Genomic DNA, 114,915 nt, shown 5'->3' with positions numbered 1-114,915 from the left:
GATGTAGGTCGGGCCGTCGCCGACGATTTTGCGCGCCTTCTCGATGATGGCGGGAATGCCGAGGCCGGTCACCTCCTCGGCATGGACCACCGTCATGCCGGATTCGTAGGTGAACTCCCACAGATATTCAGCCGAGCCGCGAATGCCGATCTGGATCGTGCGGGTGGGATCGAGCACGCCGTCCAGCACCGCGTTGCGGAACGGTCCGCCGTGGTGGAACTTGGTCATGTCGAACAGGCCGCTGGTGTCGCAATGGGCGTCGATATGGATCATGCCGACCGGCGCCTCTTTGCCGACCGCCTTCAGGATCGGGTGGCTGATCGAGTGGTCGCCGCCGACCGAGAGCGGAATGACGCCGGCGTCGACGATCTGGTTGGTGCGGCGCTCGATGTCCTCGTGGCTGATCTCCAGCCGGTAGCGGCTCCGGAACGGCACGTCTCCGATATCGGCGACGCGAAGCTCGTGCGTCGGCGCGCATTCCAGCACATGGTTGTAGGGGCCGATGCGCTCGATCGTTCGCAATGCGCGTGGCCCGAAGCGCGCGCCGGGCCGGTTGGTGACGCCGAGGTCCATCGGCACGCCGATCATCGCCACCTGCAGGTCGCCGAAATCCGGATTGTCGGGCGCCATCTGCCGGTAGGGCGCGGCAAGGAAGGTCGGGACGCCGGCATAGGGCGCCAGCCGGGTGCCGCTCTTCGAAAAGATCTTGTCGGCGACCTTGCGGAACTTCGGATCGAACATCTCGCCGCCATGGCTCTCGCCATATTTGCGACGCAACGCTTCGAGCTTGCCGCGATCGTATCCCATGTCCGGGTTCTCCTGTCTCTTGTCCGGCGGAGTGTCCGGTAGCCCATGCGAAAAATCAATTGCGTTCGGGCCCGGCGGCTTGCCGCAGGCGGCCTCTTTTTGTCGGGCCAGCTTGCAAAGCGGGCAGCGCTTTCAAAAATAGAATGCTAAGAGGCGGTTGGCTAAGGCAATTCCAGGAAAACCGCGCGGCGGGTTTCCGTCCGGAATTGCGTGAGGACAAAAACTTGAAGCGCGGCGCCTGAAATCGTCAGGGCGCAATGCCTTTGTTGGAATGAGCAAGATATGGCACGAACCGATATAGCGCGGCGCGTCTACAACCACACCTGGAAGCTCGACCCGATCGTCCGCAGCCTGCTGGACACCGACTTCTACAAGCTTTTGATGCTGCAGATGATCTGGGGCATGTATCCCAAGGTCGATGCCACCTTCTCGCTGATCAACCGCACGACCTCGGTGCGCCTTGCCGACGAGATCGACGAAGGGGAACTGCGCGAGCAGCTCGACCATGCCCGCACCTTGCGCTTCTCCAAGAAGGAGATGATCTGGCTGGGCGGCAACACCTTCTATGGCCGCAAGCAGATCTTCGAGCCGGAATTCCTTGCTTGGCTGGAGGATTTCCGGCTGCCCGAATACGAGCTTTCCAGGCGTGACGGCCAGTTCGAACTCTCCTTCAGCGGCCCCTGGATGTATACGACGCTCTGGGAAATCCCGGCTTTAGCCATCATCAACGAATTGCGCTCCCGCGCCGCCCTGCGCTCCTTCGGCCCGTTCGCGCTCGACGTGCTCTACGCCCGCGCCAAGGCCAAGATGTGGGACAAGACCGAGCGGCTGAAGGCGTTGCCTGGCATCCGCATCTCCGATTTCGGCACGCGCCGCCGCCACTCCTTCCTGTGGCAGCGCTGGTGCGTCGAGGCGCTGAAGGAAGGCATCGGCGACGCCTTCACAGGCACCTCCAACGTGCTTTTGGCCATGGACAACGACCTCGAGGCTCTGGGCACCAACGCGCATGAATTGCCGATGGTGTTTGCGGCGCTCGCCAATTCCGAAAAGGAACTAAGAGAAGCCCCCTACAAGGTGCTGCAGGACTGGCAGCGCTACTATGGCGGCAATTTGTTGATCGTGCTGCCCGACACCTTCGGCACGGCTGCGTTCCTGCGCGACGCGCCGGACTGGATCGCCGACTGGACCGGCTTTCGCCCCGACAGCGCGCCGCCGATCGAAGGCGGCGAGAAGATCCTCTCCTGGTGGCGCGAGAAGGGCAAGGACCCGAAACAGAAGCTGCTCATCTTCTCCGACGGGCTCGAGGTCGAGACCATCGAGGAGACCTATCGTCACTTCAAGGGCAAGGTGCGCATGTCCTTCGGCTGGGGCACCAACCTCACCAACGATTTCGAAGGCTGCGCGCCGACCGAAACCAAGAGCCTCGACGCCATCTCGCTGGTCTGCAAGGTCAGCGAAGCCAATGGCCGGCCTGCGGTGAAGCTGTCGGACAACCCCGCCAAGGCGACGGGGGATGGGAAGGAGATCAAAAGGTATCTTAGGATTTTCGGCGAGAAGGATCGGGTGAGGCAGCTGGTCAAGGTGTGAGGGTCGCCACCAGTGACCTGTGTTGATCCGGCTTCGTCAATCGAGAAAGCGAGCCTGGATACGCCGAGTTCCTTCGCGCCCCCCTCTGTCCTGCCGGACATCTCCCCCTCAAGGGGGGAGATCATCTTGTCGTCTCCGCCTTCGCTAATCTCCGGCGCTGCAAGAGAGGCGCCGTCAGCCGAACTGCCAATCTCCCCCCTTGAGGGGGAGATGTCCGGCAGGACAGAGGGGGGCGCCGTAGAGCGCGAGCCCCTGTGGTTGGCTCTCGTAGCGACCCTGGTCCTTCTCCCCACCCCCGCCTTCGCCCACGCCTCCGACCGCGGCCATGTTCTCCTTCTCCCGACCGGCTACTACATTGCCGGCGGCGCGCTGGCCGTGGCCGTCAGCTTCCTCGTCCTGGCGCTACTTCCGCCTGCCGCCCTCGACAATTTCTGGCGCCGGCGCCTCCCGCTTATCGCCTTCGGGGACGGCCCGCGCACCATCGTCAGCCTGCTTTCCTTTGCCGGCTTCGCGTTGCTCATCGCCGCCGGCCTCTTCGGCAGCCGCGACCCGCTCTCCAACCCGTTGCCGCTGGCGATCTGGACGCTGCTCTGGACCGGCTTCACCCTGCTGCAGGGCGTCTTCGGCGATCTCTGGTCGTGGCTCAACCCATGGTATGGACCTTGGCGGATCGCGGTCCGTGTCCTCGGCCTTCGTGGCGACGAGAAGCGGTCACCGCGCCTCCCCAAATGGCTCGGTTTCTGGCCGGCTTTCGTGCTGTTCTTCGCCTTCGCCTGGTTCGAGCTGATCGACCCGGCGCCCGACGATCCGTCCCGCCTGGCCTATGCCGCCGGCGCCTATTGGCTGGTCGGCTTCGTCGCCATGCTCGCCTTCGGCTACAGCGACTGGAGCCGGCGCGGCGAATTCCTGACGGTATTCTTCTCCATGGTTGCCCGCTTCGCGCCGCTGCAGCGCGAAGAAGGCCATCTCAGCCTATGCTGGCCAGGCGCGAAGCTGCTCGCAGCCGAACCGTTGCCGCCAAGCGGAACGGCCTTCCTCTTGCTGGCGCTGTCGTCGGTGTCCTTCGACGGGCTGTCGAAAACCTTCTTCTGGCTGGGCCTGTTCGGCATCAACCCGCTGGAATTTCCCGGTCGCACCGTGTTGATCGGCATCGGCAGCTTCGGCCTCGTGCTGACGTTCTTTCTGCTCGCGGCCGTGTTCGCGCTTGCCGTCCTTCTCGGCCAGCGCCTTGCCGGCGATGCACAGCCGTTCGAAAAAGCCGCCGGCCTGCTGGTGTGGTCGATCGTGCCGATCGCGCTCGCCTACCACATCGCGCACTACCTCACCGCGCTGCTCGTCGACGGCCAATATGCGCTGGTCGCGCTATCCGATCCGTTCGCGCTTGGCTGGAACCTGTTCGACACCGCCGACATGGAAGTCGAGGCGGGCGTCGTCGCCGGCGCCGAGTCGGCATGGTGGCTGTGGAATTGCCAAGCCGGTGTCATCATTGCCGGCCATGTGCTGGCGGTGCTCGTCGCGCATGGCCTCGCCTGGCGGATGCATCCGAAAGTCTCTCGCGCGGCGCTCAGTCAGCTTCCGCTGACCTTCTTGATGATCGCCTACACGGTCTTCGGCCTATGGCTGCTTGCCACGCCGACCGCTGGGTGAGAGTGTCCCTGGGGAAGCTCGCTTGCCAGGTCACAGCTTTGGTGATTTAGTTTGTACACATGCAATTTTCGCATCCTCCGAGCGCGGAGGATCGAGCCGCCTTATCGCTGGTCAGAATTGAAAAAAACAGGGGAACGGACATGGCTGACAAGAACGGATTTTTCGACCTCTCCAAGACCACGCTTTCGCGCCGCACCGCGCTGAAGGGTATGGCCGCCGGCGCCGGCCTTGCGCTGGCGCCGGGCTTCGTCCGCTACAGCCAGGCGCAGAGCTCGGCCCCTATCAAGATCGGCTTCCAGTCGCACCGTACCGGCATTGGCGCAGCCTACGGCCGCTGGTACGAGAAGACGAGCGCTGCCGCCGTCAAGGCGATCAACGATGCCGGCGGCATCAGCGGCCGCAAAGTCGAGCTGGTGATCGAGGATGACGGCACCGATCCCGCCCGCGGCGCCGAGGTGGTCGGCAAGTTCGCCAAGCAGCACAAGACCGACATCGTCTTCGGCACGCTGTTCTCGCATGTCGTGATCGGCTCGGCGCCCGCCGCCGGCGAGAACAAGATCCCCTATTTCGTGGTCAGCGAAGGCCACCACGTCGCCTCCACCAAGCTCAACCGCTACGTCTTCCAGCCCGGCATCACCGACGTGAAGAGCCAGATCCAGGCGATGGCGCCGTGGATCGCGGCGAACGCCGGCAAGAAGGTGACGCAGATCTTCCCGGACTTCGCCTTCGGCTACGACCATCGCGACTACCTGCCGCCGGCGCTGAAGGCGCAAGGCGCCGACGTCATCGCCCAGATCGCCATCCCGCCGACGGAGTCGTCTTTCACCAAATACTTCCCGCAGATTCCGGCCGAGACCGAGGTGATCTACCACGTCATGGTCGGCCCGGCCGTGCTCACCTTCGTCAAGGAGCTCGGCGAGTTTTATGGCTCGCAAAGGCCGCAGCTCTTCGGCTTCATCGACTCGCTCGAAGCCGTCGACATCAACAGCCCGGGTCTGGAATTCCTCGACGGCAGCCATTTCTGGGAAGGCTCGCCGCGCTATGCGCAGCCTGACGATTCCGCGGCGCAGAAAGCCTACCGCGCTGCCGTCGGCATCGACGACAACGGCGCCGCCGTCGGTGATCCCAAGGACGTCTCCACCGCCGCCCACATGTTCGGCTGCTGGGAAACGCTCTATGTCGTCAAGAAGGCGATGGAGGATGCCGGCTACAAGGGACCGGAAGACCGCGCCAAGCTGGTCGAGGCGACCGAGGCGCTGAAGGAATTCGCCGAAGGGCCTGAGCATCCGCAGGGGCCAAAAACCTTCAACGGCAAGATCCACCAGTGTTTTGGTATCCAGAACATCTCCAAGGTCGAGGGCGGCAAACTCAAGGTCGTCCACAAGACCAAGATCGAGGACGGCCTCTACGAGCCGGAAGGGGATTACACGACGCAGGCGCTGTGAGCGCCTTACCCTCCCCCTCGTGGGGAGGGTCGGCGAATGGGCTTCGCATTCGCGAAGCCAATGAGACGGGGTGGGGGTCTTTTATGTCGATGCCTCATTCTTCTCACCCCACCCGACCGCTGGTCACCCTCCCCACAAGGGGGAGGGTCAAGGGCGCCCTGAATGCACTTCGGACCCCACCTACTCCTCGCCGCCCTCGAAGGCCTCGTCACGTCCGCCGTGCTGGCGCTGACGGCACTCGGGCTGTCACTGGTGTTCGGCGTCATGCGCATCGTCAACGTCGCGCATGGCGAGTTCTTCATGCTGGGCGCGGTGCTTGCCTGGGCGATCTCGACGGCGATTTCGGGCCATCCGGCGATCGGTTTCGCCGCGGCGCTTGTGGTCGCGCCTTTGCTGGTCGGGCTGGCCGCGTTTCTTGCTGAATGGCTAGTGCTGCGCCGGCTCAACTACAATCCCGAAAGCACCATCGTAGCCACCATCGGCATGCTCTACATCATTCAGCAGCTGGCGCTGACCTTCTACGGACCGGAGGCCCGCCCCGTCGAGCCGCCCTTCAGCTACCGCATCCTGCTGCCCTGGTTCGGCTATTCCGGCTACAAGCTCTCGGTGGTCGCCGCCTCGGCACTTCTGCTCGTGGTTACCTGGGTAGTGCTGACGCGCACCAAGATCGGCCTTGTCATGCGCGCTACCCAGTACGACCGCGAGACGGCGCAGGCCTTCGGCATTCCGGTCGAGCGCGTCTATGCCGGCGTGTTCGCCATCGGCGCCATGCTGGCGGCGATCGCCGCGGTGCTGATCGTGCCGATCAGCCAGGCGCATTACCTGATGGGGCAGGACCCGCTGTTGTTGTCCTTCATCGTCGTCATCATCGGCGGGTTGGGCTCACTGCGCGGCACCGTGATCGCCGCCATTCTGATCGGCCTCTCCGACGGCATCATCTCGATGTTCTTCTCGCCGACCTTGGCCAAGATCATCGCCACGCTGGTGGTCGCCATGGTGCTGGTGTTCCGGCCGCAAGGCCTGTTCGGGACCGCCCAGCGATGAGGGATGCTTCGCCGGCAAAGACCTACGCCCTGCATATCGGCGTCATTGCGCTTCTGTTCGTGCTGAACTTCGTCCTGCCGGACTACCATCAGGGGCTGTTCGCCCGCATCATGGCGCTGGCCGTCTTTGCCATCGGCTACAATCTGCTCTTCGGCTATGTCGGCCTGCTCAGCCTCGGCCACGCCATGTTCTTCTCCGCCGGTCTCTATGGCGCCGGGCTCACCGTCTACCATCTCGGCTGGGGTGTGCCGGAAGCCTTCGTCGCCGGGGTCGCCTGCGGCGCGCTGCTCGCCCTGGTCGTCGGCCTGCTCGCGTTGCGCACCTCGGGTGTGGCCTTCATGATCGTCACCATGATGTTCGCGCAGGTCTTTTACCTGCTGATCCTCTATTTCGCCGCCTGGACCGGCGGCGACCAGGGCCTAGTCATACAGCAGGCGGCGCGCACCTTGAATCTCGGCGGCGCCGCGCTCGACCTGACCGACCCGACCGTGCGTTACATGGCCGCGCTGGCGCTGTTCTCGGTCGCGCTGATCGTCACCCTTGCCGTCGTCCGTTCCCGCTTCGGCCGCGTGCTGGTCGCCATTCGCGAGAACGAGGAGCGCACCAAGATGCTCGGCTACGACACGGTCGCCAACAAGCTTGCCGCCGTCGTTGCCTCCGGCGCCATCTGCGCGGCCTCCGGCGCTGCCTATGCGCTGCTGTTCGGCTATATCGGATCGAGCTTCGCGTCGGTGCAGTATTCGATCCTGCCCTTGCTCTGGGTGCTGCTCGGCGGCGCCGCAACAGCGCTTGGGCCGCTCGTCGGCACGCTGTTCATGTACTATGTCACCGACATCACCAGCGGCTTCACCTCCGCCTATCTCTTGATCGTCGGCATCGCGCTCATCCTGCTGGTGCTGTTTGCCCCAAAGGGCATTCTGGGCTCCATCCGTCAACGCTGGCTTGGGTGGTTGCCGTGATGCCGCTGCTCACCACCAAGGGCCTGTCGCGCCATTTCGGCGGCCTGCGCGCCGTCGACGGCGTCGACTTCGCGCTGATGCCGGGTGAGATCCGCGCTATCATCGGCCCCAACGGCGCCGGCAAAACCACCTTCGTCAGCCTGCTCAGCGGCCGTATCCGTCCGTCTGCGGGCATGATCGTCTTTGACGGCGCCGACATCACCGGCATGCCGGCTTACCAAAGGGTTCGTCTCGGCGTTGCCTATACGTTCCAGATCACCAGCGTCTTCGCCAATCTCACCGCTTTCGACAATGTCGCGCTGCCGGTGCAGCGCACGCTGACCGACGGCCGCTCGAAGGGGCAGGTGAGAGCCGGTGTCATGGAAGCATTGGAGCGCACCGGCCTCGCCGATCGCGCCGGCACGCTGGCCGGGCAGTTGTCCTACGGCCACCAGCGCCTGCTCGAAGTCGCAATGGGTCTGGCGCTGAAGCCGCGCCTGCTTATCCTCGACGAGCCGACGCAAGGCCTGGCCGACAGCGAGATCGACAATTTCATCGCGCTGGTGCGCGAGATCGCCAAAAATGCCACCGTGCTTCTCATAGAGCACAACATGCCGGTAGTCATGCAGCTTGCCGACCGCATCACTGTCTTCAATTCGGGAAAGATCCTCGCCGAAGGCACGCCCGAGCAAATCCGCGCCAACGGCCAAGTCCAGGATGCCTATCTCGGAGCGACCCATGGCTGACCCCCTTATGGTCGATCGAGGCCTGCTCTCCATTTCCGGGCTCGACTGTTTTTATGGCGAAGTCCAGGTGCTCTATGGCCTCGACCTCGTGCTGAACAGGGGCGAGGTCCTCTGTCTATTCGGCCGTAACGGCGCCGGCAAGACGACGACACTGAAGGCGATCATGGGCCTGGTGCCTGCCGCGGCCGGTTCGATCAGGCTGGACGGCAAGGAATTGACCGGGCTCGCCGCGCATGACGTGCCGAAGGCCGGCGTCGCCTATGTGCCGCAGGGCAGGCGATTGTTCGCCGACATGACAGTGGCGGAAAACATCGAGATCGGCCTGATGGCGCGGGGCATGGGCAAGGCGACGCGCGAAAACGTCCTCGATCTTTTCCCGTTGCTGCGCGAGCGGCTGAAGCAACGCTCCGGCACGCTCTCCGGCGGCGAGCAGCAAATGCTGGCCATGGCGCGCGCGCTCTGCCTCGAGCCGCAGGTGCTTCTGCTCGACGAGCCGACCGAAGGGCTGATGCCGTCGATGATCGCCAAGATCCGCGAGACGGTGGCGAAGCTGCGTGATCTGGGCGTTTCGACCATCCTGGTCGAGCAGCGCGTCGATGCCGTGCTGTCGGTCGCCGACCGCGTCTCCTTCATCGAGAACGGCCGCAACCGCGAGACGGTCGACGTCGAGGAACTGCGCGCCGATCCGTCCGCGGTGCGCCGCTATGTCGGCGTGGGCTGAAGTGACCTCTGCAAAACCATGAACGGTTCTAAGCTCCCAACGCACCGATCGCCTTCGCGCGCACAAATGCCAGGCCGGCTACTGCGAGATCGCCAACCGCGATGCCGCGGAACGCGAAAGCTGTTCGCTCACTTGCGTTCTGACGACCTGACACGTCGCCGCTGACCAAACCTGTCAAGTCGCCCGCAACGAGCTCGGGCCTCACCATCGGCTTGCTCATCTGCGCCTCTTGCGCCAGGTCGTCTATGACGAGGCGATCGAAGGTAGCCATGGTTTCAGCCAGCCAAGGCAAAGCCAGATCGGTCATGGTCGCAAACACTCCGGCCTTCAGCCAACGCGCATCCAGAAACGGAACCGGCTCAGGCACCAAAGTGACCGTCGTCACCACAATGTCAGCCGACTCGACCGCCGCTTTGGCGGTATCGCAGGGCACTGCGGTGAGACCACGCATCTCTGCCATTCGACAAAATGCGTCGCGACTGCCTTTACCCCGACTGAAGGCCCGAATCTCTTGCAAGGGAAAAAGATCAGCCAGTGCCTCGAGGTGGCCGCGCGCCTGAACGCCGCATCCGATGAAGGCGACGCTTGTCGAGTCGGCCCGGGCCAGACGCCTTGCCGCCACGGCGCTTAGACCGGCTGTGCGCTTCTCGGTCACCCAATTGCCGTCGACCACGGCAAGAGGCAGCCCCGTCTCGGCGTCGAGAAGGGTGATCAGCGAGTTCAGGGTTGCAAGTCCCCGCTCGGGGTTGCGGGGGTTGACCACCAGCGATTTGGTCGCCAGGACACGAGGCTCGGTCGCGACACCGAGAGTAGCCATGATGTAGCGGTCGTCGCGAGGCAGCACCACCGCCTTCGGCGCACACCATACTTCGCCCCGCGTCTGACCGATGATCTGCCGCTCGATTTCGTCGACCACATCGGACGTCGAAATCGTTAGGCTGCCCAGGAATTCCGCTGACAGATAGGGCAGGCTCTCGGCTTGGATGGTCATCGTCGCCCCAAAGATTGGCTTGCTTTCGATAGGCATTCGTCGGTGTTGGTTTCCCAGCTCACCCGAAAAACAGAAATCCAGCAATCAAAAACGTCGGGATCAGCACCAGCCCGGACCAGGCCATATAGCCGAAGAAGCCGGGCATCTTGAAGCCGCGATGCCTGGCGATGGCAAAGACCATGAAGTTGGGCGCGTTGCCGATATAGGTGTTGGCGCCCATGAACACCGCGCCGGCCGAGATCGCGGCCAGCGTCGAGGCGGCCTCGGTCATCAGGTGTGTCGCGTCGCCGCCGGCGAGCTCGAAGAACACCAGATAGGTCGGCGCATTGTCGAGGAAGGACGACAATGCCCCCGTCAGCCAGAAATAGGCGAGGTCGTTCGGCTGGCCGTCGGCGGAGGTGACGAGCGACACCAGCGGCGCCAGCGCGCCGTCGAGACCAGCCCGCAGGATGGCGATGACCGGCACGATGCAGATGAAGATGCCGGCAAAGAGTTTCGCCACTTCGGCGATCGGCCCCCAGGTGAAGCCGTTCGCTTCTCTGTGGCTCTTGTACGAGACCTTTAGGGACAGGAAGGCCAGCGCCAGGATGATGGCGTCGCGCGCCAGATTCTGCAGTTCGAGGCTGACGCCGAGAACCGGGATGCTGACGCCCGGCTTCCAGCTGGCGGAAAGCAGGATCGCGCCTATGACGCCTGCAAGCAGCGGCAGGTTGGCGAGCCCGCGAATGCGCACCTTCGTGTCCGGTGTCGGGTCCTTGATCTTGGGCATGCCGGCCTCGCGGCGATGCAGGATGGTGTCGAGCGCCAGGAAGATGAGCAGGACCAGGCCGCCGACGAACAGCGCGTCGGGCAGGATGTGCACCGTCGTCCAGAAGAAGTCGACCCCGCGCAGGAAGCCAACGAACAGCGGCGGGTCGCCAAGCGGCGTCAGCGAGCCGCCGATGTTGGAGACCAGGAAGATGAAGAAGATCACCACATGGGCGTTGAACGGCCGGTTGTCGTTGGCGCGCAGCATCGGCCGGATCAGGATCATCGAGGCGCCGGTCGTGCCGATCACCGAAGCAAGGATCGCGCCGACAAGCAGCAGGCCGGCATTGACCAGAGGCGTGCCGTGGATGTTGCCGGCAAGGAGGATACCGCCGGAGATGGTATAGAGCGCGAACAACAGGATGATGAAGGACATGTATTCGGTGAGCAGTGTGTGCAGCACCGCTTCGCCCGCCGCAGGGATGCCGAAGGCGACCGCCAGGGGAACCACGACCAGCGCCGCCCAGGCGGCGGCGATCTTGCCGTAGTGATGTTCCCAGACAGGATGGAAGAGCAGCGGTCCGGTCGCGATCGACAGCAGCAAGCCGGCAAAGGGCAGTGCCCACCACAGCGACATCGCCGCGCCGGGCAACTCGTGAGCCTCGGCAGCGAAAGCCGGTTGCGCAAAGGCGACCACGGCTGCGGCAACCAGGCCCGCAACCAACTCTTTCATCGATACCAAGAAGCCCCCTCGATGCCTCACAGACGGGTCAGTCCGACAAATGGTCTTCGAGCGTCACACCGGCTTCGCGCATGAGAGCGATCATCGCGTCGAGCGAGCCGCTGAGGTCGATGCCGCGGCAGGCGTCGAGCCGGACCGTGGTCTTGAAGCCTTGCTTCACCGCATCGAGGGCCGAGAAGGCGACGCAGTAGTCGGTGGCGAGCCCGACCAGGGTCAAGGTGTCGATGCCGCGTTCCTTGAGATAGCCGGCTAGCCCGGTCGGCGTCGTATGGTCGTTTTCGAAGAAGGCCGAATAGCTGTCGATCGCCGTACGAAAACCCTTGCGGATCACCAGCTCGGCCTTGGTCCAGGCAAGCCCGGAATGGAAATCGGAACCGATGCTGCCCTGGATGCAGTGATCCGGCCAAAGCGTCTGCGGCCCGTAGGACATCTCGATCGTCTCGAAGGGCTGCGAGCCTGGATGGCTGGAAGCGAAGCTCGAATGGCCGGCGGGATGCCAGTCTTGCGTCAGCACGACATGCTCGGTGCGTCGGATCAAATCGTTGACCAGCGGCACGATCTCGTCGCCGCCGGCAACCGCCAGCGCGCCGCCGGGGCAAAAATCGTTCTGCAGGTCGATGACGATGAGCGCTTCCTCGGCCATGGGGCTTCCTTTCGTTGCGGCTCCATCAGATGCCGCTGACGCGACCGGAGGCAGAACCTTGACCAGATGACCGGTGGCGTCAACCTCCTCCAGCATAACAAAGCTGTGGCGGTGCTCGGGAAGCCTCTTCGGGAACCTCCGCTTTGACAATTGCAGCGAAGTTGATATCATTTGCATACGAATGAATTTGCCCGAGCCCGATGCCCGGCAGGTTCCCTCGGAAAGACCCCTTTCTGGGAAGGCAAAGCGTGATCCGTTACGCGAAACCCACCACGGTCGACGAGGCGCTCGCTCTGCTTGGCGAGGACCGTTGGCGCATCCTCGCCGGCGGCACGGATTTCTATCCGGCGCAGGGCGCAAAACCTTTTCGCGACAATATCCTCGACATCAACGGTCTCGCCGAACTGCGCGGCATCGCCGAGACGGGCGATCATTGGCGGATCGGCGCCCGCACCACCTGGACGGACGTCGTCCGTCACCCGCTCCCCGTGGCGTTCGACGCGCTGAAGGCGGCCGCGCGCGAAGTCGGCTCGGTCCAGATCCAGAACGTCGCTTCCGTCGCGGGTAATCTTTGCAACGCCTCGCCCGCCGCCGATGGCGTTCCGGCGCTTATGGTGCTCGATGCCGATGTCGAACTGCGGTCGGCGAAAGCCACGCGCCATCTGCCCCTCGGCGAGTTCATCCTTGGCAACCGCCGCACAGCGTTGCAGCCTGGCGAGATGGTCACTGCCATCCGTGTGCCGAAGCGTTCCGCCGTCGGCGCGTCGGCTTTCGTCAAGCTTGGCGCCCGGCGTTATCTCGTCATCTCCATCGCCATGGTGGCAGCTCGGCTCATGATCGAGGACGGGGCGGTCGCCGATGCGGCAATCGCCGTCGGTGCCTGCTCCGCCGTAGCCCGCCGTCTTGCCGGTGTCGAGGCGGTCCTTCGCGGGTGCCCGATCGACGAGGCGCTCGCCGACGCGGCCTTATCCGCGCCGATCGACGAACTGTCGCCGATCGGCGATGTGCGCGGCAGCGCCGAATACCGAGAGCACGCCGCACGCGAAATCGTTGCTCGCGCCGTGCGTGCCGCCCTCGGCCAGGATAGCGGCAAGGTGGCGGCATGAACGAAGCGCGGCCCGACATCGGCAAGGCCCGGCCGTCCACGAGCATGGCGCGAGCCGACATCGCCTTCGAGGTCAATGGCGCCGCCGTCAGCGTATCGGTGCCGCCGGTGCGGCGGCTGTCGCAGGTATTGCGCGACGAGTTGCGGCTGACCGGCACCAAGGTCGGCTGCGACGCCGGCGACTGCGGCGCCTGCACGGTGCTGGTCGACGGCGATCCGGTCTGCGCCTGTCTCGTGCCGGCGGCTTCGGTTTCCGGCGCTTCCGTCACCACGGTCGAGGGCCTCGCCAATGGCCGTCTCTCCACCCTGCAGGCTTCATTCCTCGAACATGGCGCCGCGCAGTGCGGCATCTGCACGCCGGGCCTGCTGGTGGCCGCCAGCGCGCTGCTGGAACGCAATCCCGCGCCAAGCGAGGCCGAAACGCAGGATGCGCTGGGCGGCGTGCTCTGCCGCTGCACGGGGTACAGAAAAATCGTCGCGGCGGTGATGCACGCTTCGCGCCAGATTGACGGTTTCGACAATCGCATGCCGGCCGCCGGCCGCGCCGTAGGCGCCTCGCCGATCCGCCTCGACGGCGTGCCGAAGGTCACCGGCGGCGAAAAGTTCGGCGGCGATTCGTTCCCGGCCGATGCGCTCGCCGTTCTCGTGGTTCGTTCGCCGCACTACCATGCCCGGTTCAGCTTCGGCGATCTCGAAGCCTGGGCCAGATCTCATCCGGGCATCGCCGGGGTCTTCACCGCGGCCGACATCCCAGGCCACAACTGCTTCGGCGCTATCGGGCCGTTTGCCGATCAGCCGGCTCTCGCCGAGGGCTTCGTGCGCCTGCGCGGCGAAGCGGTGGCGCTGGTGGCCGGTGAACGCGAAGCGATCCTCGATCTCGACCTGACGGATTTTCCGATTGCCTGGACGGAGCTGCCGCATGTGCTACAGCCCGGCGAGGCGAAGTCCGACGGCGCTGCGCTGATCCACAGCCACCGGCCAGCGAACCTGCTCACCTCGGGCCTGGTCGAACGGGGCGATCCTGAAGGCGCGCTGGCGGCAGCCGCTGTTACCGCGTCTGGCGCCATCGAAACCTCCTTCGTCGAGCACGCGTATATCGAGCCGGAAGCCGGCTACGCTTACATGGAAGGCGACACGCTGGTCGTCGTCGCCTGCACGCAAGCGCCCTATATGGACCGCGACGAGACGGCGAAGGTGCTGGGCCTTGCCGTCGACAAGGTGCGCATCGTGCCGACCGCCACCGGCGGCGGCTTTGGCTCCAAGCTCGATGTTTCGCTGCAGCCTCTCATCGGCCTGGTGGCGATGAAGACGGGACGGCCGGCCGCGCTTGCCTACACGCGCAATGAATCGATGATGTCGACCACCAAGCGCCATCCGGCCGAGATGAAAGCGACCATCGGCACGGATGCCGACGGCCGCGTCACCGGCATGGTCTTCACAGGCGATTTCAACACCGGCGCATACGCCAGCTGGGGGCCGACGGTCGCCAATCGCGTGCCGGTGCACGCCTCCGGCCCCTATCTGACGCCGAACTATCGGGCGGCGGGCTACGCCATCCACACCAATGGCCCGATCGCCGGCGCCTTCCGCGGTTTCGGCGTGCCGCAGGCGACGATCATGCAGGAAACGCTCTATGACGAGCTCGCCGGCAAGCTCGGCATGGACCGGCTCGATTTCCGCCTGAAGAACTGCCTTCATAACGGTTGCGAAACGGTGACGGGCCAACTCTTGGAGTCGGGCGTCGGCATCGGGGAATGTCTGGAGTCGCTTCGTCCGCACTGGGCGCGCGCGCTTGCCGAGACTGAAACATTCAACGCTACCAACACGGGGAAAAAGCGAGGCGTCGGCATCGCCTCCTGCTGGTACGGCTGCGGCAACACCTCGCTGCCCAATCCCTCGACCATCAAGGTCGGCATCTCGGTCGATGGTGACGTCGTCCTGCATCAGGGCGCGGTCGATATCGGCCAGGGCTCGAACACGGTCATCGCTCAGATCTGCGCCGACGCGCTCGGCCTGCCGCTAGAGAAATTCCGGCTGGAGAGCGCCGATACCGCCATCACGCCGGACGCCGGCAAGACATCCGCCTCGCGCCAGACTTTTGTGACCGGCAAGGCAGCCGAGAAGGCCGGCCGCGCGCTGCGCGAAAAAATCCTGCGCTTCGCCAATGTCTCCGGCCAGGCGACGATCGCGCTCGACGGCGCAGGCGTCTCCATCCGGGAGGGCGACGCGGCGCGCCGCATCGATCTCGCGACGCTGAGGGCCGATGCCGACGGTTTGGTCTTCGTGGCCGAAGAGACCTACGACCCGCCGACGCTGCCGCTCGACGCCAAAGGGCAGGGCAAGCCCTACGCCGTCTACGGCTATGGCGCGCAGATCGCCGAGCTCGAGGTCGACCTCAGGCTCGGGACCGTGAAGCTGATCAAGATCACCGCCGCGCATGATGTCGGCAAGGCGATCAATCCGGTGCTGGTCGAGGGCCAGATCGAGGGCGGCATCGCGCAGGGCATCGGCATGGCGCTGATGGAGGAGTATATCCCCGGCCGCACCGAGAACCTGCACGATTACCTCATCCCGACCATCGGCGACGTCCCGCCGATCGAACACATACTGGTCGAGGTTCCGGACCCGGAAGGACCGTTCGGCGCCAAGGGGCTGGGCGAGCATGTGCTGATCCCGACGGCGCCGGCGATCCTCAACGCCGTACGCCATGCCGCCGGCGTGCTGGTCACCAAGGTGCCGGCGACGCCCACCCGCATCCTGGCGGCGATCCGCGACAAGGAGGCGCGCCGATGAGCGAGCTTGCCGAACGTTTCGAAACCCACGATCCCGGCGAGAAGCAGGTGGCGGAAAAGATCCGCTGCGATGCCTGTCCGGTCATGTGCTACATCGCCGACGGCCGCACCGGCGCCTGCGACCGCTATGGCAATGTCGGCGGCCGCATCGTGCGCATGGACCCGCTGACCATCCTCGACCATGCGGCCGAAACCGGCGGCGCGGTCGTGCCTTTCGTTGCCGAGGGCGAAGAGTGGGGCGGCGAGCTGGTCAACACCGGGCGGCGCTTCGTCACCGCCATCGGCGCCGGCACCACCTATCCGGACTACAAGCCGGCCCCCTTCATCGTCAGCCAGGAGGTCGAGGGCGTCGATCTCGTCACCGTCGTCACCGAAGGCATCTTCTCCTACTGCGGCGTCAAGGTGAAGATCGACACCGACCGCCACATCGGCGATGAGACGGCGACCGTGCGGTCGGAAGGCGAGGCGATCGGCCATGTGACGACAGGCGAATATGGCTCGCAGATGCTGTCGCTCGGCGGTGTCCATCACCTGACCGGCGGCTCGAAGTCGGAGGGACGCGCCACCTGCGATGCGCTGCTCAATCTCTGCAACAGGAAGCCGGTCGAGCTCACCATCGATGGCGGCGCGACGGTCATCGTCGAGGCCGGCAAGGCGCCGGTCATCGACGGCAAGGTCGAGCACCGCATGCGCGTCGGCTGCGGCTCGGCCACCATCGGCATGTTCGCCACGCAATGGCGCGGCCTTGTCGACGAGGTGGTGGTGGTCGACGACCACATCACCGGTGTCGTTTCCGAGCACCAGGCCGGCAAGGTGCTGGGCTGGGAGGATACCGGTATAAAGATCATCGGCCGCCGTTCGACGCCCGGCCGCTATTTCAAGGTGTCGGAGCCCGGCCTCGGCTGGGGCGGCACCACGATCTCCGACCCGCTGTCGATCCTCGGCGACTGGAACGCCAAGAAGGGCGCGCGTCCGGGCCTGTCGCTCATGATGGTTTCGACGACCGGCGAACAGTTCGCCTATTACGAACTCGACGAGCAGCTGAAGCCGGTCGAAAAGCCGTTTCCGGAACGGCTGCAGAAATCGGTCGGCCTGATCGAGGACAATTGCGAACCGGCGCTTTGCACGGTTCTGTTCATCGGCGGCGCCGGCGGCTCGCTGCGCGCCGGCGTCACGGAAAACCCGGTCAACCTCACCCGCTCCGTGCAGGGCCTGAAGACCTATGTGACAGTGGGCGGCGCGCCGGTCTATGTGTGGCCGGGCGGCGGCATCACGCTGATGGTCGACGTCGCCCGCGTGCCGGAGGGCGCCTTCGGCTATGTGCCGACGCCGGCGCTGGTCGCGCCGATCGAATTCACCTTGCGCCGCGACGACTATGTCCGGCTGGGCGGCTATGAAAACGAGATCCGCAGCGTCGAGGATATCCTCGCCAAGGGCGGCGAATACCTAAATTCGCGCCGTGGCGCCGGCGCGCCGGCAGGCAACCCCTGGCCGCCGCTGGCGCAGTTGCGCCGTGGCCGGGCCAGCGGAGCCGAGTGATGAACGGCCCGCAGGCGCATTGGCTTGCCCACGGCAGGCGGCTTCACCTCAACCATGGGCCAATCGATCTTGTTGTCGAGGCTTTCGGCGAGCCGGATGAATGCCGCGCCGCCTATGCCCAGGCCGTTGCGCGCTTCCAGACCATCCTGACCGAGCTGGTCGAGGAGCTCCCCGAATTGCGCCGTCCCGCGTGCTCTATCCCGCGCACTTTCGTTGGTGCAACGGCGCGGCGCATGGAGACAGCTGTTGCGCCGTTGGCGGAAAAGTTCATCACGCCGATGGCCGCCGTCGCCGGTTCGGTAGCCGACGAAATGCTTGCCGCGCTGCTTAGTGGTCGCCGGCTCGATCGGGCCTATGTCAACAATGGCGGCGACAGCGCCATCCATCTCGGCAAGAGCCAGTCGATGACGCTGGCCGTCGCCGGCACCGGGCATGGCATGGCCGACCGCATCACCATACGCGCTGAAGACGGCGTGCGCGGCGTTGCCACCAGCGGCTGGCGCGGCCGGTCGTTCTCGCTGGGCATCGCGGATGCCGTCACCGTGCTGGCGCGGACCGGCGCCGAGGCCGACGCGGCAGCGACGCTGATTGCCAACGCCGTCGACCTGCCAGGCCATCCGGCGATCCATCGCGTGCCGGCGCGCGATCTGGCGCCCGACAGCGATCTCGGCGGGCGGCTGGTGACGCAAGGTGTCGGTGCGGTTGCACCCGGCGAGTTGGCCCAGGCGCTGGACAATGGCCTTGCCGTCGCCGAAGATTTTCGCCGGCGCGGCCTGATTGCCGCGTCGGCGCTGTTCCTTGCCGGTCAAACCCGCATCAGCGGCTCAGTGGCGCTCGCCGCGCCCAACAAGCATAAAGCAAAGGAAACTGCCCATGCCTGAATTTCCGATCCGCAAGATTGCAGTGCTGACGGAGGAAATCTTCCACGACGGCGGCCCGGTGCCGAAAGAGCCGCGCCTGCGCGCGGCAGCTCTCGCCGTGGTGAAGAACCCGTTCGCCGGCCGCTATGTCGAGGATTTGCAAGGCGCGATGGAAGACCTGAAGCCGCTCGGGCTGCTGCTTTCCGGCAGGCTGATCGCGGCACTCGGCGGCGACGTGAAAAAGATCGACGGTTACGGCAAGGGCGCCATCGTCGGCAGTGCCGGCGAACTGGAGCACGGCGCGCTGTGGCATGTGCCGGGCGGCTACGCCATGCGCGAGCGGTTGGGGGACGCCAAGGCGATCGTGCCGTCGGCAAAGAAGGTCGGCGCCTTCGGCGCGCGGCTCGACGTGCCGCTCGGCCACATCAACGCCGCCTATGTGCGCAGTCATTTCGACGCGATGGAGGTCGGCATCGGCGACGGGCCGCGTCCCGACGAGATCCTGTTCTGCCTCGCCATGACCTGCGGCCCGCGCGTCCACAACCGCATGGGCGGTCTGGCTGCCGAGGACATCAAGGCATGGGACGGCTTGAGATGAGCGGCGAGGACAATCTGCTGCGGCTCGTCGAAGCCGAAGAGCCGGACGAAAACAACTACCATCTGCAGGACCAGGTCGGCTTCATCCTGCGCAAGGCGCATCAGCGCCATGTCGCCATTTTCGCCGCCCACATTGCCGATCTGACGCCGCCGCAATTCGCCGCTCTGGCCAAGCTCTACGACATCGGCGAGACCTCGCAGAACCAGCTCGGCACGCTGATCGCCATGGATGCCGCCACGGTGAAAGGCGTCATCGACCGGCTGAAAGCGCGGGGGCTCGTCGAGCTCTCCAAGCACGAGGTCGACAAGCGGCGCCTGCTGGTCAATCTGACGCCGGAGGGCCGCGAGGCGATCGAGCGGCTGATCCCGCTTGCCCGCACCATCACCGAGGAGACTCTCGCGCCGCTGACGGCCAAGGAAGCCGCGACCTTCCTGCGGCTGCTGGCGAAGCTGGCGTGAGCGGGCCGGCGATCCGTCGCGCCCCTCTGGCGGCGCGGTGCGCGATGGGGGCCGCATCCAGGATGTCAGCCCGCAGGACTAGTGACGGTATGGGAGACCGGCCTGATGTGGGCGAACGTGCTGCGGCCGTTCCAGGTCGGGAAAGCTCTTGCGAGCGACAGGTCGCCGTCGAGTTGGATGCGGTCCTCGCGGGTGGCCTGAGCCCAAGTAAGCTGTCCGGCGTGCCATTTGACGAAGGCTTCGGCTTCCGCCGTGACGTAGAGGTCCTCGTCGAGGCCGGGATTCGTCTTGCAGATCTCGGTGTCTCCAAGTTCGATAAGTAGCCAATAGCGCTCACGGCGCGGGCGGCCGGTGAAGTCGAAACGGATGACGACGCGTCGATCCGGGAGCCGGTCCCGGCGTAGCGCATTGCACATCGACCACAGGGCCACAAAGGGGTCGAGATGCTGGGGGGCGATCTCGAGCCAATGCGCTCCCCATTCGCCGAGCGATTGGCAAACCGCGAAGAGGTCGTGGCCGGCGAATGTGAGCTCGTAGTGGCGCCCGCGCCCGTCGGGCTTGGGTGCCGACTCGACGACACCGACCGATTCGAGCTGCTTGAGCCGCTCCGAGAGCAGCGTACGGGAGAGTCCGGGCGCGCCCTCCAGGATCTCGCTGAAGCTTCCGCAGCCAAGATACAGGTTGCGGATGATCAGCGGTGTCCAGCGCTCGGCGAAAATCTCGGCGCCGCGGGCAATGGGGCAGTACTGGCCGTATGTCCTCATGACAGACGCCCTCACAACAGCAGTGTTGCGCATCCGCCTCCAATTGTGGAGTCCAGATTGTTGACTATACGGCAGCGGCCCGCCGTGGTCCGATGTGGCCTCTCTCGACGAGAGGAGGACAAGATGACGACAGCTATAACGACAACAAAGTACGCAGAAGCCCACCACGGGAGCATACAGCCAACCGTCGTGGAAATCGACGGGTTCCGAGGCCGGCTGATCAATGCCAGCCACGCCGACTACGATGTCGCCCGTGCAATCTGGAACGGCGCCATTGACCGGCGCCCGCATCTGATCGCCCGATGCATCGGGACCGCCGACGTGGCGACGGCCGTGCGTTTCGCTCGCGATCACGACATGGAGATCGCCGTACGAGGCGGAGGCCACGGCGTGGCGGGCACCGCCGTTTGCGACGACGGGATCGTCATCGACCTCTCGGCGATGCGGGGCGTGCGGGTCGATCTCGCCAGCCGCAGGGCGTGGGTGCAGGGTGGCGCGCTGTGGGGCGACGTCGACCGCGAGACGCAGCCCCACGGCCTCGCCACCACTGGCGGAATCGTGAGCCATACCGGAGTCGCCGGGCTCACCCTCGGTGGTGGCATCGGCTGGCTGATGCGCAAGCATGGCCTCGCGGTCGACAACCTCCTCGCCGCCGACGTCGTAACGGCCGACGGCGAGCGGCTGCAGGCGTCCGAGGACGAGCACCCCGACCTGTTCTGGGCGTTGCGTGGTGGTGGCGGCAATTTCGGCGTGGTCACCTCGTTCGAGTTCCGCCTCCATCCCGTCGGGCCCACCGTTCTGGCCGGGCCTATCCTCTGGGACGCCAGCGACGTCGGCGAGGTCCTCCGTTTCTACCGCGACTTCATCCGCACCGCGCCCGACGAGCTCGGCACGGTCGTAAAATTCTGCACCGTGCCGCCTCTATCAGTCATCCCCGAAGAACTGCACTGGCGCCAGGTGGTGATGGTGGGTATCTGCTACGCCGGGCCGACCGAGGACGGTGAGAAGGCGCTCTGCCCGCTCCGCGCATTTCGGACTCCCCTGCTGGATCTGGCCGCGCCCAAGCCGTACGTGGTATTCCAGAGCGCGCTCGACTCGACCGTCCTCCACGGGTGGAATTACTACTGGAAGGCCACCCATCTACCCGAGCTCAGCGACGACCTCATCGACGTGATTGCCGGGCAAGCGTTCTCCTGCTCGTCTCCGCGGTCGTATGTGGCAATGTTCCATCTGAAGGGGGCGGTAAGCCGAGTGGCGGAGGGCGCGACGGCGTTCGGGAACCGGCAAGCGTCGCACGCGATCATCGCCCACGCTGCGTGGCGGCCCGGAGAGGACTATGGCGATCAAGATACCGCCTGGACGAAGAGGTTCTTCGCCGCCCTCGCACACTTCCGCGAAGGCGTTTACGTCAACTTCCTCGGCGGCGACGAAGATCCGGACCGGGTCCGCGAGGCGTACGGCGACTCTGTCTACGACCGGCTGGTGGATGTGAAGACCACATACGACCCCGACAACGTCTTCCACCACAACCAGAACATCCGCCCGGTTTGAGTGACGGTGCAGGCGGTTCCGACGGCGCGGGCGATGTTAAAGCATGTCTCCCGAAAGTGGGAACCGGTTTCGGGACAAAGACATGCGTAAAATCAAAACCTAAAGCGCATGGAGCGAATCTGAAAGATCGCGACGCGCTTTAATGCGTGTGGGTGGTTGGGTGCGCCACTGCCGGAGGCGCCAGGGCGGGTGCATAATCGGGCGCCAGGGCGGCTCGTCTCGTCCGGGCTGGTGCTCGAGCAAAGCCCTGACCGCGACAACGAGCGATCTGCTCAGTTGCGCCTTCGGCAGCAGCGGGCGCGAGCCCATGAAAACCCTGACGACACGACCGGCTGGGTGAGAATGCCCCCGCCTTGATCCCGCGCATGATCCTCGTTCTGTGCAAACTCGGCCGCTTCCGCGAAGCCGTCAGCCGAAAGACCCACCGAATATCTCGCTGGCCTGCTCCGCTGTGTAGTAGCCGAGCCGGACATCCTCGGCGACCAGCTTCGGGTCGCGCTCGCGCGGATCGCCATAGCCACCGCCGCCCGGCGTGCCGACGCGCACGCGGTCACCGGCCTTGAGGGCGATATCCTGCTCCTTGGAAAGATGCGGCGGCACATGCGCCTCGCCGCCCCGGAAAACGGTCACGCTGTTCGGCGCGCCATCCTTGCCGCCGAGCGCGCCTTGCGGCCCGAAGCGGCCGTGATCCATGACGAAGGACGCGCGCGCCTCGCCGCGCAGGATCTCGACCTCATAGGCCAGCCCAAAGCCGCCGCGATGTTTTCCCGCGCCGCCCGAGCCTTCGCGCAGCGCGTAGTGACGGTAGAGCACCGGAAAGGCCTGCTCCATGATCTCGACCGGCGGGGACTTCGAAATGCCGATTGTCGAGCAGCCATTGCTCAACCCGTCATGGCCGGCATTGCCGCCATAGCCGCCGCCGGAGATCTGGTACATGACGTAGTCGCGGCCGCGTGCGGGATCGTTGCCGCCGAGCGCGAAATTGCCGCTGGAACCGGCGGGCGCCGCCGTCACCTTCTCAGGGAGCGCCTGCACCATTGCCGCGAACACCGCTTCGGCGATGCGCTGCGACACCTCCGCCGCGCAGCCCGATACGGGGCGCGGATATTTCGCATCGAGGAAAGTGCCTTCCGGCCGCATGACGTTCAGCGGCTCGAACGCGCCGGCGCTGATCGGCACTTCCGGAAAAATATGGCGCATGGCGAGATAGACCGACGACAGCGTCGTCGCCAGCACGCTGTTCATCGGTCCTGCGCAAGGTTTCGAGGAGCCGGCGAAATCGAAGGTCAGCGTGTCGCCTTTCTTCTCGACGGCGAGATTGATGGTCAGCGGCTCGTTCACCACGCCGTCGGAATCGACAAAAGCCTGCGAGCGATAGACGCCGTCGGGTATGACGGCGATCGAGGCGCGCATCTGCTCGGCGGCGCGGCTGCGCAGCTCGGCGATCGCTTCGGTGACGGTTTCGTCGCCGTAACGATCGAGGATTTCATTGAGCCTGTCCTGGCCGATCAAGAGTGCTGCCGCCTGCGCGCGGATGTCGCCGATGCGCTGGTCGGCGACACGGATGTTCGAGCAGATGATGGCGTAGATCTCCGGATCGAGCACGCCCTTCTTGAACAGTTTCACTGGCGGCAGGCGCAAGCCCTCCTGCTCGACCGCTGTGGCCGATGCCGAGAACCCGCCTGGCACCGAGCCGCCGATGTCCGGCCAATGCCCGGTGTTGGAAAGCCAGCAGAAAATCTTGCTGGCCCGATAGACCGGCATGACGAAGCGCACATCCATCAGATGCGTGCCGCCGAGATAGGGGTCGTTGACGATGTAGATGTCGCCGGGCTCCGGCGACAGGCAACGGCCGTCGGCGATCATCTCGATCACCGTCTTGGTCGAATATTGCATGACGCCGACGAACACCGGCAGACCCTGGCTGCCTTGCGCAATCAGCGAGCCGTCGACCGCCGAATAGATGCCGTCCGAGCGGTCGTTGGCCTCGGCGATGACCGGCGAGAAGGCCGCGCGGGAAAACGTCAGATCCATCTCGTCGCAGACCTGCTGCAGAGCGGCCTGCAGCACCGAAAGCGTGATCGTGTCGAGCTTTGCCCCTTCAAACGCTGGCATGTTCAGGCCTCGCCGATATCGATGATGATGTTGCCGTCGGCGTCCGAGCGGGCGCGGTCGCCGGGTTCGAGCACCGTGGTGGCGTCCATTTGCTCGAGGATCGCCGGCCCTTCGATGACGGCGTCGAGCGGCAGTTTTTCGCGAGAGTAGACCGGCGTGTCGTGCCAGCGCCCGCTGTACCAGACCGGCCGGATCTCGCGTCGCGCCTCCTCGCGTGTCGCCGCGCGTCCTGCCGGGTCGATCAGCCGCGACAGGTCGATCTGGGGCCGCACGCCGGTCACCGACGTGTTGAGGTTGACGAGGTTGGCGCGGATCTCCGGCAGCTCGACCTTGAAGCGGGCGAAATAGGCCTTTTCGAACAGAAGCTGCAGCGTTTCTCGTGAAACCGAAGACGACGGCAGAGGCACGTTGATGATGTGCGTCTGGCCTACGAACTGCATGTCGGCCGAATGGGTGACGCGGATCGCGTCCGGCTTCACCGCTTCCTTGGCAATCAGCGCCTCGCCTTCGTTTCGGTGCCGTTCCAACACCTCCTGAAGCGAAGCTTCATCGAGCCCACCTACCGGCTGGTTGATTGTGTTGACGAAGTCATGCCGCAAATCGGCGACGACGCAGCCGAGCGCGTTGGTGATGCCGGGGCGCGCCGGCACCAGCACCCTGGGCAGACCGAGCTCGCGGGCAAGCGCCGTCGCGTGCAGCGGCCCGGCGCCGCCGAAGGCGAACAGCGCGAAATCGCGTGGGTCATGGCCGCGCGAGACCGAGACCATGCGGATGGCGCCGGCCATCTTCATGTTGCCGAGCCTGAGCACCGCGCCCGCGGCTTCGACGCCGGAAAGGCCGGTGCGCTTGCCGATATTCTCCTCGAAAATGCCGGTCACGCGCTCGACGGTGACCGGATTGTCGACCGCCAGCAGCTTCTTCGGCGCCAGCCGCCCGAGCACCAGATTGGCGTCGGTGATGGTCGCCTCCGTGCCGCCGCGCCCGTAGCAGATCGGGCCGGGATTGGCGCCGGCGCTTTCCGGGCCGATCTGGATCAGCCCTGCCGCGTCGACGCGCGCGATCGAGCCGCCGCCGGCGCCGACCGTGTGCACCGCCACCATCGGCACATGGATCGGCATCGCATATTCGATCTCGATCTCGTTCGACACGGCGGGTTCGGCATTGCGGATCAATGCCACGTCGGTCGATGTGCCGCCCATGTCGTAGGTGACGAGATTGCCGAAGCCGGCGCGTTTTCCCGTATAGGCGGCGGCGATCACGCCCGACGCCGGGCCGGACATCACGGTCTTTGCCGATTCCAGCGCGACGAAGCGGGCCGAGATCATACCGCCGTTGCCGTTCATGATCAGGAAATCGCGGGCATAGCCTTTTGCGGCGAGCTCCTTGCGCAGCCGCTCGACATAGCGCTCGAGGATCGGCTGCACCGAGGCGTTGACCGCCGCCGTCACGCCGCGCTCGAACTCGCGTGCCTCTGAAAGCAGCGCATGGCCGGTGGTGATGTGGCCGTTCGGCCAGAGTTCCGCCGCGATCTCCGCCGCGCGCCGCTCATGCGCCGGGTTGGCATAGGAGTGCAGGAAATGGATGACGAGCGACTCGCAGCCGGCGGCGAGGAGCCCTTTGACCGCATCGCGCATCTCGGCCTCGTCGAGCGCCACGCGCACCGCGCCGGACGCTTCAACGCGCTCCGACACTTCGAGCCTGAGATCGCGCGGGATGACCGGCACGAAGGTGCCCGTCATGCCATAGGCCTGCGGCCGCGTTCGCCGGCCAAGCTCGATCACGTCGCGGAAGCCGCGCGTGGTGATCATGCCGGTTCGTGCCAGCCGGCGCTCCAGCACCGCGTTGGTGGTGGTCGTCGTGCCGTGCACGATGAGGTCGATGCCGTCGACCGGAAAGCCGGTGGCGCCAAGCGCGGCCACCACGCCAAAGGCCTGATTTTCCACCGTGGTCGGCGTCTTGGCAATATGCACCTTGCCGCCCGCCTTGCCGTCGATCAAGAGCAGGTCGGTGAAGGTTCCGCCGACATCGATGCCGGCAACGACGCTTCCCGTAGACGCCGAAAATTTCTCATTCATTGCCGAAACTCGAAATGCCAGGACTACGGATATGCCTCGGTTTGGAAAGGCGTTTTACGCCGCCATCTTGACCTGAAGATCATTTGTATACTAATAAATTCTCGACACAAGAGCTTACCGCTTGGCAGTGTGTTAAGGGCACGCCGGAACCTGATCGTTCGGGCGCGCAGGAGAAGGTTTGGCGCCAGCGCCTTTGAGCATGGCCCGGAAAGTTGGGTTTGATGAACACGACATCCGCGTTGAACATTGCCGGCGCCAGGCCGCTGCAGTTCCCGATCCCGGCCAATGTCTATGCCGAGACCGTGGTGTCGGTGAAGCACTATACCGACCGGCTGTTCTCGTTCCGCATCACCCGCCCGCAGTCGCTGCGTTTCCGGTCCGGCGAGTTCGTCATGATCGGCCTGCCCAATGCCGAGAAGCCGATCTTCCGCGCCTATTCCGTCGCCAGCCCGGCCTGGGACGACGAGCTCGAATTCTTCTCGATCAAGGTGCCGGACGGTCCGCTGACCTCCGAGCTGCAGAAAATCCAGGTCGGTGACACCGTCATCATGCGCCAGAAGTCGACCGGTACGCTGGTGCTCGATGCGCTGACCCCGGCAAAGCGCGTCTTCATGATCTCGACCGGCACCGGCATCGCGCCCTTCGCCAGCTTGCTGCGCGATCCCGACACCTATGAAAAATTCGATCAGGTCATCCTCACCCACACTTGCCGCGACAATGCCGAGCTCACCTACGGCCAGGAATTGGTGGCAGCACTCGAGACCGACCCGCTGATCGGCGAGCTGACCGGCGGCCGCGTCACGCTCTACAATTCGACGACGCGCGAGGAATCGGCGCTCATGGGCCGTATCACCGCGCTGATTGGCTCGGGCAAGTTTTACTCCGACCTCGGCATTGAGAAGCTCAACCCCGAGACCGACCGCATCATGATCTGCGGCTCGATGCACATGCTGAAGGACGTCAAGGAACTCGCCGAGAGCCTCGGCTTCCAGGAAGGCTCGCTCAGCCATCCGGCCACCTTCGTCGTCGAGCGCGCCTTCGTCGGCTGAGGCGCGCCGCAGCCGCCAGCTCTGTTAGAGGCGTCTGAGATTAGCGACGACATTCGAGCTTCGTCATTCTAGGGCGGAGCAAGGAGCGGAGCGACGCGCGCAGACCCTAGAATCCATTCCGCGATGCTTAGGCGTTGCAGCGGTTACAGAATTCTGCGCCGTTGCGCTCTGCGGCTGAGGTCACGGAATGGATGCTCGGGTCAAGCCCGAGTATGACGAAGGGATGGGCGCTGCGGCCAATCTCCAACGTCGGGAGCGCCCACTTAGCATGATGTTTTGACCGTACGGTCAAAAATCTGCTGCTTTCGCGGGCTTTTTTCGTTATGACCCCTCGAAGGACTCGTGAAGGACAACTTCGCGGGCTATCTTCGGCGCACGTCGCTGAATGAAAGGGCAGGAGATGAGCAGCACCATCCGCGAGGCCGGCGCAGGCGCCGGTGCGTCCAAGGTTATGCCGCTGCCGGCGCGCGCTGCCGCCAACACGCCGATGCCGCTGGAGCACGGCATAGCCCGCAACCCCGGCATGAAGCTCGATCTCGGCTTCCTGGAATCGGTGCGCAGCGTCAACCGCTCGGCGCTGGAACGCCGTGTCGCCACGCTCACCAAGCGGCGCTCGATCAAGGCCGACAACCAGGCTGCCTGGCTGCTGCGCGCCATTGCCTGCATGGACCTCACCACGCTGAACTCCAACGACACCGACGAGCGTGTGCGCCGGCTCTGCGCCAAGGCGATCAATCCGCTGCGCAAGGATATCGTCGACGGCCTCGGCATATCAGGCGAAACCATTCGCCCGGCGGCGGTCTGCGTCTATCATCCCTTCGTTGCCACGGCGGTCGAGGCAGTGCGCGGCACCGGTATCCATGTCGCCGCCGTGTCCACTGCCTTCCCGCACGGGCTTGCGCCGCTCTCGACTCGCCTGCAGGAGATCGAGGCTTCGGTGCGTGACGGCGCCGACGAGATCGACGTCGTCATCCCGCGCGGCCTGGTTTACGGCGCCAAATGGCGCGAGCTGTTCAACGAGATCGTCGCCATGCGCGCTGCCTGCGGCGATGCCCATCTCAAGGTCATTCTCGGCACCGGCGACCTCGCCACGCTGCGCAACGTGATGCTGGCCTCCATGGTGGCGATGATGGCGGGCGCGGATTTCATAAAAACCTCCACCGGCAAGGAAAGCGTCAACGCCACGCTGCCCGTCGGCCTTGCCATGGTGCGCGCCATCCGCGCCTATTTCGAGGAGACCGGCTATCTGATCGGCTTCAAGCCGGCGGGCGGCATTTCGACCGCCAAGGCTTCTCTCGACTGGCTTGTGCTGATGAAGGAGGAGCTCGGCCGGCCCTGGCTCGAGCAGGAGTTGTTCCGCTTCGGGGCGTCCAGCCTGCTCACAGACATCGAACGCCAGTTAGAGCACCACCTGACCGGCCATTATTCGGCCAACCACCGCCACGCGATGGCTTAGCACCCCACCCTCCCCCTTGTGGGGAGGGTCGCCGCAGAGCTGCGGGGTGGGGGTCGAAAGAATTAAACAGCCCGTCCAATGCACCAAACCAAAAGCCATTTACCCCCACCCCGATCGGCGTCGCCGATCGACCCTCCCCACAAGGGGGAGGGTAAAGGAGGCACCCCATGAACGTCCTCGAACGCTATCACGCCATGGATTACGGCCCGGCGCCGGAAGCCCGCAACGAGGCCGATGCCTGGTTGGCCTCGCGCGATTTCGCAAAAGCGCTGTTCATCGACGGCGCCTGGAAGACGGCGGCAAGCGGCAAAACCTTCGACACCAGCGAGCCGTCTTCCGGCAAGCTGCTCGCCAAGGTCTCGGACGCGGGCGCCGCCGACATCGACGTGGCGGTTACGGCGGCCGCCAAGGCGCTGCCGAAATGGTCGGCGACTTCGGGCTATCAACGCGCGAAAGTGCTCTATGCCATCGGCCGCGCCATGCAACGCCACCAGCGCCTGTTCGCGGTGCTGGAATCGATCGACAACGGCAAGCCGATCCGCGAGAGCCGCGATATCGACGTGCCGCTGGCCATCCGTCACTTCATCCACCATGCCGGCTGGGCGCAGACGCTGGAAAAGGATTTTCCCGATCACAAGCCGGTCGGCGTCGTCGGCCAGGTCATTCCGTGGAATTTCCCGCTGCTGATGCTGGCCTGGAAGATCGCGCCGGCGCTCGCCGCCGGCTGCACGGTGGTGCTCAAGCCTGCCGAGTTCACCCCGCTAACCGCCATCCTGTTCGCCGAGATCTGCGAGCGCGCAGGCGTGCCGAAAGGCGTCGTCAACATCGTCCAGGGCGGGCCGGAAGCGGGCGCTGCCATCGTCAATCATCCCGGCGTCCAGAAGATCGCCTTCACCGGCTCTTCGGAAGTCGGCAAGATCATCCGCAAGGCAACGGCCGGCTCGGGCAAGAAACTTTCGCTGGAGCTCGGCGGCAAGTCAGCCTTCGTCGTTTTCGAGGACGCCGATCTCGACAGCGCGGTCGAGGGACTGGTCGACGGCATCTGGTTCAACCAGGGCCAGGTCTGCTGCGCCGGCTCGCGTCTCCTTGTGCAGGAAGGCATCGCCGAGGCCTTCATCGCCAAAGTCAAGGTCAGGATGAGCCGGCTGCGCGTTGGCAGCCCGCTCGACAAGAACACCGATATCGGCCCGCTGGTTGACCGTACCCAGCTCGATCGCGTCAAAGGCCTGATCGCCGAGGGTGCCAGGCAGGGCGCGGTCTGCTGGCAGCCGGACGCCGCCCTGCCGACAACCGGCTACTATCACTTGCCGACGCTCGCGACTTCTGTTGCGCCGGCTAATATCCTGGCGCAGGAAGAGGTCTTCGGTCCGGTGCTGGCGACGATGAGCTTCCGCAACACCGAGGAGGCAATCGAGCTTGCCAACAACACGCGCTACGGTCTTGCCGCCTCCGTGTGGAGCGAGAACATCAACCTCGCTTTGCATGTCGCGCCGCAGCTGAAGGCCGGCGTTGTCTGGGTCAACGGCACCAACATGTTCGACGCCGCCTGCGGCTTTGGCGGCTATCGCGAAAGCGGCTTCGGCCGCGAAGGCGGGCGCGAGGGCGTGTTCGAATATCTCGCCGCCAAGCTGCCCGTCGGGCCGGCCATCAAACCGACGGCGGCCAGCTCCGCTCAGCCGGTTGAGCAGGCCGACGGCGCGTCCATCGACCGCACCGCAAAACTCTTCATCGGCGGCAAGCAGGTGCGGCCGGACGGCAACTATTCGCTCGCCGTCGCGACCGCCAAAGGCAAGCTTGCCGGCGAAGTCGGTCTCGGCAACCGCAAGGACATCCGCGACGCAGTTTCTGCTGCCCGAGCGTGCAAGGCCTGGCCGGACGCGACGGCCTTCAACCGCAGCCAGGTGCTCTACTATTTCGCCGAAAACCTGTCCGGCCGCGCCGACGAGTTTGCGGCGCGTCTCGTCCAGCTTACCGGAGTGACGGCAAGGGCCGCGCGGGAGGAAGTGGACCTCTCCATCGAGCGGCTGTTCCTCTATGCCGGCCTCACCGACAAGTTCGAGGGCCGCGTCCATCAGCCGCCGGCGCGCGTCGTGACACTGGCACTGCATGAGCCGGTGGGCGTCGTCGGCATCGTCGCGCCGGACAACCAGCCGCTGCTCGGCTTCACCTCGCTAATCGCGCCGGCGCTTGCCATGGGCAACACCGTGGTGGCGGTCCCGTCGGAGCGTCACCCGCTTTTAGCCACCGACCTCTACCAGGTGATCGAATATTCCGACGTCCCGGCCGGCGCCATCAACATCGTCACCGGCCGCAGCGCCGAACTCGCAGGCGTGCTGGCCAAACATGACGATGTCGACGGGCTCTGGCTGTTCGCCGTTGCCGACACCTGCACCAAGGCGGAAGCCGATTCCATCGGCAACCTCAAGCGCGTCTGGACCGGCAATGGCCGCAGTCTCGACTGGACCTCGAGCGATGCCGCCGGCGAGGCTTTCCTGCGCCGCGCCATCGAAGTCAAGAACGTCTGGGTGCCGTACGGCGACTAAGGCGCGAGTACCAAACAGGCGTCGCGCTTTGACGATGTGACCTGCTCTGGAAATCGGCGCGTTTGCCGCAGGCTTCCAAGCTTGACGCATCGTCACATGTTCTTTAACCAGAAAAAACAATTGGCCTGCGGAATAACAATAAGGCTACAGGCTTGCCTGGCACATTGCATCCTGCTCGGCCGCCGGTAAGAAAAGCTTGCGAGACCTGGAGGAAAGAATGGCGGATCTGGCAGGCAAGGTGGTCGTCGTCACCGCGGCGGCGCAGGGTATCGGGCGCGCGAGCGCGCTGGCTTTCGCCAAGGCGGGCGCCACCGTGCATGCCACCGACATCAACGACGCGGCGCTGGCCGAACTCGGCAAGATGCCCGGCATCAAAACCCGCAAGCTCGACGTGCTAAGCGATGCGGCCGTCACCTCGGCTTTCGCCGAGATCGGCCCGGTCGATGTGCTGTTCAACTGCGCCGGCTTCGTCCATTCCGGCTCGATCCTCGAAATGACCGACGCCGATCTCGATTTCGCGTTGAATCTCAATGTCCGCTCGATGATCCGCACCATCCGCGCCGTGCTGCCCGGCATGCTGGAGCGCGGCGATGGTTCGATCATCAACATGGCGTCGCTGGCAAGCTCGCAGAAAGGCGTGCCGAACCGCTTCGTCTACGGCCTGACCAAGGCGGCGGTCGTCGGCCTCACCAAGGCAGTCGCGGCCGACTATGTCGCCAAAGGCATCCGCTGCAACGCCATCTGCCCCGGCACCGTCGAGAGCCCGTCGCTGCAGGACCGCATGCATGCGCAGGGCGACTATGAGGCGGCCCGCGCGGCGTTCATCGCCCGCCAGCCCATGGGAAGGCTTGGCACGCCCGAGGAGATCGCCGATCTTGCCGTCTATCTGGCTGGCGCGACCTACACGTCGGGGCAGGCCTACAATATCGACGGCGGCTGGTCGATCTGACGTCCGTTCGGAAAGATCGCGGCAGTTCGGGAATAGATGGCGGGCGAACAGGAAGATCGGATCCGGCCTCCGCGTTTGCCGGAAGCATCGATCAGTCTGAAAAATCCTGCCTCCCGGCCGCTTGCGCGGTGTCTGTGCTTGCCGCAGGCAAGGTCGGTGGGTACGGTCCGCCCGATTTTCGCATGAGCCGTCGTCGGGGCGGAGAGTTTTGCAAAACGGCCTTTGGCCGCAAGGTGGAGAACTGAAGATGAAGTTGCTGCGCTATGGCGAGGTGGGGAGCGAACGTCCCGGCCTGCTCGATCAGGATGGCACGATCCGCGACCTTTCGGCCTATGTCGCCGACATCGCCGGCACGGCGCTGCATCCGGCCTCGCTGGACATGCTGTCGAAGCTCGATCCGAAATCGCTGCCGGCGGTTTCCGACAAGCCGCGCCTGGGCGCCTGCGTCGCCGGCACGGGGAAATTCATCTGCATCGGCCTCAACTATTCCGACCACGCCGCCGAGACCGGCGCCACCGTGCCGCCGGAGCCGATCATCTTCATGAAGGCAAGCTCGGCCATCGTCGGGCCGGACGACGACGTGCTCATCCCGCGCGGCTCGGTCAAGACCGACTGGGAGGTCGAGCTCGGCGTCGTCATCGGCAAGACGGCGAAGTATGTCAGCGAGGACGATGCGCTGGATTATGTTGCCGGCTATTGCGTCGCGCATGACGTTTCCGAGCGCGCCTTCCAGGCCGAGCGCCAGGGACAGTGGACGAAGGGCAAGTCCTGCGACACGTTCGGCCCGATCGGCCCCTGGCTGGTGACCAAGGACGAGATTGCCGACCCGCAGAACCTCAAGATGTGGCTGACCGTCAACGGCAGGACCATGCAGAACGGCTCGACCAGGACCATGGTCTACGGCGTCAAATATCTGGTCTCCTATCTCAGCCAGTTCATGTCGCTGCAGCCCGGCGACATCATCTCCACCGGCACGCCGCCCGGCGTCGGGCTGGGCATGAAGCCGCCGGTGTTCCTGAAGCCCGGCGACGTCGTCGAGCTCGGCATCGAAGGCATGGGCCAGCAGAAGCAGACGTTCAAGGCGGACGAGTAGCATTTCCCCTTCTCCCCTTGTGGGAGAAGGTGGCCGCGAAGCGGCCGGATGAGGGGTGTTGGAAGGATCTCGGCGTTGCCGAAATAAGCGCTTCAGATCCTTCGATTTTTTTTATGTCGCGCTCTGTCGCGCACCCCTCATCCGTCTCGGCGCTGCGCGCCGATCCACCTTCTCCCACAAGGGGAGAAGGGGAAGCCCGCGCTACTTCAACACCTTCCCATCCGCTCCAAACCGGTACGTCTTCGCCGGATCCGGCGTCGCGTAGAGCGTGGCGCCCGGCTCGGCATTGTAGACGCCGAAGATGCGCACGGTGAGCATCCCCGCCTTCTCGCAGTCGAGATAGAGGTTGGTGTCGGCGCCGAGATGCTCGGCATGGACCACGGCGCCCTTCCAGGCGCCGGACTTCGCATCGACGGTCAGGTGCTCCGGCCGCACGCCGACGGTCTTGGCCGTCTCGCCCAACTTGGCGCCGTCGATGAAGTTCATCTTCGGCGAGCCGATGAAGCCGGCGACGAACTCGTTGGCCGGCGAATTGTAGAGCTCCATCGGGCTGCCGATCTGCTCGATGCGGCCGGCGTTGAGCACGACGATCTTGTCGGCCAGCGTCATCGCCTCGACCTGGTCGTGGGTGACGTAGATCATCGTCGCCTTCAGTCGCCGGTGCAGCTGCGCGATCTCCAGACGGGTGTTGACGCGCAGTGCCGCATCGAGGTTCGACAGCGGCTCGTCGAAGAGAAAAAGCTTCGGCTCGCGCACCACCGCGCGGCCGATGGCGACGCGCTGGCGCTGGCCGCCCGAGAGCTCCGCCGGCCGCCGTTCGAGATAGGGCTCGAGCGACAGCATGGCGGAAGCGATCTTGATGCGACGGTCGATCTCGGCCGAAGGCGTGCCGGCCTGCTTTAGGCCGAGGCCCATATTGTTCTTCACCGTTAGGTGCGGATAGAGCGCGTAGGTCTGGAACACCATGGCGATGCCGCGTTTGGCGGGCGGCGTGACGGAGACGTCATCGCCGTCGATCAGCACGCGGCCTGAGGTCGAATCCTCCAGCCCGGCGATCACGCGCAGCAGCGTCGACTTCCCGCAGCCGGACGGTCCGACGAAGACGACGAATTCGCCGTCATTGACCTCGAGGTCGATGCCCTTCAACACCTCGACCGGCCCAAACGCCTTCTTCACATTCTCGATGTTCAGCGAGCCCACGGCTTCGTCCTTGTTCTAGAGTTTGATTGAGGCGCCGGTGCGCACGCTCTCGTCGGCCGCCAGGCAGACGGCGAGCGACTTCACCGCGTCGTCCATGTGGCGGGTGAGGTCGATGTCCTCTCGGATGGCCTTGAGCAGGAAGGCCTGTTCGAGGTCGCAGAGTTCCTGGTGCCCGGGCTCGCCTTCCATCGACAGCAGTTGGTCCTCTTTGGCGAACTTGCCGTCCGGGCCGGTCGCGGCGCTGTGCAGGCGGATGGTCGAGGTTTTGGTGTGGGTGTCGATGTCGTCGGACTTCACGCCCTCCTTCATGACGATCGACACGCAGCCGTTTGGAGACATCACGTCCTTCACGAAGAAGGCGGTTTCCGAAATCATCGGCCCCCAGCCGGCCTCGTACCAGCCGACCGAGCCGTCCTCGAACAGCACCTGCAGATGGCCGTAATTGTACATCGACGGCGCGACTTCATCGGAGAGCCGCACGCCCATGCCGCGCACCTCGATCGGCCTGGCGTCGGTGATCTGCAGCATCACGTCGAGATAATGCACGCCGCAGTCGACGATCGGCGAGGTGGTCTGCATGAGCTGCTTATGCGTCGCCCAGGTGTGGCCTGAGGATTGTTGGTTGAGGTTCATGCGGAAGACGTACGGACCGCCGAGCTTGCGCGCCTCGGCGATCAGCCGCACCCAGGACGGATGGTGGCGCAGGATATAGCCGATCACCAGTTTTTTGCCGTTGGCCTTGGCAGCGTCGACGACGCGCTGTGCATCCGCCACCGTCGTCGCCAGCGGCTTTTCGACGAAGACGTGGCAGCCGGCCTCCAACGCCCGCACGGCATAATCGGCATGGCTGTCGGAATAGGTGGCAATCGCGGCGACGTCCGGCCTCTCGTCGCGCAGCGCGTCTTCGAAGGAGCGCCTGATGCCGTAACCGGCAAGCCCACCCGGCAGCGGCACGTCGGAGCGGTTGACCAAGGCCGCGATCTCGAAGCCCGGATTGGTATGGTAGGCGAGCGCATGGCTGCGGCCCATATTGCCGAGGCCGGCGACGACGACGCGAAGAGACGGTTTATCGCTCACCTAGCCACTCCACTTTCTCTTGAGAGGGTGTCACCCCACCTGGCGCTGCGCGCCGACCTCCTCATCAAGGGGAGATAGGGCGTTGGCGTGAACATCCCCGCCGCAGAAGCTGCTCTGAACTGATAACCCAGGCGGCCGAGAATAAAGCGGCGACCTTCTACCTCCCCTCGATGGGGAGGTCGGCGCGAAGCGCCGGGTGGGGTGAAGCGCAGCCCTATCAAGAGTTGGCTGTTACGGCTCACTTCACCGCTCCGGACGTGATGCCGCGGATCAGCTGCCGCGAGAAGATGACGTAGAGGATCAGCACCGGCAGGATCGCCAGCGAGAGTGCCGCCAGGATCGCGTTCCAGTTGGTGACGAACTGGCCGAGGAAGAGCTGTGCGCCGAGCGTCACCGTCTTGGTCTCTTCCGACGGCGCCAGGATCAGCGGGAACCAGAGATCGTTCCAGATCGGGATCATGGTGAAGACGGCGACCGTCGCCATGGACGGACGCACCAGCGGCAGCACCAGCCGGAAGAAGATCGTGTATTCCGATAGCCCGTCGATGCGGCCGGCGTTCTTCAAATCGTCGGACACCTGCTTCATGAATTCCGACAGGATGAAGATGGCTAAAGGCAGGCCTTGCGCGGTGTAGACCAGGATCAGCGCCGTCAGCGTGTTGACCAGCCCCGTCGCCACCATCAGCTGCAGGATGGCGACAGTGCCGAGGCGGATCGGGATCATGATGCCGAGCGCCAGATAGAGCCCCATCAGCGTGTTGCCGCGGAAGCGGTATTCCGACAGGGCGAAGGCGGCCATCGCCCCGAACAAAAGCACGAAGAACAGCGAAGCGACGGTGACGACGAGGCTGTTCTGGAAATAGTGGAAGAAGTCGCCCTGGCCGAACACGGTGGTGTAGCCGATCAGGTCGAAGGTCTTCGGCGTCGGCGGCGTCAGCGGCGCGCCGAAGATGCCCGCGCGGGATTTGAAGGAATTCATGATCACCAGGATCACCGGGAACAGCGCGATCACCGTGTAGGTCAAAAGGACCGCGTGGGCGCCGATGGTGCGGGGGAGCGAACGGGTAGCGGTGCTCATGGCTCCCCCTCAGAACTGGTAGCGACGCAGGCGCGTCTGGACGAGGAACAGGTAGACGCAGACGCCGGCGAGGATGATCAGGAACATCATCGTGGCGATCGCCGCGCCCATGTTGGGGTCGCCGACCTGCAGCTGGAAGCCGAAGAAGGCGCGGTAGAGGAATGTGCCGAGGATGTCGGTCGAATAGTTCGGCCCGGCCAGCGCCCCCTGCGCCGTGTAGATCAGGTCGAAGGCGTTGAAATTGCCGACGAAGGTGAGGATCGAGATGATGCCGATCGAAGGCAGGATCAGCGGCAGCTTGATCTTCCAGAACTGCGCCATGCCGGTGATGCCGTCGCATTCGGCGGCCTCGATCACCTCATCGGGGATCGACAGCAGCGCCGCATAGATCAGCATCATCGGGATGCCGACGAACTGCCAGACCGAGACCAGGCTGAGCGCGGTAAGCGCATATTGCTCCTTGCCGAGCCACGGCGTGAACAGGCTCTTCAGCCCGACGAAATCGAGCAGGTGCGGCGCCACGCCCCAGATCGGCGACAGGATCAGCTTCCAGGCGAAGCCGACGATGACGAAGGACAGGATCGTCGGCACGAAGATCGCCGTGCGGTAGAAGGCGGCGAACCGCAGCCTGGGGCTGGAGAGAAGCGCAGCCAAAAGGACGCCGATGGGGTTCTGCACCAGCATGTGGATGATGAAGAACCAGACATTGTTCCTGAGCGCGTTCCAGAAATTCACCGACCAGTTGGGGTCGCCGAACAGCGTGCGGAAATTGCCCAGCCCGACGAACACCTGGGACTGCTCGATGTTGCGGAACAAGGAGAGTTGGAGGGTGCCGAACAGCGGCAGGATCATGACCGCCGTGTAGACGAGCACCGCCGGCGCCAGGAAGACGCCGATATGCCAGCGGATCGGTTTCTTGGGTCGTGTTTGTGCGGCCATGAGTTCGGTCCCCGCCGTCTCTCGGTTCCAGGTCGATGATGCTTAGCTTGTGCCTCGATGCACGGCCCGAATGTCCCATAATGCGAAGGGACAAGGCCAGCGACAGTGCGGCTTCGTCTTTCCCGCAACGCTGAGGGTAAGACCGAGAGGCGGCGCCGACAATCGCTATCTAAGAACTGTCCGAATACCGGCCGGGCAGGCGCCCGGCCGGTTCGATGGCAAAAATTACTTCGCCGGCTTGTACCAGCTGTCGAGGCCGTCCTGCAGCTTCTTGGCCGCGGCTTCCGGCGTGTCGGTGCCATTGATCACGTTGGCCGATTCGACCCAGGTCTCGTTCTCGAGGTTCGGCGTGCCGCGCGACAGGATCTGGTAGGTCGAGCGGATCGTCGACTTGCACTTGCCGCGCCACGAGACGAATTCCTGCGCCAGCGGGTCCTCCATCTTCACCGGCGTGCTGTTCAGGCTGAAGAAGCCCGGCAGCGCGTTGGCGTAGATGGTGGCGAAGTCCGGCGAAGCGACCCAGGACAGGAACTTCTTGGCCTCTTCCGGATGCTTCGACGCCGCATTCAGGCCCATGCCGATATCGGTATGGTCGGAGATGTAGCAGGTGTCGCCGGCCTTCTGCACCGGCGGCGGGAAGGCGCCCATCTTGAACTGCGCCTGCGTGTTGAACAGGCCGATCTCCCACGAGCCGGCCGGGTAGATGGCGGCGCGGCCGAGCGTGAACAGGTTCTGGCTGTCCGGGTAGGTCTGCGCCTCGAAGCCGTCGCCGAGATAGGGCTTCCACTTGGCCAGTTCCTTGTAGGGCTCGACCCAGTCGGCGTCGGTCAGCTTCTGCTCACCCTTGATCAGGGCTGCGCGGCCTTCCTCGCCCTTCCAGTAGTTCGGGCCGATGTTCTGGTAGCCCATGGTCGCGGCTTCCCAGAGGTCCTTGGTGCCCATTGCCATCGGAATGTAGGTGCCGTCCGCCTTGATCTTGTCGAGCACGGCGTAGAACTCTTCATTGGTGGTCGGCACCTTGAGGCCGAGCTTGTCGAAGGCGTCCTTGTTGTAGATGAAGCCGTGGATGACCGAAGCCATCGGCACGCAGAAGCTCGACTTGCCATCGTCGGTCTGCCAGGCGGCCTTGGCGACGGGCGAGAAGTTGTCCATGCCGGGCAGCGAGCTGAGGTCGGCGAGATTGCCCTTCTTGAACAGCTCCAGCGACTTGTCGAACGGCCGGCAGGTGATCAGGTCGCCCGCCGAGCCGGCGGTGAGCTTGGCGCCAAGTGCTGCGTCATACTCGGTCGGCGCCGACGGCGCGAACACCACCTTGATGCCGGGGTTCTTGGCCTCGAAGGCCGGGATCAGCTTGTCCTTCCAGATGGTCAGGTCGTCGCCGCGCCAGCTCTCGATGTTGAGCGTTACGTCCTCGGCCAGCGCCATCCCGGTGGTGCCGAGGATGCTCGTGCCGAGCAGAATTGCCGTCAGTAGTTTGGTCGTCATGTCCAGTCTCCCTGTTGACCTTTTTCAGGTTCGGTTCTGAGAACAGAGGCTAGTGCCCCTTGCTCCCCTCGATCGCGGAAAGCGCCGGCCTGAGCTTCTGGCCTGCTCCTTCCAGTATCTTCTCGGCCGCGTCGGCGTTGGCGGCGCCCGCGGCGAGCAGAATGGCAGTCTTGACTACACCGCCGCTCTCTTCGAGCAGGCGCGCCGCGTCGTCGCGGCCGCGCCCGGTGATGGCGGCGACCATGCGCACCGCGCGGTCGCGCAGCTTGATGTTGTCGGCGGTGAGATTGACCATGTAGCCGTCATGCACATGGCCGAGATGGATGGCCGCGAGCGTCGACAGCATGTTGAGCGCGATCTTCTGCGCGGTGCCGGCGCCCATGCGGGTCGAGCCGGCGATCAGCTCCGGCGGCGTTTCGAGCAGGATGGCGACATCGGCCTCGCCGAACAGCGGCGCATCCTTGTTGTTGGCGATTGCGATCGTCGCGGCGCCCCGCCGCCGCGCGTCGCCGATCGCCTGGACGGCATAGGGCGTCGAACCGCTGGCCGAAATGGCGATCAGGCAGTCGCCCTTGCCGATATTGGCCTTTGCGACCGCCGCCGCAGCTTCCTCGGTATCGTCTTCCGGTCCTCCGGCGAGCGTGCGGAACGCCTCGTCGCCGCCGGCGATCAGGATGGCGATGCGGTCGCGCGCGATGCCGAATGTGCCTGGAAGCTCCAGTGCATCCGCGACAGCCATCAGGCCGGAACTGCCGGCCGCCGCGTAGGCGAGCCTGCCGCCGCTCTTCAATTGTCTTGCGATGAGCTCGGCTGCCTCGGCAATTGCCGGAATGGCGCCGTGCACGGCCTTGGCGGCCTCGACCTGCGCGTTGGCGAGGAACGAAAGGATGGCATCCGGGGTCTGAACATCCAGCCCCTCGGCATTTTGATGAAGCGCTTCCGTGCGCGTCTCGGCCATCCGCTTTCCTCCAACTGGGCGAACAATACCAAAAAAATACCACTTGTCCACATCCATTAACCGATTTCGTCACATGGAATTGCCTAGCCGGTAAATTCCCACGATTTATCAATAAAATACGCCTTAATCTTTTTTGAACGGAAATTAACGCTTGGCTATTGGTATTTTATTGGTATTATCCGCGGCGAGGAGAAAATCGCGTGAAATTCGTGCTTGGCATCGATGGCGGCGGCACCAGCTGCAGGGCGGCCCTTGCGACCGCCGACGGCGCCGTCGTTGGCCGTGCCAAAAGCGGCGCGGCCAACATCCGCACCGATCTTACCGGTGCGCGCGCCAACATCGTCGAGGCGGCGAGGCAGGCATTCCTCGCCGCCGGCCATGATCCGGAGCTGATCCCGCGCACGCCGGCCATTCTGGGTCTTGCCGGTGCCAATGTCGGCACCTACAGGCAGCAGCTGGAAGCAATCCTGCCTTTCAGCAAAAGCCGCGTCGAGACTGACGCCGAGATCGCGCTCGAAGGCGCGGTCGGCTCCGGCGACGGCGCCATGGCCATTCTCGGCACCGGCACCGCCTATATGGCGCGTAAGGCGGGCAAGTCACGCGCCATCGGCGGTTGGGGCTTCCAGGTCGGCGACCAGGGCAGCGGCGCCCGCATCGGCCGCGATCTGCTCGAGCAGACGCTGCTCGCCTATGACGGCATCCGACCCGGCTCACCCTTGACGGAAGCGATGCTCGCCGTCTTCCGCAACAATCCCGAGGACGTGGTCGAATTCACCACCAATGCCAAGCCCGGCGACTTCGGCGGCTTCGCGCCAAAAGTCTTCGAGCATGCCGAAAAGGGCGACCTCGTCGCCAACTGGATCCTCGACAAGGCGGTTGCCGACGTCGAGGCCTCGCTCGGCGCGCTCGATCTTGCGGACGATGCTCCGCTCTGCCTGCTCGGCGGCCTGGCGCCGCTCTACGCGCCGCGCCTGTCGCCTCGTTATCAGGCGCTGCTGAAAGCCCCGCTTGACGATGCGCTCGGCGGCGCGGTGCAGATGGCCGTGCGCATCTTTGCCGGCAAGTCGGGGGCTGGCCGATGAGCGCCGCCGACCAGATATTCGCCATGCTGCCGGAGGCGCCGCGATGAGCGCCGCCGACCAGATCTTCGCCATGCTGCCGGAGGCGCCGCGATGAGCGCCGCCGACCAGATCTTCGCCATGCTGCCGGAGGCGCCGCGATGAGCGCCGCCGACCAGATCTTCGCCATGCTGAAAGAATCCTCGCAAAGCGGCGCGCCGCTTTACCTGCAGTTGAGGAAAAGCATCGAGGAAGCCGTCAATCGCGGCCTGATCGGTCCGGGCGATGCGCTGCCGTCCGAGCGCGATATCGCCAGCAAGGCCGACATCTCGCGCGTCACCGTGCGCAAGGCGGTGCAGGATTTGGTCAAGGGCGGCATCCTCGTCCAGCGCCATGGCTCGGGCACCTTCGTCGCCCCGCGCATGGAGCGCGTCGAGCAGTCGCTGTCGCGGCTCACTTCCTTCACCGAGGACATGGCGCGCCGCGGCATGGTCGTGCGCTCGGCCTGGCTCGACCGCGGCCTCTATGCGCCCTCGCCGGACGAGATGATGGTGCTCGGCCTGTCGTCGAACGAGCTGGTGGCGCGGGTCGCGCGCCTGCGCATCGCCAACGACACGCCGCTGGCGATCGAGCGCGCCGCGATTTCGGCGAGCGTGCTGCCCGACCCCGAGGCGATCGGCTCCTCGCTCTACGCGGCGCTGGAACTGACCGGCAACCGTCCGGTGCGGGCGGTGCAGCGCATCTCGGCCGCCAATCTCGGCGATGGCGACGCGCGCCTGCTCGAAGTGCCGCCGGGGGTTGCCGGCCTGCACATCGAACGTATTTCCTATCTGGCGAGCGGCAAGGTGATCGAGTTCACGCGCTCCATCTACAGGGGCGACGCCTATGACTTCGTCGCGGAACTCCGGCTGACCGGGCCGGGAGAGGAGATCCGGCCATGAGCGCAACCGCCACCCATATGCGGCGCGAGATCGAGGAGATCCCGCAGGCCACAGCCCGCCTGCTGGATGGCTCGGCCAAGGTGCTCGCCGAAGCCGGCCGCGGCCTTCGCGAGCGCGATCCGAATTTCGTCGTCACCGTGGCGCGCGGCTCGTCCGATCATGCCGCCACTTTCATGAAATATGCTGTCGAGCTGACGGCCGGCCTCGCCGTCGCTTCCGTTGGACCGTCGATCGCCTCCATCTACGGCGCAAAGCTGAGATTGCGCGGCTCGGCTTGCCTCGCCATCTCGCAGTCGGGCAAGAGCCCCGACATCGTCGCCATGGCCGAAACGGCACGGGCGGGCGGCGCGCTGACCGTCGCCATCACCAACACCGCCGACTCGCCGCTGGCGCGGGCTTCGGATTACGCCATCGACATCCTCGCGGGGCCGGAGCGCAGCGTCGCGGCCACCAAGACCTTCGTCAATTCCGCCGTCGCCGCCCTGGCGCTGATGGCCCACAGCACCGGCGACGAGGCGTTGCTCTCAGCGCTCGCCCGCCTGCCTGAACATTTCGAGAAGGCGATCGCCTGCGACTGGATGGCGCTGGCAGCGGCGCTCGAGACGCCGCAGTCGCTGTTCATCCTCGGTCGCGGTCCGTCCTTCGCGATCGCCAGCGAAGCGGCGCTGAAATTCAAGGAGACCTGCGCCATGCATGCCGAGGCCTACAGCGCCGCCGAAGTCATGCATGGGCCACTGGCGCTGGTCGGGCCGGGCTTCCCGGTCCTGGCGCTCGCCGCGCGCGACGCGTCGGAGCCTTCGGTGGCCGAGGCCGTCGATAGCTTGGCGGCCAAGGGCGCGGCAGCCTTCGTCACCTCCGACAAGGCAACGAGCGCCAGGCTGCTGCCGCATGTCGCGACCGGCCATCCGCTGACCGATCCGTTGCCGCTGATCGTGTCCTTCTACGGCTTCGTCGAGGCCTTCGCCCGCCATCGCGGCCTCGATCCGGATGCGCCCCGCAACCTGCGCAAGGTGACGGAAACCGTATGAGCGACCGTTTCGCCCTCACTGGCGCCCGCATTTTCGACGGTGCCGACTGGCACGAAGACGCGGCCCTCCTCGTCAAGGACGGGCTAGTCGAGGCCATCCTGCCCAATGGCGCCGTTCCGTCCGGCGTGTCCAAAGTCGAGACCGGCGGCGGCCTGCTGGTCCCCGGCTTCGTCGACATCCAGGTCAATGGCGGCGGCGGCGTCATGCTCAACGACCATCCCGATGTCGCCTCGATCGAGACCATCTGCCGCGCGCATGCGCCCTTCGGCACCACGGCGCTGCTGCCGACATTGATCACCGACACGCCGGCGATCACCGCCGCGGCGGTCGCCGCCGGCGCCGAGGCGGCGCGGAAGAACGTGCAGGGTTTCCTCGGCCTGCATCTCGAAGGGCCGCATCTGTCCATCGCGCGCAAGGGCGCGCATGATCCAGCCCTGATCCGGCCGATGACCGACGCCGACCAGGCCGCGCTGGTCGCCGCGCGCCGGAACCTGCCGGTGCTGCTCACCACGATTGCGCCGGAATCGGTCGAGCCCGGCCGCGTCACGGCGCTGGCCAAGGCCGGCATCGTCGTCAGCCTCGGCCACTCGGATACCGACTACGCCACGGCAACGGCCTTTGCCGAGGCCGGCGCCACCGTCGTCACGCATCTCTTCAACGCCATGAGCCAGATCGGCAATCGCGAGCCGGGACTGGCGGGTGCGGCCGTCGACACCGGCAATTTCTACGCCGGCATCATCGCCGACGGCATCCATGTCCATCCCGGCACGATGACGCTCGCGCTCAACGGCAAGAAAGGCCCGGGCAAGATCCTGCTGGTCACCGACGCCATGGCGACGATCGGCACCCACATGACATCCTTCACGCTCAACGGCCGCACCATCTACCGCAAGGACGGGAGTCTGAGGCTTGCCGACGGCACGCTGGCCGGCGCCGACCTCGACATGATTTCCGCGGTGCGCTTCGTCCACCGCGTGGTCGGGCTCGATCTCGACGAGGCGCTCCGCATGGCCTCGCTCTATCCCGCCGAGGCGATCGGCCAGGCGCACCGCCTCGGCCGCTTCGCCAACGGCACCGCGGCCGACATTGTTGGGCTGTCGGAGGAATTGAACGTCAAAAACGTCTGGATCGGCGGTGAGAAGGTGTTTGCGGCTTAGGCCTCTCTTTGAAACGCTGGCGGACAGCGCCCCCTCTGTCCTGCCGGACATCTCCCCACAAGGGGGGGAGATTAGACGTCACGCCGGCCTTCGCCAATCTCCAACGTTGCAGGATAAGCGGGGCGCCGAAGCTGCCAATCTCCCCCCAAGTGGGGGAGATGTCCGGCAGGACAGAGGGGGGCGCGAAGGATCACGACCGATGTCGCCTTACGCCGCCGCGTTCCTCAACGGTGTCACCGCAGGGGTGCGATCTGCGCGGACCCTGCCACTATACCGTTAGCCGGTTCTGCCCGCCGTGTAGATATCCTTATACGTCTCGCGCAAAACGTTCTTCTGCACCTTGCCCATCGTGTTGCGCGGCAATTCGTCGACGAAGATCACCTGCTTCGGATGCTTGTATTTCGCCAGTCGCCCGGCGATGGCGCCGGCAATGTCGGCGGCGCTGATCGCCGATCCCGGCCTGCGCACCACGACCGCGGTGACGCCTTCGCCGAAATCCGGATGGGCGACGCCGATCACGGCGCTTTCGCCGACGCCGGCAAGCGCGTCGATCTCGCTCTCGATTTCTTTCGGATAGACGTTGTAGCCGCCCGAAATGATCAGGTCCTTGCCGCGACCGACGATGTGGACATAGCCGTCGGCGTCAATCAGGCCGAGATCGCCGGTGACGAAGAACCCGTCGCCGCGGAACTCGGCCCTGGTCTTTTCCGGCATCCGCCAGTAGCCGGCAAAGACGTTCGGGCCCTTCACCTCGATCATGCCGATCTCGCCCTGGGCCAGCGGCTTGGCGCTTTCGGGATCGGTGATGCGCAGCGATACGCCGGGCAGGGGAAAGCCGACCGTGCCGGCGCGCCGCTCGCCGTCATAGGGGTTGGACGTGTTCATGTTGGTTTCGGTCATGCCGTAGCGCTCGAGGATGGCGTGGCCGGTGCGCACGCGCCAGGCATTGTGCGTCTCGGCAAGCAGCGGCGCCGAGCCGGAGATGAATAGCCGCATGTGGCTGGCTGCATCCCTCGTCAGGCCGTCCTGCTGCAAAAGCCGCACATAGAAGGTCGGCACGCCCATCAGCGCGGTCGCGCGGGGCAAAAGTGAAACGACACGGCCGGGGTCGAACTTCTGCTCGAACAGCATTTTGGCGCCGGCCATCAGGATGACGTTGGTGGCGACGAACAGGCCGTGCGTGTGGAAGATCGGCAGCGCGTGGATCAGCACGTCCTCGGCGCCGAAGCGCCAATGCTCCATCAGCACCCGCGCGTTGGAGGCAAGGTTCTCGTGGCTGAGCATCGCGCCCTTGGAGCGGCCGGTCGTGCCTGAGGTATAAAGGATGGCGGCAAGATCGTCCGGACCGCGCGCTACATTCGCAAAATCCGCGGGCTGCAACGCCGCGCGATCCGCAAGCGCGCCTCGCCCATCGCGGCCAAGCGTCAGCGTCGCGGCGCCGACCGATGCGGCAAGCGATTGGATATCGCCTGCCTTTTCCGGATCGCAGACGACCAGCCGCGGTTCCGCGTCGCGGAAGAAATAGTCGAGCTCCGGCAGCGTATAGGCGATGTTCAGCGGCAGGAAGACGGCGCCTGCGCGCAGACAGGCGAGATAGAGCAGCAATGCCTCCGGCGTCTTCTCTACCTGCACGGCGACGCGATCGCCGGGCTGGACGCCCGCTTCGACAAGCGCATGCGCAAATTGCCCGGACCGCGCCAGCATGTCGCCATAGGAGATCGAACGTCCGTTATCGGTCTCCATTAACGTTTGGCTAGGCGCCGGCATGCTGGCGCGGAAAGCGTCGAACAGGTGGTTGGTCATGGTCATTCCCTGGCCTCGCTGCCGATGACATTCGATGCATCGGCCTAAAGCATGTCTCCCGAAAGTGGGAACCGGTTTCGGGACAAAGACATGCGTAAAATCAAAAACTAAAGCGCAGCGAATCTGAAAGATCGCGACGCGCTTTAGCCAGAGCGAATACCAGATTTGCCGGCGATGGGCAGCTACATGGACGGCTGGTTGCGGCGGCGCGAAACCTTGCCCGAGCCGGCCTTCGGACCGTAGCCTTCGTTGAGGCGCGCCATGCACATCTCCGCCGTCAGCCGGTAGTGGCTGAGCAAGGCTTCGACCGCGCCGTCGGCATCGCCATCCAGAGTGCGCTCGGCGATCGTCCGGTGCTCGCCGAGGTCGTCCCGTTCGGAGCCCGGGCCGCGCTGCGAGATCAGCCGGTAGCGGGAGGCCTGGTCGGAAAGCTGGTCGCAAAAGCCAATCAGCCAATGCGACCGGCATGCCGAGATCAGCGCGCGGTGGAAGGCGCGGTGCAGCTTCTCCCATTCCGGATTGTTGGTTGCCGGTTCGCTTGGCTGGCGCCGCTCGGCGCGCGCCAGCCGGTGCAGGGCGAGTACCAGCTGTTCTTCCCACTCGGCCGTGCGGTGCGCTATGGATTCGCGCAACGCGCGTTCCTCCAGCCAGCAGCGCGTGCGGGTCAGCTCCTCCAGCTCGGCCGCGCTTACCGGCATCAGGAAGAAGCCGCGCTGATCATGGCGGCCGAGCAGGCCCTCGGCGGCGAGGCGGTTGAGCGCTTCGCGCACCGGCGAGGCGCCGGCGCCATAGCGGGAAACGACCCATTCGACGCGCAGCTTGCCCTCTGCCTCCAAAGCTCCACGCAGCAGGTCCTCGCGGAGCTGATGGTAGACCGAGCTGGCGAGCGTGCTCTTGGCACCCTTGCCTTCGCCCGTATCGGCATTTCCGTATGTCAATCGAACTCCCATTGCTTGCCCCTGTTTTGCCAGGACCCCCTCGGCGAAGCAATTTCCCGTACATGTATCATACAGTCGGGCATTGCCGCCTCAAAGCGGAAGATGATGATATTCGAATTTTAGACAAGGGGGCGGTCTATTATCGAGTAAAGTAAAATCCGCCTATGATTTTTATAGCCAACAAGATATATTGAATGACGGTTCAATAGCGCGATTGGAGTGTGCAACCTCCGCTAGAAGAGCTGCGTCGCATACTTTGATTGGCGGCCTTGTCGGCTGCCGAGCGGATTGCCTCTATATTTGCCCGATACGCTTCGACGGTGCCGCCTTTGAAGATGGCCGCCCCCGCCACCAGCACGTCGGCGCCGGCGGCAGTCACCAGCGGCGCTGTTTCCGGCGAGACGCCGCCGTCGATCTCGACGCGGATCGGGCGGTTGCCGATCAGCGCTTTAACGCGTTTCACCTTGTCGACGATGGCCGGGATGAACGCCTGGCCGCCGAAACCGGGGTTGACGGTCATGATCAGGATGAGGTCGAGCCGGTCGAGCACATATTCGATCGCCGTTTCCGGAGTCGCCGGGTTGAGCGAGACGCCGGCCTTCTTGCCGAGGCTCTTGATGGTTTGCAGCGAACGGTCGAGATGCGGGCCGGCCTCGGCATGCACGGTCATGCCGTCGCAGCCGGCCTCGGCGAAGGCAGCCAGATAGGGGTCGGCCGGCGCGATCATCAGATGGCAGTCGAAGAAGGTTTTTGTCCGGTTGCGGATCGCCTTGATCACCGGTGGGCCGAAAGTGATGTTGGGCACGAAATGACCGTCCATCACGTCGAGATGGATCCAGTCGGCGCCGGCGGCCGCGACCGCCTCGACCTCGTCGCCGAGCTTCGAGAAATCCGACGCCAGCACCGACGGCGCGATCAGGGTCTTCTTGCTCATGAAAGGCCTCTCCCGGCATCCACGTCGGCGCGCTGGGCCGCGCGCCTTCCATTCGCGTCTGCCTAGAGCAATTCCAGGAAAAGTGTGACACGGTTTTCCGTCCGGAATTGCGTCAAAACAAACAAATAGAGCGGTTTACCGTTTCTGTGAAACGATGAACCGCTCTAGACCATCGTCCAGCCAAGGGGAAGCATGTTTTCCGCATCGGTCGGCAGGCGCACAGGAACGCGGCTCCGACGCGGGAAAAGAACAACCCGCCGGATTGCTCCGGCGGGTTCGCGATGTGGCCATAGGCTCCGTCACTGAAGGTTGTTGGTCGCCGGGTTCCGCTGCAGCCTTGGTCGATTCCTTGGCAGCACCTGCTGCAGGATGTTCGGATTGAGCAGCAGGTCCGGATCGATCTCCAGGCCCGGCCGTCTGCGGATCGGGAAGCAATCCGGATACCGTCCGGTCGTCCCGACCGGGCAGCGCCGCTTGATGATCGGCTGGCAAATGCCGTCGATCATCTGCGAGCCCGGCGCGCATTCGGCGTCTTCGAACGTGCCGCACCTGCCTTCTATCACCTCGGTCCCGCGCGGACACACGCAGGCGCCGCGCTTGTTGAGGACCTGGCCGCGGATGGAGCATGCTTGCGGCTTCTTGACCGGCGCGCAGACCTTGCCCCTCACCTCCGTTCCCCTCGGGCAGACGCAATCGCCGTCGGCATTGCGCACCTGGCCGCGAATCCGGCACTGGCTGGGCGGCTGCTTGTCGGGCACGCAGGCCTTGGCGACGCGGTCGAGATGCGTCCCCTTCGGGCAGACGCAGCCGTTTGAAGTCGGCACGGCGCCGCGGATCGTGCATTTCGGCGGAACGACCTGGCAGACGCCGTTCACCAGCTCGCCACGCCGGCACACGCAATTGCCGTCCTGGTCGCGATATTGGCCGGGACGCAGCGTGCACTGCGGCTCCTGCGGCTGCTCGCCCCGCACGCATTTCCCGTTTTCCAGCTCCGTGCCGCGCGGACAAACGCAGCGTCCATCCTCGGTCCGGATCTGGCCTTGCAACAGGACGCAACGCTTCGGTTCCGGAAGCGGCAGCAGCTTGCCGCCGCCAGAGCACTGGCCGTTGCGGAAGCTGGTGCCCTCCGGGCAGGCGCAGCGGCCGGCCGAGTTGAGCACCATGCCGCCCGAGCATTGGGTCTTCACTTCACGCTTGATGGTGAAGGGGTGGCAGGCATAGGCCTTGCCGCGATCGCCCTGTGCGTTGGTCGGGGCGTGCGACAGCACGTCGCTGCCGCCCTGCACCGGCGTGTTCGGCGAGAGCACGCCGACGCAGTTCTGCCCGCTGACCGCGCCCTGCAGTTTGGCAAGGTCGGGAAGGATCACGCTGACATGGTGCGTGTGGCTTTCGCCGGCGCCAAGCGTCAGATTGGCGATGCAGGATGCCGGCAGCGTCGTCGGTTCCGGCGAGCAGCCGAAGGGCGGATCGATCGAGGTGATCGGAACGCCTTCCAGGCGGCCAACGCCGTCCAGACCGACCGCATCGCCGATGCGGACCGGGCCGGAGAAGGCGTTTGGCCCATCGTTCGTGATGGTGATCTCGAACGAGCAGGGCGCGCCCGGCTGGCACTCAGCATCGCCGGTCTTCTCGACACGGATGGTCGAGGCGCCGCCGCCCTTGGCGCAGACCTGGCCGATCGGATAGACGATGTCGTCGCCCGGCGCCGGCCCAAAAGAGCCGCGCGCGCAGTTCTCGAACGCGCCATTGGCGCTCACCGTCACGTCGAAGTGCCGGCTGGTTCCGGGCGTCATGACCGCGCCGGGAATCTGGCACGACAGCGTGTTGGCCGGCACCGGCCCGCAGCTCCAGTCCGCACCGTCGGGGGTCGCGGTCTGGATCGCTGCCGGCATACCGCCCGCCACCAGCGTGGCGGCATCGTTGACCCGCACCGGACCGGTGGGGGCTGCGGTGCCGGCGTTGCTGACGGTGATGCGGCAGGACACGAAAGCCGCGCCGGCCAACGATCCGTCGCACACCTTTGTGATGCGCAGGCCGGGCTGGCCGCCGTTCGGATGGCGGATGCGCTCGGACGCGCAGGCCTTGTTGTTGGCGAGGTCGACTTCGCCGGGAATGGCCTTCACCTCGGCGCAATTCTCGACCCTATCCGGCCGGTAGTTTGCCGGCATCGCCGCCTTGACGACGATCGGCGTCGAAGCGCCCGGAGGCAGCGAGATGCCGGCATTGTCGCAGCGGAACCGGCCGGGGCCGTTCGGTCCGCAGGTCCATGGCGGGCTCGGCCCGAAGGTCGAGGAGGTCGGCGCGCCGCCGGGATAGGTGTCGATCACCGTCAGCGGCCCGTTATAGGTGTCGGTGCCGTTGTTGATGATGTCGATCACGAAATAGCAGACACCCTCCGGCGTGCAGACCGGGATGCGGGCGCGCTTCTTCAGGATCAGGTCGACCTTCTTCTCGACCGGAGGCTGGCACCGCGGGTCGCGATCGCCACGACGACAGATCGGGATCGAAGCGCAGCCGCGGTCGTTCTGCTGGCTGCCGAACAGCGGCTTGCCGCTGGCCTGGTAATCATAGGCGGCGCAGTTGCGCAGCACACCGCCCTGCCAGCCGCCGGCCGGCTTGAAGCCGAGCTTGAGGTTGACGGAAGCGCCGGGGTTGAGCGTGGTCACCGGATGGGTGCAGGTCATCGGCGTTGTGCCGGGCGCGCAGACCCAGGGCGGGTTTGGTCCTGAAGTAAGCACAGAGCCGGCCGGCAACGTCACCTCGTCGAGCACGATCTTGCTGTTATAGGGCCCGTCGCCGACATTGGTGACCGTGATGGTGAAATCGCAGCCGCCGGCCATCGTGCAACGCGGCACCTCGGCCCACTTCTCGACCTTGAGGTCGGGCTGCTTTTCAGGCGGGCACCTGAGGTCGCGCGGAATGACGATGTCGATCGTCTGCGTGCAGCAAAGCCCCCAGCCTTCCTTCCGCCCGGCATAGGTGTCGATGCCGGTGACGACGAGCTGGATGGCATCGCCGGGCGAGGCGCCGATGATCTTCCAGTTCAGCACGCCGCCGCCCGCAGGCACCTGTTGCGTGTCGGGAACGATGGTGATGCCGGGCGTCGTCGTCGACACCTGCACCCACTTGCCGCCCATCTCCGGGCCGACCGGCATGTGGTAGATGAAGCCGCCGCCGCCGGGCACGCAGTCGACCGCGCCGCGCTCGGCCTTGAAGCACTCCTTGCCGGGAGGCGGAGGCGGCGGGTTGCATTTGCTCAGGTCGATCTTGATCGAAGTCTGCGCGCCGGTAAGGAAATCGCCGTCGTCGGGCTTGTCCGGATCCTGCGAGGGGATGGTGGTTGCCGGACCACCCCTGAGGGCCACTTTCATCTCGCCCTGGTTGTCGACCGTCGCCGGTGCGGGAAAGGCGGCATGGTCTATCTTGGCCGCAATCCGGAAGGTGATCACGCGTTCGTTGGCAGGACCGACGCCGTCGAGGTTGGAGGCGCTGATCCGGAAATTGGAGACGGTCGTCGTATCGTCCGGGCCGGCCGATGTGCTGATCGAAGCGGCGGGCAGCGGTCCGCCGGAAGCGCTCGTGCCGTCGCCGACGACGTCGACGCTGACGATCTGCAGGCCGTGCGGCAGCTGGTCCCTGAAGTCGAGCCTTGTCGCTTTCAGCAGGGCCGCCACGCTTGGCCGGTCGAAGTCCTGCGGGTCGCCGTGGATGCCGAAGCTCAGGACATATTCGACGGTATCGCAGCTTCTCTGGCCGCCTATCTTGGTGAAGAAGGGCACGATTCGCCCGAGTTCCGGATTGATGCCGCGCTGTTCAGGAGCGGATTCCGGATTGGCGGCCGCGGCCGGAGCCTTGTCTTGGGCGAGCGCCGGCAGCGCCGGCATCATGGCGACCGCGATACCGGCCGCCATCAGCCAGCGCGCTCCGCGCCTGGCGTATGACAGGGGTTTCATGATCGTCTCCATGACGGTTTTGCGCGAAGCGAAGCGGGAAAGGGCGAGATCATTCATCTGCCCCTCCTCGGCGCTTCGCAGCTGACGGCCGGCGTTCTGAGCGGCAGCGTCATCTTGCAGCAAGGGTAGTAGCCGCCCTTGTCCCGGTCGGACTTGCGGTAGAAGCAGAGTCCGACATTGACGGTTTCGCCCGGATTATGGCCGGTGATGTCGATCGTGTAGGGCTTGCCCGGCGCGTGCGACATCGGCGAGGTCACCCCGACGCCCGGCGTCTTGGACAGAGCCTTGATCGAATCGCCGCCGAAGCCGGCCGGGTCTTTGAGATAGAGATCGGCCTGAAGTCCGCGGGGCGTGCAGTAATAGTGAACATCCTCGACATCGATGCAGGGCGGCAGGTTGCCGGGCGGCGGGAAATCGGGCGGATAGAAGGGAGGCAGGTAGCCGCCGCCGGGGATGTCCTCATAGTAGCCGGCACGGCCTTCGCAAGGGCGCCAGACCCTGACGTCGCCGACATGGCCTTGGACTTCGGGGTCTTCGAAATAGCCGTCGAAGTCGACGAACCATGAGCCGAAGGGCGGCACGTTGGCCGGCTTGACCAGCGCGCTCGGCGTGAGCTGGACGCCATGCACGGCAAGCGGCCCGCCGGCGGCCAGCCGCTCGGCAAGCTCCGGATTGTCGCGCAGCTTGTCGCCGGTGTTGACGACCGTGTCGGTGCAAACGCTGGTGTCCAGATTGCCCTCGGCATCGTAGCGGTATTGCAGGTCGACGCCGCCGGCCGACTGCCGGTTGCCCTGCGGGAAGCCGATCGCGTATTCCTGCGGCACTTCCACCCAGACCGATTCGGTCGCCGGATCGTCCGGGTCCTCGCGCTGGTAGCGGATGACCTCGCCTTTGCCGGATGAGGCGAAGCCGCTGTAGTCGTAGCGGTTTTCCACCGGGCCGCGCTGGGCGAGATACAGGAAACCCTTATTGTCGAAGGCGATATCGGTAGCGGCATAGTCCTGGTCGGCCTTGACCGTCAGTTCCCAGCGCGGATCGCCGGCAAAGCTTCCGTCGCTCGCAATGCCGACCGACCAGATCTCAGCCTTCTCGCCGACGGAATAGTAGAGCCGGCCGCCATGATAGGAGATCGCCCAGACGCGGCGCTCGTCCTGCGTATAGCCCCAGGTCTTCGGGTCTTCGCTGTCGAAAGCGGCGGCCTGGATGTCCATCACGGCGCCGTCATCGGCGACCTGGGCAAGGCCACGCGCCGGACGTCCGGCGACGCCATGGTCGAAGCTGTCGATCAGATCGCCGTCGGGGTCCATGCGGTGGATCAGGCCGGTATCGAGATCGGAAGCGAAGAACTCTCGGTGGATGGGATCGAAGGCGAGATTGCCGATGCCGGGCCCGCTGTTGGTGTCGATGTCGGCGAATTTCGAGACTGCGCCGGTGATGCCGTCGACCTTCCAGATCGTGCCTGGACCGCCGCCGTTCTCGATGCCGAACTGGCCGTCCATGAAGGTCGCACTGGCGGTGCCGCGGCGCTGCCGCTCGGGGCGACCGTCCTCGTCGGCATCGGGCGTGACGATCTCGATGCCATGCAGCGAGGTCGCCGCCGCATAGAGGTTGGGGATGCCCGACGGCACGCCATCGCGCACGCCGTCGTCATAGGTGAGGCCGAACACCTCGCCGATCTGGCCGGCCGTCACCTCGAAGGGCGGCGGCGTGTAGACGAGCTGGCCGGAGGCCGGGCCGCCGAGACGCGAGACGTCGAAAATCCGCAACGAGGCCTGCGAGGTGTCGATGAAGGTTTCGTCGACCGGATCGACGCCGGGCGGTAGACCTTGCTCGAAATCGGGGATGACAGTGCCGGGGAAACCGGTCACAGCCATCGAGCCGGGATCGATGATCCGGGTTTCCTGGGCCTTTGCCGCGCCGCCGAGCCAAAGGCCAGCGGACAACGCCAGAGCAAGAATTCCACCGGTTGTCGTTATTGCACGCCGCAAACCGCCGGCGCGAGAAGTCACGAACGAGCCGCGGTCGCAAGACATTGAACTCCCCCCGAAGCCGTCGGAAGAACCCTCCGTGGTCACCGCGCAAATCAGGCTAAGGCGCGGCGTTCCGGCTCGTTCGTCCTTGATCGAATTGTCTATTTTCCGCTTGATGACGATACGCCGGCTGCCTGGCAGGGTCAACGGAATCAGCCGAAAGCCCAGCGCATCGACCTCGTCCCGAAGGCGGTGGTCGCGCTGAGCTCCTGCTGTTCCCGGGGACCACGGAGCCTCAAGGTTTCTGGTCATTGGGGCTTTCCCTTCCGCCCGCACTATTGCAGTGCCTGGTCGTCAGTCGCGGGCTGACGCGGAAAGGTTCAATGCGGGAGATGTTTCGGGGAGGAGCTGTCTTGGCCGCCTGGGAGGATCACCAGATCCACTCGCCCTTGCCGAGCGCGGAGACCGCCTCGACGATGCGGGTGAAGCTCGACCGCGCCCGGCCGACCGTGTGCCGGGCCCTGAGATAGCCATGCACCAGCCCGGGTTCCTCGAACCACCAGGCTCTCCCGCCGGCGGCGACGACGCGGTCGCGATAGGCCTCGCCGTCGGAGGATAGGGGATCGCATTGCGCGGTGATCAGCACTGTGGGCGGCAGGTAGGCGAAATCGGCATCGGCGAGCGGGAACAGCGTGATGTCGCCGGTCATATCCACGCCGCCGGTGCGGATATGCTTGTAGAACTCGATATCGCGCGTCGTCAGCATCGGCGCCTCGGCATGCGTCACATAGGAGCCCTTCGAACGATCGCCGAAAAGGCCCGCATAGATCAGCACTTGGCCGATCGGCTTTTTCTTGTGGCCACGCGTCGCGTGGGCAACGGCGGCGCAGAGATTGCCGCCGGCACTGTCACCGCAAAGCAGGACCGGGCAGTCGTAGGTCCTGGCGGCCCACTCGAAGGCGTCCATGACGTCATCGAAGGCGGCTGGATGCAGATGCTCCGGCGCCAGCCGGTAGTCGACCGAGGCAAAGTCATAGCCGGTGCGGGCGCAAAGCTCGGCGCAGACATCGTCATGGCTGTCCAGCCCGCCAAGGATGAAGCCGCCGCCATGGACGTAGAGCACCATGGCGGCTCCGTTTGGTTCCGTGTTGCGGTAGATGCGGATCGGGATGCTGTTGGTCGGCATGGCGATAACGGTCGTTTCCGCCGTCACGCCTTGCGGATAGCCGGCGAAGAATTCCCGGCACATCCGGTCGTAGATCGCCCGTTGCTCCGCGATCGTGTAGTCGATCGTATCCGGCGGATAATAGGAATTGGTCTTCTCGATGAAGGCCCAGGTCTCGGCGTCGATCAGGGTTTTGTAGTCGGTCATGAGAGGAGACCGAACATCGAAGCATGCGCCCAGGCACCCCCCTCTGGCCTGCCGGCCATCTCCCCCTCAAGGGGGGAGATCGGATGTCGCGAAGGCTTTCGCCAATCTTCTATGTCGCAGGAGAAGCGCCGAGCCCGAAGCTGCCAATCTCCCCCCTTGAGGGGGAGATGTCCGGCAGGACAGAGGGGGGTGGGACGCGCCATCATTTCCGACGTTATCTACCCTTCCACAACGGGTCGCGTTTCTCCGCAAACGCCCGGAACCCCTCCATATTGTCCTCCGAGCCATAGAGGATATCGACCGTCGGCAGCTGGCGGCGGGTCACCTTGTTCATCGCATCCTGGAAAGTCAGCGCCTCCGCCACGCGCGCCGTCTCCTTGATCGCGGCGAAGACCAGCGGCGGGCCGCTGGCCAAGAGCCGCGCGATCTCCCAGACGCGATCCTCGAGCTTCTCCTTGGGCAGCACCTCGTTGACCAGGCCCCAGCGGTGCGCTTCCGCCACGTCCATCCAGCGGCCAGTGAACAAGAGGTCCATGGCGACATGGTAGGGGATGCGCTTCGGCAGCTTGATCGTCGCGGCATCGGCAAGCGTGCCGGCGCGGATCTCGGGCAGCGCGAAGGAGGAATGGTCGGACGCGTAGATGAGGTCGCAAGATAGCGCCAGTTCGAAGCCGCCGCCCACCGCCATACCGTTGACGCAGGCGATCACCGGCTTGTTCAAGTCGCGCAGCTCCTGCAATCCGGCGAAACCGCCGACGCCGTAGTCGCCGTCGACCGCGTCGCCGCCGGCGGCTGCCTTCAGGTCCCAGCCGGCGCTGAAGAACTTGTCGCCAGCCGTCTTGACGATGGCGACGCGCAAGCCGGGATCGTCGCGGAACGCCTTGAAGGTCTGGCCCATCAGCCGCGACGTCTTCAAGTCGATGGCGTTGGCCTTCGGCCGGTCGAGCGTGACTTCCAGAATCGTGCCTTCGCGGCGGGTGGTGATGACATCAGCCATTCTTCTTTTCTCCAAGCACCAGCAGGGTATCGGCGATCCAAGCGCCCTTGCCGTCGGCGCAGACGATCAGCGGATTGATGTCGAGCTCCTCGATCTCGCCTTCATTCTTCTGCACGAAATCGGCAATGCCGGCGATGGCGTCGATGGCAGCCTGGACGTCGGCCTTCGGCCGGCCGCGATAGCCTTCGAGCAGTGGATAGAGCTTCAATCCACGCAATGCCGCCTCGATGTCGTCGCGCGTCGCCGGCAGCATGAGCGTCACGCTGTCACGCAGGAGCTCGACCAGCACGCCGCCGGTGCCGAGCGTCATCACCGCCCCGAACATCGGATCGCGGGTGAAGCCGACGATCAGCTCGGCGACGCCGTCGCGCACCATGCGCTCGGCATAGAGGCCGGTGCCGAGCGGCAGGAGGTCATGCGCCGCGTTGCTGACGGATTCGGCATCCTTGAGGTTCAGCCGCACCGCGCCGACTTCCGACTTGTGCGTCACACCCAGCGCCTTCAGCGCCACCGGAAAGCCGAGCGCCATGGACGAGATCACCGCCTCGACCGCGTTGGAAGCGCGCTCGCCCGTCGGCACCGGCAGGCCGGCCTTGATCAGCCTGTCCTTGGCCTCGGCCTCGTCGGGGGTGACGTGGCTGCCATCGGTCGCTCCCGCGGCCGTGGTGTCGACCGGCTGCGCCTGCGGCTCGCGCCACGCCCAGCCGATGAAGGCGGCGGCCTGCGCTGCATCCATCGCTTCCGAAATGCCGAACAGTGGCACCATGCCGCGCGCCATCAGCCCGGCCGTGTATTCTTCCGGCAGATTCTCCGGCAGCGAGGAGACGATCGCGCCTTGCGCCCTGTTGGTCTTCAGCGCCGCCTCGAAGGCGCGCAGCGTCGCCCACCAGTCGGTGTCCGAGCAGCGGTCGGGACGCGGGAAGTCGAGCACCAGCATGTTGAGGTCGAAGCCGCCCGATACCATGGCGGTGAAGGTGGCCGTCATCGCCGGCTCGTTGTTCCAGATGAAGGTATGGTAGTCGAGCGGATTGGCGACCGCGACCAGCGGCCCGAGCGTCGATTTGACATGGACGCGATGCTCGGCGCTCAGCGTCGGGAAATGCACCCAACGGCCTTCCGCGCTGTCGGCCATGACGGAGGCCTCGCCGCCCGAACAGCTCATCGACGACAGTCTGTAGCCCGGCAATGGTCCGGTGACGTGCAGCAGCTTCAGCGCTTCGATGAAGGCCGGGATGGAATCGACGCGCGCGATGCCGAGACGCTTCAGGAAGGCGCCGGAGGCGGCGTCCGAACCGGCGAGCGAAGCGGTGTGCGACACCGTCGCCTGCCTGGCCTGCTCCGAGCGGCCGACCTTCATGGCGATGATCGGCTTCTTCAGCTCGCGGGCTCGGGCGGCCAACCTCTCGAAGCCGGCTACGGAATCGAAGGCTTCGATATGCAGTCCAAGCGACGTGACGCGCTCGTCTTCGATCAGGCCGAGCGCCATTTCCGAAAGGCCGGTCTGCGCCTGGTTGCCGGCCGTCATCAGGAAGGCGATCGGCAGGCCGCGCTTCTGCATCGTCATGTTGATGGCGATGTTGGACGACTGTGTGATGATGGCGACACCCTTGCCGCCGTCGGCCAGCCTGATGCCGCCGTGTTGGTCGGGCCACAAAAGCGCGCCGTCGGCATAGTTGATCAGGCCGTAGCAGTTCGGGCCGATGATCGGCATCTCGCCGGCGGCGGCGACGAGCTCCGCCTGCAACCGCTCGCCGTCCTCGTCATAGGCCTCGGTCTCGAGGAAGCCGGCGGCAAAACAGACGGCCCCGCCGGCGCCGCGCTCAGCCAGCGCCTTTACCACTTCGATGGTGAGATGCCGGTTGACGCCGACAAAGGCGGCGTCCGGCGCCCCGGGCAGGTCGGCGACGGAGCGATAAGCCTTGCGGCCGGCGACCTCGTCCTTGGTCGGATGCACCGGCCAGATCTCGCCGGCAAAGCCCATCTTGATCGATTGCGCGACGACGGCGGCAGCCTGCGCCCCGCCGAACACGGCGATCGATTTCGGGCGCAGGAGACGTTCGAGTTTATGCATGGTCATCTTTTCGTTTGAGCACGATCTTTTCCCAAAAGCGGTCCCCGGTTTTGGGGAGATCATGCTCTAAGCCCCGAACGGACGCAGCAACGCCCGCGAAATAATATGTCGCTGAATCTCCGAAGTGCCTTCCCAGATGCGCTCGACGCGGGCGTCGCGCCAGATGCGCTCCAGCGGCAGGTCGTCCATCAGCCCCATGCCGCCATGGATCTGGATCGCCTCGTCGGCAACGAAAGCCAGCATCTCGGTGGCCTTCAGCTTGGCCATCGCCATGTCCTGGTCGGTGACGGTGCCCTGATCGTACTTCCAGCCGGCTTCGAACACCATCAGGTCGGCGGCCTTCAATTCCGTCGCCATGTCGGCGAGCTTGAACGACACGCCCTGGAACTTGCCGATCTGCTGGCCGAACTGCCGGCGCTGCGCGGCATATTCGATGGCGTGCGAAAGCGCGCGCTCGGCGCGGCCGAGGCAGGTGGCGCCGACCTGCAGGCGCGTGGCGCCAAGCCAGGAATTCGCCACCTCGAAGCCCTTGTGCACTTCGCCCAGCACCTGGCTCGCCGGCAGCCGGCAGTCGTCGAACTCGAGGATCGAGTTGGTGTAGCCGCGATGCGAGACGTTGCTATATCCGTCGCGCACCGAAAAGCCCTTGGTGCCCTTGTCGACGAAGAAGGCGGTGATCTTCTTGCGCTTGCCGCGCGGCGAATCCTCTTCGCCCGAGGCCATGAAACAAATAGCGAAATCGGCGATGTCGGCATGGCTGATGAAATGCTTGGTGCCGTTGAGCACCCAGTCCGAGCCGTCCTGCACGGCGGTCGCCTTCATGCCGCGCAGGTCGGAGCCGGCGCCGGGCTCCGTCATCGCCAGGCAGTCCCACTTCTCGCCGCGGATGCAGGGGAAGAGATATTTCTCGCGCTGCTCCGGCGTGCCGGCGAGCAGGATGTTGGAGGGCCGCGCCACGCAGGTCCAGTGCAGCGCGTAATTGGCACGGCCAAGCTCCTTCTCGTAGAGCAGCCAGCTCACCGTATCGAGGCCCGCGCCGCCGACATCGGCCGGCATGTTGGCGGCATAGAGGCCGGCCGCGATCGCCTTGGCCTTCAATTCGTCGATCAACTCGCGGCGCAGCTCGCCGGTGCGCTCCACCTCGCGCTCATGCGGATAAAGCTCGTTCTCGACGAAGGCACGCGTCGTCTCGACGATGAGCTTTTGCTCTTCCGATAAACCGAAATGCATGGCTCAGCCCTTCTTCTTGCTCTTCTTCGCCTTGTCAGTTTTGGCGGGCTTGTCAGCCTTTGCCGGCTTTGCGGCCTTCTTCGCCGGCTTGGTGGCCTTGGCCTTTCCGGGCTTGGCGGGGGTCGGCTTCTTCGCCGCCAGCTTGGCGAGCTGCCTTGTATAATCCTTGTGCAGCGCGCCGGCGCCCCAGCCCTTGCCCTTGTTCTGCTTCGACAGCGCTTCCATGATCGCGACCAGATTGTCGTCGCGGATCATCTCCAACTCGCGGATCGACAGGCCATTCGCCTGCTCGTCGGATTGCGTGGCAATCAGGTCGACCAGCTCGTCGTTGAACTCCGGCACGTCCATCAGCTTGGTCCATGGCCATTTCAGGCAGGGCCCGAACTGCGCCATGAAGTGGCGCATGCCGGCCTCACCGCCGGCAACGCGATAGACCTGGAACATGCCCATCTGCGCCCAGCGCAGGCCGAAGGAGTAACGCATGATGTCGTCGAGTTCCTCGACGGTGCAGATGCCGTCCTTGACCAGCCACAGCGCCTCGCGCCAGGCCGCTTCCAAGAGGCGGTCGCCGACGAAAGCCTCGATCTCCTTGCGCACCACCACCGGCTTCATGCCGATCGAGGCGTAGAGTTCCCTGGCGACCTCGATCGCCTCCGGAAAAGTCTGCTGGCCGCCGACGATCTCGACCAGCGGCAGCAGATAGACCGGGTTGAACGGGTGGCCGACCACCAGCCGCTCCGGATGCTTCTTCATCGCCACCTGCATGTCGGTCGGCTTGATGCCGGAGGTCGAGGAACCGACGATGGCATTGGCCGGCGCATGCAAGTCGATCTCGGCCAGCACCTTGTGCTTGAGATCGAGCCGCTCGGGCACGCTCTCCTGGATGAAGTCGGCATCGGCGACCGCCTCGGCGATCGTCTTGGCGAAGGTGAGCTTGCCTTCCCTGGGCAAGCCGCCGGGCAGCATCTGCTTATAGGCGCGCCGCGCGCCCTTCATCACTTCGCTCACCTTGCGCGACGCCTCGGGATCCGGATCGAAGATCGACACGTCGATGCCGTTCAAGAGCAGCCGCGCCACCCAGCCGGCGCCGATGACGCCGCCGCCGATGGCGGCCGCCTTGTTAATGATGCTCATGCTCAGGCTCCGGTTCTTGTCTTGGCCGTTTCGGAATTTGTGAGAGGAACCCGCTCGCCGGCGCGGATCACCGCCGGGTCGTAGGCCTTGCGCGCGAAGACTTCGAGCACGAAAGGCCGGAAGAACTCGATCGGCAGCGTCTCGTAGTCGGGATCGAAGCTCGACTGATCCCAGCGCTCACAGAACTGGTCGCAATCGTCGAAATACATATGCCCGGCGAAGCGGTCGCGGGCATGCCGGTTGCCGCCTAGATGATGCGCGTAATAGAGGCGCTGGAAGTCGCCGTGCTTTTCCACCACCCAGGTGCATTGCTCGCGCACGAAAGGCTTCAGGATCGTCGCGGCGTATTCGTCGTGGTTATAGGGCGCGTAAATGTCGCCGATGTCGTGCAGCAGCGCCGAGACGATCCAGTCGATGTCGGCGCCGTCGCGCCAGGCGCGCGTAGCCGCCTGCAGCGAATGGCCGAGCCGGGTGATCTTGTAGCCGGAAAGGCCCTCGTCGAGCTGCACGAGCGCATCGAGCAGCCGGTCGCCGGTCCTGGCGGCATAGTCGATCTCATGGGCGGTCAGGAATTCGTAGTCTTGCCTGTCGCCATCCTTCATCGCGGTGAATTTGACGGTGGTCATATCCGACTCCCCAAATCACGCTGCGACGGGGGCCCGCTTGGTGAGGTTGAGCTTCTTGCGCACTTCCTCCGGCCCGAGCACGCTCGCGCCGAGATTGGTGACAATGCTCGCGGCACGTTCGACGAGCTGCGCGTTGGTCGCCAGCACACCCTTGTCGAGCCAGAGATTGTCTTCCAGGCCGACGCGGACATTGCCGCCGGCAAGCACCGCCGCCGCCACATAGGCCATCTGGTTGCGGCCGATCGAGAAGGCCGACCAGTTCCAGGTCGACGGCACGTTGTTGACCATCGCCATGAAGGTGTTGAGGTCGTCCGGCGCGCCCCACGGCACGCCCATGCAGAGCTGCACCAGCGCGTCAGGCTTCAGCACCTGTTCCTCGACCAACTGCTTGGCGAACCACAGATGCCCGGTATCGAAGGCCTCGATCTCCGGCTTGACGCCGAGCGCCGTCATCATGCCGCCCATGGCGCGCAGCATGCCGGGCGTGTTGGTCATGACGTAATCGGCCTCGGCAAAGTTCATCGTGCCGCAATCCAGCGTGCAGATCTCCGGCAGGCACTGGCGCACATGCTCCATGCGGTTGGTGGCGCCGCCCATGTCGGTACCCCTTTCGTTGAGCGGAAGCGGCGCTTCCGGCGAGCCGAACACCATGTCGCCGCCCATGCCGGCGGTGAGGTTCAGCACCACGTCGACATTCGCCTCGCGGATGCGCTCGGTGACTTCGCGGTAGAGATGCACGTCGCGCCTGGGCTTGCCGGTTTCCGGGTCGCGCACATGGCAATGGACGATCGCGGCGCCCGCCTTGGCGGCCTCGATCGCCGAATCGGCAATCTGCTTGGGCGAGCGCGGCACATGCGGGCTGCGGTCCTGCGTGCCGCCGGAGCCGGTCACGGCACAGGTAATGAAGACCTCACGGTTCATCGCGAGCGGCATGGTCTTTCCTCCCAAATTCGATCAGCCATGCATGTCGCCCAAAAGTGGGAACCGGTTTTGGGATAACGACATGCACCGAAACTACTCCAAGAATGACTCACTTGCCGGAAACTGTTTTGCGTTTTACGAAGCTGTCATGACTAAAAGCGAAAAGCCGACCATCTTTCGGCCCGAGCGCGAGCCGCTCAAGGTGACGTTCCTGGTGTTCTCGGGCTCGTCGATCATGTGCGTGGCATCGGCGGTCGATCCGCTGCGCGCGGCGAACCGCATTTCCGGCGAGATGCTGTTCGACTTCAAGCTGGTCTCGGTCACAGGCGAAGCGCCGGTCACCACGTGCAGCCTGCCAGTGGCAGTCAGCGGCCGCTTCGATGCCGCCGAGCCGACCGACATGCTGGTCGTCGTCGCCGGCTTCGGCACGCAAAACTACGCCACGTCGGCGCTGCTTGCCGGCCTGCGCCGTGCGGCGCGCGCGGCCCGCGCATGCGGCGGTGTCGAGGCCGGCACCTGGCTGGTGGCGCGCGCCGGCCTGCTCGAAGGCCGCAGCGCCACCACCCATTGGGAAGACATGGAGGATTTCTCCGCCGCTTTTCCCGGCGTCGACGTGCGGCCGGACCGTTACGTCATCGACGGGCCGGTCTTCACCTCCGGCGGCGCGTCGCCGACCTTCGACCTGATGCTGCATCTGGTTCGAACCCGGCTCGGCATGGCCGCCGCGCTCGATGTGGCGAGCGTCTTCATCTACGACCAGGCGCGCGCCGCGACCGACGCGCAGCCGCTGGTCTCGCTCGGCCGGCTCGACGGCTATGATCCCCGGCTGGCGCAAGCGATCCGGCTGATGGAAGCGCATGTCGACGAGCCGCTGACCATCGACGCGGTCGCAAAGCGCGCCGGCGTGACGGCGCGAACGCTGGAGAGCATTTTCCGCAAGTCGATCGGCGAGACGCCCGGCGCCTATTATCTGCGGCTGCGCCTCAGCGCCGCGCGGCGCCTGGTGGTCGACACGCGCATCGCCATGGCCGACATTGCCGGGCGTACCGGCTTTTCCTCCGCAGCGGCATTCTCCAGGGCGTTTTCCAGGGCTTTCGACGAGGCGCCGGTCAGGCTGCGGCGCGGCTGATTATCCAGTCGGTCGCCGCCGCAAGATCGTCGATAACAGCCGTGGGCGCCGGATCGACGCGTGTTTCGTCATTCGGGCGGTATTTGCCGGTACGCACCAGCAGCGCCGCGCCGACCCCGGCGCTGAGCGCGCCGGCGACATCGCTCTCGGCATCGTCGCCGATCATTACCGCATCGGCCGCCGGACAGTTCAGACCGGCAAGCGCCGAGAGGAAGAAGTCCGGCGACGGCTTGCCGAGTACGACAGGGCTTCGCCCGCTGGCGAATTCGAGCGCCGCGACGAAGGCGCCGGCGTCGAGGCTGAGCAGGCCGTCGCTATCCTTGAAGGTACGGTTGACGGCAAGCGCCAGGAAATCGGCGCCGGCAACGAGTTCGCGGAAGGCGCGGTTGAGACTGGCATGATCGAAGGCCTCGCCGGCATCGCCGACGACGACAGCGCGCCCGCTGCCGCCCTTCAGTCCGGAAAACTCGACCTCCAAATCGGGATGGACCAGCAAATGCGGCCGGCGGCCATGCCTGCGCAGCCATTCGACGGCGGCGCGCGCCGGCGTCAGCAATTCTTCGTCGGCAACCTCAATGCCCATGGCGGCAAGTTGCGCGATGATTGCGCTGCGTGATGAGCGTGTCGTGTTGCTGACGAAACGGAGCAACAGGCCTGCGTTGCGCAGGCGCTCGACGGCTGCCGCAGCGCCTGCTATCGGGGTGCCGCCGTCGTAGACGACACCCAGAAGGTCGAGCAGCACCGCGCGTATCATCTGTTAAGGATGGAGAAACAGTCTCCGTTCGTCAAACCAAGGAAGAATCAGGCCTTGAAACAGGCCATGGAAGAATCAGGCGGCGTCGCGGCCTTCACGAACAATGCGCGAGCGCATGCTCTTGGCCAGCGCCGTCTCCAACCGCGCGGCGACCGCGCGATCCCATTCGTTTGTCTTGCGGCCGCCGTCTTTCGAATGCGGCAGCGCCATCAGCCGATCGATGATCGAACCAGCCTCGCCGGGCGAGAGCAGGGCGTCGATTTCGCGTTCGTGCTGCATACGTTTCGCCTCCTTCTGTCCTTCCCGCCACATGGCCACACTATACGAAGTCCGTGACGGCTGTTTGAAGGCAAGAGCGGGGCGATTGAGGGGCAGCGCGGGGCAAAACCTTGTCGTCGGTCTCAGCCCCGCGCGGAATGCAATTTCAGGCTCGGCGGCTCCACATCGGGGTGCCACAAGACGCCTCAGACATACCTGTTGACGATGTTCTCCAGCAGTTCCTGCCGGCCGGAGCGCGGCTGCGGCTCGATCTTTTTCTTCACCACGCGCTCGGCGATCTCTTCAAGCGTGCGCTTGCCCGAAAGCATTGCCTTGCCCTCGGCCGTGTTCCAGCCGGCATAGCGCTCGGCGAGCGGCCCGGACAGCGCCTTGTCCTCGATCATCTTCGCCGCCGCCTTGAGGCCCCGCGCGCACGCGTCCATGCCGCCTATATGGCCGATCAGCAGGTCTTCCGGGTCGAGCGACTGGCGCCGCAGCTTGGCGTCGAAATTGGTGCCGCCGGTCTTGAAGCCGCCGCCCTGCAGGATCTGGTAGTAGGCCAACGCCATTTCCGGCACATTGTTGGGGAACTGGTCGGTGTCCCAGCCGGACTGGTAATCGTTGCGATTCATGTCGATCGAGCCGAAGATACCGAGCGCATTGGCCAAGGCCAGTTCGTGCTCGAAGGAATGGCCGGCGAGAATCGCGTGGCCCTGCTCGATGTTGAGCTTGACCTCCTTCTCCAGCCCGAAACGCTTGAGGAAGCCGTAGACGGTCGCGACATCGTAATCATACTGGTGTTTTGTCGGCTCCTGCGGCTTCGGCTCGATCAGGATCGTGCCCTTGAAGCCTATTTTGTGCTTGTAGTCGACGACGAGGTTGAGGAAGCGGCCGGCCTGCTCCTGCTCGCGCGCAAGATCGGTGTTGAGCAACGTCTCATAGCCTTCGCGCCCGCCCCACAGCACGTAGTTCTCGCCCTTCAGCCGCTTGGTGACGTCGATGCAACTCTTCACCGTCGCCGCCGCATAGGCGAATACGTCCGGATCGGGATTGGTGGCAGCGCCCGCCATGAAGCGGCGGTTCGAGAACAGGTTCGCCGTGCCCCACAGCAGCTTGACGCCGGTCTGCTTCATCTTGGCCGAAAAATAGTCGGCGATCTCGTCGAGGCGCGCGGCGCTCTCCGAAAAGTCCTTGCCCTCAGGGCGGACATCGGCGTCGTGGAAGCAGAAATAGGACGCGCCGAGCAGCGAGAACATCTCGAAGGCGACATCGGCCTTGAGCTTCGCCAACTCCATCGTGTCGACGCCGCCGGCCTTGGCGAACCACGGGCGGTCGAAGGTCTGGCCGCCGAACGGATCGCCGCCCTGCCAGGCAAAGGAATGCCAGTAGGCGACGGCGAAGCGCAGATGGTCTTCCAGCCGCTTGCCGGCCACCACTTCGTCCGGGTTGTAGAACCGGTAGGCGAGCGGATTGGTCGAATCCGGCCCCTCATACTTGATCTTCTTGATGTCGCCGAAAAAGCCGCTGCTCATGGTTTCCTTCCTCTCCAAGTGCTTCCGCCCGATTACCTCAGGCGTAATTGGTTTCGCTCTTTCCTTGGGCGAAAAACGTCATGTCGAAACAATCCAACGAAGGATGAAGACAATGACCGACCTCAACACGATCGCCCGCAACTACATCACCGCCTGGAACGAGAGCGATGCGGCGCGCCGCAAGGCCTTGCTCGAGGCAGCCTTCACCAGCGACGTCAGCTATCGCGACCCGGTCATGCAGGGCGATGGCCATGCGGGCATCGCCGCGCTGATCGACGGCGTCCAGCAGCGCTTCGCCGGCTTCCGCTTCTCGCTGAAGGGTGAGCCGGACGGGTTCGCCGACCGCATCCGCTTCTCGTGGAATCTGGGACCCGAAGGCACAGAATCCGTCATCGAGGGCACCGACATCGGCGTCATCGAGAACGGCCGCCTGAAGAGCGTCACCGGCTTCCTCGACAAGGTGCCGGCGCAGTGAGGCTTGGCGGTTAAGGTAGGCGCGAGGCACCCCCCTCTGGCCTGCCGGCCATCTCTCCCTCAAGGGGGGAGATTGACTGTCACGCGGACCTTCGCCAATCGCCAGCACTGAAAAAAGCGCAACGGCGCCGAAGCTGCCAATCTCCCCCCTTGAGGGGGAGATGCCCGGCAGGGCAGAGGGGAGTGCCTCGCGCCCACTCATGTGACTACAGGGTGCCTCGCGCCCGCTCACGCGGTCACGCTCCGGATCGCCGGATAGAGCGCTCTGTACCGCTGATAGGCGTCGGCGAAGGCGCCGCCGAGGCCGGCGTCCGGATCGATCGTGACGTCGGTCGCCGGCGCGGTGCAGACGGCAAGCGGATCGGCACCTGTCGCGGCGATCAGGCCGAGCCGAGCCGCGCCGAAGGCGGCACCGAAATCGCCGTCGGCGGGAAGGTCGACCGGCACCTGCAGCGCGGTGGCGATCGCCTTCAGCCAGTAGCGCGAGCGTGAGCCGCCACCGATCGCTGTCACTCGGGTCAGCGTCGTGCCGGCCGTCTTCAGCGCTTCCAGGCTGTCGCGGAAGGCAAACGCCACGCCTTCGAGCACGGCCTGCGTCAGCGCGGCCCGGCTCGATTGATGGGCGAGGCCGGTGAACGAGCCGCGGATGGCGGAATCATTGTGCGGCGTGCGCTCGCCGGAGAGATAGGGCAGGAAGGTAACGCCTGTCGGCGCCTCGAGCGTGTCGCCGAGCTCGCCGGTCAGGTCGCCGGCGCTTCTTCCGGTGATTTCCGACAGCCAGTTGAGCGAATCGGTGGCCGACAGGATGACGCCCATCTGGTGCCAGGTGGCGGGCAGCGCATGGCAGAAGGTGTGCACCGCGCTTTCCGGATTGGGCAGGTAGGAAGCGTTTGCGGCAAACAGCACGCCCGACGTGCCGAGCGAGACGAAAGCGTGGCCGGCGCGAACCGTGCCCATGCCGCAGGCCGATGCCGCGTTGTCGCCGGCGCCGCCGGCAACCGGGATGCCGGCCGCAATGCCCCATTTCGAGGCGAGCTCGCCGCGCAGGGCGCCGGCCTTCGCCGTGCCTTCGGTGAGCGACGGCATCTGTCTTTCGTCGAGCGATGTTGCAGCGAGCAGTTCGGAGGACCAGCGCCGCTTGCCGACGTCGAGCCAGGACGTGCCGGCCGAATCCGACATTTCCGAAATGTGCTCGCCGGTCAGCCAGAGCCGCAAGAAATCCTTGGGCAGAAGCACCCTGGCCACCTTGGCGAAGATTGCCGGTTCGTTGTTCTTCACCCATGCAAGCTTCGGCGCCGTGAAGCCCGGGAACACGATGTTGCCGGTGAGCTTGCGGAAGCGCGGGTCGGCGTCGAGCGCTGCAGCCTCGACATGGCTGCGCGTGTCGTTCCACAGGATGCAGGGGCGCAGCACCTTGTCCGAGGCGTCGAGCAAGGTCGCGCCATGCATCTGGCCGGAAAGGCCGATGCCCTTGACGGCCGCGAGTTCCCTCGGATGGGAAGCTTGGAGCTCGGCAATCGCCGTCTCGCAGCACTCGATCCAATGCGCGGGGTCCTGTTCGGACCAGCCGGGATGCGGGCGCGAGACGTCGAGCGAGCCATGGCCGGAGCCGATCACCTTCTGCCCGGCATCGATCAGCAGCGCCTTGACGCCCGAGGTGCCCAGGTCGAGGCCGAGATACATGATTTCCTCCCACTGCCATTAATTTTTTCGGATCTCGAAAAAATCTGGCTTGGCCAGTTCTTATGACAAGATCCGCCTCGGGTCAATTCTCCGACAAATCGGCCGCGCTTCGCGAGAACAGCGCCGACAGCGGGCTCTCGGGCCGCGCCAGCTGGCGCTCGGCGGCCAACGCCCGGGCCAGTGCGCCATCACCGGCGCGAAGCGCGGCCTCGATTAGCGTCAGGTCGATCACGTCGCGCTGCGCGTGGCTGCCGCCGAAGCGATGGGCAATCGAGCGGATCGGCCGGATCAGGCGCGCCGCTTCGTCATAGTTGCCCGCGCCGAATGCCTTGACGGCAAGCGTCAGCGGGTGGCCGACGTCGCGGGTAAAGGCGGCATTGTCATCGCTGTCATCCATCGCTTCGCGTTGCGCTTCGAGCAAGGTCCGCGCCGGCGCCTCCAGCCCCGCGCCGACAAAGGCCATCATCGCATGCGCGTCGTTGAAGGCGTAATTGCCGGCGGCGGCCTTCGGCATCCAGTTCGCGGCAAGTGCTGCCCAGCGGTCGCCGACATCGACGTGGCCGAGATGCAGGCGCCACAGGATCGCCGAGGCATCGACCATGTTGAGCGCCAATGTCGAGCGGTCGCCGTAGATCGGCCCGTCATAGAGCTTGAGCACCTCGTCAGTCTCGCCGAGGTCGTAGTGGAACAGCGCCAGATGCCACCAATTGTGGATCTTGAGGAAGCTGTCCTTCGTCCACGCCTGCGGGTTGGCGCGCATCCAGGCGATGCCGTCTCTTTGCCGGCTTTGCATCTCCATGACATGTGCGACCGCGTGCTGCGCCCAGCCGTCGCGCGGCTCGATCGCGATCGCCTGCCGGCCGAAGGATTCTGCGCGGGCATAGTCGCCCATCTCCTCCAGCCCGAAGGCCTGCATGCCGAGAACGGCATGGTAGCCCGGCATCCCCCTTTTCCAGGCCGGCAGCGCCCGGCCGATGCGGTCGCGCAGCATGCGGGCATTGCCGGTGAAGAAGTCGATCTGGTGTCCGACCTGCAGTGCAAGCCCGTCGAGCGGATTGTCGATCGCGATATCCTCGAGGATGCGGGCGGCCTCATGCCAACGGCCCTCGGCGAGATGGCCGAGGGCGGACACATGCGCCTGTTCGCGCGTTGTGCCGGCCAGCGGCAGCGCTGCTTGGTGGCAGGATCGGGCAACCGCCGTTGCCTCCCGCTCGGTGGCGAGACCGAACAGATAGCCCTTGAACACATGCGCCATGACGAAGCCTGGATCGTCGGCGATGGCGCTGTCGACGGAAGCGACCGGGTCGCCGATGAAGCACTGCAGTTCGTGCACGGCCCGGCCGTAGGACGAAAAACCGGTGTCGGTCGCGCCTGAATAGGTCAGACCGAATGCGTCCTTCACCGCCATGCCGCGTCCTTCGATGCTACCGTCCTAGTCGAACTGAAGCGATCCTAGAACATCGCACGACGGCCCGCCAACCAGTAAGGACTGGGCTTCGACAATGTTGAGCCGGGCTTGGCCTCAGTTGCTGGAGCGCATCGCCACCGTGGCGATGCCGGCGCCGACCAGCAGTGCCCCGCCGCTGCGGTTGAAGATGCGGACCGCCTTCGGGTTGCGCACGATCGCGCGGGCCCTGGATGCCACCAGCGCATAGCCGAAGGCGTTGCTGAAGGCGAGCGCCAGGAAGGTCGTCTCGAAGATAAGCATCTGCGTCCAGAAATCGGCGTGCCGGTCGAGGAACTGCGGCAGGAAGGCGACGAAGAAGGTGATGCTCTTGGGGTTGAGCGCGGTGACCAGCCAGGCATGCGCCATCATCCTTGCCGCCGACACCGCGTCGGTGCGGGATTCCGCCTTCAGCGCGCCGCCGGCGCGGAAGAGTTTTATGCCGAGATAGATAAGATAGCCGGCGCCGATCACCTTAAGGATGGTGAACACGGTGGCCGAAGCCGCGAGCAGCGCGCCGATGCCGAGCATCGACAGCGTCATGGCGGTGAAGTCGCCGAGCGCGACGCCGACCGCCATGGGCAGCGCAGTGCGCCAGCCCTGGCCCAGCGCATAGGAGACGACCAGGAGGATCGTCGGACCCGGGATGACGAGAAGAATGGTGGAGGCGGCGGCAAAGGCAGCCCAGTTTTCGAAGGACATTTCCTACTCCTTGAGCGCAAAGAACAGGATAAATCCTGGGGTCGTCGCGATTGTAAAGAGGGCAATCGGGAAATCTTCGGCGCCGGCCTGGCGCCTTCTTTCGGCGAAGTAACGGGCTGTTAGGGTTAAGCCCGACCTTCGGCCTTTCACGCTTTTTCAACCATGAATGCTGAAAATGCCCGCCATTCGGCCGGACCGTGCTTCCCGCCGACAGCGTAGGGTCTGGTGCATGCGCGAGTTGCCGCAAAGTCTGACGCCGCCTTCGAACGGCGACACAATCGAAACCGAAATTCCGCTTTCCCGCCGCGCCATGCTTTCCGGCATGGGCGCCATGGCGCTGCTCGGCATCGCCGGCTGCAGCACCACCGAGACGCTCGATCTGCCGCAATTGCAGCTCGACGATACGGTGACAGGTTCCGTCCACCCGATGCGCCCGGCGATCAGCGTCGACAAGAACATCACCGGCCCGGACGTGATGTATGCTTCCCTCACCGATGGTGGCTTCCAGGTGCCTGTGGTGCCATGGCAGAAGGTCAAGCCGGAGTTCCGCCGCCAGATCGTGGTCGACAAGACCGGCGAGGCGCCCGGCACCATCGTCGTCCATCTCAAGGAACGCATGCTCTATCTGGTCCAGCCGGGCGGCGATGCCATCCGCTATGGCGTCGGCATCGGTAAGGACGGTTTCCGCTGGTCGGGTCGCGCCAACATCCAGTATGGCCGCGAATGGCCGGTCTGGACGCCGCCGCCGGAAATGATCCAGCGCAAGCCGGAACTGGTGAAATGGCAGGGCGGCCAGCCCGGCGGCCTTACCAATCCGCTCGGCGCCCGCGCGCTCTACATCTACCAGGACGGCAAGGACACCGGTTACCGCATCCACGGCTCGCCGGAATGGTGGAGCATCGGGCAGGCGATGTCGTCGGGCTGCGTGCGCCTGATCAACCAGGATATCATCGACCTCTATAACCGCGTCTCGAAGAAGAACCCGGTCGTCGTCGTCTGATTCGCGCCGACCTTCTTCTGATGCGTGCCGTTATCCCAAAACCGCTCCACACTTTTGGGCGGCACGCGTGAGTTTCTTCCGTTGCGCGATGCCGCAAGACAGGCGAAGGTGCCGTGAAAACCCTCGCCCGGGAGAAGAAGATCATGGCCGGAACTTTCGTCATCGCGCAGGGCGGCGGCCCGACCGCCGTCATCAACCAGACGGTCGTCGGCGCCACGCTGGAGATCCGCAAGCGCCACCCCGGCGCCAAGGTGCTGGGCTCGATCCATGGCGTGCGCGGCATCCGCGACGGCAACTATGTCGATCTCTCCGCCATCCCTGAGGACCAGCTGCGGCTGATCGCCGGCACGCCGAGCGCCGCCCTCGGTTCGACCCGCGACAAGCCTGACGCCGCCTATTGCGAGGTCATCCTCAACGGACTGAAGAAGGCCGGCGCCGATGCCTTCATCTATATCGGCGGCAACGACACCTCAGGCACCCAGCAAATCCTGACCGATGCCGCAGGCGGCACGATGGCTTTCGTGCATGCGCCGAAGACCATCGACAACGACCTCGAGGAGAACGACCACACGCCGGGCTTCATTTCGGCCGCCGAATTCGTCGCCGGTGCCTTCCTCTCCGTCGATCTCGATTTCCGCGCGCTGCCCGGCATCTATGTCGGCATCGTCATGGGCCGGCATGCCGGCTTCCTGACCGCCGCCGCGGCCGCCTGGCAGCTCGATCCCGACAGCGGCCCGCATCTCGTCTATGTGCCGGAGCGGCCCTTTTCCGCCGAACGCTTCATCGACGATGTCCGCAAGACGCTCGACCGCCACAAGCGCTGCATCGTCGCCGTCTCGGAAGGCGTCAGCACCGCCGACGGCAAGGCGCTGGTCGAAAGCCTGGTGCCGCCCGAAAAGCTCGAGCGCGACCAGCACGGCAACGTCAAATTGTCGGGCAGCGACCTGCCGGCGGCGCTCGAGCGCGCGCTGGCCGAAGGCCTGCCGGGCAAGCGGGCGCGTGTCGATGCGTTGGGTTACATGCCGCGCGGCTATGTCGGCGCCATCAGCGCCGTCGACGCCGAGGAAGCCTTCGATGCCGGCGCCTTCGCAGTTGCCGTCGCCGAGGAAGGCGGCGGCTCGGTGGCGCTGCAATTCGATGGAACGAAGACCGTACTGAAGAAGGTGCCGCTCAAGGCGGTCGCCGGCAAGACGCGTCACATGCCGGACGATTTCATGAAGCCCGACGTCAATCAGCTGTCAGAGGCCGGCATGGCCTATCTGAAGCGGCTGGTGCCGGAAAAGTACAAGGTCGGAAAGCCCTTCGTCTGATGGGCGAGCTTGCGGTGGGCGACTGGTTCGGCAAGGCCATTGTCGATACCAGGACGACGATGCTGACCGAGCCGTTCGTGCATGATTTCGTGCGCGCCAACATTTGGCATTTGAAGGGCCGGGACGCCGACCTGCTGGTCGACACCGGCATGGGCATCTGCCCGCTGGCGCCTGAGATCGACATGCCGGCGGGGAAGCCGCTGATTGTCGTCGCCACCCATATCCATCTCGACCATGTCGGGTCGCTGCATGAGTTCCCGTTGCGCATGGGGCCTGGGATCAGCGCGGCGCAGTTTGACAGCATGGATGATGCCGTCACCTACGCCTACATGTTCCACAATCTCGACGGTGCGGTGTCCAAATTGCCGGCGTCCGACTGGAAGGCGAGTGACTACCGGATTCCGTCGGCGCCGCTGACCCGCGCGCTCGACGAGGGCGATGTGGTCGATCTCGGCGACCGAAAATTTCGCGTCCTGCATCTGCCGGGACATTCGCCGGATTCGATCGCGCTTTTCGACGAGGCCGACGGCCTGTTCTTCGCCGGCGACGCCATCTATGACGGCATGCTGATCGACGATCTGCCGGATTCGGACCGTGCTGCCTATTGCCGCACCATGCAGCGGCTGCTCGACCTGCCGATACGCATCGGCCATGGCGGCCATGGCCCGAGTTTCAACGGCCAGCGCATGCGTGAGATCGCCTCCGCCTATCTGCGCCGGAGAGAGCGCTTCGTGAGCGCTCTCTGAATTAAATCTTCGTAAGGTCGCCTCAAAACCCTAATTCGGGCCATTCCGCACCCTAGATGCATGGCTGTCGATCCGGCCGGCTGTTCTGCGTGGCGAGACAGGCAATCCCGGTCGTCGACACGCCGACGGGTGCGTCCCTGGAAAAACCCGCGGCGCCAGATCAACTCTCGCCCGGACAGAACGACCATGTCACCTATCAGCATTCTTCGCAGACATCGCGTCGCGGCCCTGCTGGGCGCTGCGCTGATCATCTCTCCCGTTGTGGTCTCCTTTGCGCAAAACACCGGCAATGCCGGCCTGAGCAACGTGGTCGCCACGACACAGACGCCGGTCGCCGGCATCACCGCCCCGAACGGCTCGTTCGCGCCGGTTGTCGCCACCGCCAAGCCGGCCGTCGTCACGGTAACCACCGTGATGAAGGCGCAGGCCGGCCCAACGGGCGACGGCTCGCCCTTCGACGGCAATTCGCCCTTCGACCAGTATTTCCAGCAGTTCTTCGGCGACCAGGGCATGCCGATGCCGAAGACGCCACCGCAGCAGCAATCGCCGCGGCAGGAGGCTTTGGGCTCCGGCTTTATCGTCGGCGCGGACGGCACCATCGTTACCAACAACCACGTCGTCGACGGCGCGACCTCGATCAAGGTGACGCTGGACGACGGCACCGAGCTTCCCGCCAAGCTCGTCGGCCACGACGCCAAGAACGATCTGGCGGTGCTTAAGATCAAGGCGAGCAAGTCGCTGCCGACCGTCAAATGGGGCGATTCCGACAAGCTGATGACCGGCGACCAGGTGCTGGCGATAGGCAATCCGTTCGGCATCGGCACCACGGTCTCCGCCGGCATCGTCTCGGCACGCGGCCGCGACCTGCATAGCGGGCCGTTCGACGATTTCATCCAGATCGACGCGCCGATCAACCACGGCAATTCCGGCGGGCCGCTGGTCGACGTCAGCGGCAATGTCGTCGGTATCGACACCGCGATCTTTTCGCCCAATGGCGGCAGCGTCGGCGTCGGCTTCGCCATCCCGTCGAACCAGGCCCAAAAGGTCGTCGCCAAGCTGATGAAGGGCGGCGATATCGAATACGGCTATCTCGGCGTGCAGATCCAGCCTGTCACCCAGGATGTCGCCAGCGCCATCGGCCTCGATCATCCGGGCGGCGCGCTGGTCGCCCAGGTCACCGACGGGTCGCCGGCGGCCAAGGCCGGCATCGAGACCGGAGACGTGATCACCGGCTTCGGCGGCCAGGAGATCAAGGATCCGAAGGACCTGTCGCGCGCCGTCGCCGATGTCTCGCCAGGCGCCAAGGAGACGCTGAGTGTCTGGCGCAACGGCAAGGCCATGCAGATCTCCGCCGATGTCGGCCGCAACACCGAAGACGCGCAGACCGCTTCCAACGGCGAGGAGGGCAAGCCGTCCACCGAACAGGGTTTGCGCGTGCCGTCGCTTGGTCTTGGCCTGACCGACATCACGCCCGACATCCGCCAGCAGCTGAACCTTACCGACAACCAGCGCGGCGCCGTGGTCGAACGTGTCAACCCGGACAAGGCGGCTTCGTCCGCCGGCATCGAGCCGGGCGATGTCATCGTCGCCGTCGACCGCACGCCGGTAAAAAGCGCCAGGCAGGCAAACCAGGCGATCGCCGAGGCCGGCAAGTCCGGCAAGAAGTCGGTGCTGCTGCTGGTCGATCGCGGCGACGCGCAGATCTTCGTCGCCGTGCCTTTCGCCGCCGGCTGACAAACACAAGGACCTGCCGGTACGCCGGCAGGTCCTTCCCGAGATTTCTGTTGCCCGCCGGGGCGTCTTCGAGAACAGTGCCGGGATCGATCAAACCAATTGCGAGTGGTATCTCGATGGTTACCCGAGGCTTCTTTTCCGGACGGCGTCCTCCCTCGGACACCGATGCGCGCATCCCGCCGGGGCAATATCTGGAACAGGGTTTTCCGGTTCTCTCGGCAGGGCCTACCCCGCGCGTGCGCACCGAGGACTGGTCCTTCACGCTCAAGCACGGGCCGCGCCCGATCAAGAAGTGGAACTGGGCCGAATTCAACGCCCTGCCTCAGGGCAAGATGACCCGCGACATCCATTGCGTGACGGCCTGGACCAAGTTCAACACGCCCTGGCAGGGTGTGCTGATCGACGACGTTCTTGCCGATGCCGGCATCGAGCCGCCGACCGCCTTCACGCTGGCGCTGTCCTTCGACGGCTATTCAACCAATGTGCCGACCAAGGACCTCGTCACCGGCAAGGCGATGGTGGCGCTGCTTTACGAGGGCAAGCCGATAACCCCCGATCATGGCGGGCCGGCGCGGCTTTTGGTGCCGCATCTCTATTTCTGGAAGTCGGCCAAATGGGTGAACGGGCTGCAGTTCACTGAGCGCGACGAGCCGGGTTTCTGGGAGCTGCGCGGCTATCACATGTATGGCGACCCTTGGCGCGAGCAACGCTATTCAAGCGATCCGTGAGGGGCGATCCATGAGGGGCGATCTGTGAGGGGCGACCCATGAGCGCCGAGGCGCGGCCGCAATCGCCGTGGCAGGCGGCCACGATCACCCGCATCGAAAAGCGCACGCCGCGCGTCACCAGCTTCTGGTTCCAGCCGTCGCGGCCATTCGTCCATCTGGCGGGGCAGCATGTCGACATCAGGCTGACGGCGCCGGATGGCTATCAGGCGCGCCGGTCCTATTCCATCGCCTCCGCGCCGGAGGCAGGCGCGGGTATCGAGCTGGCGATCGAGCGGCTCGACGATGGCGAGGTTTCGCCTTTCTTCCACGATGTGGCGGAGGTGGGCGACGAGATCGAATTGCGCGGACCGCTTGGCGGCCACTTCATCTGGGAGGCGAGCGACGCCGGGCCGATCCTTCTGGTCGGCGGCGGTTCCGGCGTGGTGCCGCTGATGGCGATGGTGCGCCACCGCACCTTGCAAAAATCGGCTGCGCCGATCGCGCTGGTGTTTTCGGCCAGGGTCTGGGACGAGGTGATCTTCCGCGACGAATTGATCGGTCTTGACGACCGCCGCGACGGCTTCGATCTGGTGCTCACGCTGACGCGCGAGCAGGCTCGGCGCCCGGCCGACTATTCCCGGCGCGTCGATGCCCATATGATGGGCCAAGCCATGGAGCGGCTGCCGAAGGCGCCCAGGCTCGCCTATGTCTGCGGCTCGAACGCGTTCGTGTCGGCCGCCACTGAGGCCCTGATCGATGCCGGCGTTCCGGCAGGGCTCATCCGCACCGAGCGCTACGGCGTTTGAACGCTCGCCGTCTCAGCCCGCTCTGCGCGCCAGAACATATCGGACTCCACCTGCTTCAGCCGGCCATCCCGGAACGCCGATTTCTCCCTCCTTGGCCGCAACCGGCGACGCTTCCGAATCGGGTCCCGATCAGCCTCGAAATGGTTAACGGTATCGAAAAGTGACTATTAGGAGATTCTAAAATCGAACCGAACGGTTCGTTTCTGTTGACGGTGCGTGCAAGATGGGGTGAACATTGGCAGTCGGATACGTTTGGTGAGCCAAACGACGGAATGAGCTAAGCCAATGATTTTACCAAGGAAAAATCCTCAACTAGGAACCGATGGTACAATTTCAAGGTGTGGATTCATGGTCCAGCCGGAACAACTTCGTGATTGGAATCCGGCAGTCGGCTTACCCACATCGGCGCTGTCCGAACGACGCGATTTCATTCCCAAGACACGCCGCTAGACGGACGCAAAAACGATACTGGAGTACCAAAAATGAAAAAGATTGTCCTTACTGCCGCCGCCCTTCTGGCCATTTCCGGCAGCGCCTTCGCTGGTAGCGACAACTACGGTTCCAACGGCGCCAATCAGCCGGCTGCCGCGGTCGACACTTCCTACACGGCTTCGGTCAACAAGCCGGAACCGGCTGCCCAGAAGCCTGCTCAGGGCGCCGACCGCAACCTCTTCGGCAACAACTAACTGTCGAAACGCGGCCATGATTCGATGAGGGGCCATGGCCGGCAGAGACGGACGGCGGGGTTGCCCGCCGCCTCCACGGAATTCAGGATATTCAGGAGTACTAAAATGAAGAAGATCGTTCTTGCTGCCGCGGCCGTTTTGGCCCTGTCCAGCGCTGCCTTTGCGGCCAGCGACAACTACGGCTCCAAGGGTGCTGATCAGCCGGCCGCTTCGGTCGACACGACGCGCACTTCATCGGTCGGCTCCGACTCAGCGGTCTACAAGCTGCTGAACTCGTCGGGCGACGTGCACAAGTCGGCCCCGCAAGGCAGCGACCGCAACCTGTTCGGCCGCTAGACCGTGATGGCGTTTCGTTGAATCGCCATCGCGATCTAACTCTTTGCTGGAGCATGATCTTTTTCCGAAAACCGGTTCCCACTTTTCGGGATCATGCTCTAACAGCCGCAAACAGTTGAATGAAAAAGAGCGGCGGGCCAGGCCCGCCGCTCTTTGTTTTGCCGGGTCGCTCCTGAGGGACGAGGAAGACCTCAAGCCGCCTTCGCCTCCTCGCGCTGCAGCGTGAAGGAGTGCCCATTCGCGTCGAAGATATGCAGGTCGCCGGCGCTGGCATTCAGCCGCAAGGTCTCGCCGCGCTTGACCTCGACATTGCCGGGCAGCTTGGCCACCAGCGGCAGGTCGGCGCGGCCGATATCGACATAGACGAGCTGAACCTCGCCGAGCTGCTCGATATAGTCGACTTTGCCTTCGAACAGATAGTCCTGCCCGGTGGCGATCGCGAGATCCTCGGGCCGCACCCCGAAGCTCACCGCCGCGCCGTTCGCCGAGGCCGGCGTCGCGATCGGGACGGTGGCCTTGCGGCCGCCGACATGGCTGACCACGGTCGGGTTGCCGGCCTTCTCGATCTTCGCCGGCAGGATGTTCATCGCCGGCGAGCCGATGAACTGGGCGACGAACAGGTTGCCCGGCCGCTTGTAGAGCTCCATCGGCGTGCCGACCTGCTCGACAACGCCTTCCTTCAAAACGACGATGCGGTCCGCCAGCGTCATCGCCTCGACCTGGTCGTGCGTGACGTAGATCATCGTCGTGTTCGGCATCGATTCCTTCAGCTTTGCGATCTCGATGCGGGTGGCGACGCGCAGCGCCGCGTCGAGGTTCGACAGCGGCTCGTCGAACAGGAACACCTTCGGATTGCGCACGATGGCGCGGCCGATGGCGACGCGCTGGCGCTGACCGCCCGACATCGCCTTGGGCAGGCGGTCGAGATATTTGGTGAGTTGCAGGATCTCGGCCGCCTGGCGCACGCGCTTATCGATCTCGGCCTTGCTTTCCTTGCCGATCTTCATCGAGAAGGCCATGTTGTCGTAGACCGTCATATGCGGATAAAGCGCATAGGACTGGAACACCATGGCGATGCCCCGCATCGACGGCGGCACGTCGTTTACCACCTCGCCGTCGATCTGGAGCACGCCAGACGTGATCTCCTCCAGGCCGGCGATCGACCTCAGCAAGGTCGACTTGCCGCAGCCCGACGGCCCGACAAAGACGATGAATTCGCCCGATTTGATGTCCAGGTCGATGCCGTGGAGAATGTTGAGGTTGCCGTATGATTTCTTCACCTGGTTCAGCGTGACATCGGCCATGGTTTCCTCCTCCCAATGATTGTCTGTTCTAAACTCAGTCGATCCGCCCGAACCAGGCGCCATAGCCGCCGAGGCGGATGGGGCCAGTGCCAGCTTGTCCCGAAAAGCCATGCCCCTGCAAGGCCTGCAGCGAGCCTTTGCCGAGATCGACCTCGGCAGGCCTGCTGCCGAGGTTGAAGACGCAGGCGATGCGCTCGTTGCCTTCGCGTCGCGTGAAGGCGACGGTGTCGCCGTCGCTTTCGATGAAGTCGATGTCGCCCTTGCCCAGCGCCGGATGCTGGCGACGGAAAGCGAGGAAGCGCCGGTAGTGCTCGAGCAGCGAGCTCGCATCGCCCTGCTGCACGTTCACCGCCTGCGAAAGATGCTTGCCCGGCACCGGCAGCCAGGGCTTGGCGCTCGAGAAACCGCCATTCCTGGCCGCCGCTTCCCACACCATCGGCGTGCGGCAGCCGTCGCGGCCCTTGAATTCCGGCCAGAAACGAATGCCGTATGGGTCCTGCAGGTCCTCGAACTTGAGTTCTGCCTCGCCGAGGCCGAGCTCTTCGCCCTGATAGATGCAGACCGAGCCGCGCAGCGACATCAACAGCGCCGAGATCACCTTGAGGTAAGCGGTCGGGTCGGCCTCGTTGGCGGCCCAGCGCGAGGCCACCCGCATCACGTCATGATTGGAGAAGGCCCAGCAGGACCAGCCGTCGCTGGCGACCTGGCCGAACGCTTCCAGCACCGTCCGCACCTTCGCGGCGCTGATCTTTTCAGGTGCCAGGAAGTCGAAGGAATAGCACATATGCACGCGCTTGCCGTCGGCGGTGTAGGCGGCCACCACTTCCAGCCCGCGCTGCGAGTCGCCGACCTCGCCGACGGCGGCCTGCGCCGGATATTCGTCGAGCAGCGCGCGGAAACGCTCGAGAAAACCGAGGTTTTCCGGCCGGCTCTTGTCGTAAATATGGTCCTGGTAGTTGTAGGGGTTGACTGACGGCGCCGTCTGGTCGTTGCGCTCTTCCGGCGGCAGCGGCGGATTGTCCTCCAGCCCCTGGCTGTGGAAGTAGAAATTGATGGTGTCGAGGCGAAAGCCGTCGACGCCGCGCTCCAGCCAGAAGCGCGTGATGTCGAGCAGCGCGTCCTGGACTTCTCCGTTGTGGAAGTTGAGGTCGGGCTGCTCGGCCAGGAAATTGTGCATGTAATATTGCTGGCGGCTGGTGTCCCACTGCCAGGCCGAGCCGCCGAAGATCGACAGCCAGTTGTTGGGCGGCGTGCCGTCGGGCTTGGCATCAGCCCATACATACCAGTCGGCTTTTGGATTGGCGCGGCTCGAGCGGCTTTCCTTGAACCAGGGGTGGATGTCGGCGGTATGCGACAGCACCTCGTCGATCATCACCTTGAGGCCGAGGCGATGCGCTTCCGTCACCAGCGCATCGAAATCGGCGAGCGTGCCGAACATCGGGTCGACGTCGCAATAGTCCGACACGTCGTAGCCGAAATCCTTCATCGGCGATTTGAAGAAGGGCGAGATCCAGATCGCGTCGACGCCGAGCGAGGCGATGTAGGGCAGCCGCCGCACAATGCCTTTCAGGTCGCCGATGCCGTCGCCATTCGAGTCCTGATAGGAACGCGGATAGATCTGGTAGATCACCGCGCCCCGCCACCAGTCGCGATCGAGGGCGGGGTCCGGTCTCGAAGTCGCCTTCAAAGCCGATTGCATTTTTTCAACCTCCTTTCACCGAGCCGGCAAGCAGCCCGCGGACGAAATAGCGTTGCAGCGAGAAGAACACGATCAGCGGCACGATGATGGTCACGAAGGCCGATGTCGTGAGAATCTCCCAGTCGCCGCCTCGCGAGCCGAGCAGCGCGTTGAGCTTGGCCGTCAGCACGATCTGATCGGCCTCGGTACCGAGGAAAACCATCGCCACCAAGAGATCGTTCCATACCCACAGGAACTGGAAGATGGCGAAGGACGCGAGCACCGGGAAGGAGAGCGGCAGCACGATCTTGACGAAGATCTCGAAGTCGCTGGCGCCGTCGATGCGGGCCGATTCCATGATCTCGCGCGGCAGGCCGGCAATGTAGCTCCTGAGCAGGTAGATGGCGAAGGGCAGGCCGAAGCCGGTATGCGCCAGCCAGATGCCGAGATAGGTCTTCGACGGCACGCCGAAGAAGCTGCCGACGCCATTGTAGAGTTTCAACAACGGGATCAGCGACATCTGCAGCGGCACGACCAGCAGGCCGATGATGACGGCGATCAACAGTGCCCGGCCGGGAAAGCGCATCCAGGCCAGCGCGTAAGCCGCGAAGGCCGCGATCAGGATCGGGATGACGGTCGAGGGAATGGTCACCGTCAGCGAGTTCATGAAGGAGCGGCCGATGCCTTCAGAGAACAGCACCGTCCGGTAATTGTCGGTGGTGAATTTCGGCGGCGCCGAGGAGGCAAAGTAGACGCGTTGGCCGCGTTCGCCTTCGAATGCCTTCGGCGAGGACAGGGCAAAGCTGCCGTCGGCGTTGACTTGCAGGCTGACGCCGTCGCCGAGATCGGCCGCCGTGCCGGCGGGATATTGCGTCGGCGCCGACGACTTGACGCCGAAGGCGCTGATGTCGCGCTTGGTGCCGTCGCCGAAGATGTTGCCCTCGATGACGTATTTGCCGTCCTTCTGCGCCTGCGCTGACGCCGCCGGAAGCCGTCCGGCTTCGGTCTGGCTGGAACTGGCGAAGGAATTCCACCAGCCCGAGGCGATGATCTGGTCCTTGTCGCGCAGCGACGAGACGAGGATGCCGAGCGTGGGCACGGTCCAGATCGCCACGAAGACAAGCACCGCTATGTGGACGCCGAATCGGCTGGCAAAGGACTTTCCGGTCTTGGCGCTCATCTCAATGCCCTCCCGTCTCTTTGTTGGCCTGGCGGATATTCCAGACCATGATCGGAATGACGGCGATCATGATGATGATGGCGATCGTCGCGCCGCGGCCGAAGTCGCCGCCGCCGCGGAACATCCAGTCGAACATCAGATTGGCCAGCACCTGGCTGTTCCACTGGCCGTTGGTCATCGTCAGCACGATGTCGAACACCTTCAGCACCAGGATGGTGATGGTGGTCCAGACCACGGCGATGGTGCCCCAGATCTGCGGCACCATGATCTTCCAGAAGATCTGGAACGGATTGGCGCCGTCGATGACCGCGGCTTCCAGCGTCTCTTCCGGAATGCCGCGCAGCGCCGACGACAGGATCACCATGGCAAAGCCGGTCTGGATCCAGATCAGGATCACCATCAGGAAGAAATTGTTCCAGAACGGCAGCGATATCCACACCTGCGGCTGGCCGCCGAAATACTGGATGATGGCGTTGAGCAGACCGATCTGGACCTGGCCTTCGCCGCGATATTCGTAGATGAATTTCCAGATCACGCTGGCGCCGACGAAGGAGATGGCCAGCGGCAGGAAGATCAGGCTCTTGGCGATCGTGCCCCACCAGATCTTGTCGGTCAGCACGGCGATGATCAGCCCGAGGAAGGTGCAGGCCGCCGGCACCACCGCCAGCCAGACGATGTTATTGAGGATCGAGTTGCGGAACTCGCGGTCGCCGAACGCCCATTCGTAATTGGAGAAGCCGACGAAGCTCGCGCCGCCGCGATCGAGGAAGGAGAGCCTGAGCGTCTCGACGACCGGATAGATCAGATAGATGGTGAGGATGATCATCGCGGGGCCGACGAACAGCCATGGCCGCACCAGACCTTGCCGGCGCAGATTGTCGACGGCGGTGCTGCCCGAGACGCCGCGCGACGGGAAGATGACGTCGAGCAGTTTGTTGGCGCCCCAGAAATAGGCGACACAGCCGCCGACGCCGATGATGATGACGAATATGGCCGAGAAAATCTGAGCCGCCATGGGTCCCTCTCCCTGCGCATGACCGGCCAGGCAGGCCTGGCGATCGGATGCGCCGACTTCCAGTTATTCGGAACAATCGAACGCGAAGGCTTCCGGCGATTGCCGCCGGTCGGATCCGGGCCGTGGCCCGGATCCAGTAGGAGGATCAGGAAGTCTGATGCTTTGCCGCTGTCAGCGGCTTACTTGATGGCATCCCAGCTCTTCTGGATGTCGGTGGCGACGTCCTGGGCGGACTTGCCGCCGACGAGGTCGATCATGCCGGTCCAGAAGGAGCCCGCGCCGATCTTGCCGGGCATCAGGTCCGAACCGTCGAAGCGGAACGTCGAGGCGTTGGCCAAGATGTCGCCCTGCTTCTTCAGCGCCTCGCTGGCATAGGCTTCCTTGTTCACCGCCTTGTACGGTGTCACGAAGCCGCCCTGGGCCATCCAGATCTCATGCGCCAGCGGCATCTTCAGGAAGTCGATGAAGGCCCGCGCGCCTTTGGAGTCCTTGGTGATCATGACCAGCGTGCCGGCGCCGAGCACGGGCGTGCCGAGATCGGGCTTGGAAGCATAGGGCGGATAGTAGAAGAAATCGGCGTCCTGACCGATCTTGGTGCCTTCCGGGAAGAAGGTCGGGATGAACGAAGCCTGCTTGTGCATGTAGCATTTCGGCGGCACCGAGAAGAGGCCCTTCGGGCTGTCGCGGAAGTCGGTCGCCGCGACCGCCTTGGCGCCGCCGTCGACCATCTTGTCGTCGGTGGCGATCTTGCCGAAGATGTCGATGGCGTTGACCACGGCCGGGTCGTTGAACGGGATCTCGTTCTTCACCCACTTGTCGTAGACGTCGGGCGTCTGGGTACGCAGCATGATGTCTTCGACCCAGTCAGTCGCCGGCCAGCCGGTGGCGCCGCCGGAGCCGAGCCCGATGCACCAGGGCTTGCCGCCGTCGGCGATGATCTTCTTCTCGAGATCGGCGAGCTCTTCCTGCGTCTTCGGCACCTTGTAGCCGGCTTCCTCGAAATTGTCCGGCGAGTACCAGACCAGCGACTTTACGTCGGCTTTGTAGGGGAAGGCGAAGAAGCCGGGCTTGCCGTCCTTGTCCTTGAAGGTGCCGAGGTCGACCCATGACTGGCCGGCGCCGTAATTGTCCTTGATCCATTTGGCGGTGTCGTCGCCGAGCGGCGTCAACAGGCCCTTGGAGGCCAGATCCTGGATCAGGCCGGGCTGCGGCAGCACGGCGATGTTGGGCGGGCTGCCGGCCTGGGTGTCGATGACGATCTGCTGTTCGTAATTCTCCGACGAGGAGTATTTGATCTCGGCGCCGGTGGCTTCCTGGAAGTATTCGAGAACGGTGCGCACCAGGCCCTCGTCTTCGCCGCGCCACGGCCCGAAGATGGTCAGCGTCTCGCCCTTGAGATCGACTTTCTTGAGCTCGTCGTAATTCGCCCAGTGGAAGCGCGGGTCCTCGCCCGGCTTGAACTTCAGTTCGGCTTGCGCCGGCAGGCTAAAAGCGAGCGCGGCGAACGCGGCGCCCAAGAGAAGCATTTTCTTCATCGCAAATCCTCCCAGTGGTCAAAACAGTTCGGACGAAACCTCCATCTCGTCCGCCGACGCCCGCGGAACAGTGACTCAGCGAGAAGGCAACCGCAACCTTTCGGCGAGTCTTCCAAAGCGCTTTGGCTTTTTCAATCTCGCCATTGAATTGGGCGGAAGTCAAGAGGGTTACAGTACTAATCGATTTAAATCTCCACTCGACCAGCTAGAAGGTGCATTGCAGCATGCTTTTTTGGCGTTGCAGCAGCAATTTTGCTTCAAACTACCTTAAGCCGCCACTAAGGTCATTCTGTCTAGCGAGATCATCAGTCTCATCGGATCGATTCAAATTTAAAGCGCTTTGAGGCTGGAGGCCTCATGAACCTCAAGCAACTCTCGCACATGCTGTCGCTTTCGCAGACCACGGTGAGCCGGGCGTTGAACGGCTACCCGGAGGTCAACGAGGAGACGCGGCGCCGCGTGATGGATGCCGCCAAGCGCCATGGCTACCGGCCGAACCCCAGCGCGCGGCGGCTGGCCACCGGCAAGTCGGGCATGATCGGCTATGTGCTGCCGACCGGCAATGCCGTCGATATCGATCCGCATTTCGTCGAGTTCCTCTCCGGTCTCGGCGACTATGCCCGCTCGCACGAGCTCGACCTCGTGCTCTCGCCGGCCGACGCGGACGATCAGGAGACGACCTATCGGCGTATCGTCGCCAACCGGCAGGTCGATGCCGTCTACATCTCCTCGCCGCGGCCCACCGACCGGAGGCTGGCGCTGGTCAACACGCTGGGCATCCCTTTCATCGTCCACGGCCGCAGCGAGGGTTTTGATTTCGACTATCCCTATCTCGACATCGACAATGAGGGCGCCTTCCACGAGGCGGCGAGGCTTCTCGTCCAGCTCGGCCATAAGCGGCTGGCGCTGATCAACGGCGACGATCGCGAGACCTTCGCCATCCACCGCGAGCGCGGGATGCGCCGGGCGCTTGCCGCGAGCGGCCTGGCGCTTGGCGAACGCCACATCTGCTCGCTGACGATGACCGAGGAAAACGGCTATCGCGCCGCTCGGCGCCTGCTCGACCAAAGCGAATCGGCGACGGCGATCGTCTGCTCCAGCCTGATCATGGCGCTCGGTGTCGTGCGCGCCGTGCGCGATCTCGGCCTCACCATTCCGGGCGATCTGTCGCTGGTCGCCCATGACGACGTCTTCCCCTGGCTGCGGCCGGAGAATTTCCCGGTGCCGCTGTCGACCACGCGGTCCTCGATCCGGCTTGCCGGCGCGCGCGTCGCCGAGCGGCTGGCGGCACGGATATCGGGGCTGGAAGAGGGTGCTCGTGGCGAGGTCTGGCCGGTCGATCTGGTGATCAGGGGATCGGTCGGCGGTGCGCCGGCGTAGGAACGAAGGCGGCGAAGCGGGTAATCTCCCCCCCTTGAGGGGGAGATGTCGCCGAAGGCGACAGAGGGGGTCGCCGCGCGTAGAACGCCAACGTTCATCGGCGCCAGCAGGTCGAGCCCGGTCGGACCGACCCCCTCTGGCCTGCCGGCCATCTCCCCATCGAGGGGGGAGATCGGTAGCTCCCGCCCCCGGCGCCATGTCTTGACATCCAATCCCCCTTGCGGGGGAGATGGCCGGCAGGCCAGACGGGGGTACTGTCCCGCCGACATTACAGTATGAGAGGGAACCTATTCCTTCGCCGCTCCGGCCGCCTTGATGTCCAGCAGGCCGTAGCCGAAATCATTGTCTCGCCCCTTCGGGCCGAGATCCTTGGCGGTTGCCGCCAGCGCCTTCTCGATGTCGTCGGCGGAGCGGTCGGGCGCGGCATGGATCAGGTTGGCGATCGCGCCCGAGACGATGGCGGCGGCGAACGAGGTGCCGGTGACCATGTCGGAACCGGCGCCGCTCGGCGCCACCATCTCGACGCCGGGTGCCGAGATGAAGACATAGGCGCCGCGATTGGCCTGCGGCATCAGCCCGTCCTTGGCATCGGTGGCGGTCACGGCGATGACGCCGTCGAAGGCGGCTGGGTAGCCGTAGGGCGCCTTCGGTCCGTTGTTGCCTGCGGCGGCGACCAGCACCATGCCCAGCGCGCGCGCATTGCGGCAGGCGATGCCGAGCAGGTCGTTCTTCGGGCCGACGAAGCTCATATTGATGATGCGCACATCCTGTTCGGCCGCCCAATCGAGCGCCGACAGGATGACGTCCATGGTCGACTTACCGCCTTCGAACGCGCGTGCGTGAAAAATCCTGGCGCCGGGCGCCATGCCTTCCAGCGCGCCGACCCCGGCGATCAGCCCGTCGACCGAAGTGCCGTGATCACGCTTTTCGATCGGCACGTTCGGCATGGCGTCGAACTGGTCGGCGATCACGCCCTTCAGCGCCGGATTGGTGTCGTCGATGCCGGTGTCGATGACGGCGACGCGGACATTCTCGCCGCTCGCGTTCTTGGCATCGAGCGCAATGCGGTCGAAGGCATAATTCACGATGCCGGCCGCCTGCTGCAGCGAATAGATGTGGTTTGGCTCGCGGCGCTGCGTGCGGCCGTCGGCGGCAAGCTGCGCCAGCACCACGCCGACCGGTCGCCCGTCCGGAATGCCGTAGCGCACCAGCGTTGTGCCGAGCAGCCGCGACTGGCGCTGCGAGCGCACCTGCAGGCCGAAGGAATTGGCGATCTGCTGCACCGCGCCGGCATCGCCGCTCACCGTCACCAGCACTTCGTCGGGCACGAATTCGCCGCTGACCGCGCGCGGCGGCACGGCGAGATTGAGGCCGGTGGGTGGAGTGACAGGTCCGGTCGGCGCGGGAGCGGGGGTCGCGGGCGTGCCGGCTGAGCTGCTCGGTGGCGGCGATCCGTTCGGCTGTGTCGGCGTCGGCGGCGTGGGTTGGGCCGGCGGGTTCGGGAACAGGTCGACGATCAGCGCCGGCAGGAACACCGCGCCGCCGCCGGTCGTCGTGCCCGCGCCAGGCTTGCCGCCATCGTTTCTGCCGCCGTCCTTGTCGCAATCGGCGCCGGCCGCCGTCTTGCCATTGAGGCAGTCAATCTGCTTCTGCGAAAGATTCGGGTCGTTGGTCTGCGCAAAGGCAGGAGCGGCGACAAATGCCGCCGCGGCGAGGAATGCCGCATGAAGAATGACCGCCTTAGCCGCCATCGGCCGGTTTCCTTCCCTGCACCACAGCCTCCGCGAAAGGCTGGGCGGCAATAAGGCCGATGAGCTTGTCGTAATCGGCCGCCGTGGTCGCCGGGATTGTCACGTGGAACACCCCATCGGCCGTCGGCCCGCCGGCGATCTTCAGCCCGTTCTGGCCGAGGAAGGCGGCGATGTCCGACATCTTGGCGTCCGGCTTGAATTTCACCAAAGCGAAGGGCAGCTTCGCAAGATCGTCCTGAGCACCGGCCACCTCGAAGTCATTGCCCTTGCCGCCCGGCTGCTCGAAGGATTGCACCACGACCAGCGCAAGCAGCGCCGCGGCCGCCGCCCAGGCGACGCCGGCGGGCATCGCCGTAACCAGGCCGAACACCTTCGCCAGCCACGATTGGCCGGCAGGCGCGCGCACCGCGCCGGCCTCGGCGTCGAGCGCCCTGGCAAAGCGGGAGAGCGCATCGGCCGGCGGGCGGATCGCCTCGTTGGCGGCGGCGGTGCCGGAGAATTCGGCCTCCGCCTCGCCAAGCGCGGCCATCGCCGCAGGATCGGAGGCCAGCCATTCCTCGACCGCCTCCAGCTCGGCGCCTTCCAGCGAACCGTTCAGGTAGAACGGCAGCAGCATCTCCATCTCGTCGCGGCGCGACATCTTTTCAGCGGCGCTCATGGCCACCCCCTGTCGTAACCGGCGGCCTTGAGGGCCTCGCCGAGTTTCTTGCGGGCGTAGAACATCCTGGTCTTGACGGTCGCGACCGGGATATTGAGCACCTCGCCGATCTCGGTCACCGACTGGCCGTGGTAATAAGCAAGGTCGATCACCGTGCGGTGTTCTTCCGGCAAGGCATCGACGAAGCGGCGCAAGGCGGCGGCCTTGTCCTCCTTCATGGTGACGACTTCCGGCGTGTCGGCGCTGTCGGGAACTTGCGCCGCGTCATCGTCGTCGATCCAGTCTTCCTTCTTCTTGCGCAGCAGGGACAGCGCCTTGAAGCGGGCGATGCCGAGCAGCCACGTCGAGACTTCGGAGCGGCCTTCGAAGCCCGGCGCCTGTCGCCACAGCTCGAGAAAGACCTCGTTGGTGATATCGTCGGCCATCATTTCCGATCCCGTCTGGCGCGCCACGAAGCGGTAGATCCGCGCGTGGTGACGCATGAACAGGAGCCGCACGGCGGCCCGGTCGCCCTTCGCGACCCGGTCTACAAGCGCGCGATCGGTTTCGGTCGCCGCATTCATGGCCGGTCGAGCCGCCTGGCTCCTCGTGGCTTTGTCGCTGATCGGTCCAAAAAGGTTCATCCTCCGCCAAGGAATTTTTGGAAGCTAGCCGAAGAAAGGAAGCGTTGCCAGAGGGCAGGGTCTCCCCTTCTCTCCTTGTGGGAGAAGGTGGCCGAGCGAAGCTCGGTCGGATGAGGGGTGTTGGACGGAGTGAGGCGGATGAAAGTCAGGCGATTGAAATCTTTATATTTCCTGCGTCGCGATCCTTCCAACACCCCTCATCCGTCTCGGCGCTGCGCGCCGATCCACCCCCTCCCACAAGGGGAGAAGGAGAGGACAGCACTCACTCCAAAAACACCTTCCCCTTCATCGTCTCGGGTATCGCCACGCCGAGCCGGCTTAGCACCGTCGGCGCGAGCTGCAACTGGCCAAGCCCCAGAAGCGCAGAGAAGAGGAAACCAGCTCAGTTGCCGGCGCTCTCCATGCGCCGGCCCGCGATGGCCTTCTCCAGCCAGCCGATCTCCATTTCGGGAACGGAAGACAACAGAAGATCGGTGTAGGCGTCGAAGGGCGGCGTCAGCACCTTGCTCTTGGAGCCGTAGCGGACCACCTCGCCGCGATACATGACCGCGATCGAATCGGCGATCGACTTCACGGTCGCGAGGTCATGGGTGATGAAGAGATAGGCCACCTTCTCGATCTGCTGCAAATTGAGGAGTAGCTTGAGGATGCCGTGCGCGACCAGCGGGTCGAGCGCCGAGGTCACCTCGTCGCAGATGATCAGCTTCGGCTTGGCGGCGAGCGAGCGGGCGATGCAGACGCGCTGCTTCTGACCGCCGGAAAGCTCGGCCGGATAGCGGTCGATGAAGCCCTTGCCCATCTCGATCTCGTCGAGCAGCTCGGCGACGCGCTTGTCGCGTTCGCGGCCCTTCATGCCGAAATAGAACTCCAGCGGCCGGCCGATGATGGTGCCCACCGTCTGGCGCGGGTTCATTGCCACGTCGGCCATCTGGTAGATCATCTGCAACTGGCGCAAATCCTCCTTGGGCCGATCGGAAAGCCTGTTGCCGAGTGTGCGGCCGTCGAAGACGACGCTGCCTTGCTCGGGCGGTAACAGGCCGGTGATGGCGCGCGCCAGTGTCGACTTGCCGGAGCCGCTCTCGCCGACGACGGCCAGCGTCTGGCCGGGATGGATGTCGACCGAGACGTTTTTCAGCACCTTGACGTGGCCGCCGCCATAGGCGGCCGTCACGTTCTTCACCGACAGCATCGGCGTCGTGCCGGGCTGTTGTTCCTTGTGCTCGATCTCATGCACCGAAACCAGCGCGTTGGTGTATTCCTGGCGCGGCTCCTTGATGATCTGGCGGGTACCGCCCCATTCGACCAGCCGGCCATGGCGCAGCACCATGATCTCGTCCGACACCTGCGCCACGACGGCCAGGTCGTGGGTGATGTAGAGCGCCGCCACATGGGTGTCGCGGATGGCATCCTTGATCGCTGACAGCACGTCGATCTGCGTCGTCACGTCGAGCGCCGTCGTCGGCTCATCGAAGACGATCAGGTCCGGCTCCGAGCACAGCGCCATCGCCGTCATCACGCGCTGCAGCTGGCCGCCGGAGACCTGGTGCGGGAAACGCTCGCCGATGGTTTCGGGATTGGGCAGGCTGAGCTTCTTGAACAGGGCGACGGCGCGTTTCTCGGCCTCAGCCCGGGTAGCGGTGCCGTGCAGGAGCGTGGCCTCAACCACCTGGTCCATCAGCCGGTGCGCCGGATTGAAGGCCGCCGCGGCCGACTGGGCGACATAGCAGACTTCGCGGCCGCGCAGCTTGCGCAAGCCGTCCTTGCCGCCCTTCAGTATGTCGCGGCCGTTGAGGATGACCTCGCCGCCGGTGATGCGTACGCCGCCGCGGCCATAGCCCATGGAGGACAGGCCGATGGTCGACTTGCCGGCGCCGGATTCGCCGATCAGGCCGAGCACCTTGCCCTTCTCCAGCGTCAGCGAGACGTCGTGGACCAGGGTGATCGTCTTCGGCGCCTCGCCGGGCGGATAGACGGTCGCCTCGATGCGCAGATTGCGGATTTCGAGGAGCCGGCCGGAATTCGCTTTGCTGTCAGCCATCACCCGCGCCCTCCCTTCAGGCTTGTCGTGCGGTTGAGCACCCAGTCGGCGACGAGATTGACCGAGATCGCCAGCGCCGCGATCGCCGCGGCCGGGATCAGCGCCGCCGGAATGCCGAAGACGATGCCGTCCTTGTTTTCCTTCACCATGCCGCCCCAGTCGGCGTCCGGCGGCTGCACGCCGAGGCCGAGGAAGGAGAGTGTCGACAGGAAAAGCACGGCATAGATGAAGCGCAGGCCGAGTTCCGAGACCAGCGGCGACAGCGCATTGGGCAGGATCTCGCGGAAGATGATCCAGCCGCTGCCTTCGCCGCGCAGCTTGGCGGCCTCGACATAATCCATGACGTTGATGTCGACGGCGACGGCGCGCGACAGCCGGTAGACGCGAGTCGAATCGAGGATGCCCATGACCAGGATCAGCGTCACCAGGTTGGAGGGCAGCACAGACAGCACGACGAGGCCCATGATCAGGGTCGGGATCGACATCAAGAGGTCGACGAGGCGGGACAGGATCGTGTCGTACCAGCCGCCGAACACCGCCGCCGAGAAGCCGAGGATGGCGCCGAGAGAGAAGGATAGCGCAGTTGCCAGCACCGCGATGAACAGCGTTATGCGGGCGCCGTAGATCATGCGGGACAAGAGATCCCGGCCGAGATTGTCGGTGCCCAGCCAATGGGCCGCCGACATCGGTTCCCAAGGGACGTCGCTCACGATCTCGGCATTGCCGTGCGGCGCGATCCAGGGCGCCAGGATTGCCGCCAGCACGAACAGCCCCGTCAGCGCTAGGCCGATCAGCGATGCGATGGGGATGCGTCTGATATCGAGCATACCGCCCCCTTACTTCGGATGCCTGAGCCGCGGATTGGCGACGATCGCCGCAATGTCCGCGATGATGTTGAGGGTGATGTAGACGGCTGCGAAGATCAGACCGACCGCCTGCACGACGGGCACGTCGCGCTTGGTGACGTGGTCGACGAGATACTGCCCCATGCCCGGATAGACGAAGATCACCTCGACCACGACGACGCCGACGACCAGATAGGCAAGGTTGAGCATCACGACATTGATGATCGGCGCGATTGCGTTCGGGAAAGCATGCTTGCGGATCACAGCGAAGGCCGAGAGGCCCTTGAGCTCGGCCGTCTCGACATAGGCCGACTGCATGACGTTGAGGATCGCCGCGCGCGTCATGCGCATCATGTGGGCAAGCACCACCAGCGTCAGCGCCGCCGCCGGCAGCGCGATAGCCTGCAGGCGTTCGCCGAAAGACATTCCCTCATAGACGGTCGAGATGGCGGGGAACCACTGGTGCTGAACCGCGAAGTAGAAGACCAGCAGATAGCCGATGAAGAACTCCGGGAACGAGGTCGAGGCGAGCGCCACGCCGGAGATCAGCTTGTCGACGAAGCCATTGCGATAGCGCACCGCGATCAGCCCAAGCGTGATCGCCAGCGGAATGGCCACGATCGCCGCCCAGAAAGCCAGGAACAGCGTGTTCCACAGCCGTTCCTTGATCGATGTCGCAATGTCCTGCCCGCTCGACATGGCCGTGCCGAGATCGCCGGTGACCACGCCGCCCAGCCAGTGGAAATAGCGGATATAAGCTGGCTGGTTGAGCCCGAGCTGCTCGCGCAGGTTGGCCAGCGACTCCGGCGTCGCCGATTGTCCGAGAATGGCTTGCGCGACGTCGCCGGGCAGGATCTGCGTACCGGCGAAGATCAGGACCGAAACGGCCAGCAGAAGGAGGATGCCCAGCGCAATGCGCTGGGCCACCAGTTTCACGATGGGTGAGGACATCTCCGCAAGGCCGTGCTCAGGCTTCGAGCCAGCACTTTGCCAGGGCGTAGCCGTTGCAAAGCTCCTGATGCGGATCCTCCACCCAGCCCGCGACTTTCGGCCCCGTGGCGTCGATGAACTGATTGAACATCGGCAGGATCAGGCCGCCCTCGTCGCGCACCATGACGGCCATGTCGTGGTACATCTGCTTGCGCTTGGCCTCGTCGAGCTCAGCGCGGGCGGCAAGCACCATCTTGTCGAAGTCCGGACGCTTGAAACGCGTGTCGTTCCAGTCGGCCGACGACAAATAGGCAGTCGAGTACATCTGGTCCTGGGTCGAGCGTCCGCCCCAATAGGAGGCGCAGAAGGGCTGCTTGTTCCAGACCTCGTTCCAGTAGCCGTCGCCGGGCTCGCGCTTGATCTCGAGCTTGATGCCGGCCTTGGCGGCGCTCTGCTGGTAGAGCTGGGCCGCGTCGACGGCGCCGGGGAAGGCGACGTCCGAGGTCCTGAGCAGGACCGAACCGTCATGGCCCGACTTCTTGTAGTGGAACTTGGCCTTGTCCGGATCATACTTGCGCTGCTCGATCTCGGTGAACAGCGGGTAGGAGGCATTGATCGGGAAGTCGTTGCCGAGCGAGCCGTAGCCGCGCAGCACCTTGTTCAGCATCTCCTCGCGGTTGATCGCCAGCTTCAGCGCCATCCTGAGGTCGTTGTTGTCGAACGGCGCCGTGTTGCAATGCATGATGAACACGTAGTGGCCGGGACCGGAATGGTTGCGGATGGTGACGCCCGGCACGCGCTTGATCAGGTCGACGATCTTCGGTTCGACGCGGTTGATCATGTTGACCTGGCCGCCCTGCAGGGCCGCGGTGCGCGCCGTCGCGTCGTTGATGACGACGACTTCGATCTGGTCGGCATGACCCATCTTGTCGCCCTGCCAGTAGTTGGCGAAGCGCTCGCCGACATGGCGCACGCCAGGCTCGTTGGTGACAACCTTGTAGGGTCCGGCCGAGATGCCGGCATCGGGCTTGTCCTTGCCGCCATTCGGCTGCACGATCAGGTGATAGTCGCTGAGCAGGTACGGAAGGTCGGCGTTGGCTTCCTTGAGCGTCAGCACCACTTCCTTGCCGTTGACCTTGATGGTGTCGATGCCCTTCATGTAGCCCAGCGCGCCGGACTTGGACTTCTCGTCCGAATGGCGCTCGAGCGTGGCGGCGACGTCTTCGGCGGTCACCGTCTTGCCGTTGTGGAACTCGATGCCGTCGCGGATCTTCAGCGTCCAGACCTTGGCGTCGTCCGACGAGCCGATCTCCTCGGCGATGCGGTTCTCGAGTTTGCCCTCCGGCGACAGTTCGACGATCATTTCGCCCCAGCACTTGCCGAAGGCGAACGGCACCTGCGTCATCATTAGCGCCGGATCGAGGCTGTTGGTGGATTCACCGCCGACCAGGCCGGCCTTCAGCGTGCCGCCCTTGACCGGGCCGGCGGCGCGGGCTGCGCTCGAAAGCAGCGAATTGGCGAAGGGCGCGGCAACGCCGAGCGCGGCGGCGCGGCCAAGGAAGTCGCGACGGCTGAGTTTGCCGGCGGCGACGCGACGGCTGAGATAGTCGAGTTCGTTTGTCATTATGGGTTCCTCACTCTGATGGTCCGACCTTATGGTCGTTTCTGCTTATTGGAGGAGATAATGACCGTAACGGAAAGCTGTAAGCAAGACCGAATGCGACATGCCGTGGCGTAAATGGCGCGTCGCATTTGGACCAATCTTGCCAGCGCTCACACGAGCGCGCGGGGAACCGTCTGCTCGAAATCGCGCTCGAACACCAGATTCTCACCCTCATAGGCCTCGATTCTGGCGCTGAGGATGAAGTTCTGGGCGTCTGAGCGCATGTTGGCAAAAGTTTCGGTCCGCACCGACCATTCATTTCGCGAGAAGGCCTGCGTCCAATGCGTGCTGCCCATGGCCGACAGCGGATCGTCGGGATGGATCGCCCATGTCTCGCGGACGATGCTGCCATGGACGAGCCCGTGTTCCAGGTCGCGCACCTCGCCGAAATCGTCAATTATGGAAAGCGTGACGACGCCGGTCTTCTCATTGCGGTCGACATGGCGCTCGGAATTGGTGGGCCTGATCGTCTCGGTCGCCCAGGGCGTAGCGCCTTCCGGTTCGGCGAACGAGACCTCGTCGCCTGTCGCCAGCGGGCGCAGCGGCAGCTTGAGCGTTGCCGCCGACAATTCTAGCGTCACCGGCTCCGGCGAAGGCCAGATCATCGGCCAATAGGCATTGGAAACGGCGATCCGCAGCCGATGGCCGGCCGGCACCCGATAGGCGCACTGGTCGAGCACGACACGGGCCGAAACCGTCTCGCCGGGCACCAGCCCTTTAGGAAACTCATGCGAATTGCGGTGGGTGAGGTTGAGCACGCCATAGGAGATCAATTCCGACGCTCCGTCGGGGTGCACGTCGCAGAGCCGCACCGCGATGTTCGCCTGGCGACGGTCCGAGGCAATCCTGACCTCGAGCTCCGGCGCGCCGATGATGTCGATCGCCTCCTCGAGCCCGGCCTGATCGAAGCACACCGAAAGCGCGTCGTCCGGCCGCTGATCGCCCGGCAGCTCCGGACCGAAGGTGAACGGAAAATATTCGCCGCCGGCGAGCCCGCAATTCTGTGGCGAGGCGACGATCGCAGGCTTGGCGCCGTCGGGGATGAGCTCGATCGCTTCAAGCTTGATGTTCGGCGACGGCCATTCCTGCTCCGCGATCCAGCGACCGGGCCGCTCCAGGTGCCAGCGGGCCGGGCGCACGCTGTCCATGACATAGGCGCGGTAGGCCGGGTCGGCCTCGACGCCGGTCTCGGCACCTTTCAGCCAGCGGTCCCACCAGCGCAGCGCCTCCTGCAGGAAGCCGATGGCCGGATTGGGTCCCGCGTAGTGCGGGTATTTGTGGATCCAGGGGCCGACGATGCCTTTCACCGGCGACCGGATATTGGTGACCAGGTGCGAGATCGTGTTGCGGTAGCCGTCATGCCAGCCGCCGATCGACAGCACCGCCGCCTGGACGGCCGAAAAATCCTCGCAGATCGAGCCGCGCTTCCAATAGGCGTCGCGATGCTGGTGGCTGAGCCAGAGCGGCAGAAGGAAAGGCTGGTTTTCCAATCGGTTGAGCCACAGGTCGCGCCAGCGGTTGCCGCCGGCGATCAGCGGATCCGGCGGCCGCGACGAATAGGAGAGCATCGTCGAGGCCCAGCCGAAATTTTCCAAGAGCAGGCAGCCGCCCTTGTAGTGGATGTCGTCGGCATAGCGGTCGACGGTCGAGCACAGGCTGATCACCGCCTTCAGCGCCGGCGGCTGCTTGGCCGCGACCTGCAGGCAGTTGAAGCCGCCCCAGGAAATGCCCATCATGCCGACATTACCGTTGCACCAGGGCTGCGCGGCCGCCCAGGCGATGACGTCGCAGGCGTCCTGCAATTCCTGCTCGGAATATTCGTCGTCCATCAGCCCTTCGGAATCGCCGTTGCCGCGCATGTCGACGCGGATCGAGGCGTAGCCGTGGCCGGCGAAATAGGGGTGGGTCAGCTGATCGCGGAAGATGGTGCCATCACGCTTCCGGTAGGGCAGGTGCTCGAGGATCGCCGGCACCGGATTGTCGCCGGCATCCTCCGGCATCCATATGCGCGCCGACAGCCGGCAGCCGTCCGGCATGACGATGCCCATGTCGGGAAATTCGACGACCTTGCGGGGAAATTCGGTGACGGTTTTCATGGCAGGGCACATGATGGAACCGCGGGGGAGGCGTCGTGGGCCAGCCGGCGAAATCGGCTGGTCAATCCGCGTCAGCTCAACGGAATATCATTGCCAGCCTTGCTGGCTTGATAGCTGCCTGAGAGTTCGTCGTAGCGCGCGGAGATTTTCCCGATCCTTGCCTCCAACCGTTCGCGTTCAGCCTCCGGCAACGCGCGCACCAGCCTGCGAATCGAAAAACTCTTCCAATAGGCGTTCTCGGCATTGTAGCCGCCGGGGTCGAGGGTGAAGACCTCTTTCAGGATCTTGAGATCGTGCGGGATGGCAAAACTGTCGCGCGAGTCCTCGTGACTGAAGAGGTAGTAGAAATTGTCGAAGCCGGTCCAGGTGATCGCCGACAGGCAGAGCGAGCAGGGCTCGTGCGTTGCGAGGAACAGCGCATCCTCGGTGTCGACGCGCTCGGCCTTCGGCATTTCGTAGAAACGCTTCAGGCAATGCACCTCGCCATGCCAGAGCGGGTTTTCGATCTCGTTGTTGGTTTCGGCCAGCACCAGCGAGCGGTCGTCTTTCCTGAGGATCGCGGCGCCGAACAGCTTGTTGCCGTGGGCAACGCCTTCGGCGGTCTTGGGCACGATGTCGTGCTCGATCACGTCGAGCAGGCGGTCGATCAGCGAAATGTCGGTCATCGGAAAATCGGAAGTGTTCAGGGAAGATGGATCTCGTAGGGGTGCGAAAAATGGCACTCCTCGAGGTTGGACCCGTCGCCGCCGCGGTCGACGATCAGGAAATCCTGCTCCTCGCCGATCGGCGTCAGCACGCCGTGCCAGAGATTGCGCCGGTAGTTGATACCTTGTCCGGGCGCGGTGACGAAGGCATAAGGCTCGCCCGGACCATCCCTGGTGTCATGGCAGACGACGACCAGGAAGGGCCGCGGCGACAGCGGGATGAAAGCCTGGCTGCCGAGGGGATGGCGCTCGACCATGGTAAGCTTCAGCGGCATCTCATAGGGCGTGCCGCGCACCATCGAGATCAGCACCTTTGCGTTCGGCCCGGTCGCCTCGGCGGTGGCGAGGTCGTGGTAGCGGATCGCCTTGCCGCCATTGATCGGGTAGCGGTTGTCGCCGCCCATATCGATGACGTCGCCGAACGGCGCGAAGTTTTCGCGCGTCAGCTGCTTGGCGACGATGCGGGTCACCGCGCGTGGCCTCCAAGGGCGCCGCCCAGCTTGGCATGCCGATTGACGTCCTTGTAGAGCAGGTAACGGAAGTTGCCGGGGCCGCCGGCGTAGCAGGCCTGCGGGCAGAAGGCGCGCAGCCACATGAAATCGCCGGCTTCGACCTCGACCCAATCCTGGTTGAGCCGGTAGACGGCCTTGCCTTCGAGCACGTAGAGCCCGTGCTCCATGACATGCGTCTCGGCGAAGGGAATGACAGCGCCAGGTTTGAGCGTCACGATGGTGACATGCATGTCGTGGCGCATGTCGGCCGGGTCGACGAAGCGCGTCGTTGCCCAGCGGCCCTCGGTGCCGGGCATCGGGCTCGGCTCGTTCTGCTGCTCGTTGGTGAATAAGGCTTCCGGCACGTCGATGCCGTCGACGGCTTCATAAGCCTTGCGGATCCAGTGGAAGCGGACGGCATCGCCGCTCTCGTTGAGCGTCGTCCAGCCGCTGGATGGCGGCAGGAAAGCGAAGCCGCCGGGGCGAAGCACATGTTTTTTGCCGGCAAGCGAGACGGCAAGTTCACCCTCGACCACGAAAAGCACCCCTTCGGCGCCGGCGTCGAGCTCAGGCCGGTCGCTGCCGCCGCCGGGCAGGACCTCGACGATATACTGCGAAAAAGTCTCGGCGAAGCCCGAGAGCGGCCTTGCGATGATCCAGGCCCTCGTCTTGTCCCAGAACGGCAGCGGGCTGGTGACGATGTCCTGCATCACCCCTTTGGGGATGACGGCATAGGCCTCGGTGAAGACGGCGCGGCCGGTCAAAAGCTCGTTCTGGCCGGGATGGCCGCCATGCGGCGCATAATAGGTTCGCTCGGCCATTTTCATCATATCCATGTGTTGAAGCCTATAACGGGAGCATGTCTTTCAGCCGAAGCAGCGCGATGCGCTCGACCTGTTTGCAGGCAGTTTCGAATTCGACACCGCGGCTGTTGCCGATGCGGGCCTCGAACTCCGCCAGGATCGCGTCCTTGGTCTTGCCCTTGACCGCGATGATGAAGGGGAAGCCGAAGGTGGTGACGTAGGCGGCGTTGAGTTTCGAGAACAGCTCGCGCTCGTTGTCGGTCAGCGCGTCGAGCCCGGCGGAAGCCTGCTCCTTGGCCGATTCCGGCGTCAGCCGCTTCGCCGCCGCCAGCTTGCCGGCAAGGTCGGGATGGGCGTTGAGCACGGAGAGCCGCTCAGCCTCCGTCGCGGCGCGGAAGACTCGGCAGAGCGCGTTGTGCAGGCCGCCGGCGCTGTCATGCGCCGGGCCAAGCTCCAGCTCGTAGGCGCGCTCGGCGATCCAGGGCGAATGCTCGAACACGCCGCCGAAGGCATGGACGAATTCCTCGAACTCCATCCGCGATGGGCGCAGCGCCGGCGCCTGATAGGGATGCGTCTCGCGCCAGTGTTTTGCGATGTCGATGCGCCGCGTCAGCCACACCTTGTCATGCGATTTCACGTAGTCGACGAAGCGCTTCAGCGCCGCCACGCGGCCCGGTCGGCCGACCAGCCGGCAGTGCAGGCCGATATTCATCATGCGCGGCCGCCCCGCCTTGCCCTCGGCATAAAGCGTGTCGAAACTGTCCTTCAGATAAGCGAAGAACTGGTCGCCCGAATTGAAGCCCTGCGGCGTTGCGAAACGCATGTCGTTGGCGTCCAGCGTGTAGGGGATGATGAGCTGCGGCTTTTCCAAGCCATCGCGGTCGAACCAGTAGGGCAGCTCGTCGTCATAGGTGTCGGAGACGTAGTCGAAGCCGCCTTCCTCGGCAACGAGCCGCACGGTGTTGACCGAGGTGCGGCCGGTGTACCAGCCGGTCGGCCGCGCGCCGGTCACTTCGCGATGCAGCCGGATCGTCTCCTCGAGGTCACGCCGCTCGTCCTCCGCATCATGGTCGCGATAGTCGATCCATTTCAGTCCGTGCGAGGCGATCTCCCAGCCGGCCTCCTGCATCGCCGCGACCTGGTCGGGCGAGCGAGCGAGCGCGGTGGCGACGCCGTAGCAGGTCACCGGCACTTGGGCTTCGGTGAACAGCCGGTGGAGCCGCCAGAAGCCTGCGCGGGCGCCATATTCGTAGATCGACTCCATGTTCCAGTGGCGCTGGCCGACCCAGGGCGCGGCGCCGACGATCTCGGACAGGAAGGCTTCCGAGGCCTTGTCGCCATGCAGCACGCAGTTTTCTCCGCCTTCCTCGTAGTTGACGACGAACTGCACGGCGACATACGCGCCGCCGGGCCATTTCGGGTCCGGCGGATTGGCCCCGTAACCGCGCATGTCCCGTTCGTAACGCATGGTCGCTCCTGCCCGATTGCTGAGATGAAGATATCGAAAGGAGTGCCCCAGCATTCCCCCGAAAATTTTTGAAAGTGCTTTTTGCCGCACTCCGCTCGACCGGGACTTATGCATCGCCTTTAATTGGCGCACAATTGACCTGAAAACGTTCGACTGTACCGGGAATGGGAGGCGGCAGTGGCAGAAACGTCGAAAGCCGATGGCGGGCGTCTGACGACCCATGTGCTCGATACCGCGACCGGCAGGCCGGCAAAAGGCCTCTCGATCGAGCTTTTCCGTATCGAGCGCCAGAACCGCACGCATTTGAAGACCGTCGCCACCAACGATGACGGCCGCTGCGACGCGCCGCTGCTTGCCGGCGCTGAGTTCCGCACCGGCGAATATGAACTGGTCTTCGCCGCTGGCGACTATCTGCGCGGCCAAGGCATCAGCCTGCCGCAGCCGGCGTTCCTCGATATCGTGCCGATCCGCTTCGGCATGGCGGAGGAGTGTCATTATCACGTGCCGCTCTTGATTTCGCCCTACGGCTACTCGACCTATCGCGGGAGCTGAGACATGACCAAGACCCGCAACGAGATACGCTTCATCCTGAACGGCGCCGACGTAGCGCTGAATGACGTCGCGCCCGATGCGACGCTGCTCGACTGGCTCAGGCTCAACCGCTCGCTGCGCGGCACCAAGGAAGGCTGCGCCGAGGGCGATTGCGGCGCCTGCACGGTGCTGGTCGGCAAGCTCTCGGCCGACGGACTGGTCTACGAAAGCGTCAACGCCTGCATCCGCTTCATGGGCTCGCTCGACGGCACTCATGTCGTCACCGTCGAGCATCTGCGCAGTAACGGCGAAAAACTGCACCCCGTGCAGCAAGCGATGGTCGATTTCCACGGCTCGCAATGCGGCTTCTGCACGCCGGGCTTCATCATGTCGCTCTACGCGCTCTGGATGAGGACGCCCAACCCCTCCGATGCAGCGATCGAAAAGGCGCTGCAAGGCAATCTCTGCCGCTGCACCGGCTACGAGGCGATCATGCGCGCCGCCCGCGCCATATCGAGCTACGGCAAGGCGGCGAAGGATCCGTTGGCGGTGGAACGCAAGGACGTCACCGCGCGGCTGGAAGCGCTGCGCGACGGCGCCAGGGTCGAGGTCGGTTCGGGCAAGAACAGGCTAATCGTGCCGGCCGGTGTCGACGATTTCGCCGACATCCTCGAAAAGGAGCCGGGCGCCACCATCGTTGCCGGCTCGACCGATGTCGGCCTCTGGGTCACCAAGCATATGCGCGGCATTTCGCCGGCGATCTTCATCGGCGGTCTCGATGGCCTGCGCACGATGTCGGAGAAAGACGGCGTGATCACCATCGGCGCCGGCGTCACCTACACGGAGGCCTTCGAGACGCTGTCCAGGCGCATCCCGGCTTTGGGACCGCTGGTCGACCGTCTCGGCGGCGAGCAGGTGCGCAACATGGGCACCATCGGCGGCAACGTCGCCAACGGCTCGCCGATCGGCGACACGCCGCCGCCGATGATCGCGCTCGGCGCGCAGCTGACGCTGCGCAAGGGCGACACGCGGCGCACCATCCCGCTCGAGACCTTCTTCATCGCCTATGGCAAGCAGGATCGCCAGCCTGGCGAATTCGTCGAGGCGGTGCATGTGCCGGTGCCGGCAGAGGGAACAAAATTTGCCGTCTACAAGGTCACCAAGCGCCGTGACGAGGACATCACCGCGACCCTCGGCGCATTCTATCTGACCTTGGCCAAGGACGGCACCGTTGCCGATATCCGCATCGCCTATGGCGGCATGGCGGCGACGCCGAAGCGCGCCGCTGCGGTCGAAAAGGCCCTCATCGGCAAGGCCTGGAGCGAAGCGACGGTCGAGGCCGCGATGGCCGAATATGCCAGCGAATTCACGCCGATCACCGACATGCGGGCGACCGCCGAATACCGGGCGCTGGCGGCCAAGAACCTTTTGCTGCGCTTCTACGTCGAAACCACGGGAACGATGGCGCCGTTCCAAGTGTCGCGCAACGAGGCTGCCTGATGAACAAGCACGCCACTCCCAACCTCAAGGCAGAGAAGATCGTCGGCGGTGTCGCCACCGAGCAGCGGCACGATTCCGCGCACAAGCATGTCAGCGGCGCCGCCGTCTATATCGACGACATGCCGGAGCCGGCCGGCACGCTGCATATCGGGCTAGGCCTTTCGAAGATTGCGCATGGCATTTTAAAGAGCGTTGACCTGTCGGCCGTACGCACTGCACCGGGCGTGGTTGACGTGCTGACTTATGCCGACGTGCCCGGCGAGAACGATGTTTCGCCGAGCAACATGCATGACGACCCGGTGCTCGCCGAAAGCAAGGTGCAATTTTACGGCCAGCCGATCTTCGCTGTGGTTGCCAACACCCGCGAGGAAGCGCGCCGCGCGGCGCGCCTGGCCAGGATCGAATATGACGAGCTTCCGGCCGTGATCGACATTTGGGATCTCGATCCGGTCAACGACAAGCAGGTCACCACGCCGCTTGTCCTGAAGCGCGGCGATGCGGCCGCGGCGATTGCCGCAGCGCCACGTCGCATCAAGAACCGTATGTGGCTCGGCGGCCAGGACCATTTCTATCTCGAGGGACAGGTCTCGCTGGCGATCCCCGGCGAGGACGACGAGGTGATCGTCTATTGCTCGACGCAAGGGCCGAGCGAGACGCAGCATCTTGTCGCGCACGCGCTCGGCGTGCCGAGCCATGCCGTCACGGTGGAGGTGCGCCGCATGGGCGGCGGCTTCGGCGGCAAGGAAACGCAGGCCAACCAGAGCGCGGCGATCGCCGCCATCGCCGCCAAGAAGCTCAAGCGCGCGGTGAAAATCAGGCTCGACCGCGATGAGGACATGACCGCCACCGGCAAGCGGCACGATTTCGCCATCGACTATGAAGTCGGCTTCGACGACGCGGGCAACATACTCGGCGTCGACTTCACCTATGCGCTTCGCTGCGGCTTTTCCGCAGACCTGTCGGGGCCGGTCGGCGATCGCGCGCTGTTCCATTGCGACAACGCCTATTTCTATCCGGCGGTGCACGCCAAGTCGGCGCCGCTCTACACCAACACCGTCTCCAACACCGCCTTCCGCGGCTTTGGCGGCCCGCAGGGCATGGTCGGCGCCGAGCGCGTCATCGACGAAGTGGCCTTCGCGGTCGGCAAGGACCCGCTCGAGATCCGCAAGCTCAATTTCTACGACCCGATGGACGCCATCGGCGAGCGCTGCTTCACGCCCTATCACCAGAAGGTCGAGGACAACATCATCCACCGCATCGTCGCGGAGCTGGAGGAAAGCGCGAACTATGCGCGGCGGCGGCGCGAGATCAGCGCGTTCAACAACAACAGCCGCTTCATCAAGCGCGGCCTGGCGATGACCCCGGTCAAATTCGGCATCTCCTTCACCAAGACCGAGGCCAACCAGGCCGGCGCGCTGGTGCATGTCTATGCCGACGGCTCGGTGCACATGAACCATGGCGGCACCGAGATGGGGCAGGGCCTGCATCTCAAGGTGGCGCAGGTCGTCGCCGAGGAATTCCAGATCGATCTCGACCGGGTGAAGATCACCGCGACGACCACGGCCAAGGTGCCGAACACCTCGCCGACGGCCGCGTCCTCCGGCGCCGACCTCAACGGCATGGCAGCGCAGGATTCCGCCCGCCAGATCCGCAAGCGGCTGACCGATTTCGCGGCGGAAAAATACCAGGTGCCGCTCGACCAGGTGGTGTTCCTGCCCAACCGCGTGCGTGTCGGCAATCAGGAAGTCGCCTTCAATGACCTGGTCAAGCAGGCCTATATCGCCCGTGTGCAGCTCTCGGCGGCCGGTTTCTACAAGACGCCGAAGATCCACTGGGACCGCAGCAAGGGTCGCGGCCACGCCTTCTACTATTACGCCTATGGCGCGGCCTGCTCGGAGGTTTCGGTCGATACGCTCACCGGCGAATATGTCGTCGAGCGCACCGACATCCTGCACGATGCCGGCCGCTCGCTGAACCGGGCGATCGACCTCGGCCAGGTCGAGGGCGGCTTCATCCAGGGCATGGGCTGGCTGACGACGGAGGAGCTTTGGTGGGACGATAGCGGCCGGCTGCGCACCCATGCGCCGTCGACCTACAAGATCCCGCTCGCTTCCGATCGTCCAAAGATTTTTAACGTCAAGCTGACCGACTGGTCGTCGGCCTATGAGCCGACCATCCATCGTTCCAAGGCGGTCGGCGAGCCGCCGCTGCCGCACGGCATGTCGGTGCTGCATGCGCTGTCCGACGCGGTCGCGAGCGTCGCGGAGCACAAGATCTGTCCGCGCCTCGACGCCCCGGCGACGCCGGAACGGGTGCTGATGGCCATAGAAAGGCTGAAGCGGGAAGCCGCAAAGCCGGCCTGAACAGGCCAAAACGTGCAATTCGGGCCGAAAAACTCTATATTCGGCAGCGCATGACCCCGAAATCGACGTCGATTTCGGAAAGGATCATGCGCCAAACAAGCAAAATGCAGACGATGGACTCGAAAGTGCAAAGCCTGAAGGCGTTTCTCGGCCAGACCGGCCGGGTCGCGCTGGTCGAGGTCGCGGCGACGAAAGGCTCGACGCCGCGCGAGGCCGGCGCCTTCATGCTCGTCTCCGCATCGGCGATTTTCGGCACCATCGGCGGCGGCCAGCTCGAATTTATGGCCATCGACAAGGCGCGGCAGCTCATCTCCTCCCTTGAGGGGGAGATGGCCGCGAAGCGGCCAGGGGGGGTCCTCTCAGGAAGCACCGCAAAAGCGCCGCGCACTGCCGCGACGACCCCTTCTGTCGGCTCCGCTGCCACCCTCCCCTCAAGGGGGAGGGAAGCCCGCATCGAGGTCGACGAGGTCTGCGCCACACTCGACGTTCCGCTTGGGCCGGAAATCGGCCAGTGCTGCGGTGGTCGCGTCGAGGTGCTGATCCGCCCAGTCGACGCCTCACTTGAACAAGAGCTGATCCGCAAGGCCGAGGCCGAGGAGGCGCAACTGCCGCATGTCTATGTCTTCGGCGGCGGCCATGTCGGCCAGGCGCTGGCCGCCACGCTGGCGCTCCTGCCGATCCATGCCGTTGTCGTCGAGACGCGGGCGGATGCGCTGGAGGGAATGCCAGAGACGGTCGAGACGATTTTGACGCCAATGCCCGAAAGCGTCGTTCGCGAGGCGCCGGCGAGATCGGCCTTCGCCATCCTCACCCACGACCATGCGCTGGATTTCCTGATCGTCGCCGAGGCGTTGAAGCGCGACGATGCCGCTTATGTCGGCATGATCGGCTCCAAGACCAAGAAGGCGACTTTCAAGAACTGGTTCCTGAAGTCCGCCGACGGCAGAGAGGCCGAGTTCAACCGCCTCGTCTCACCGATCGGCGGCAATGCGGTGAAGGACAAGCGACCGCCGGTGATCGCAGCGCTCGCCGCCGCCGAGATCTTGACGGCGCTGGTGTCGCATGCGGCAGAAATGTCCGGTTCGAAAACCGGCGAAAGGGTGATGGCCGGCTGAAGCCAAGCCGGCCATATATACGGGAAAAGACTATTCTTTTTCCTGCATGTGCGCTTCGAGGAACCACAGCAATTTGTCGAGCGAACGCGAATAGGCGGTGAAAATGTCGGCGGTGTCGGCATCGCCCACATCTGCCGCGTCGTCGATCGCTTCGCGGGTCAGTTTGGCGGCCGTGGCATAGCGATCGATCAGCGCTGCCAGATGATCCTTGGTCTTGTGGATGTCGGTCGGATAGGGCTTCAGCTTGGTCGCCCTTGCCACCTCCTGCGAGGTGCCATGCGCGGTGCCGCCGAGCTGCGCGGCGCGCTCGGCAATGATGTCGACATGGCCGTCGATCTCCTCGCGGAACTCATCCAGCATCTCGTGGATGGCGATGAATTGCGGTCCCTTGACGTTCCAGTGCGCCTGCTTGGTGATCAGCGCCAGGTCGATGGCGTCGGCAAGCCTGGCGTTGAGAAGATCGATCGATTCCTTCTTGGCATCGGATTTGAGATCGTTCTTGGTGACGATGGCGTCCATGGTCGGCTCCTGTCGCGCTGCGTCGATTGGTGAAGGCTGAGGACTGAAGGCAGCCTGCACACGGCCGCCAATCGCCAAAACGGCAGGGGGCGCGTTTCGTTCCGCGCTCCACCCGAGAGCCTGAGATATGACCGACGCTCACAGCTGCTCGTCGCTTTCTTCGTTTCCCAAACCGGTCCGGAACGTGTTTTCTGCGCGCCTGACGAACACGAGCGAGCGAGCGACATGGACGTATTGCGTATTGCGGCATTTTCGGACGGGAACAGCGGCGGCAATCCGGCCGGCGTGGTGATCCGCGACGTCTTGCCCGATGCGGCCGACATGCGGCGCATCGCTGCCGAAGTCGGCTTCTCGGAAACCGCCTTCGCCGCGCCGGAGGGTGACGGGTGGCGCGTCCGCTACTTTTCGCCGGAATCCGAAGTTCCCTTCTGCGGCCATGCCACGATCGCGCTCGGCGCCGGGCTGGTCCGGCGGTTCGGCGACGGGATTTTCACGCTGGCCCTCAATCAGGCCGGGATAACAGTCGAAGGATTCCGCGACGGCTCCAATATTGTCGCCGCGCTGCAGTCGCCACCGACGCGTAGCAAGCCGGCGCCGTCAGGACTTGTCGCCGAAATGCTGGCGTTGTTCGGTTACGCGGCTGGCGATCTCGATCCAGCCATTCCTCCGGCACTGATCCATGGCGGCTCCGACCATTTCGTGCTGGCGCTGAAGGCACGCGACGCGCTTGCCGCGATGGCCTATGACTTCAAGCAGGGCCAGGCCCTGATGCGGCGCGAAGGGCTGATCACCATCCTGCTCGCCTATGCCGAGACGCCGCGCCTCTTCCATACGCGCAATCCGTTCGCCTCCGGCGGCGTCTACGAGGATCCGGCGACGGGCGCTGCGACCGCTGCCTTTGCCGGCTATCTGCGCGACCTCGGCTGGCCGCATGGCGGCGCGATCGACATCGTCCAGGGCGAGGACATGGGCATTCGCTCGCGGCTCCATGCCGACATTCCGCCGACGCCGGGCAGCTCGATCAGGGTGTCAGGGACGGCCCGGCTGATGGACGCTGTCTGAGCTTCAGGTTGGCCGCTTGAGGCCGAGATGATCGCGCAGCGTGCGGCCCTCATAGTCCTTGCGGAACAGGCCGCGCCGCTGCAGTTCCGGCACGACCAGTGTCGCGAAGGCGTCCAACTCACCTGGAAACCATGACGGCATCACATTAAAGCCGTCGGCCGCGCCGCCTTCGAACCGCGCTTGCAATTCGTCGGCTATCTGCTCGGCGGTGCCGACGACGCGCCAATGGCCGCGCGCGCCGGCAAAATAGCGCGCGAGCTCACGGATCGAGAGACCGTCGCGGCGCGCCTGTTCGATGACCAGCGCCTGACGGCTTTTCATGCCTTGGCTCTCCGGCAATTCGGCCAACGGTCCGTCGATAGGATAGCGCCAGAGGTCGGAGATGCTGAGATAACTGGAAAGCAGCGCGACGCCGACATCGTCGGGGATCAGTTCCTGCAGCGCATCGTATTTTGCCTGGGCCTCGGCCTTCGTTGCCGCAGCGATCGGCGCCACGCCGGGCATAATCTTAAGGTCGTCCGGCTGGCGGCCATAGGCGGCCAGCCGTCCCTTGAGGTCGTCATAGAAAGCCTTGGCCTCCTCGAATGTCTGCGCCGCAGAGAACACGACATCGGCAGTCCGCGCGGCAAGGTCCTTGCCGTCATCGGAGGCGCCGGCCTGTACCATCACCGGCGCGCCCTGCGGCGAGGGCGGTAGGTCGAGCGGATCGCGCACCGAAAAGCTCCGGCCGTCATGGCCGCCCGACCTGTGGTGCCATAGACCGGTGACGACGGTGGCGAATTCGCGGGCGCGTTCGTAGCGATCCGCATGCGGCCTGAGACCCGTCGCGCCGAAATTCGCGGCCTCGATGGGGCTGGCCGAGGTCACGAGGTTCCAGCCGGCCCGGCCGCCGCTCAGATTGTCGAGCGAGGCGAAGGCCCGCGCCAGTCCGTAGGGCTCGTTGTAGCTTGTCGATGCTGTCGAGACGAGGCCAATGCGCTCGGTCCGCACGGCGAGTGCCGAAAGCAGGCTGATCGGCTCGAAGCCGATCGAGCGCGAGGTCTGGCTGGCGATGTTGATATTGGCCTCGCGCAGGCCGGCGGCGTCCTCGCAGAAGATCATGTCGAACTTCGCCGCTTCCGCGGTGCGGGCCAGTTGGATGTAATGGTCGATGTCGATCCCGGCCGTGACATGCGCATCCGGATGACGCCAGGCGGCGATGTGGTGGCCGGTCGCCCACAGGAACAGGCCGAGCTTCATCTGGCGGGCGCTCATTTGTCGCCTCCCGCGCCAAGCCCGAGATGCTCGCGCAGCGTTGTCCCGGCATGGGCGGATCGAGCCAGGTCGCGACGCTGCAGCTCCGGCAGCAGGCGATCGGCAAAGTCGTCGATAACCGAAAGATCAGCCGGCAAAGCAAGATTGAGGCCGTCGCAGTTTTCCGAGCCGAACCAGTCGTCCAGCCTGTCGGCCGCAAGCTCGGGCGCGGCGACCGTCATCAGCACCTTCATGACATCCGGCTTGCGGCCGGCGGCAAGCGCCCGGTGCTTGAGATCGTCATAGGAAGACTTCGCGCTCTCTGACGATTGCTCATCAAGCAGGATGACGTCGGCGACGCGGGCGGCAAAATCCCGGTCGGCCTCCGCCAGTCGCGACATGACCAGCGCCGGCGCATCCTGCGGCGAACGAGCGACATTCAGCGGCCCGCGCACCGAGAAGAACTCGCCGTTGTGGTCGAGCAGATGCATCTTTTCCGGATCGTGGAACCGGCCGCCGGCCTTGTCGAACAACAGGGCGTCCGCGTCCCAGCCTCGCCACAGGCCTTGCACGATGCCGATGAATTCTTGAGCGCGGCGGCGGAAATCGTCGTCGGCAATGCCTTGGGGCCGGCTGAAATTCGCTGCCTCGCGCGGGTTCTGCGCCAGCGTAGCATTCCAGCCGATACGGCCGTGGCTGATGACGTCGAGAGAAGCAAAACGGCGCGCCAGATTGTAAGGCTGATGCGCGAGTGTCGAGGCGCTGGCCACGAGGCCTATCCTCTCCGTTACGGTGGCCAGCGCGGCAAGGAGCGTGGTGGCTTCGAATGGGCTGGTCGACGGCTCGCCGCTTGCCAACGAGTCGGTGATGACGACCATGTCGGCACCGGCCGCTTCCGCCTTCCGCACAAAGCCGGCGATCTCCGCGAATGTCAGCACGGTCTGCCCTATGGCGGCAGCGATGTCGAGCGAAACGGCAAGATGCATTGTGCGGCCCATTCGGCTGCCCAGAAAATCGGCAGCCGTTCTGGCTACCAACCTAGGCCCGCCTTCGCGCAAGGCAACGGGATCGAGTGGGCCACCAGGCTGCCACTTGCCGGCCAGCCGTCGCATGCCTCATGGTAGAGGTCTTGACGGCGGAATGTTGCGTTGGCGGCCACATACTTCGGCGATTAGCCTGAACGCCCATCGCGTCGTCATTCTATGGCGGAGCAAGGAGCGAAGCGACGCGGCGCAGACCATAGAATCCATTCCGTGACTTCGAAGCGTTGCGACGGTGCAGAATTCTGCTCCGCTGCGCCCTTCGGCGAAGGTTACGGAATGGATCCTCGGGTCTGCGCTCCGCTTCGCGTCGCTCCGCCCGTGGATGACGACGTGACGGAGGCTTCGGCCAATCCCGAAGCAAAACTAGCCTACTTGCCGGCAAGAATATCCTTGATCAGCCGCTGGCAGCGCTCGGCCATGAAGTCGAGCAGCAGCCGCACCTTCGGGTCCTGCAGCTTCTTGTGCGGATAAACGGCGGCAAATTGCACCGGCGTCGGCGGCGTCTTGGCCAGGATCACTTTCAGCCGCTGGTCGCGGATGAAGGGTTCCACTTCGAAACGCGGCTTGTTGATGATACCGCGGCCCGAGAGCGCCCAGCCGGTCAGCACGTCGCCGTCGTCGGTGTCGTAAGGCCCGTGCACTTCGAGTTTCTGAACACCGGTCGGCGTCTGCAGCGTCCAGACGAATTCGCGTGTGCCGGCGTAGCGCAGCATCAGGCAGTCATGCTTCTTGCCGACAAGCTCCTGCGGCTCGACCGGCTCGCCGCGCGCTTCGAGATATTTCGGCGCCGCCACCAGCACCCGCTCGCATTCCATGATGCCGCGCATCCTGAGACTCGAATCCTCGATGATGCCAAGGCGGAAGGCGACGTCGATGCCTTCCTTCATGATATCGACATTGTGATCGGAGAGCCTGAGCCGCACCTCGATGTCGGGGTATTTGTCATGAAAATCCGGAATGCCGGAGGCGATCAGCCGCCGGCCGAGCCCGAGCGGCGCCGTCACCTTGATCGTGCCGCGCGGCTGGCCGGAAAGTGCCGCCACCGCGGCTTCCGCGTCGGTGATCGCGTCCAGCACCTGCTTGGCGCCGGTGTAGAATACCGTGCCGTGCTCGGTCGGCATCAATTGCCTTGTCGTGCGGTTGAACAGCCGCACACCGAGATGCTTCTCCAGCTCCTTGATGCGGTTGGAGGCGACCGCCGGCGAAATGCGCATGTCGCGGCCTGCCGCCGACAGGTTGCCGAGCTCGACGACGCGGACGAAGACGGCGATGTTGTCGAGATAGGCCATGCGGCTTTCGTGGCTCTCAAACGGCTGCGTGGGGCGACCCTAGTATTTTCCATTTTTTTTTGAAAGTCATCGCGCGCCTCGCCTCTTTTCGTTTGCGCTCCAGACCGTAAAGTCGCCTGATCGGCAGGGACGATTTCCCAGGGGCGACTCGATGACGGATTTTGCAATTTTCTGGGACTGGCTGAGCTTTGCGGTCCGCTGGCTGCATGTCATCACCGGCATCGCCTGGATCGGCTCGTCCTTCTATTTCGTCGCCCTCGATCTCGGCCTGCGCCAGCGTCCCGGCCTGCCTGCCGGCGCTTTCGGTGAGGAATGGCAGGTGCATGGCGGCGGCTTCTACCATATCCAGAAATATCTGGTGGCGCCGGCCGAAATGCCGGAGCACCTGACCTGGTTCAAATGGGAATCCTACGCCACCTGGCTGTCGGGCTTCGCCATGCTCTGCGTGGTCTACTACGCCGGCGCCGACCTGTTCCTGATCGACCCCAACGTGCTCAACATCTCGGTGCCGGTCGGCATCCTGCTGTCGCTGGCCACCATCGGCGTCGGCTGGATCGTCTATGACCTGCTCTGCCGCTCGCCGCTCGGCAAAAGCGACACCGGCCTGATGCTGGTGCTCTACTGCGTGCTGGTCTTCATCGCCTGGGGGCTGACCCACCTCTTCACCGGCCGCGCCGCCTTCCTTCATCTCGGCGCCATCACCGCCACGATCATGTCGGCCAACGTCTTCATGGTCATCATCCCCAACCAGAAGATCGTCGTCGCCGACCTGATCGCCGGCCGCAAGCCGGATCCAAAATACGGCAAGATCGCCAAGCAGCGCTCGCTGCACAACAACTACCTGACCTTGCCGGTGCTGTTCCTGATGCTGTCGAACCACTATCCGCTGGCGTTCGGCACTCAGTTCAACTGGGTCATCGCTTCGCTGGTCTTCATCATCGGCGTGCTGATCCGGCACTATTTCAACACCGTGCATGCAAGGAAGGGCAACCCGACCTGGACCTGGCTCGGCGCCGCCCTGCTGTTCATGATCATCATCTGGCTGTCGACCGTGCCGAAGGTGCTGACCGGCGAGCCGAAGACCTCCGCCGCATCCGCCGCGGCCCAGATCTATATGGCTTCGGCGCATTTCCCGGCCGTGCGCGACACCGTGCTCGGCCGCTGCTCGATGTGCCACACTGAGGAACCCGTCTATGAGGGCATATACCACGCGCCGAAGGGCGTGATGCTCGACACCGACGCACGCATCGCCGAGAATGCCCGCGAGATCTATCTGCAGGCCGGCCGGGCGCATGCCATGCCGCCCGCCAACGTCACCCAGATAACCGACCAGGAACGGGCCCTTTTGGTGGCCTGGTTCGAAGGCGCCGGAAAGTAAGCATGACATCAAAGCTCCTGCGCGGCCGCACGCTCTCCTTCCTGCGCTGGCCCGAAGCGATAGACGACCATTCCGCCTGGCGCTACGAGGAGGATGGCGGGCTGCTGATCGACGGCGGCAAGATCATTGCCGCCGGTCCTTATGCCGAGGTCGCGAAGAAAGCCGGGGCCGGGGTCGAGACGATCGACCATCGCCCCCATCTCATCCTGCCTGGCTTCCTCGACGCCCATGTGCATGTTCCGCAGATGCAGATCATCGCGTCCTACGGCGCCGAGCTGCTCGACTGGCTGAACAAATACACTTTTCCGGAGGAGTCGAAATTCCAGAACGCCCAGCACGGCCGCCGCATCGCGCGGCTGTTCCTGGACGAAATGCTGCGCCAGGGCACGACGACGGTCGTCGCCTATTGCTCGGTGCACAAATCCTCGGCCGAGGCCTTCTTCGCCGAGTCGCATGACCGCAACATGCTCAACATCGCCGGCAAGGTGATGATGGACCGCAACGCGCCCGACGGCGTGCTCGACACGCCACAGACCGGTTATGACGACACCAAGGCGCTGATTGCCGAATGGCACGGCAAGGGCCGCCAGCTCTATGCCATCACGCCGCGTTTCGCCATCACCTCCTCGCCCGAGCAGATGGAAATGGCCGGCGCGCTATGCCGCGAACATCCCGATCTCCATATGCAGACGCATCTGTCGGAGAACCACGCCGAGATCGCCTTCACCCAGGAGCTTTATCCCTGGTCGCGCGACTACACCGACGTCTACGAGCATTACGGCCTGCTGGGCAGGAAGAGCCTGTTCGGGCACTGCATCCATCTGTCGGAACGTGAAGCGGATGCGCTGTCGCAGTCGGGCTCGGTCGCGGTGTTCTGCCCGACCTCCAACCTCTTCCTCGGCTCCGGCCTGTTCGACTACCAGCGCTACCGCCGGCGCGAGAAGCCGCTCCGAATTGCCGCGGCGACCGATGTCGGCGGCGGCACCAGCTATTCGATGCTGCGCACCATGGACGAGGGCTACAAGGTGGTCGCGCTGAACGGCGAGAAGCTGAACCCGTTCCAGTCCTACTGGCAGTTGACGCGCGGCAATGCCGAGGCGCTGTCGGTGGCCGACAAGGTCGGTACGCTCGACGAAGGCACCGACGCCGACATCGTCGTGCTCGACGCTCACGCCACACCGGCGATGCGGCTGAGGATGGAGACGGTGGAGACGCTGGCGGAAGAGCTCTTCCTGCTGCAGACGCTGGGCGACGATCGCGCCGTGCGCGAGGTCTATGTCGCGGGCCGGCCGGCGAAGAGCGCGATCGTCGCATAGATTAATGCGCTCTTCGCTTGACCCCGCGTCAGCCATCGGCCAAAGCGTGCGTCGACAGTTGACAGGGGAACGCCATGGCTGCCGCCGACGACATCGCTCTGATCAAGAAACAGGAAGCCACGCTGGTCTTCCCGGCCTTCGACGAGGCCGTGGCCTTCGAGATCGGCTCGGCGATACGGGACCGGGCGCTGAAGGAAGACCTGCCGATCATCGTCGACATCAGGACTTTCGACCGGCCGCTCTTCTATGCCGCGATGCCTGGCTCCAACGCCTCAAATCCCGACTGGGCGCGGCGCAAGATCAACGTCGTCAAGCGTTATCTCAGAAGCACCTACCGCATGGTGCTGGAGCAGCAGCGCCCTGACCGCGCCTTCAAGGTCGGCGAGGGGTTGGACATTGCCGATTATGTACTGGCCGGCGGCGGCTTTCCCGTCACGGTGAGGGGCGCCGGCGTCATTGGTGTGCTCGCCGTCTCGGGCCTGCCGGAGCGCCAGGACCACGGCGTCGTGGTCGATGCGCTCTGTGCCTATCTCGGCGCTGATCGGAAACAATTGGCGCTGCCGCCAGAGGAAAAATGACCGATTCCAAAGCCTTCCTTACCGCGATCTTCAACGCGGCCGTCGCCGCCGCCGATCCGGAAAAGACGATCCAAAATCATTTGCCGGCGAAACCTAAAGGCCGAACCATCGTCATCGGCGCGGGAAAAGGCTCGGCGCAGATGGCGGCCGCCTTTGAAAAAGTCTGGGACGGGCCGATCGACGGGCTGGTCGTCACCCGCTATGGCTATGGCGCCAAATGCGAGCGCATCGAGATCATCGAAGCGGCGCACCCGGTGCCGGATGCGGCCGGCCTCGAGGCCTCACGCCGGCTGCTGGAGAAGGTGCAAGGGTTGACATCGGACGATCTCGTCGTGGCGCTGATTTCCGGCGGCGGCTCGGCGCTGTTGCCCTCTCCGGCCGCTGGCCTGACTTTAGCCGACGAGATCGCCGTCAACGAGGCGTTGCTTGCCTCTGGCGCGCCGATCGCGGCGATGAACACCATCCGCAAGCATGTCTCGACCATCAAGGGCGGACGCCTGGCCGCCGCCGCCCATCCGGCCAGGGTCGTGTCGCTGGTCGTCTCGGACATCCCCGGCGACAATCCGGCGCTCGTCGCCTCGGGGCCGACCGTTCCCGACACCGGCAGCCGCGCGGATGCGCTGGCTTCGATCGCCGCCTATGGCATGAAGCTGCCGGCCGCCGTGATGGCGCACATCAATTCGCCGGCCGCCGACGCGCCGCGTCCGGACGATCCGCGCTTTGCCGGCAATGAAGTGCACCTGATCGCCTCGGCCGGCGTCTCGCTGGAAGCCGCGGCGGCCGAAGCTAAGCGGCAAGGCATCGGGGCCGTCATCCTGTCGGATTCGATCGAAGGCGAGGCGCGCGAGGTCGGCGGCGTCCATGCCGCTATCGCGCGCGAGGTGGCGACCCGCAACCGGCCCTTCGAGAAACCGATGCTGATCTTGTCGGGCGGCGAGACGACGGTGACGCTGCGGGCAAAAGGCAAGGGTGGCCGCAACTCGGAATTCCTGCTCGCCTTCGCCATCGGTATCGATGGCATAAACGGGATCCATGCTTTAGCCGCCGACACCGACGGTATCGACGGCTCGGAGGACAATGCCGGCGCCTTCGCCGACGGCTCGACGGTGTCGCGCATGCGCGCCGCGGGCGTCGATGCCAAGGCGATGCTCGCCGGCAACAATACCTGGACGGCCTTCAACGCTGTCGGCGATTTGTTCGTGCCGGGACCGACCGGGACGAATGTGAATGATCTGAGAGCAATTCTGGTCAGGTAGAGCGGGCCTCGAAGGTCGTCATCCCAGGGCGGAGCAAGGAGCGAAGCGACGCGCGTAGACCCTGGGATCCATGCCGTGACCTCGGGCGAAGGGGTGCAGCGGAGCAGAATTCTGCACCGTTGCAACGCGTGGAAGTAACGGCAAGGCAACTGTGTTCATGCGAATGCGGTTTTGTTCCTGATGATGGCGTTGAGGACGACCAGGAGCTTCCTTGCGACGGCGATGATGGCGAGTTTCTTGGAGCCCGAGCGGGCGGCAAGGTCGGTGTAGAATTTTTTGAAGCGGTCACAGGTTCGAATGGCACTCAGCGCCGCCATGTAGAGGGCACGGCGCACGCGCGATCGCCCGCCCTGGATCTGGCTCCTGCGGTTGAGCTTGCCGCTCTTGTTGTCGA

The 114,915-nt window shown here is 64.8% G+C and carries 96 protein-coding genes and 1 pseudogene (1 of these 97 only partly in view); 43 read left to right on the top strand and 54 right to left on the bottom strand.

Annotation, left to right across the window (positions count from 1 at the left end):
- On the bottom strand, positions 1-807 hold the 5' portion of the coding sequence (gene speB, locus RFM40_RS14500) for an agmatinase (RefSeq protein ID WP_320225080.1). 249 nt of this gene lie to the left of the window's left edge; 807 of the gene's 1,056 nt are visible here — the first part of the coding sequence; its start codon is at positions 805-807; the stop codon falls past the left edge of the window.
- Between the two features lie 282 nt (positions 808-1,089).
- Here speB and pncB point away from each other — a divergent pair, with 282 nt between their 5' ends.
- From pncB to RFM40_RS14465, 7 genes are all read left to right on the top strand, one after another.
- The gene (gene pncB / locus RFM40_RS14495) at positions 1,090-2,394 is read left to right on the top strand and encodes a nicotinate phosphoribosyltransferase (RefSeq protein ID WP_320225079.1); all 1,305 of its coding nucleotides are present in this window, start codon (positions 1,090-1,092) and stop codon (positions 2,392-2,394) included.
- Positions 2,395-2,604: 210 nt separating this feature from the next.
- Positions 2,605-4,041 (top strand): hypothetical protein, encoded by a 1,437-nt coding sequence (locus tag RFM40_RS14490; RefSeq protein ID WP_320277709.1) that lies wholly within the window; start codon positions 2,605-2,607, stop codon positions 4,039-4,041.
- Between the two features lie 140 nt (positions 4,042-4,181).
- Positions 4,182-5,486: an ABC transporter substrate-binding protein gene (locus RFM40_RS14485; protein WP_320225077.1), complete on the top strand. Its 1,305-nt coding sequence runs from the start codon at positions 4,182-4,184 to the stop codon at positions 5,484-5,486.
- A 162-nt stretch (positions 5,487-5,648) separates the two neighbouring features.
- A complete protein-coding gene (locus RFM40_RS14480) occupies positions 5,649-6,530 on the top strand; it encodes a branched-chain amino acid ABC transporter permease (protein WP_320225076.1) in 882 nt (293 codons plus the stop codon).
- Positions 6,527-7,489 carry a branched-chain amino acid ABC transporter permease gene (locus RFM40_RS14475; RefSeq protein WP_320225075.1) on the top strand — a complete coding sequence of 321 codons (963 nt, stop codon included), beginning with the start codon at positions 6,527-6,529 and terminating at the stop codon, positions 7,487-7,489. Before RFM40_RS14480 ends, RFM40_RS14475 begins: the two co-directional genes overlap by 4 nt.
- Positions 7,486-8,214 (top strand): ABC transporter ATP-binding protein, encoded by a 729-nt coding sequence (locus tag RFM40_RS14470; protein ID WP_320218296.1) that lies wholly within the window; start codon positions 7,486-7,488, stop codon positions 8,212-8,214. The genes RFM40_RS14475 and RFM40_RS14470 overlap by 4 nt, the downstream gene beginning before the upstream one ends.
- A complete protein-coding gene (locus RFM40_RS14465; protein WP_320225074.1) occupies positions 8,207-8,935 on the top strand; it encodes an ABC transporter ATP-binding protein in 729 nt (242 codons plus the stop codon). Before RFM40_RS14470 ends, RFM40_RS14465 begins: the two co-directional genes overlap by 8 nt.
- Before the next feature lie 28 nt (positions 8,936-8,963).
- Here the strand turns inward: RFM40_RS14465 and RFM40_RS14460 are convergent, their stop codons facing one another.
- Genes RFM40_RS14460 through pncA form a run of 3 tightly spaced genes read right to left on the bottom strand, consistent with a single transcriptional unit; the run spans position 8,964 to position 12,058 of the window.
- Positions 8,964-9,926, bottom strand: coding sequence for an ornithine cyclodeaminase family protein (locus RFM40_RS14460; RefSeq protein WP_320225073.1), 963 nt, complete (start codon positions 9,924-9,926; stop codon positions 8,964-8,966).
- A gap of 58 nt (positions 9,927-9,984) precedes the next feature.
- Positions 9,985-11,406, bottom strand: a complete 1,422-nt coding sequence (locus tag RFM40_RS14455; RefSeq protein ID WP_320225072.1) for a sodium:proton antiporter — start codon at positions 11,404-11,406, stop codon at positions 9,985-9,987.
- Between the two features lie 37 nt (positions 11,407-11,443).
- A complete protein-coding gene (pncA, locus tag RFM40_RS14450) occupies positions 11,444-12,058 on the bottom strand; it encodes a bifunctional nicotinamidase/pyrazinamidase (protein ID WP_320225071.1) in 615 nt (204 codons plus the stop codon).
- Positions 12,059-12,306: 248 nt separating this feature from the next.
- On the opposite strand from pncA, the gene RFM40_RS14445 reads away from it, so the two are divergent.
- Genes RFM40_RS14445 through RFM40_RS14420 form a run of 6 tightly spaced genes read left to right on the top strand, consistent with a single transcriptional unit; the run spans position 12,307 to position 19,410 of the window.
- Entirely contained in the window at positions 12,307-13,164 is an 858-nt protein-coding gene (locus tag RFM40_RS14445; RefSeq protein ID WP_320225070.1) for an FAD binding domain-containing protein, read from the top strand.
- Positions 13,161-15,956 carry a molybdopterin-dependent oxidoreductase gene (locus RFM40_RS14440; protein WP_320225069.1) on the top strand — a complete coding sequence of 932 codons (2,796 nt, stop codon included), beginning with the start codon at positions 13,161-13,163 and terminating at the stop codon, positions 15,954-15,956. Before RFM40_RS14445 ends, RFM40_RS14440 begins: the two co-directional genes overlap by 4 nt.
- A complete protein-coding gene (locus RFM40_RS14435; protein ID WP_320225068.1) occupies positions 15,953-17,494 on the top strand; it encodes a 6-hydroxynicotinate reductase in 1,542 nt (513 codons plus the stop codon). Before RFM40_RS14440 ends, RFM40_RS14435 begins: the two co-directional genes overlap by 4 nt.
- Positions 17,494-18,375 carry a UPF0280 family protein gene (locus RFM40_RS14430; protein ID WP_320225067.1) on the top strand — a complete coding sequence of 294 codons (882 nt, stop codon included), beginning with the start codon at positions 17,494-17,496 and terminating at the stop codon, positions 18,373-18,375. Before RFM40_RS14435 ends, RFM40_RS14430 begins: the two co-directional genes overlap by 1 nt.
- On the top strand, positions 18,368-18,952 hold the full coding sequence (locus RFM40_RS14425; protein WP_320225066.1) for an amino acid synthesis family protein: 585 nt from the start codon (positions 18,368-18,370) through the stop codon (positions 18,950-18,952). The genes RFM40_RS14430 and RFM40_RS14425 overlap by 8 nt, the downstream gene beginning before the upstream one ends.
- Positions 18,949-19,410 carry a MarR family winged helix-turn-helix transcriptional regulator gene (locus RFM40_RS14420; RefSeq protein ID WP_320225238.1) on the top strand — a complete coding sequence of 154 codons (462 nt, stop codon included), beginning with the start codon at positions 18,949-18,951 and terminating at the stop codon, positions 19,408-19,410. Before RFM40_RS14425 ends, RFM40_RS14420 begins: the two co-directional genes overlap by 4 nt.
- Before the next feature lie 65 nt (positions 19,411-19,475).
- Here RFM40_RS14420 and RFM40_RS14415 read toward each other — a convergent pair whose 3' ends face one another.
- Entirely contained in the window at positions 19,476-20,174 is a 699-nt protein-coding gene (locus tag RFM40_RS14415) for a winged helix-turn-helix transcriptional regulator (protein ID WP_320225065.1), read from the bottom strand.
- A 123-nt stretch (positions 20,175-20,297) separates the two neighbouring features.
- Here RFM40_RS14415 and RFM40_RS14410 point away from each other — a divergent pair, with 123 nt between their 5' ends.
- Positions 20,298-21,725, top strand: a complete 1,428-nt coding sequence (locus tag RFM40_RS14410; protein WP_320225064.1) for an FAD-binding oxidoreductase — start codon at positions 20,298-20,300, stop codon at positions 21,723-21,725.
- 408 nt (positions 21,726-22,133) lie between these two features.
- On the opposite strand, the gene RFM40_RS14405 is transcribed toward RFM40_RS14410, so the two are convergent.
- Together RFM40_RS14405 and RFM40_RS14400 are read right to left on the bottom strand one after the other, a co-directional pair.
- The gene (locus RFM40_RS14405) at positions 22,134-23,840 is read right to left on the bottom strand and encodes a hydantoinase B/oxoprolinase family protein (protein ID WP_320225063.1); all 1,707 of its coding nucleotides are present in this window, start codon (positions 23,838-23,840) and stop codon (positions 22,134-22,136) included.
- A gap of 2 nt (positions 23,841-23,842) precedes the next feature.
- Entirely contained in the window at positions 23,843-25,915 is a 2,073-nt protein-coding gene (locus RFM40_RS14400) for a hydantoinase/oxoprolinase family protein (protein WP_320277708.1), read from the bottom strand.
- Between the two features lie 221 nt (positions 25,916-26,136).
- On the opposite strand from RFM40_RS14400, the gene RFM40_RS14395 reads away from it, so the two are divergent.
- The 5 genes from RFM40_RS14395 (at position 26,137) to RFM40_RS14375 (ending at position 33,005) form a co-directional block, all read left to right on the top strand.
- Positions 26,137-26,964: a ferredoxin--NADP reductase gene (locus RFM40_RS14395; RefSeq protein WP_320225061.1), complete on the top strand. Its 828-nt coding sequence runs from the start codon at positions 26,137-26,139 to the stop codon at positions 26,962-26,964.
- Between the two features lie 400 nt (positions 26,965-27,364).
- On the top strand, positions 27,365-28,420 hold the full coding sequence (deoC, locus tag RFM40_RS14390; RefSeq protein ID WP_320225060.1) for a deoxyribose-phosphate aldolase: 1,056 nt from the start codon (positions 27,365-27,367) through the stop codon (positions 28,418-28,420).
- Between the two features lie 167 nt (positions 28,421-28,587).
- The gene (locus RFM40_RS14385) at positions 28,588-30,963 is read left to right on the top strand and encodes an aldehyde dehydrogenase family protein (protein ID WP_320225059.1); all 2,376 of its coding nucleotides are present in this window, start codon (positions 28,588-28,590) and stop codon (positions 30,961-30,963) included.
- A 217-nt stretch (positions 30,964-31,180) separates the two neighbouring features.
- Positions 31,181-31,912, top strand: coding sequence for an SDR family oxidoreductase (locus RFM40_RS14380; protein WP_320225058.1), 732 nt, complete (start codon positions 31,181-31,183; stop codon positions 31,910-31,912).
- 247 nt (positions 31,913-32,159) lie between these two features.
- Positions 32,160-33,005 (top strand): fumarylacetoacetate hydrolase family protein, encoded by an 846-nt coding sequence (locus RFM40_RS14375; RefSeq protein WP_320225057.1) that lies wholly within the window; start codon positions 32,160-32,162, stop codon positions 33,003-33,005.
- 201 nt (positions 33,006-33,206) lie between these two features.
- On the opposite strand, the gene RFM40_RS14370 is transcribed toward RFM40_RS14375, so the two are convergent.
- From RFM40_RS14370 to RFM40_RS14345, 6 genes are all read right to left on the bottom strand, one after another.
- A complete protein-coding gene (locus RFM40_RS14370) occupies positions 33,207-34,205 on the bottom strand; it encodes an ABC transporter ATP-binding protein (protein ID WP_320225056.1) in 999 nt (332 codons plus the stop codon).
- 15 nt (positions 34,206-34,220) lie between these two features.
- Positions 34,221-35,282, bottom strand: coding sequence for a Gfo/Idh/MocA family protein (locus RFM40_RS14365; RefSeq protein WP_320225055.1), 1,062 nt, complete (start codon positions 35,280-35,282; stop codon positions 34,221-34,223).
- A 238-nt stretch (positions 35,283-35,520) separates the two neighbouring features.
- Entirely contained in the window at positions 35,521-36,360 is an 840-nt protein-coding gene (locus RFM40_RS14360) for a carbohydrate ABC transporter permease (RefSeq protein ID WP_320225054.1), read from the bottom strand.
- 9 nt (positions 36,361-36,369) lie between these two features.
- The gene (locus RFM40_RS14355; protein ID WP_292302795.1) at positions 36,370-37,299 is read right to left on the bottom strand and encodes a carbohydrate ABC transporter permease; all 930 of its coding nucleotides are present in this window, start codon (positions 37,297-37,299) and stop codon (positions 36,370-36,372) included.
- Between the two features lie 225 nt (positions 37,300-37,524).
- Entirely contained in the window at positions 37,525-38,784 is a 1,260-nt protein-coding gene (locus RFM40_RS14350; RefSeq protein ID WP_320225053.1) for an ABC transporter substrate-binding protein, read from the bottom strand.
- A 49-nt stretch (positions 38,785-38,833) separates the two neighbouring features.
- Positions 38,834-39,742: an N-acetylmuramic acid 6-phosphate etherase gene (locus tag RFM40_RS14345; protein WP_320225052.1), complete on the bottom strand. Its 909-nt coding sequence runs from the start codon at positions 39,740-39,742 to the stop codon at positions 38,834-38,836.
- 200 nt (positions 39,743-39,942) lie between these two features.
- On the opposite strand from RFM40_RS14345, the gene RFM40_RS14340 reads away from it, so the two are divergent.
- From RFM40_RS14340 to nagA, 4 genes are all read left to right on the top strand, one after another.
- Positions 39,943-40,824: a glucosamine kinase nucleotide-binding domain-containing protein gene (locus RFM40_RS14340; protein ID WP_320225051.1), complete on the top strand. Its 882-nt coding sequence runs from the start codon at positions 39,943-39,945 to the stop codon at positions 40,822-40,824.
- Positions 40,825-40,961: 137 nt separating this feature from the next.
- Positions 40,962-41,741 (top strand): GntR family transcriptional regulator, encoded by a 780-nt coding sequence (locus tag RFM40_RS14335; RefSeq protein WP_320225050.1) that lies wholly within the window; start codon positions 40,962-40,964, stop codon positions 41,739-41,741.
- Entirely contained in the window at positions 41,738-42,769 is a 1,032-nt protein-coding gene (locus RFM40_RS14330; RefSeq protein ID WP_320225049.1) for an SIS domain-containing protein, read from the top strand. The genes RFM40_RS14335 and RFM40_RS14330 overlap by 4 nt, the downstream gene beginning before the upstream one ends.
- A complete protein-coding gene (gene nagA / locus RFM40_RS14325) occupies positions 42,766-43,926 on the top strand; it encodes an N-acetylglucosamine-6-phosphate deacetylase (protein WP_320225048.1) in 1,161 nt (386 codons plus the stop codon). Before RFM40_RS14330 ends, nagA begins: the two co-directional genes overlap by 4 nt.
- A gap of 276 nt (positions 43,927-44,202) precedes the next feature.
- On the opposite strand, the gene RFM40_RS14320 is transcribed toward nagA, so the two are convergent.
- The 12 genes from RFM40_RS14320 to bcoG form a co-directional block, all read right to left on the bottom strand.
- Positions 44,203-45,729 (bottom strand): malonate--CoA ligase, encoded by a 1,527-nt coding sequence (locus tag RFM40_RS14320; RefSeq protein WP_320225047.1) that lies wholly within the window; start codon positions 45,727-45,729, stop codon positions 44,203-44,205.
- A 182-nt stretch (positions 45,730-45,911) separates the two neighbouring features.
- Positions 45,912-46,667: a GntR family transcriptional regulator gene (locus RFM40_RS14315; RefSeq protein WP_320225046.1), complete on the bottom strand. Its 756-nt coding sequence runs from the start codon at positions 46,665-46,667 to the stop codon at positions 45,912-45,914.
- Between the two features lie 202 nt (positions 46,668-46,869).
- Positions 46,870-47,601 carry a ribulose-phosphate 3-epimerase gene (gene rpe, locus RFM40_RS14310; RefSeq protein ID WP_320277707.1) on the bottom strand — a complete coding sequence of 244 codons (732 nt, stop codon included), beginning with the start codon at positions 47,599-47,601 and terminating at the stop codon, positions 46,870-46,872.
- Positions 47,602-47,900: 299 nt separating this feature from the next.
- A complete protein-coding gene (locus RFM40_RS14305) occupies positions 47,901-51,611 on the bottom strand; it encodes a DUF7929 domain-containing protein (protein ID WP_320225044.1) in 3,711 nt (1,236 codons plus the stop codon).
- Positions 51,608-53,587 (bottom strand): NHL repeat-containing protein, encoded by a 1,980-nt coding sequence (locus RFM40_RS14300; protein WP_430691672.1) that lies wholly within the window; start codon positions 53,585-53,587, stop codon positions 51,608-51,610. Before RFM40_RS14300 ends, RFM40_RS14305 begins: the two co-directional genes overlap by 4 nt.
- Positions 53,588-53,954: 367 nt before the next feature.
- A complete protein-coding gene (locus RFM40_RS14295; RefSeq protein WP_320225043.1) occupies positions 53,955-54,896 on the bottom strand; it encodes an alpha/beta hydrolase in 942 nt (313 codons plus the stop codon).
- A gap of 214 nt (positions 54,897-55,110) precedes the next feature.
- Entirely contained in the window at positions 55,111-55,893 is a 783-nt protein-coding gene (locus RFM40_RS14290; protein WP_320225042.1) for a carnitinyl-CoA dehydratase, read from the bottom strand.
- Positions 55,886-57,964, bottom strand: a complete 2,079-nt coding sequence (locus tag RFM40_RS14285; protein ID WP_320225041.1) for an acetate--CoA ligase family protein — start codon at positions 57,962-57,964, stop codon at positions 55,886-55,888. Before RFM40_RS14285 ends, RFM40_RS14290 begins: the two co-directional genes overlap by 8 nt.
- 66 nt (positions 57,965-58,030) lie before the next feature.
- On the bottom strand, positions 58,031-59,194 hold the full coding sequence (locus RFM40_RS14280; protein WP_320225040.1) for an acyl-CoA dehydrogenase family protein: 1,164 nt from the start codon (positions 59,192-59,194) through the stop codon (positions 58,031-58,033).
- 3 nt (positions 59,195-59,197) lie between these two features.
- On the bottom strand, positions 59,198-60,328 hold the full coding sequence (locus RFM40_RS14275) for a 3-hydroxyacyl-CoA dehydrogenase NAD-binding domain-containing protein (RefSeq protein ID WP_320225039.1): 1,131 nt from the start codon (positions 60,326-60,328) through the stop codon (positions 59,198-59,200).
- A 2-nt stretch (positions 60,329-60,330) separates the two neighbouring features.
- A complete protein-coding gene (locus tag RFM40_RS14270; RefSeq protein WP_320225037.1) occupies positions 60,331-60,954 on the bottom strand; it encodes an HD domain-containing protein in 624 nt (207 codons plus the stop codon).
- A 15-nt stretch (positions 60,955-60,969) separates the two neighbouring features.
- Complete coding sequence (gene bcoG / locus RFM40_RS14265; RefSeq protein ID WP_320225035.1) at positions 60,970-61,887, bottom strand: 3-dehydrocarnitine:acetyl-CoA trimethylamine transferase BcoG; 918 nt, start codon at positions 61,885-61,887, stop codon at positions 60,970-60,972.
- A gap of 136 nt (positions 61,888-62,023) precedes the next feature.
- Here bcoG and RFM40_RS14260 point away from each other — a divergent pair, with 136 nt between their 5' ends.
- The gene (locus tag RFM40_RS14260) at positions 62,024-63,004 is read left to right on the top strand and encodes a GlxA family transcriptional regulator (protein WP_320225033.1); all 981 of its coding nucleotides are present in this window, start codon (positions 62,024-62,026) and stop codon (positions 63,002-63,004) included.
- Here RFM40_RS14260 and RFM40_RS14255 read toward each other — a convergent pair.
- The 3 genes from RFM40_RS14255 to xylA all read right to left on the bottom strand — a co-directional run bounded on the left by RFM40_RS14255 (position 62,985) and on the right by xylA (position 65,548).
- A complete protein-coding gene (locus RFM40_RS14255; protein WP_320225032.1) occupies positions 62,985-63,746 on the bottom strand; it encodes a TIGR01458 family HAD-type hydrolase in 762 nt (253 codons plus the stop codon). The two genes, RFM40_RS14260 and RFM40_RS14255, sit on opposite strands and share 20 nt — an antisense overlap.
- 87 nt (positions 63,747-63,833) lie before the next feature.
- Positions 63,834-64,037: a hypothetical protein gene (locus tag RFM40_RS14250; protein WP_126096667.1), complete on the bottom strand. Its 204-nt coding sequence runs from the start codon at positions 64,035-64,037 to the stop codon at positions 63,834-63,836.
- Between the two features lie 185 nt (positions 64,038-64,222).
- Positions 64,223-65,548 carry a xylose isomerase gene (xylA, locus tag RFM40_RS14245; protein ID WP_320225031.1) on the bottom strand — a complete coding sequence of 442 codons (1,326 nt, stop codon included), beginning with the start codon at positions 65,546-65,548 and terminating at the stop codon, positions 64,223-64,225.
- Positions 65,549-65,660: 112 nt separating this feature from the next.
- Here xylA and RFM40_RS14240 point away from each other — a divergent pair, with 112 nt between their 5' ends.
- Positions 65,661-66,023, top strand: a complete 363-nt coding sequence (locus RFM40_RS14240) for a nuclear transport factor 2 family protein (RefSeq protein ID WP_320225030.1) — start codon at positions 65,661-65,663, stop codon at positions 66,021-66,023.
- 227 nt (positions 66,024-66,250) lie between these two features.
- Here RFM40_RS14240 and xylB read toward each other — a convergent pair whose 3' ends face one another.
- From xylB to RFM40_RS14225, 3 genes are all read right to left on the bottom strand, one after another.
- Complete coding sequence (gene xylB, locus RFM40_RS14235) at positions 66,251-67,705, bottom strand: xylulokinase (protein WP_320225029.1); 1,455 nt, start codon at positions 67,703-67,705, stop codon at positions 66,251-66,253.
- An 82-nt stretch (positions 67,706-67,787) separates the two neighbouring features.
- Positions 67,788-69,113: a tetratricopeptide repeat protein gene (locus RFM40_RS14230; RefSeq protein ID WP_320225027.1), complete on the bottom strand. Its 1,326-nt coding sequence runs from the start codon at positions 69,111-69,113 to the stop codon at positions 67,788-67,790.
- Between the two features lie 114 nt (positions 69,114-69,227).
- Positions 69,228-69,851: a LysE family translocator gene (locus RFM40_RS14225; RefSeq protein WP_320225026.1), complete on the bottom strand. Its 624-nt coding sequence runs from the start codon at positions 69,849-69,851 to the stop codon at positions 69,228-69,230.
- 310 nt (positions 69,852-70,161) lie between these two features.
- Between RFM40_RS14225 and RFM40_RS14220 the strand changes: the two genes are divergently transcribed.
- The 8 genes from RFM40_RS14220 to RFM40_RS14185 all read left to right on the top strand — a co-directional run bounded on the left by RFM40_RS14220 (position 70,162) and on the right by RFM40_RS14185 (position 77,176).
- Positions 70,162-70,851, top strand: a complete 690-nt coding sequence (locus RFM40_RS14220) for a L,D-transpeptidase (RefSeq protein WP_320225236.1) — start codon at positions 70,162-70,164, stop codon at positions 70,849-70,851.
- A 143-nt stretch (positions 70,852-70,994) separates the two neighbouring features.
- Complete coding sequence (locus RFM40_RS14215; protein ID WP_320225235.1) at positions 70,995-72,161, top strand: diphosphate--fructose-6-phosphate 1-phosphotransferase; 1,167 nt, start codon at positions 70,995-70,997, stop codon at positions 72,159-72,161.
- Positions 72,161-72,907 carry an MBL fold metallo-hydrolase gene (locus RFM40_RS14210; RefSeq protein WP_320277706.1) on the top strand — a complete coding sequence of 249 codons (747 nt, stop codon included), beginning with the start codon at positions 72,161-72,163 and terminating at the stop codon, positions 72,905-72,907. Before RFM40_RS14215 ends, RFM40_RS14210 begins: the two co-directional genes overlap by 1 nt.
- Positions 72,908-73,093: 186 nt before the next feature.
- Positions 73,094-74,641 (top strand): DegQ family serine endoprotease, encoded by a 1,548-nt coding sequence (locus RFM40_RS14205; protein ID WP_320225023.1) that lies wholly within the window; start codon positions 73,094-73,096, stop codon positions 74,639-74,641.
- 116 nt (positions 74,642-74,757) lie between these two features.
- Positions 74,758-75,369: a molybdopterin-dependent oxidoreductase gene (locus RFM40_RS14200; protein WP_320218343.1), complete on the top strand. Its 612-nt coding sequence runs from the start codon at positions 74,758-74,760 to the stop codon at positions 75,367-75,369.
- Between the two features lie 38 nt (positions 75,370-75,407).
- Entirely contained in the window at positions 75,408-76,154 is a 747-nt protein-coding gene (locus RFM40_RS14195) for a ferredoxin reductase (RefSeq protein WP_320225022.1), read from the top strand.
- Between the two features lie 482 nt (positions 76,155-76,636).
- On the top strand, positions 76,637-76,840 hold the full coding sequence (locus tag RFM40_RS14190) for a DUF680 domain-containing protein (protein ID WP_320225021.1): 204 nt from the start codon (positions 76,637-76,639) through the stop codon (positions 76,838-76,840).
- Positions 76,841-76,945: 105 nt separating this feature from the next.
- The gene (locus RFM40_RS14185; protein WP_292339601.1) at positions 76,946-77,176 is read left to right on the top strand and encodes a DUF680 domain-containing protein; all 231 of its coding nucleotides are present in this window, start codon (positions 76,946-76,948) and stop codon (positions 77,174-77,176) included.
- A 191-nt stretch (positions 77,177-77,367) separates the two neighbouring features.
- On the opposite strand, the gene RFM40_RS14180 is transcribed toward RFM40_RS14185, so the two are convergent.
- The 5 genes from RFM40_RS14180 to RFM40_RS14160 form a co-directional block, all read right to left on the bottom strand.
- Positions 77,368-78,480: an ABC transporter ATP-binding protein gene (locus RFM40_RS14180; protein ID WP_320277705.1), complete on the bottom strand. Its 1,113-nt coding sequence runs from the start codon at positions 78,478-78,480 to the stop codon at positions 77,368-77,370.
- 34 nt (positions 78,481-78,514) lie between these two features.
- Positions 78,515-80,179 carry a beta-galactosidase BglA gene (gene bglA, locus RFM40_RS14175; protein WP_320225019.1) on the bottom strand — a complete coding sequence of 555 codons (1,665 nt, stop codon included), beginning with the start codon at positions 80,177-80,179 and terminating at the stop codon, positions 78,515-78,517.
- 4 nt (positions 80,180-80,183) lie between these two features.
- The gene (locus RFM40_RS14170) at positions 80,184-81,338 is read right to left on the bottom strand and encodes a carbohydrate ABC transporter permease (RefSeq protein ID WP_320225018.1); all 1,155 of its coding nucleotides are present in this window, start codon (positions 81,336-81,338) and stop codon (positions 80,184-80,186) included.
- A gap of 1 nt (position 81,339) precedes the next feature.
- Positions 81,340-82,353: a carbohydrate ABC transporter permease gene (locus RFM40_RS14165; RefSeq protein ID WP_320225017.1), complete on the bottom strand. Its 1,014-nt coding sequence runs from the start codon at positions 82,351-82,353 to the stop codon at positions 81,340-81,342.
- Positions 82,354-82,532: 179 nt separating this feature from the next.
- Positions 82,533-83,888 (bottom strand): ABC transporter substrate-binding protein, encoded by a 1,356-nt coding sequence (locus tag RFM40_RS14160; RefSeq protein ID WP_126096648.1) that lies wholly within the window; start codon positions 83,886-83,888, stop codon positions 82,533-82,535.
- A gap of 357 nt (positions 83,889-84,245) precedes the next feature.
- Between RFM40_RS14160 and RFM40_RS14155 the strand changes: the two genes are divergently transcribed.
- On the top strand, positions 84,246-85,268 hold the full coding sequence (locus RFM40_RS14155) for a LacI family DNA-binding transcriptional regulator (protein WP_320225016.1): 1,023 nt from the start codon (positions 84,246-84,248) through the stop codon (positions 85,266-85,268).
- Between the two features lie 287 nt (positions 85,269-85,555).
- Here RFM40_RS14155 and RFM40_RS14150 read toward each other — a convergent pair whose 3' ends face one another.
- The 13 genes and pseudogenes from RFM40_RS14150 to puuE all read right to left on the bottom strand — a co-directional run bounded on the left by RFM40_RS14150 (position 85,556) and on the right by puuE (position 99,338).
- Positions 85,556-87,019, bottom strand: a complete 1,464-nt coding sequence (locus RFM40_RS14150) for a S8 family serine peptidase (protein WP_320225015.1) — start codon at positions 87,017-87,019, stop codon at positions 85,556-85,558.
- Positions 87,009-87,677 carry an anti-sigma factor gene (locus RFM40_RS14145; protein ID WP_320225014.1) on the bottom strand — a complete coding sequence of 223 codons (669 nt, stop codon included), beginning with the start codon at positions 87,675-87,677 and terminating at the stop codon, positions 87,009-87,011. Before RFM40_RS14145 ends, RFM40_RS14150 begins: the two co-directional genes overlap by 11 nt.
- Positions 87,674-88,240, bottom strand: a complete 567-nt coding sequence (locus RFM40_RS14140) for a sigma-70 family RNA polymerase sigma factor (RefSeq protein ID WP_040974984.1) — start codon at positions 88,238-88,240, stop codon at positions 87,674-87,676. The genes RFM40_RS14145 and RFM40_RS14140 overlap by 4 nt, the downstream gene beginning before the upstream one ends.
- A 322-nt stretch (positions 88,241-88,562) precedes the next feature.
- Positions 88,563-88,652, bottom strand: a pseudogene (locus RFM40_RS14135) (alkaline phosphatase family protein); the annotation flags it as partial.
- A gap of 30 nt (positions 88,653-88,682) precedes the next feature.
- Positions 88,683-90,338, bottom strand: coding sequence for an ABC transporter ATP-binding protein (locus RFM40_RS14130; RefSeq protein WP_320225013.1), 1,656 nt, complete (start codon positions 90,336-90,338; stop codon positions 88,683-88,685).
- The gene (locus tag RFM40_RS14125) at positions 90,338-91,165 is read right to left on the bottom strand and encodes an ABC transporter permease (protein WP_320225012.1); all 828 of its coding nucleotides are present in this window, start codon (positions 91,163-91,165) and stop codon (positions 90,338-90,340) included. Before RFM40_RS14125 ends, RFM40_RS14130 begins: the two co-directional genes overlap by 1 nt.
- A gap of 9 nt (positions 91,166-91,174) precedes the next feature.
- Positions 91,175-92,134: an ABC transporter permease gene (locus RFM40_RS14120; protein ID WP_320225011.1), complete on the bottom strand. Its 960-nt coding sequence runs from the start codon at positions 92,132-92,134 to the stop codon at positions 91,175-91,177.
- Positions 92,135-92,150: 16 nt separating this feature from the next.
- Complete coding sequence (locus RFM40_RS14115) at positions 92,151-93,737, bottom strand: ABC transporter substrate-binding protein (protein ID WP_320225010.1); 1,587 nt, start codon at positions 93,735-93,737, stop codon at positions 92,151-92,153.
- Positions 93,738-93,886: 149 nt separating this feature from the next.
- Positions 93,887-95,872, bottom strand: coding sequence for a CocE/NonD family hydrolase (locus RFM40_RS14110; protein ID WP_320277704.1), 1,986 nt, complete (start codon positions 95,870-95,872; stop codon positions 93,887-93,889).
- Positions 95,873-95,943: 71 nt separating this feature from the next.
- Positions 95,944-96,537 (bottom strand): nucleoside deaminase, encoded by a 594-nt coding sequence (locus RFM40_RS14105; protein ID WP_320225008.1) that lies wholly within the window; start codon positions 96,535-96,537, stop codon positions 95,944-95,946.
- 17 nt (positions 96,538-96,554) lie between these two features.
- On the bottom strand, positions 96,555-97,046 hold the full coding sequence (locus RFM40_RS14100) for an ureidoglycolate lyase (RefSeq protein WP_320225007.1): 492 nt from the start codon (positions 97,044-97,046) through the stop codon (positions 96,555-96,557).
- Positions 97,043-97,888, bottom strand: coding sequence for a bifunctional allantoicase/(S)-ureidoglycine aminohydrolase (locus tag RFM40_RS14095; RefSeq protein ID WP_430691671.1), 846 nt, complete (start codon positions 97,886-97,888; stop codon positions 97,043-97,045). The genes RFM40_RS14100 and RFM40_RS14095 overlap by 4 nt, the downstream gene beginning before the upstream one ends.
- 25 nt (positions 97,889-97,913) lie before the next feature.
- Positions 97,914-99,338, bottom strand: a complete 1,425-nt coding sequence (puuE, locus tag RFM40_RS14090; RefSeq protein WP_320277703.1) for an allantoinase PuuE — start codon at positions 99,336-99,338, stop codon at positions 97,914-97,916.
- Positions 99,339-99,515: 177 nt separating this feature from the next.
- On the opposite strand from puuE, the gene uraH reads away from it, so the two are divergent.
- The 4 genes from uraH (at position 99,516) to xdhC (ending at position 104,847) form a co-directional block, all read left to right on the top strand.
- The gene (gene uraH, locus RFM40_RS14085; RefSeq protein ID WP_320225004.1) at positions 99,516-99,890 is read left to right on the top strand and encodes a hydroxyisourate hydrolase; all 375 of its coding nucleotides are present in this window, start codon (positions 99,516-99,518) and stop codon (positions 99,888-99,890) included.
- A gap of 3 nt (positions 99,891-99,893) precedes the next feature.
- Positions 99,894-101,369 (top strand): xanthine dehydrogenase small subunit, encoded by a 1,476-nt coding sequence (gene xdhA, locus RFM40_RS14080; protein WP_320277702.1) that lies wholly within the window; start codon positions 99,894-99,896, stop codon positions 101,367-101,369.
- The gene (xdhB, locus tag RFM40_RS14075) at positions 101,369-103,732 is read left to right on the top strand and encodes a xanthine dehydrogenase molybdopterin binding subunit (protein WP_320277701.1); all 2,364 of its coding nucleotides are present in this window, start codon (positions 101,369-101,371) and stop codon (positions 103,730-103,732) included. Before xdhA ends, xdhB begins: the two co-directional genes overlap by 1 nt.
- A gap of 113 nt (positions 103,733-103,845) precedes the next feature.
- A complete protein-coding gene (xdhC, locus tag RFM40_RS14070; RefSeq protein WP_320225234.1) occupies positions 103,846-104,847 on the top strand; it encodes a xanthine dehydrogenase accessory protein XdhC in 1,002 nt (333 codons plus the stop codon).
- Between the two features lie 30 nt (positions 104,848-104,877).
- Here the strand turns inward: xdhC and dps are convergent, their stop codons facing one another.
- Positions 104,878-105,366 (bottom strand): DNA starvation/stationary phase protection protein Dps, encoded by a 489-nt coding sequence (gene dps / locus RFM40_RS14065; protein WP_320224999.1) that lies wholly within the window; start codon positions 105,364-105,366, stop codon positions 104,878-104,880.
- Between the two features lie 225 nt (positions 105,367-105,591).
- On the opposite strand from dps, the gene RFM40_RS14060 reads away from it, so the two are divergent.
- Positions 105,592-106,428 carry a PhzF family phenazine biosynthesis protein gene (locus RFM40_RS14060; protein ID WP_320224997.1) on the top strand — a complete coding sequence of 279 codons (837 nt, stop codon included), beginning with the start codon at positions 105,592-105,594 and terminating at the stop codon, positions 106,426-106,428.
- 3 nt (positions 106,429-106,431) lie between these two features.
- Here RFM40_RS14060 and RFM40_RS14055 read toward each other — a convergent pair whose 3' ends face one another.
- The 3 genes from RFM40_RS14055 to RFM40_RS14045 form a co-directional block, all read right to left on the bottom strand.
- Positions 106,432-107,682, bottom strand: coding sequence for an LLM class flavin-dependent oxidoreductase (locus RFM40_RS14055; protein ID WP_320224996.1), 1,251 nt, complete (start codon positions 107,680-107,682; stop codon positions 106,432-106,434).
- Positions 107,679-108,659, bottom strand: a complete 981-nt coding sequence (locus RFM40_RS14050; RefSeq protein ID WP_430691670.1) for an LLM class flavin-dependent oxidoreductase — start codon at positions 108,657-108,659, stop codon at positions 107,679-107,681. The genes RFM40_RS14055 and RFM40_RS14050 overlap by 4 nt, the downstream gene beginning before the upstream one ends.
- A 413-nt stretch (positions 108,660-109,072) precedes the next feature.
- Positions 109,073-109,993, bottom strand: a complete 921-nt coding sequence (locus RFM40_RS14045; RefSeq protein ID WP_320224993.1) for a LysR family transcriptional regulator — start codon at positions 109,991-109,993, stop codon at positions 109,073-109,075.
- A 151-nt stretch (positions 109,994-110,144) separates the two neighbouring features.
- Here RFM40_RS14045 and RFM40_RS14040 point away from each other — a divergent pair, with 151 nt between their 5' ends.
- The 4 genes from RFM40_RS14040 to RFM40_RS14025 all read left to right on the top strand — a co-directional run bounded on the left by RFM40_RS14040 (position 110,145) and on the right by RFM40_RS14025 (position 114,521).
- Positions 110,145-111,371 carry a urate hydroxylase PuuD gene (locus RFM40_RS14040; protein WP_320224992.1) on the top strand — a complete coding sequence of 409 codons (1,227 nt, stop codon included), beginning with the start codon at positions 110,145-110,147 and terminating at the stop codon, positions 111,369-111,371.
- Between the two features lie 2 nt (positions 111,372-111,373).
- The gene (guaD, locus tag RFM40_RS14035; protein ID WP_320224991.1) at positions 111,374-112,687 is read left to right on the top strand and encodes a guanine deaminase; all 1,314 of its coding nucleotides are present in this window, start codon (positions 111,374-111,376) and stop codon (positions 112,685-112,687) included.
- 74 nt (positions 112,688-112,761) lie between these two features.
- A complete protein-coding gene (locus RFM40_RS14030) occupies positions 112,762-113,265 on the top strand; it encodes a heme-degrading domain-containing protein (protein ID WP_320224990.1) in 504 nt (167 codons plus the stop codon).
- Positions 113,262-114,521, top strand: a complete 1,260-nt coding sequence (locus RFM40_RS14025) for a glycerate kinase type-2 family protein (RefSeq protein WP_320224989.1) — start codon at positions 113,262-113,264, stop codon at positions 114,519-114,521. The genes RFM40_RS14030 and RFM40_RS14025 overlap by 4 nt, the downstream gene beginning before the upstream one ends.
- 155 nt (positions 114,522-114,676) lie before the next feature.
- Here RFM40_RS14025 and RFM40_RS14020 read toward each other — a convergent pair.
- Positions 114,677-114,915: transposase (locus RFM40_RS14020; protein ID WP_320277700.1), on the bottom strand; the 239-nt coding region annotated here is incomplete at its 5' end.

Source organism: Mesorhizobium captivum (assembly GCF_033977165.1).
Classification (GTDB): Bacteria; Pseudomonadota; Alphaproteobacteria; order Rhizobiales; family Rhizobiaceae; genus Mesorhizobium; species Mesorhizobium captivum.
The sequence above is the reverse complement of the archived record's forward strand: the minus strand, read 5'-3'. Positions and strand labels throughout refer to the sequence as shown.

What these genes read in the sequence shown, in the direction of transcription:
- pncB (WP_320225079.1), top strand. Translation starts at nt 1,090, where the DNA reads ATGGCACGAACCGATATAGCGCGGCGCGTCTACAACCACACCTGGAAG.
- RFM40_RS14490 (WP_320277709.1), top strand. Translation starts at nt 2,605, where the DNA reads ATGTCCGGCAGGACAGAGGGGGGCGCCGTAGAGCGCGAGCCCCTGTGG.
- RFM40_RS14485 (WP_320225077.1), top strand. Translation starts at nt 4,182, where the DNA reads ATGGCTGACAAGAACGGATTTTTCGACCTCTCCAAGACCACGCTTTCG.
- RFM40_RS14480 (WP_320225076.1), top strand. Translation starts at nt 5,649, where the DNA reads ATGCACTTCGGACCCCACCTACTCCTCGCCGCCCTCGAAGGCCTCGTC.
- RFM40_RS14475 (WP_320225075.1), top strand. Translation starts at nt 6,527, where the DNA reads ATGAGGGATGCTTCGCCGGCAAAGACCTACGCCCTGCATATCGGCGTC.
- RFM40_RS14465 (WP_320225074.1), top strand. Translation starts at nt 8,207, where the DNA reads ATGGCTGACCCCCTTATGGTCGATCGAGGCCTGCTCTCCATTTCCGGG.
- RFM40_RS14460 (WP_320225073.1), bottom strand. Translation starts at nt 9,926, where the DNA reads ATGACCATCCAAGCCGAGAGCCTGCCCTATCTGTCAGCGGAATTCCTG.
- RFM40_RS14455 (WP_320225072.1), bottom strand. Translation starts at nt 11,406, where the DNA reads ATGAAAGAGTTGGTTGCGGGCCTGGTTGCCGCAGCCGTGGTCGCCTTT.
- pncA (WP_320225071.1), bottom strand. Translation starts at nt 12,058, where the DNA reads ATGGCCGAGGAAGCGCTCATCGTCATCGACCTGCAGAACGATTTTTGC.
- RFM40_RS14440 (WP_320225069.1), top strand. Translation starts at nt 13,161, where the DNA reads ATGAACGAAGCGCGGCCCGACATCGGCAAGGCCCGGCCGTCCACGAGC.
- RFM40_RS14435 (WP_320225068.1), top strand. Translation starts at nt 15,953, where the DNA reads ATGAGCGAGCTTGCCGAACGTTTCGAAACCCACGATCCCGGCGAGAAG.
- RFM40_RS14430 (WP_320225067.1), top strand. Translation starts at nt 17,494, where the DNA reads ATGAACGGCCCGCAGGCGCATTGGCTTGCCCACGGCAGGCGGCTTCAC.
- RFM40_RS14425 (WP_320225066.1), top strand. Translation starts at nt 18,368, where the DNA reads ATGCCTGAATTTCCGATCCGCAAGATTGCAGTGCTGACGGAGGAAATC.
- RFM40_RS14420 (WP_320225238.1), top strand. Translation starts at nt 18,949, where the DNA reads ATGAGCGGCGAGGACAATCTGCTGCGGCTCGTCGAAGCCGAAGAGCCG.
- RFM40_RS14415 (WP_320225065.1), bottom strand. Translation starts at nt 20,174, where the DNA reads ATGAGGACATACGGCCAGTACTGCCCCATTGCCCGCGGCGCCGAGATT.
- RFM40_RS14410 (WP_320225064.1), top strand. Translation starts at nt 20,298, where the DNA reads ATGACGACAGCTATAACGACAACAAAGTACGCAGAAGCCCACCACGGG.
- RFM40_RS14405 (WP_320225063.1), bottom strand. Translation starts at nt 23,840, where the DNA reads ATGCCAGCGTTTGAAGGGGCAAAGCTCGACACGATCACGCTTTCGGTG.
- RFM40_RS14400 (WP_320277708.1), bottom strand. Translation starts at nt 25,915, where the DNA reads ATGAATGAGAAATTTTCGGCGTCTACGGGAAGCGTCGTTGCCGGCATC.
- RFM40_RS14395 (WP_320225061.1), top strand. Translation starts at nt 26,137, where the DNA reads ATGAACACGACATCCGCGTTGAACATTGCCGGCGCCAGGCCGCTGCAG.
- deoC (WP_320225060.1), top strand. Translation starts at nt 27,365, where the DNA reads ATGAGCAGCACCATCCGCGAGGCCGGCGCAGGCGCCGGTGCGTCCAAG.
- RFM40_RS14385 (WP_320225059.1), top strand. Translation starts at nt 28,588, where the DNA reads ATGAACGTCCTCGAACGCTATCACGCCATGGATTACGGCCCGGCGCCG.
- RFM40_RS14380 (WP_320225058.1), top strand. Translation starts at nt 31,181, where the DNA reads ATGGCGGATCTGGCAGGCAAGGTGGTCGTCGTCACCGCGGCGGCGCAG.
- RFM40_RS14375 (WP_320225057.1), top strand. Translation starts at nt 32,160, where the DNA reads ATGAAGTTGCTGCGCTATGGCGAGGTGGGGAGCGAACGTCCCGGCCTG.
- RFM40_RS14360 (WP_320225054.1), bottom strand. Translation starts at nt 36,360, where the DNA reads ATGAGCACCGCTACCCGTTCGCTCCCCCGCACCATCGGCGCCCACGCG.
- RFM40_RS14355 (WP_292302795.1), bottom strand. Translation starts at nt 37,299, where the DNA reads ATGGCCGCACAAACACGACCCAAGAAACCGATCCGCTGGCATATCGGC.
- RFM40_RS14350 (WP_320225053.1), bottom strand. Translation starts at nt 38,784, where the DNA reads ATGACGACCAAACTACTGACGGCAATTCTGCTCGGCACGAGCATCCTC.
- RFM40_RS14345 (WP_320225052.1), bottom strand. Translation starts at nt 39,742, where the DNA reads ATGGCCGAGACGCGCACGGAAGCGCTTCATCAAAATGCCGAGGGGCTG.
- RFM40_RS14335 (WP_320225050.1), top strand. Translation starts at nt 40,962, where the DNA reads ATGAGCGCCGCCGACCAGATCTTCGCCATGCTGAAAGAATCCTCGCAA.
- RFM40_RS14330 (WP_320225049.1), top strand. Translation starts at nt 41,738, where the DNA reads ATGAGCGCAACCGCCACCCATATGCGGCGCGAGATCGAGGAGATCCCG.
- nagA (WP_320225048.1), top strand. Translation starts at nt 42,766, where the DNA reads ATGAGCGACCGTTTCGCCCTCACTGGCGCCCGCATTTTCGACGGTGCC.
- RFM40_RS14320 (WP_320225047.1), bottom strand. Translation starts at nt 45,729, where the DNA reads ATGACCAACCACCTGTTCGACGCTTTCCGCGCCAGCATGCCGGCGCCT.
- rpe (WP_320277707.1), bottom strand. Translation starts at nt 47,601, where the DNA reads ATGAGCAAGAAGACCCTGATCGCGCCGTCGGTGCTGGCGTCGGATTTC.
- RFM40_RS14305 (WP_320225044.1), bottom strand. Translation starts at nt 51,611, where the DNA reads ATGAATGATCTCGCCCTTTCCCGCTTCGCTTCGCGCAAAACCGTCATG.
- RFM40_RS14300 (WP_430691672.1), bottom strand. Translation starts at nt 53,587, where the DNA reads ATGTCTTGCGACCGCGGCTCGTTCGTGACTTCTCGCGCCGGCGGTTTG.
- RFM40_RS14295 (WP_320225043.1), bottom strand. Translation starts at nt 54,896, where the DNA reads ATGACCGACTACAAAACCCTGATCGACGCCGAGACCTGGGCCTTCATC.
- RFM40_RS14290 (WP_320225042.1), bottom strand. Translation starts at nt 55,893, where the DNA reads ATGGCTGATGTCATCACCACCCGCCGCGAAGGCACGATTCTGGAAGTC.
- RFM40_RS14285 (WP_320225041.1), bottom strand. Translation starts at nt 57,964, where the DNA reads ATGCATAAACTCGAACGTCTCCTGCGCCCGAAATCGATCGCCGTGTTC.
- RFM40_RS14280 (WP_320225040.1), bottom strand. Translation starts at nt 59,194, where the DNA reads ATGCATTTCGGTTTATCGGAAGAGCAAAAGCTCATCGTCGAGACGACG.
- RFM40_RS14275 (WP_320225039.1), bottom strand. Translation starts at nt 60,328, where the DNA reads ATGAGCATCATTAACAAGGCGGCCGCCATCGGCGGCGGCGTCATCGGC.
- RFM40_RS14270 (WP_320225037.1), bottom strand. Translation starts at nt 60,954, where the DNA reads ATGACCACCGTCAAATTCACCGCGATGAAGGATGGCGACAGGCAAGAC.
- bcoG (WP_320225035.1), bottom strand. Translation starts at nt 61,887, where the DNA reads ATGCCGCTCGCGATGAACCGTGAGGTCTTCATTACCTGTGCCGTGACC.
- RFM40_RS14260 (WP_320225033.1), top strand. Translation starts at nt 62,024, where the DNA reads ATGACTAAAAGCGAAAAGCCGACCATCTTTCGGCCCGAGCGCGAGCCG.
- RFM40_RS14250 (WP_126096667.1), bottom strand. Translation starts at nt 64,037, where the DNA reads ATGCAGCACGAACGCGAAATCGACGCCCTGCTCTCGCCCGGCGAGGCT.
- xylA (WP_320225031.1), bottom strand. Translation starts at nt 65,548, where the DNA reads ATGAGCAGCGGCTTTTTCGGCGACATCAAGAAGATCAAGTATGAGGGG.
- RFM40_RS14240 (WP_320225030.1), top strand. Translation starts at nt 65,661, where the DNA reads ATGACCGACCTCAACACGATCGCCCGCAACTACATCACCGCCTGGAAC.
- xylB (WP_320225029.1), bottom strand. Translation starts at nt 67,705, where the DNA reads ATGTATCTCGGCCTCGACCTGGGCACCTCGGGCGTCAAGGCGCTGCTG.
- RFM40_RS14230 (WP_320225027.1), bottom strand. Translation starts at nt 69,113, where the DNA reads ATGGCGGTGAAGGACGCATTCGGTCTGACCTATTCAGGCGCGACCGAC.
- RFM40_RS14225 (WP_320225026.1), bottom strand. Translation starts at nt 69,851, where the DNA reads ATGTCCTTCGAAAACTGGGCTGCCTTTGCCGCCGCCTCCACCATTCTT.
- RFM40_RS14220 (WP_320225236.1), top strand. Translation starts at nt 70,162, where the DNA reads ATGCTTTCCGGCATGGGCGCCATGGCGCTGCTCGGCATCGCCGGCTGC.
- RFM40_RS14215 (WP_320225235.1), top strand. Translation starts at nt 70,995, where the DNA reads ATGGCCGGAACTTTCGTCATCGCGCAGGGCGGCGGCCCGACCGCCGTC.
- RFM40_RS14210 (WP_320277706.1), top strand. Translation starts at nt 72,161, where the DNA reads ATGGGCGAGCTTGCGGTGGGCGACTGGTTCGGCAAGGCCATTGTCGAT.
- RFM40_RS14205 (WP_320225023.1), top strand. Translation starts at nt 73,094, where the DNA reads ATGTCACCTATCAGCATTCTTCGCAGACATCGCGTCGCGGCCCTGCTG.
- RFM40_RS14200 (WP_320218343.1), top strand. Translation starts at nt 74,758, where the DNA reads ATGGTTACCCGAGGCTTCTTTTCCGGACGGCGTCCTCCCTCGGACACC.
- RFM40_RS14195 (WP_320225022.1), top strand. Translation starts at nt 75,408, where the DNA reads ATGAGCGCCGAGGCGCGGCCGCAATCGCCGTGGCAGGCGGCCACGATC.
- RFM40_RS14190 (WP_320225021.1), top strand. Translation starts at nt 76,637, where the DNA reads ATGAAAAAGATTGTCCTTACTGCCGCCGCCCTTCTGGCCATTTCCGGC.
- RFM40_RS14185 (WP_292339601.1), top strand. Translation starts at nt 76,946, where the DNA reads ATGAAGAAGATCGTTCTTGCTGCCGCGGCCGTTTTGGCCCTGTCCAGC.
- RFM40_RS14180 (WP_320277705.1), bottom strand. Translation starts at nt 78,480, where the DNA reads ATGGCCGATGTCACGCTGAACCAGGTGAAGAAATCATACGGCAACCTC.
- bglA (WP_320225019.1), bottom strand. Translation starts at nt 80,179, where the DNA reads ATGCAATCGGCTTTGAAGGCGACTTCGAGACCGGACCCCGCCCTCGAT.
- RFM40_RS14170 (WP_320225018.1), bottom strand. Translation starts at nt 81,338, where the DNA reads ATGAGCGCCAAGACCGGAAAGTCCTTTGCCAGCCGATTCGGCGTCCAC.
- RFM40_RS14165 (WP_320225017.1), bottom strand. Translation starts at nt 82,353, where the DNA reads ATGGCGGCTCAGATTTTCTCGGCCATATTCGTCATCATCATCGGCGTC.
- RFM40_RS14160 (WP_126096648.1), bottom strand. Translation starts at nt 83,888, where the DNA reads ATGAAGAAAATGCTTCTCTTGGGCGCCGCGTTCGCCGCGCTCGCTTTT.
- RFM40_RS14155 (WP_320225016.1), top strand. Translation starts at nt 84,246, where the DNA reads ATGAACCTCAAGCAACTCTCGCACATGCTGTCGCTTTCGCAGACCACG.
- RFM40_RS14150 (WP_320225015.1), bottom strand. Translation starts at nt 87,019, where the DNA reads ATGGCGGCTAAGGCGGTCATTCTTCATGCGGCATTCCTCGCCGCGGCG.
- RFM40_RS14145 (WP_320225014.1), bottom strand. Translation starts at nt 87,677, where the DNA reads ATGAGCGCCGCTGAAAAGATGTCGCGCCGCGACGAGATGGAGATGCTG.
- RFM40_RS14140 (WP_040974984.1), bottom strand. Translation starts at nt 88,240, where the DNA reads ATGAATGCGGCGACCGAAACCGATCGCGCGCTTGTAGACCGGGTCGCG.
- RFM40_RS14130 (WP_320225013.1), bottom strand. Translation starts at nt 90,338, where the DNA reads ATGGCTGACAGCAAAGCGAATTCCGGCCGGCTCCTCGAAATCCGCAAT.
- RFM40_RS14125 (WP_320225012.1), bottom strand. Translation starts at nt 91,165, where the DNA reads ATGCTCGATATCAGACGCATCCCCATCGCATCGCTGATCGGCCTAGCG.
- RFM40_RS14120 (WP_320225011.1), bottom strand. Translation starts at nt 92,134, where the DNA reads ATGTCCTCACCCATCGTGAAACTGGTGGCCCAGCGCATTGCGCTGGGC.
- RFM40_RS14115 (WP_320225010.1), bottom strand. Translation starts at nt 93,737, where the DNA reads ATGACAAACGAACTCGACTATCTCAGCCGTCGCGTCGCCGCCGGCAAA.
- RFM40_RS14110 (WP_320277704.1), bottom strand. Translation starts at nt 95,872, where the DNA reads ATGAAAACCGTCACCGAATTTCCCCGCAAGGTCGTCGAATTTCCCGAC.
- RFM40_RS14105 (WP_320225008.1), bottom strand. Translation starts at nt 96,537, where the DNA reads ATGACCGACATTTCGCTGATCGACCGCCTGCTCGACGTGATCGAGCAC.
- RFM40_RS14095 (WP_430691671.1), bottom strand. Translation starts at nt 97,888, where the DNA reads ATGGCCGAGCGAACCTATTATGCGCCGCATGGCGGCCATCCCGGCCAG.
- puuE (WP_320277703.1), bottom strand. Translation starts at nt 99,338, where the DNA reads ATGCGTTACGAACGGGACATGCGCGGTTACGGGGCCAATCCGCCGGAC.
- xdhA (WP_320277702.1), top strand. Translation starts at nt 99,894, where the DNA reads ATGACCAAGACCCGCAACGAGATACGCTTCATCCTGAACGGCGCCGAC.
- xdhB (WP_320277701.1), top strand. Translation starts at nt 101,369, where the DNA reads ATGAACAAGCACGCCACTCCCAACCTCAAGGCAGAGAAGATCGTCGGC.
- xdhC (WP_320225234.1), top strand. Translation starts at nt 103,846, where the DNA reads ATGGACTCGAAAGTGCAAAGCCTGAAGGCGTTTCTCGGCCAGACCGGC.
- dps (WP_320224999.1), bottom strand. Translation starts at nt 105,366, where the DNA reads ATGGACGCCATCGTCACCAAGAACGATCTCAAATCCGATGCCAAGAAG.
- RFM40_RS14060 (WP_320224997.1), top strand. Translation starts at nt 105,592, where the DNA reads ATGGACGTATTGCGTATTGCGGCATTTTCGGACGGGAACAGCGGCGGC.
- RFM40_RS14055 (WP_320224996.1), bottom strand. Translation starts at nt 107,682, where the DNA reads ATGAGCGCCCGCCAGATGAAGCTCGGCCTGTTCCTGTGGGCGACCGGC.
- RFM40_RS14050 (WP_430691670.1), bottom strand. Translation starts at nt 108,659, where the DNA reads ATGGGCCGCACAATGCATCTTGCCGTTTCGCTCGACATCGCTGCCGCC.
- RFM40_RS14045 (WP_320224993.1), bottom strand. Translation starts at nt 109,993, where the DNA reads ATGGCCTATCTCGACAACATCGCCGTCTTCGTCCGCGTCGTCGAGCTC.
- RFM40_RS14040 (WP_320224992.1), top strand. Translation starts at nt 110,145, where the DNA reads ATGACGGATTTTGCAATTTTCTGGGACTGGCTGAGCTTTGCGGTCCGC.
- guaD (WP_320224991.1), top strand. Translation starts at nt 111,374, where the DNA reads ATGACATCAAAGCTCCTGCGCGGCCGCACGCTCTCCTTCCTGCGCTGG.
- RFM40_RS14030 (WP_320224990.1), top strand. Translation starts at nt 112,762, where the DNA reads ATGGCTGCCGCCGACGACATCGCTCTGATCAAGAAACAGGAAGCCACG.
- RFM40_RS14025 (WP_320224989.1), top strand. Translation starts at nt 113,262, where the DNA reads ATGACCGATTCCAAAGCCTTCCTTACCGCGATCTTCAACGCGGCCGTC.